This is a genomic window from Pandoraea sp. NE5 (assembly GCF_024363545.1).
Taxonomy (GTDB): Bacteria; Pseudomonadota; Gammaproteobacteria; order Burkholderiales; family Burkholderiaceae; genus Pandoraea; species Pandoraea cepalis.
On sequence record NZ_AP025517.1, the window covers coordinates 3,653,840 to 3,768,231 of the forward strand.

100 protein-coding genes, 1 tRNA gene and 1 pseudogene (1 of these 102 cut by a window edge) are annotated in these 114,392 nt (G+C 64.6%); 60 read left to right on the forward strand and 42 right to left on the reverse strand.

Going from position 1 to position 114,392, the window contains the following annotated elements; all coding sequences use genetic code 11:
* Positions 1-138: 138 nt before the first annotated feature.
* The 3 genes from PanNE5_RS16715 to PanNE5_RS16725 form a co-directional block, all read right to left on the reverse strand.
* Positions 139-450 carry a hypothetical protein gene (locus tag PanNE5_RS16715; RefSeq protein ID WP_017233331.1) on the reverse strand — a complete coding sequence of 104 codons (312 nt, stop codon included), beginning with the start codon at positions 448-450 and terminating at the stop codon, positions 139-141.
* A 447-nt stretch (positions 451-897) separates the two neighbouring features.
* Complete coding sequence (locus tag PanNE5_RS16720; protein ID WP_017233332.1) at positions 898-1,224, reverse strand: hypothetical protein; 327 nt, start codon at positions 1,222-1,224, stop codon at positions 898-900.
* Between the two features lie 78 nt (positions 1,225-1,302).
* On the reverse strand, positions 1,303-1,767 hold the full coding sequence (locus PanNE5_RS16725) for a hypothetical protein (RefSeq protein WP_261938426.1): 465 nt from the start codon (positions 1,765-1,767) through the stop codon (positions 1,303-1,305).
* Positions 1,768-2,094: 327 nt separating this feature from the next.
* Here PanNE5_RS16725 and PanNE5_RS16730 point away from each other — a divergent pair, with 327 nt between their 5' ends.
* Positions 2,095-2,328: a DUF3717 domain-containing protein gene (locus PanNE5_RS16730; RefSeq protein ID WP_017233334.1), complete on the forward strand. Its 234-nt coding sequence runs from the start codon at positions 2,095-2,097 to the stop codon at positions 2,326-2,328.
* Between the two features lie 11 nt (positions 2,329-2,339).
* Here PanNE5_RS16730 and PanNE5_RS16735 read toward each other — a convergent pair whose 3' ends face one another.
* The 4 genes from PanNE5_RS16735 to PanNE5_RS16750 all read right to left on the reverse strand — a co-directional run bounded on the left by PanNE5_RS16735 (position 2,340) and on the right by PanNE5_RS16750 (position 6,877).
* On the reverse strand, positions 2,340-4,970 hold the full coding sequence (locus tag PanNE5_RS16735) for an EAL domain-containing protein (RefSeq protein WP_017233335.1): 2,631 nt from the start codon (positions 4,968-4,970) through the stop codon (positions 2,340-2,342).
* Positions 4,971-5,090: 120 nt separating this feature from the next.
* Positions 5,091-5,309: an RNA-binding S4 domain-containing protein gene (locus tag PanNE5_RS16740; protein ID WP_017233336.1), complete on the reverse strand. Its 219-nt coding sequence runs from the start codon at positions 5,307-5,309 to the stop codon at positions 5,091-5,093.
* A gap of 67 nt (positions 5,310-5,376) precedes the next feature.
* Entirely contained in the window at positions 5,377-5,958 is a 582-nt protein-coding gene (locus PanNE5_RS16745) for a TMEM175 family protein (protein ID WP_017233337.1), read from the reverse strand.
* 34 nt (positions 5,959-5,992) lie between these two features.
* Complete coding sequence (locus PanNE5_RS16750) at positions 5,993-6,877, reverse strand: GGDEF domain-containing protein (protein ID WP_261938427.1); 885 nt, start codon at positions 6,875-6,877, stop codon at positions 5,993-5,995.
* Positions 6,878-7,647: 770 nt separating this feature from the next.
* On the opposite strand from PanNE5_RS16750, the gene PanNE5_RS16755 reads away from it, so the two are divergent.
* From PanNE5_RS16755 to PanNE5_RS16765, 3 genes are all read left to right on the forward strand, one after another.
* Positions 7,648-8,655, forward strand: a complete 1,008-nt coding sequence (locus PanNE5_RS16755) for a DUF72 domain-containing protein (RefSeq protein ID WP_261938428.1) — start codon at positions 7,648-7,650, stop codon at positions 8,653-8,655.
* A gap of 130 nt (positions 8,656-8,785) precedes the next feature.
* Positions 8,786-9,091: a panthothenate synthetase gene (locus tag PanNE5_RS16760; protein ID WP_261938429.1), complete on the forward strand. Its 306-nt coding sequence runs from the start codon at positions 8,786-8,788 to the stop codon at positions 9,089-9,091.
* A gap of 203 nt (positions 9,092-9,294) precedes the next feature.
* Complete coding sequence (locus PanNE5_RS16765; protein WP_017233341.1) at positions 9,295-9,786, forward strand: cupin domain-containing protein; 492 nt, start codon at positions 9,295-9,297, stop codon at positions 9,784-9,786.
* Between the two features lie 77 nt (positions 9,787-9,863).
* On the opposite strand, the gene PanNE5_RS16770 is transcribed toward PanNE5_RS16765, so the two are convergent.
* Positions 9,864-10,991, reverse strand: coding sequence for an aminotransferase class V-fold PLP-dependent enzyme (locus PanNE5_RS16770; protein ID WP_261938430.1), 1,128 nt, complete (start codon positions 10,989-10,991; stop codon positions 9,864-9,866).
* 285 nt (positions 10,992-11,276) lie between these two features.
* Here PanNE5_RS16770 and PanNE5_RS16775 point away from each other — a divergent pair, with 285 nt between their 5' ends.
* A complete protein-coding gene (locus PanNE5_RS16775) occupies positions 11,277-11,915 on the forward strand; it encodes a glutathione S-transferase family protein (RefSeq protein ID WP_261938431.1) in 639 nt (212 codons plus the stop codon).
* A 64-nt stretch (positions 11,916-11,979) separates the two neighbouring features.
* On the opposite strand, the gene PanNE5_RS16780 is transcribed toward PanNE5_RS16775, so the two are convergent.
* Both PanNE5_RS16780 and PanNE5_RS16785 read right to left on the reverse strand, forming a co-directional pair.
* Positions 11,980-12,456 carry an OsmC family protein gene (locus PanNE5_RS16780; RefSeq protein ID WP_261938432.1) on the reverse strand — a complete coding sequence of 159 codons (477 nt, stop codon included), beginning with the start codon at positions 12,454-12,456 and terminating at the stop codon, positions 11,980-11,982.
* Positions 12,457-12,485: 29 nt separating this feature from the next.
* Entirely contained in the window at positions 12,486-13,355 is an 870-nt protein-coding gene (locus PanNE5_RS16785) for an IclR family transcriptional regulator (RefSeq protein ID WP_017233345.1), read from the reverse strand.
* A gap of 297 nt (positions 13,356-13,652) precedes the next feature.
* Between PanNE5_RS16785 and PanNE5_RS16790 the strand changes: the two genes are divergently transcribed.
* From PanNE5_RS16790 to PanNE5_RS16820, 7 genes are all read left to right on the forward strand, one after another.
* Positions 13,653-14,753 (forward strand): ABC transporter ATP-binding protein, encoded by a 1,101-nt coding sequence (locus PanNE5_RS16790; protein ID WP_017233346.1) that lies wholly within the window; start codon positions 13,653-13,655, stop codon positions 14,751-14,753.
* Complete coding sequence (locus PanNE5_RS16795; protein ID WP_017233347.1) at positions 14,746-15,651, forward strand: ABC transporter permease; 906 nt, start codon at positions 14,746-14,748, stop codon at positions 15,649-15,651. The genes PanNE5_RS16790 and PanNE5_RS16795 overlap by 8 nt, the downstream gene beginning before the upstream one ends.
* Before the next feature lie 43 nt (positions 15,652-15,694).
* A complete protein-coding gene (locus PanNE5_RS16800) occupies positions 15,695-16,489 on the forward strand; it encodes an ABC transporter permease (RefSeq protein WP_017233348.1) in 795 nt (264 codons plus the stop codon).
* Positions 16,490-16,512: 23 nt separating this feature from the next.
* Positions 16,513-16,908, forward strand: coding sequence for a (2Fe-2S)-binding protein (locus PanNE5_RS16805; RefSeq protein WP_261938433.1), 396 nt, complete (start codon positions 16,513-16,515; stop codon positions 16,906-16,908).
* Positions 16,901-18,325, forward strand: a complete 1,425-nt coding sequence (locus PanNE5_RS16810; protein ID WP_261938434.1) for an NAD(P)/FAD-dependent oxidoreductase — start codon at positions 16,901-16,903, stop codon at positions 18,323-18,325. The genes PanNE5_RS16805 and PanNE5_RS16810 overlap by 8 nt, the downstream gene beginning before the upstream one ends.
* The gene (locus tag PanNE5_RS16815; protein WP_017233351.1) at positions 18,318-19,454 is read left to right on the forward strand and encodes an NAD(P)/FAD-dependent oxidoreductase; all 1,137 of its coding nucleotides are present in this window, start codon (positions 18,318-18,320) and stop codon (positions 19,452-19,454) included. The genes PanNE5_RS16810 and PanNE5_RS16815 overlap by 8 nt, the downstream gene beginning before the upstream one ends.
* A gap of 79 nt (positions 19,455-19,533) precedes the next feature.
* Positions 19,534-20,580 (forward strand): ABC transporter substrate-binding protein, encoded by a 1,047-nt coding sequence (locus tag PanNE5_RS16820; protein ID WP_026131833.1) that lies wholly within the window; start codon positions 19,534-19,536, stop codon positions 20,578-20,580.
* A 159-nt stretch (positions 20,581-20,739) separates the two neighbouring features.
* Here the strand turns inward: PanNE5_RS16820 and PanNE5_RS16825 are convergent, their stop codons facing one another.
* Positions 20,740-21,135 carry a BLUF domain-containing protein gene (locus tag PanNE5_RS16825; protein ID WP_261938435.1) on the reverse strand — a complete coding sequence of 132 codons (396 nt, stop codon included), beginning with the start codon at positions 21,133-21,135 and terminating at the stop codon, positions 20,740-20,742.
* A gap of 110 nt (positions 21,136-21,245) precedes the next feature.
* Between PanNE5_RS16825 and PanNE5_RS16830 the strand changes: the two genes are divergently transcribed.
* Positions 21,246-21,995: a YoaK family protein gene (locus tag PanNE5_RS16830; protein WP_017233354.1), complete on the forward strand. Its 750-nt coding sequence runs from the start codon at positions 21,246-21,248 to the stop codon at positions 21,993-21,995.
* A gap of 35 nt (positions 21,996-22,030) precedes the next feature.
* On the opposite strand, the gene PanNE5_RS16835 is transcribed toward PanNE5_RS16830, so the two are convergent.
* A complete protein-coding gene (locus tag PanNE5_RS16835; protein WP_017233355.1) occupies positions 22,031-22,276 on the reverse strand; it encodes a hypothetical protein in 246 nt (81 codons plus the stop codon).
* A gap of 283 nt (positions 22,277-22,559) precedes the next feature.
* On the opposite strand from PanNE5_RS16835, the gene PanNE5_RS16840 reads away from it, so the two are divergent.
* Both PanNE5_RS16840 and PanNE5_RS16845 read left to right on the forward strand, forming a co-directional pair.
* A complete protein-coding gene (locus PanNE5_RS16840; RefSeq protein ID WP_261938436.1) occupies positions 22,560-24,566 on the forward strand; it encodes a DUF2849 domain-containing protein in 2,007 nt (668 codons plus the stop codon).
* Positions 24,556-25,032, forward strand: a complete 477-nt coding sequence (locus tag PanNE5_RS16845) for a DUF934 domain-containing protein (RefSeq protein WP_017233357.1) — start codon at positions 24,556-24,558, stop codon at positions 25,030-25,032. The genes PanNE5_RS16840 and PanNE5_RS16845 overlap by 11 nt, the downstream gene beginning before the upstream one ends.
* Positions 25,033-25,254: 222 nt before the next feature.
* Here the strand turns inward: PanNE5_RS16845 and PanNE5_RS16850 are convergent.
* Positions 25,255-25,331 (reverse strand) — tRNA-Pro (locus tag PanNE5_RS16850).
* A 234-nt stretch (positions 25,332-25,565) separates the two neighbouring features.
* Here PanNE5_RS16850 and PanNE5_RS16855 point away from each other — a divergent pair.
* Positions 25,566-27,254 (forward strand): AMP-binding protein, encoded by a 1,689-nt coding sequence (locus PanNE5_RS16855; RefSeq protein WP_261938437.1) that lies wholly within the window; start codon positions 25,566-25,568, stop codon positions 27,252-27,254.
* Positions 27,255-27,309: 55 nt separating this feature from the next.
* Here PanNE5_RS16855 and PanNE5_RS16860 read toward each other — a convergent pair whose 3' ends face one another.
* On the reverse strand, positions 27,310-28,083 hold the full coding sequence (locus tag PanNE5_RS16860; RefSeq protein WP_261938438.1) for a sulfite exporter TauE/SafE family protein: 774 nt from the start codon (positions 28,081-28,083) through the stop codon (positions 27,310-27,312).
* 272 nt (positions 28,084-28,355) lie between these two features.
* Between PanNE5_RS16860 and gshA the strand changes: the two genes are divergently transcribed.
* Positions 28,356-29,918, forward strand: a complete 1,563-nt coding sequence (gene gshA / locus PanNE5_RS16865) for a glutamate--cysteine ligase (RefSeq protein ID WP_051060130.1) — start codon at positions 28,356-28,358, stop codon at positions 29,916-29,918.
* An 88-nt stretch (positions 29,919-30,006) separates the two neighbouring features.
* Here gshA and PanNE5_RS16870 read toward each other — a convergent pair whose 3' ends face one another.
* From PanNE5_RS16870 to PanNE5_RS16885, 4 genes are all read right to left on the reverse strand, one after another.
* The gene (locus PanNE5_RS16870) at positions 30,007-30,330 is read right to left on the reverse strand and encodes an AzlD domain-containing protein (protein WP_017233361.1); all 324 of its coding nucleotides are present in this window, start codon (positions 30,328-30,330) and stop codon (positions 30,007-30,009) included.
* Complete coding sequence (locus PanNE5_RS16875; RefSeq protein WP_017233362.1) at positions 30,327-31,040, reverse strand: AzlC family ABC transporter permease; 714 nt, start codon at positions 31,038-31,040, stop codon at positions 30,327-30,329. Before PanNE5_RS16875 ends, PanNE5_RS16870 begins: the two co-directional genes overlap by 4 nt.
* A gap of 209 nt (positions 31,041-31,249) precedes the next feature.
* Positions 31,250-33,757 carry a penicillin-binding protein 1A gene (locus tag PanNE5_RS16880; RefSeq protein WP_083902263.1) on the reverse strand — a complete coding sequence of 836 codons (2,508 nt, stop codon included), beginning with the start codon at positions 33,755-33,757 and terminating at the stop codon, positions 31,250-31,252.
* 268 nt (positions 33,758-34,025) lie between these two features.
* The gene (locus tag PanNE5_RS16885) at positions 34,026-34,328 is read right to left on the reverse strand and encodes a hypothetical protein (RefSeq protein ID WP_017233364.1); all 303 of its coding nucleotides are present in this window, start codon (positions 34,326-34,328) and stop codon (positions 34,026-34,028) included.
* A gap of 253 nt (positions 34,329-34,581) precedes the next feature.
* Here PanNE5_RS16885 and PanNE5_RS23080 point away from each other — a divergent pair.
* From PanNE5_RS23080 to PanNE5_RS16900, 3 genes and pseudogenes are all read left to right on the forward strand, one after another.
* Positions 34,582-35,025, forward strand: a pseudogene (locus tag PanNE5_RS23080) (Tar ligand binding domain-containing protein); the annotation flags it as partial.
* Positions 35,026-35,181: 156 nt separating this feature from the next.
* On the forward strand, positions 35,182-36,162 hold the full coding sequence (locus PanNE5_RS23085) for a methyl-accepting chemotaxis protein (RefSeq protein ID WP_410007593.1): 981 nt from the start codon (positions 35,182-35,184) through the stop codon (positions 36,160-36,162).
* Positions 36,163-36,293: 131 nt separating this feature from the next.
* On the forward strand, positions 36,294-36,701 hold the full coding sequence (locus tag PanNE5_RS16900) for a hypothetical protein (protein WP_017233366.1): 408 nt from the start codon (positions 36,294-36,296) through the stop codon (positions 36,699-36,701).
* 126 nt (positions 36,702-36,827) lie between these two features.
* On the opposite strand, the gene PanNE5_RS16905 is transcribed toward PanNE5_RS16900, so the two are convergent.
* The gene (locus tag PanNE5_RS16905) at positions 36,828-38,552 is read right to left on the reverse strand and encodes an NADPH-dependent assimilatory sulfite reductase hemoprotein subunit (protein ID WP_261938439.1); all 1,725 of its coding nucleotides are present in this window, start codon (positions 38,550-38,552) and stop codon (positions 36,828-36,830) included.
* An 89-nt stretch (positions 38,553-38,641) separates the two neighbouring features.
* A complete protein-coding gene (locus PanNE5_RS16910) occupies positions 38,642-40,483 on the reverse strand; it encodes an assimilatory sulfite reductase (NADPH) flavoprotein subunit (protein WP_261938440.1) in 1,842 nt (613 codons plus the stop codon).
* A gap of 403 nt (positions 40,484-40,886) precedes the next feature.
* Here PanNE5_RS16910 and PanNE5_RS16915 point away from each other — a divergent pair, with 403 nt between their 5' ends.
* From PanNE5_RS16915 to zapE, 4 genes are all read left to right on the forward strand, one after another.
* Complete coding sequence (locus tag PanNE5_RS16915; RefSeq protein WP_085982684.1) at positions 40,887-43,748, forward strand: 2-oxoglutarate dehydrogenase E1 component; 2,862 nt, start codon at positions 40,887-40,889, stop codon at positions 43,746-43,748.
* A 90-nt stretch (positions 43,749-43,838) separates the two neighbouring features.
* Positions 43,839-45,101, forward strand: coding sequence for a 2-oxoglutarate dehydrogenase complex dihydrolipoyllysine-residue succinyltransferase (gene odhB / locus PanNE5_RS16920; RefSeq protein WP_261938441.1), 1,263 nt, complete (start codon positions 43,839-43,841; stop codon positions 45,099-45,101).
* Positions 45,102-45,198: 97 nt separating this feature from the next.
* Positions 45,199-46,626 carry a dihydrolipoyl dehydrogenase gene (gene lpdA / locus PanNE5_RS16925; protein WP_017231547.1) on the forward strand — a complete coding sequence of 476 codons (1,428 nt, stop codon included), beginning with the start codon at positions 45,199-45,201 and terminating at the stop codon, positions 46,624-46,626.
* Positions 46,627-46,719: 93 nt separating this feature from the next.
* On the forward strand, positions 46,720-47,817 hold the full coding sequence (gene zapE / locus PanNE5_RS16930) for a cell division protein ZapE (RefSeq protein ID WP_017231548.1): 1,098 nt from the start codon (positions 46,720-46,722) through the stop codon (positions 47,815-47,817).
* Between the two features lie 39 nt (positions 47,818-47,856).
* On the opposite strand, the gene PanNE5_RS16935 is transcribed toward zapE, so the two are convergent.
* Complete coding sequence (locus tag PanNE5_RS16935; RefSeq protein WP_157211310.1) at positions 47,857-48,144, reverse strand: hypothetical protein; 288 nt, start codon at positions 48,142-48,144, stop codon at positions 47,857-47,859.
* 258 nt (positions 48,145-48,402) lie between these two features.
* Between PanNE5_RS16935 and PanNE5_RS16940 the strand changes: the two genes are divergently transcribed.
* Positions 48,403-49,053 (forward strand): DUF2939 domain-containing protein, encoded by a 651-nt coding sequence (locus PanNE5_RS16940; RefSeq protein WP_017231550.1) that lies wholly within the window; start codon positions 48,403-48,405, stop codon positions 49,051-49,053.
* A 176-nt stretch (positions 49,054-49,229) separates the two neighbouring features.
* Positions 49,230-49,712, forward strand: a complete 483-nt coding sequence (locus PanNE5_RS16945; RefSeq protein WP_017231552.1) for a DUF2147 domain-containing protein — start codon at positions 49,230-49,232, stop codon at positions 49,710-49,712.
* A gap of 428 nt (positions 49,713-50,140) precedes the next feature.
* Here PanNE5_RS16945 and PanNE5_RS16950 read toward each other — a convergent pair whose 3' ends face one another.
* The 5 genes from PanNE5_RS16950 to PanNE5_RS16970 form a co-directional block, all read right to left on the reverse strand.
* Entirely contained in the window at positions 50,141-51,373 is a 1,233-nt protein-coding gene (locus PanNE5_RS16950) for a collagen-like triple helix repeat-containing protein (RefSeq protein WP_261938442.1), read from the reverse strand.
* 40 nt (positions 51,374-51,413) lie between these two features.
* A complete protein-coding gene (locus PanNE5_RS16955; protein ID WP_017231554.1) occupies positions 51,414-52,145 on the reverse strand; it encodes a MarR family winged helix-turn-helix transcriptional regulator in 732 nt (243 codons plus the stop codon).
* Between the two features lie 67 nt (positions 52,146-52,212).
* Complete coding sequence (locus PanNE5_RS16960; protein WP_261938443.1) at positions 52,213-53,376, reverse strand: collagen-like triple helix repeat-containing protein; 1,164 nt, start codon at positions 53,374-53,376, stop codon at positions 52,213-52,215.
* 39 nt (positions 53,377-53,415) lie between these two features.
* The gene (locus tag PanNE5_RS16965; RefSeq protein ID WP_261938444.1) at positions 53,416-55,125 is read right to left on the reverse strand and encodes a collagen-like triple helix repeat-containing protein; all 1,710 of its coding nucleotides are present in this window, start codon (positions 55,123-55,125) and stop codon (positions 53,416-53,418) included.
* A 28-nt stretch (positions 55,126-55,153) separates the two neighbouring features.
* Positions 55,154-55,474 (reverse strand): hypothetical protein, encoded by a 321-nt coding sequence (locus PanNE5_RS16970; protein WP_150564478.1) that lies wholly within the window; start codon positions 55,472-55,474, stop codon positions 55,154-55,156.
* A gap of 924 nt (positions 55,475-56,398) precedes the next feature.
* On the opposite strand from PanNE5_RS16970, the gene PanNE5_RS16975 reads away from it, so the two are divergent.
* The 16 genes from PanNE5_RS16975 (at position 56,399) to PanNE5_RS17050 (ending at position 74,205) form a co-directional block, all read left to right on the forward strand.
* On the forward strand, positions 56,399-56,584 hold the full coding sequence (locus PanNE5_RS16975) for a Flp family type IVb pilin (RefSeq protein ID WP_017235000.1): 186 nt from the start codon (positions 56,399-56,401) through the stop codon (positions 56,582-56,584).
* A 145-nt stretch (positions 56,585-56,729) separates the two neighbouring features.
* Positions 56,730-56,930 carry a Flp family type IVb pilin gene (locus PanNE5_RS16980; RefSeq protein WP_017234999.1) on the forward strand — a complete coding sequence of 67 codons (201 nt, stop codon included), beginning with the start codon at positions 56,730-56,732 and terminating at the stop codon, positions 56,928-56,930.
* Positions 56,931-56,943: 13 nt separating this feature from the next.
* The gene (locus tag PanNE5_RS16985) at positions 56,944-57,423 is read left to right on the forward strand and encodes a prepilin peptidase (RefSeq protein WP_017234998.1); all 480 of its coding nucleotides are present in this window, start codon (positions 56,944-56,946) and stop codon (positions 57,421-57,423) included.
* Between the two features lie 211 nt (positions 57,424-57,634).
* Positions 57,635-58,111: a TadE/TadG family type IV pilus assembly protein gene (locus tag PanNE5_RS16990; protein WP_026132154.1), complete on the forward strand. Its 477-nt coding sequence runs from the start codon at positions 57,635-57,637 to the stop codon at positions 58,109-58,111.
* Between the two features lie 155 nt (positions 58,112-58,266).
* Positions 58,267-59,289: a Flp pilus assembly protein CpaB gene (gene cpaB / locus PanNE5_RS16995; RefSeq protein ID WP_261938445.1), complete on the forward strand. Its 1,023-nt coding sequence runs from the start codon at positions 58,267-58,269 to the stop codon at positions 59,287-59,289.
* 128 nt (positions 59,290-59,417) lie between these two features.
* Positions 59,418-60,752: a type II and III secretion system protein family protein gene (locus PanNE5_RS17000; protein ID WP_261938446.1), complete on the forward strand. Its 1,335-nt coding sequence runs from the start codon at positions 59,418-59,420 to the stop codon at positions 60,750-60,752.
* Positions 60,753-60,828: 76 nt separating this feature from the next.
* Positions 60,829-62,169, forward strand: coding sequence for a MinD/ParA family protein (locus PanNE5_RS17005; RefSeq protein ID WP_017231743.1), 1,341 nt, complete (start codon positions 60,829-60,831; stop codon positions 62,167-62,169).
* A 1-nt stretch (position 62,170) separates the two neighbouring features.
* Positions 62,171-63,547, forward strand: a complete 1,377-nt coding sequence (locus PanNE5_RS17010) for a CpaF family protein (protein ID WP_150564474.1) — start codon at positions 62,171-62,173, stop codon at positions 63,545-63,547.
* Positions 63,544-64,467 (forward strand): type II secretion system F family protein, encoded by a 924-nt coding sequence (locus tag PanNE5_RS17015; protein ID WP_261938447.1) that lies wholly within the window; start codon positions 63,544-63,546, stop codon positions 64,465-64,467. The genes PanNE5_RS17010 and PanNE5_RS17015 overlap by 4 nt, the downstream gene beginning before the upstream one ends.
* Positions 64,468-64,486: 19 nt before the next feature.
* On the forward strand, positions 64,487-65,506 hold the full coding sequence (locus tag PanNE5_RS17020) for a type II secretion system F family protein (protein ID WP_017231740.1): 1,020 nt from the start codon (positions 64,487-64,489) through the stop codon (positions 65,504-65,506).
* A complete protein-coding gene (locus PanNE5_RS17025; RefSeq protein WP_261938448.1) occupies positions 65,503-66,480 on the forward strand; it encodes a pilus assembly protein in 978 nt (325 codons plus the stop codon). Before PanNE5_RS17020 ends, PanNE5_RS17025 begins: the two co-directional genes overlap by 4 nt.
* Positions 66,481-66,550: 70 nt before the next feature.
* A complete protein-coding gene (locus tag PanNE5_RS17030; protein ID WP_261938449.1) occupies positions 66,551-67,090 on the forward strand; it encodes a DUF3613 domain-containing protein in 540 nt (179 codons plus the stop codon).
* 42 nt (positions 67,091-67,132) lie between these two features.
* Positions 67,133-69,181, forward strand: a complete 2,049-nt coding sequence (locus PanNE5_RS17035) for a pilus assembly protein TadG-related protein (RefSeq protein WP_017234049.1) — start codon at positions 67,133-67,135, stop codon at positions 69,179-69,181.
* Between the two features lie 130 nt (positions 69,182-69,311).
* Positions 69,312-70,727 carry a sigma 54-interacting transcriptional regulator gene (locus PanNE5_RS17040; RefSeq protein WP_261938450.1) on the forward strand — a complete coding sequence of 472 codons (1,416 nt, stop codon included), beginning with the start codon at positions 69,312-69,314 and terminating at the stop codon, positions 70,725-70,727.
* 439 nt (positions 70,728-71,166) lie between these two features.
* Positions 71,167-71,898 (forward strand): DUF2968 domain-containing protein, encoded by a 732-nt coding sequence (locus tag PanNE5_RS17045; protein ID WP_083902309.1) that lies wholly within the window; start codon positions 71,167-71,169, stop codon positions 71,896-71,898.
* Between the two features lie 414 nt (positions 71,899-72,312).
* On the forward strand, positions 72,313-74,205 hold the full coding sequence (locus PanNE5_RS17050) for a potassium transporter Kup (protein WP_039830364.1): 1,893 nt from the start codon (positions 72,313-72,315) through the stop codon (positions 74,203-74,205).
* A gap of 238 nt (positions 74,206-74,443) precedes the next feature.
* On the opposite strand, the gene PanNE5_RS17055 is transcribed toward PanNE5_RS17050, so the two are convergent.
* Entirely contained in the window at positions 74,444-76,795 is a 2,352-nt protein-coding gene (locus PanNE5_RS17055) for a Tex family protein (RefSeq protein WP_261938451.1), read from the reverse strand.
* A gap of 141 nt (positions 76,796-76,936) precedes the next feature.
* On the opposite strand from PanNE5_RS17055, the gene PanNE5_RS17060 reads away from it, so the two are divergent.
* From PanNE5_RS17060 to PanNE5_RS17070, 3 genes are all read left to right on the forward strand, one after another.
* Complete coding sequence (locus PanNE5_RS17060) at positions 76,937-77,779, forward strand: hypothetical protein (RefSeq protein ID WP_261938452.1); 843 nt, start codon at positions 76,937-76,939, stop codon at positions 77,777-77,779.
* A gap of 45 nt (positions 77,780-77,824) precedes the next feature.
* On the forward strand, positions 77,825-78,028 hold the full coding sequence (locus tag PanNE5_RS17065) for a YdcH family protein (protein ID WP_017234055.1): 204 nt from the start codon (positions 77,825-77,827) through the stop codon (positions 78,026-78,028).
* A gap of 85 nt (positions 78,029-78,113) precedes the next feature.
* Complete coding sequence (locus PanNE5_RS17070; protein WP_039830365.1) at positions 78,114-80,372, forward strand: ATP-dependent DNA helicase; 2,259 nt, start codon at positions 78,114-78,116, stop codon at positions 80,370-80,372.
* 114 nt (positions 80,373-80,486) lie between these two features.
* Here PanNE5_RS17070 and PanNE5_RS17075 read toward each other — a convergent pair whose 3' ends face one another.
* Positions 80,487-81,311 (reverse strand): outer membrane protein assembly factor BamD, encoded by an 825-nt coding sequence (locus PanNE5_RS17075; protein WP_017234057.1) that lies wholly within the window; start codon positions 81,309-81,311, stop codon positions 80,487-80,489.
* A gap of 21 nt (positions 81,312-81,332) precedes the next feature.
* On the opposite strand from PanNE5_RS17075, the gene PanNE5_RS17080 reads away from it, so the two are divergent.
* Together PanNE5_RS17080 and pgeF are read left to right on the forward strand one after the other, a co-directional pair.
* Positions 81,333-82,493: an RluA family pseudouridine synthase gene (locus PanNE5_RS17080; protein WP_261938453.1), complete on the forward strand. Its 1,161-nt coding sequence runs from the start codon at positions 81,333-81,335 to the stop codon at positions 82,491-82,493.
* Positions 82,474-83,295, forward strand: a complete 822-nt coding sequence (gene pgeF, locus PanNE5_RS17085) for a peptidoglycan editing factor PgeF (protein ID WP_410007539.1) — start codon at positions 82,474-82,476, stop codon at positions 83,293-83,295. The genes PanNE5_RS17080 and pgeF overlap by 20 nt, the downstream gene beginning before the upstream one ends.
* Before the next feature lie 38 nt (positions 83,296-83,333).
* Here pgeF and PanNE5_RS17090 read toward each other — a convergent pair whose 3' ends face one another.
* Complete coding sequence (locus PanNE5_RS17090; protein ID WP_017234060.1) at positions 83,334-83,579, reverse strand: hypothetical protein; 246 nt, start codon at positions 83,577-83,579, stop codon at positions 83,334-83,336.
* 194 nt (positions 83,580-83,773) lie between these two features.
* Here PanNE5_RS17090 and phaC point away from each other — a divergent pair, with 194 nt between their 5' ends.
* From phaC to PanNE5_RS17130, 8 genes are all read left to right on the forward strand, one after another.
* Positions 83,774-85,624: a class I poly(R)-hydroxyalkanoic acid synthase gene (phaC, locus tag PanNE5_RS17095; RefSeq protein ID WP_261938454.1), complete on the forward strand. Its 1,851-nt coding sequence runs from the start codon at positions 83,774-83,776 to the stop codon at positions 85,622-85,624.
* A 61-nt stretch (positions 85,625-85,685) separates the two neighbouring features.
* Positions 85,686-86,867 (forward strand): acetyl-CoA C-acetyltransferase, encoded by a 1,182-nt coding sequence (locus PanNE5_RS17100; RefSeq protein WP_261938455.1) that lies wholly within the window; start codon positions 85,686-85,688, stop codon positions 86,865-86,867.
* A 181-nt stretch (positions 86,868-87,048) separates the two neighbouring features.
* Positions 87,049-87,789, forward strand: a complete 741-nt coding sequence (locus PanNE5_RS17105; protein ID WP_026131972.1) for a 3-ketoacyl-ACP reductase — start codon at positions 87,049-87,051, stop codon at positions 87,787-87,789.
* 164 nt (positions 87,790-87,953) lie between these two features.
* Positions 87,954-88,529: a polyhydroxyalkanoate synthesis repressor PhaR gene (phaR, locus tag PanNE5_RS17110; RefSeq protein WP_017234064.1), complete on the forward strand. Its 576-nt coding sequence runs from the start codon at positions 87,954-87,956 to the stop codon at positions 88,527-88,529.
* Positions 88,530-88,785: 256 nt separating this feature from the next.
* Entirely contained in the window at positions 88,786-90,153 is a 1,368-nt protein-coding gene (gene rimO, locus PanNE5_RS17115) for a 30S ribosomal protein S12 methylthiotransferase RimO (RefSeq protein ID WP_017234065.1), read from the forward strand.
* Complete coding sequence (locus PanNE5_RS17120; protein ID WP_017234066.1) at positions 90,153-91,091, forward strand: sugar kinase; 939 nt, start codon at positions 90,153-90,155, stop codon at positions 91,089-91,091. Before rimO ends, PanNE5_RS17120 begins: the two co-directional genes overlap by 1 nt.
* Before the next feature lie 246 nt (positions 91,092-91,337).
* Positions 91,338-92,519, forward strand: a complete 1,182-nt coding sequence (gene bktB / locus PanNE5_RS17125; RefSeq protein WP_017234067.1) for a beta-ketothiolase BktB — start codon at positions 91,338-91,340, stop codon at positions 92,517-92,519.
* Positions 92,520-92,571: 52 nt separating this feature from the next.
* Positions 92,572-93,789 carry a cystathionine beta-lyase gene (locus PanNE5_RS17130; protein ID WP_261938456.1) on the forward strand — a complete coding sequence of 406 codons (1,218 nt, stop codon included), beginning with the start codon at positions 92,572-92,574 and terminating at the stop codon, positions 93,787-93,789.
* Between the two features lie 58 nt (positions 93,790-93,847).
* On the opposite strand, the gene serB is transcribed toward PanNE5_RS17130, so the two are convergent.
* The 8 genes from serB to mfd all read right to left on the reverse strand — a co-directional run bounded on the left by serB (position 93,848) and on the right by mfd (position 105,268).
* Positions 93,848-94,735 (reverse strand): phosphoserine phosphatase SerB, encoded by an 888-nt coding sequence (serB, locus tag PanNE5_RS17135; RefSeq protein WP_261938457.1) that lies wholly within the window; start codon positions 94,733-94,735, stop codon positions 93,848-93,850.
* A gap of 134 nt (positions 94,736-94,869) precedes the next feature.
* Positions 94,870-95,886 carry a GlxA family transcriptional regulator gene (locus PanNE5_RS17140; RefSeq protein ID WP_017234070.1) on the reverse strand — a complete coding sequence of 339 codons (1,017 nt, stop codon included), beginning with the start codon at positions 95,884-95,886 and terminating at the stop codon, positions 94,870-94,872.
* A 58-nt stretch (positions 95,887-95,944) separates the two neighbouring features.
* Entirely contained in the window at positions 95,945-96,511 is a 567-nt protein-coding gene (locus PanNE5_RS17145) for a cysteine hydrolase family protein (RefSeq protein WP_017234071.1), read from the reverse strand.
* A gap of 159 nt (positions 96,512-96,670) precedes the next feature.
* Positions 96,671-97,696, reverse strand: a complete 1,026-nt coding sequence (locus PanNE5_RS17150; RefSeq protein ID WP_261938458.1) for an ornithine cyclodeaminase family protein — start codon at positions 97,694-97,696, stop codon at positions 96,671-96,673.
* Between the two features lie 125 nt (positions 97,697-97,821).
* Entirely contained in the window at positions 97,822-98,850 is a 1,029-nt protein-coding gene (locus PanNE5_RS17155; protein ID WP_261938459.1) for a threonine/serine dehydratase, read from the reverse strand.
* 101 nt (positions 98,851-98,951) lie between these two features.
* The gene (locus PanNE5_RS17160; RefSeq protein WP_017234074.1) at positions 98,952-100,238 is read right to left on the reverse strand and encodes an MFS transporter; all 1,287 of its coding nucleotides are present in this window, start codon (positions 100,236-100,238) and stop codon (positions 98,952-98,954) included.
* A 190-nt stretch (positions 100,239-100,428) separates the two neighbouring features.
* Entirely contained in the window at positions 100,429-101,646 is a 1,218-nt protein-coding gene (gene argE / locus PanNE5_RS17165) for an acetylornithine deacetylase (RefSeq protein WP_017234075.1), read from the reverse strand.
* A gap of 157 nt (positions 101,647-101,803) precedes the next feature.
* Positions 101,804-105,268: a transcription-repair coupling factor gene (mfd, locus tag PanNE5_RS17170; RefSeq protein WP_261938460.1), complete on the reverse strand. Its 3,465-nt coding sequence runs from the start codon at positions 105,266-105,268 to the stop codon at positions 101,804-101,806.
* A gap of 108 nt (positions 105,269-105,376) precedes the next feature.
* Between mfd and ispD the strand changes: the two genes are divergently transcribed.
* On the forward strand, positions 105,377-106,099 hold the full coding sequence (gene ispD / locus PanNE5_RS17175; protein ID WP_261938461.1) for a 2-C-methyl-D-erythritol 4-phosphate cytidylyltransferase: 723 nt from the start codon (positions 105,377-105,379) through the stop codon (positions 106,097-106,099).
* 64 nt (positions 106,100-106,163) lie between these two features.
* Positions 106,164-106,685, forward strand: a complete 522-nt coding sequence (gene ispF / locus PanNE5_RS17180) for a 2-C-methyl-D-erythritol 2,4-cyclodiphosphate synthase (RefSeq protein ID WP_315973438.1) — start codon at positions 106,164-106,166, stop codon at positions 106,683-106,685.
* Positions 106,686-106,834: 149 nt separating this feature from the next.
* Here ispF and PanNE5_RS17185 read toward each other — a convergent pair whose 3' ends face one another.
* From PanNE5_RS17185 to ompR, 4 genes are all read right to left on the reverse strand, one after another.
* Complete coding sequence (locus PanNE5_RS17185; RefSeq protein ID WP_017234079.1) at positions 106,835-107,362, reverse strand: carboxymuconolactone decarboxylase family protein; 528 nt, start codon at positions 107,360-107,362, stop codon at positions 106,835-106,837.
* A gap of 61 nt (positions 107,363-107,423) precedes the next feature.
* The gene (locus PanNE5_RS17190; protein ID WP_017234080.1) at positions 107,424-107,972 is read right to left on the reverse strand and encodes a peroxiredoxin; all 549 of its coding nucleotides are present in this window, start codon (positions 107,970-107,972) and stop codon (positions 107,424-107,426) included.
* A gap of 230 nt (positions 107,973-108,202) precedes the next feature.
* Positions 108,203-109,543 (reverse strand): ATP-binding protein, encoded by a 1,341-nt coding sequence (locus PanNE5_RS17195; protein WP_261938462.1) that lies wholly within the window; start codon positions 109,541-109,543, stop codon positions 108,203-108,205.
* A gap of 180 nt (positions 109,544-109,723) precedes the next feature.
* Positions 109,724-110,449, reverse strand: a complete 726-nt coding sequence (ompR, locus tag PanNE5_RS17200) for a two-component system response regulator OmpR (protein ID WP_017234082.1) — start codon at positions 110,447-110,449, stop codon at positions 109,724-109,726.
* A 169-nt stretch (positions 110,450-110,618) separates the two neighbouring features.
* Here ompR and PanNE5_RS17205 point away from each other — a divergent pair, with 169 nt between their 5' ends.
* From PanNE5_RS17205 to PanNE5_RS17215, 3 genes are all read left to right on the forward strand, one after another.
* Positions 110,619-110,948 (forward strand): hypothetical protein, encoded by a 330-nt coding sequence (locus tag PanNE5_RS17205; protein ID WP_039830366.1) that lies wholly within the window; start codon positions 110,619-110,621, stop codon positions 110,946-110,948.
* A 111-nt stretch (positions 110,949-111,059) separates the two neighbouring features.
* Positions 111,060-112,808 (forward strand): DUF1800 family protein, encoded by a 1,749-nt coding sequence (locus PanNE5_RS17210; protein ID WP_261938463.1) that lies wholly within the window; start codon positions 111,060-111,062, stop codon positions 112,806-112,808.
* A gap of 131 nt (positions 112,809-112,939) precedes the next feature.
* Positions 112,940-114,166 (forward strand): DUF1501 domain-containing protein, encoded by a 1,227-nt coding sequence (locus tag PanNE5_RS17215; RefSeq protein ID WP_017234085.1) that lies wholly within the window; start codon positions 112,940-112,942, stop codon positions 114,164-114,166.
* Positions 114,167-114,304: 138 nt separating this feature from the next.
* On the opposite strand, the gene PanNE5_RS17220 is transcribed toward PanNE5_RS17215, so the two are convergent.
* On the reverse strand, positions 114,305-114,392 hold the end of the coding sequence (locus tag PanNE5_RS17220) for a squalene/phytoene synthase family protein (protein ID WP_051060192.1). 788 nt of this gene lie beyond the right edge of the window; 88 of the gene's 876 nt are visible here — the last part of the coding sequence; its start codon lies beyond the right edge, outside the window — the gene reads right to left on this strand; it ends in the stop codon at positions 114,305-114,307.

The following is a 114,392-nucleotide window of genomic DNA, read 5'->3' on the forward strand; positions in this document are numbered from 1 at the left end:
GGCGCAAGGTCCCGCTCACCCACCAAGGTGTCCGCACGCAACGTTAATCCAGATCAATGGATCGGCGCGGCAAGCGTGCAAATCAGGAATGAAGCGAAAGAAGGCGCATCGCGCCGGCGACGGCCGGCGCGACAAGCATCACCAGTGAATCTGGTTCAGAAAGATCGGTGCCATCTGCGCGAGCGAATTGATCAGCGAAATGGCGGTGTCGCGGTGCGACACTTCCCGCCACAAGCGGCTTTCCTTGACGACCCGATCACGGTCTTCCGCCGTTTTCACTTCAGGCGAGCGCAACTCGTTGATCAAGTCGATGACGGACGCGCGGTCGACCGTTTCCGTGACCGAGTGACGCGCGAGCAGATCGTCCAGATGGACGCGCTCCGCTTCGGTCGTGGACGCGTCGACAGGTGATGAGGCGGAGGTAACGGACGGCTTGTCGGATTGGGTCATACGAGACGTTCTCCCGGGGTTACTGGAAAGCGAAGCGGCCACTGACGTGCGGATCCGGCGAGGATCCCAAGTCATGCATGGCGAGGTATCGCGCAATTCCATCATAGGCCGATTCGCTTGTGCTGCGAACCCTTCCATGCGTGCGGGGACCCCACTTTTCACACGAATTGCGGCGGGATTTTCCGCAGGCTTGCTTCACGTCAAAGGGTTTTGCCTGCGCACAGATGCGCGGTGAAACGTCAAGCTTAAAAAATTTATCCAATGCTGACGCTGAAACGGGCAATCCTCTTGACAGCGTGTAACGGCGGGCGTCTCGGCGGGCGAGTGCCCAGTTATCCAGTGGGTTATCCACAGAAGCTGTGGGTAACTCATCGGTCGTTGAGTGCGTAACGAGAAGGGCTCGCCGGTCATGGCTTGCAAGCCACACGAACACTTGACGAGGCGTTGTCAACGAAGCAGCGGGCGCAACATCAGCAACGCGAAGAACAGCGCGACGCCGACGGGGAGCAGACCGGTGAAGAAGGCGGGCCATGCCCTGCGTCCGCGGCGACGTGCGCCGAACGATGAGATCAGGCCGGCGCAAAGACACATCACACCGACGGCCCACGTGGGGTGTGGGCTTTTGAGTACCCAGGCGGCAGCGGCCAGCAAGCCGATCCAAGCGAGCGGCAACGCGCCCGGTGGAGGCATGCCGTCGGCGGGCGAGCGGAGGGTGCCGCGCGACTTGTCAGAAGTGTTGGGCGTGTCGGGCCTGTTGGGCGTGTTGGCGGGCATTGAGGTTCCGGAAACTCTGGGGGCGCAACGACGTGGGCGTGCGAAAGACGCAGGATAGCAAACGTCGTGCGCCGCCGCTCAGGACGCGAGACCGCGCAAGGCGTGTGTCCCGGAAGGCTTGGCGGCCGCGTGCATGTCGCCTGCCGGCGCGTCCACATGCCAGGTGGAGGTCGCGTCGACATCGCGCGTCGGCGCGAACGCGGGCGGTGTTGCGCAGCGGTTGTCGAGGTCGACGTATTGCTTGCGTACCACGCGTCCTGCAGCCGGTGTCGTCGCGACGGTCCGAAGGGCAGCGACGCCGTGGCGCATACCGCGTGCTCCCGGGGCGGACGCTTCCGGCGAGGCGCGCACGGCGACACACGGTTGATGAAAGGGATCGGTGGGTGCGGCGCCGGCGGGCGGCACCGATTGCGCATGGACCCGTGGTGCGCCGGATGCGATCAGCACGCAGAGTGCGACGATGCCAAACCGAAGCAGCATCACGCGGCGCACGGCGGATGGGAAAACCGGTAGAACCGGTGGCGTAGCGTGTCTCGGCGGCATGGGTCGGCTCCGTCGGGGCGATCGTTGGGGACGCGAGCAGGGCGAGCATGGCAAGCGGCTGCACGGCGTTTTCACGAAGCTGAAGCCAATATCGTGCCGGAACTGGTAAGTGGTTGATTTTTTGAAGAATGTCGAGGTATGCGGGAGTGTTTGTGGCGATGCCCCGGCATCAAGTGTTGCAGTTCCGAAACGCGCGCCTGAGAATCGACGCATGCGCGGACCCGAATCGATCTGGATCGATGCCGGTCATGACATGGGCAACTTACCGATTTCTTGTCCACTGTATATAATCACAGTATTCCACTTCGCGGCGAGACAGAACCTCTCATGAAAGCCAACTATTCCATCGCCGAAATCGAGCAGGCGATCAACTACTGGACGGGCCGTCAGGCCGCCGACAGCCACTGGTCGCTGTGCCAGTCGGCGCGCGCGCTGGCCAACATTTATGGCCAGATGATCTACCGCCGTGAGACGAGCATTGGCGCCGACGCGCTCGACGCCGAGCAAAGCCAGGCCATCGAGACGGCCCTGCATCAGATGGAACTCGGGCTCGCGCCGTGATTCCCGATGTTTCAGGCGGGGACGGGGTTCGGTGAGGGAGGGCGTGCCGACCATTGTTCGAGCCAGCGTTCGACGTCGACGGCCGACAGGGCGGGGGAGAACAGATACCCTTGCGCGACACGATACCCTTGCGCGAAGAGCAGCGCTCGCTGGGCTTCGTCCTCGACGCCTTCCGCCACGACCGTCAGGCGCAGATTGCGACCGATGCTGATGATGGCATTGGTCAGTGCCTGCACCGTTTCGTCGCGGGTAATGTCATGGACGAAGCTGCGGTCGAGTTTCAACTCCGAGACCGGCAGGCGGCGCAGATAACCCAGACTCGAGTAGCCGGTGCCAAAGTCGTCCATCGACAGGCGCACGCCCATGCCGTGGACTTCGTCGATGATGCGCAGCGTGGTCGGATTGTGGTCCATCAACACGCTTTCCGTGATCTCGATGGCGAGGCACGATGGTGGCAGATCGTGATCGGCCAGCGCGTCGGCAATCGTACGCGGCAGGTTGTGATCGTGGAAGTTGGTGGGCGACAGGTTGACCGACACATTGCCGATGCCTACGCCTCGCCGGCGCCAATCCGCCAACTGGCGACACGACTCGCGCAGCGTCCAGGTGCCGAGTTCCCCGATCAGGCCGCACTCCTCGGCCAGTGAAATGAAGCGCGACGGCGACACGTCGCCGTACTGCGGATGCGTCCAGCGCGTCAGGGCCTCGGCGCCGTAGACCGAGTCGTCGGACAGATCGATCTGCGGCTGATAGAAAAGCGCGAGCTTGCCGTGCCGCAGGGCGTCGCGCAGGGCGGTCTCCAGCTCGAGCCGCTCCTGCGCGTGGATGTTCATGTCTTCGTGATAGACGCGTACGCTGCCCGGGCTGGTCATCTTCGCCTGATACATCGCCATGTCTGCACGCTGCAAAAGCATGTCGAATTCCTTGCCGTGATTCGGATACAGACTGATGCCGAAGCTGCCCGACGGTGCGAGCGTCACGCCATCGATCTGGCATGGCGCGCGCAACGCGCTGCGCATGCGCTCGAGCGCAATATCGAGTCGCTCGGGATCGCACTCGGTGAGCATGGCCACGAACTCGTCGCCTGACAGACGCGCAACGATATCGGCGCCGCGCAGCGAGCGTCTCAAGCGCTGGGCGATCGTGCGCAGCAGGGCGTCGCCTGCCTGGTGGCCGAGCGAGTCGTTGACCTGCTTGAAGCGATCCAGGTCGATGAAGATGACGGCCATGCGCGCGTTCAGCTCCGCCGCGCTGGCAATGGCTTGTGCCGCGAGCACGCCGAGCATGCTTCGATTGGGCAGGCCGGTGAGGTTGTCCGAGAACGCCAGTTGGCGGATGCGCGTGCGCGACTCGTCGCGCTCGAAGGCCAGCTTGCACAGATGCACGCAGACGTCGACGAGTCGTTCATGCAGGGCGTCGGGGCTGCGCGGCGTGCGGTAATAGAAACCGAGCACCCCGAGGACCCGCCCGTCGTTCGCGATGATGGGCATGGCCCACGACGCGGCCAATCCGAATTCGGCCGCCATGTCGCGGAAATCGGCCCAGCGCGGGTCGTTCGCAATGTCGGTCACGATCACCGGGCGCGCATGAAACGCCGCCGAGCCGCAGGTGCCTACGTTCGGTCCAATGGCCAGGCCTTCGATGTTCTTGTGATACTGCGCGGGCAGGCTTGGCCCCGCTTGCGGGCGCAACCGGCCTTCCGAATCGACCCGCACCACCGAGGCCACGACCTCGGGCGCGATCTGCTCCAGTTCGCGGCAGATGAGCGTGAGCACTTCGACGAGGGGCGCATCGCGCACCATCGCGGCGAGCGCCTTGTGTTGCAGCACTTCCTGAATCTTCGATTGCGTGATGTCGGTGAAAAGCACCACGGCGTTGAGGAGTTTGCCGTTCGCGTCGAGCATCGGGTTCGTCACGACGGAGACCCACAGCGGCTGGCGCTGCAGCGTGCGCACGAGCACTTCGCTGTGGCAACTGCGGCCGTCGCGGGCGGCGACGAGGCAATGCGCAAGGGCCTCCTTGATATCGACGGCCGATGCACTGTCGGCGACGTCGCCCGTCGCGGTTTCCCCCAACGGCAGCCGGGTGGACTGGCCGACGACCTCATTCGCAGCGTAGCCGAACATGCGCGTGAACCCGGCGTTGACGTAGCACACGCAACCCTGTGCGTCGGTGATGAGCACGGCGTTGTCGGTCTCGTCGACGCCGAGCGAGAGCAGGTGCAGGCGGGCGTCGTCGGCCGCCTGGCGCTCCACGCGCGCGGTCACGTCGACGGCGAGCTTGATCACGAAGGCGAGATTACCGTCGTCGTCGATGACGGGGTTGTAAGTGGCTTCGAGCCAGATCGGGCGACCGTCGCGGCGGCGACGGCGAACTTGTCCGGTGTGCGAGCGCCGGGTGCTGGCGACGTGGGCCAGGGCATTGCCGCATGTGGGATCGCCGGGTTCGCACAGTAGTGCGTGCGGCTGGCCAAGCAGGTCGGCGCGCGCGTAACCGAACATGCCGAGCAGCTTGTCGTTGACATCGACGACGATGCCATCCGGCGTGAGCGTGAGCATGCCCAACGAGTGGTCGAGCGCCGCGAGCAGCGCCTCGCGCCCCGGCGCGGTGCCGGCGACGGACGGTGAACGGGGCACGACCATCGCAACGGCCTCCTCGGACGTCCTGTGGACATTGTCGGGTGTGACTTGGGCTGACACGCCAAAAACCGCTTTTAAGTATAGCGGCCTGCGGGGGCAGGCTCACATGGGGGAAACCGGGTATCAAGCCGCCTTGACGCGAATGCGAACACCGTCGACCGAAACGGTCTGACCGGCGCGGATCTTGCAGGTCTTGCGGGTCTCCTGCCGTCCGTCGACGCTGACCGCGCCGCTGGCTACCATCACTTTGCCCGCGCCGCCCGAATCCACGAGGCCGGCGAGCTTGAGCAAGTCGTTCAGGGCGACGAATTCGCCCGTCAGTTCAAAGGTTACGTTTTGCATGATGGACCGGATACTACGTAAAAACGCGATGCGCGTCGACTGCCACCGTGCTTGCGAGTCCGCAGCCCTATGACTCGATTACCTGTTCGATCCGGCGATCCGGGATCAGCCAGACGGCGGCGACCACGGCATAGAGCACGAGCGAGAGTGCCGGCATCACGAATGCCAGTCCGATGGCCAGCGCGTAGGCCACGACCGACAGCTTGCCCTTGACGTCGCGCCCCACGGCGGCGGCGAGCTTTGCATTTCCTCCTGCGCCATGCACGGCGAGCAATGCTCGCGTGAGGAGGTAGTACGCCACGGCCGCCATGAACAGCACCACGCCGTAGAGCGCCGTCGGCCAGGCGGTGAAATGGTTCTCCCCGAGCCAGCGCGTGACGAACGGCACCAGCGACAGCCAGAACAGCAGATGCAGGTTGGCCCACAGTACGCTGCCCGAGACTCGCTGAACCACATGGAAAAGGTGGTGATGGTTGTTCCAGTACAGGCCGACGTAGATGTAGCTCAGGATGTAGGTGAGGAACGTTGGGGCGACCGGCAGGAGATCGGACAGCTCGCTGCCGTGCGGTGCTCTCATCTCCAGCACCATGATCGTGATGATGATGGCGATCACGCCATCGCTGAAGGCTTCCAGTCGGCTCTTGCCCATTGTGTTCGTTGTTGTTGTCGGTCGCGGGTGGGGGTCACATCACGGCCAGGCGGTTGCGCCCGGACTGTTTGGCCGCATACAGCGCGCGGTCGGCGCGTTGCAGCAGGGTGCCGAATTCGGCATCGTCCGGGGTGAGGCTGCCGATACCGATGCTGACGGAAAAGCGGATGGGGTCGCTGGATCCGCTGGCTCCGCCACCGGGTCCGGGTACGCTGGCGTTGCCGATCGCGACGAGCAGGCGTTCGGCGGCCTGCATGGCGCGTTGGGCGTCGGCCTCGGGCAGCAGCACCGCGAACTCCTCGCCGCCCAGGCGGCCGATCGGCGTGCCCTTGCGCAGCGTGGCGCGCACTACCTGCGTCAACTCCACGATGACGCGATCGCCGATGGCATGGCCCCACGCGTCGTTGATCCGCTTGAAATGGTCGAGGTCGAGCATCAGCACGGATAAGCGGCGTTGCTGAGCGCGTGCGGTGGAAAACAGGCGTTCGGCCTGTATCAGGAAGGCGCGGCGGTTGAGTGCGCCGGTCAGCGCGTCGCGCATGGCCATCTCGCCAAGCACTCGATTGACGCGACGCAGCTCGAGCGCGTCGACGACGAGCGCCGACAGATCCGCGAGCAGCGCGCGTTTCTCGTCGTCGAGCGTGCGGGGGCGGCGGTCCATCACGCACAGGGTGCCCAAGCGATGCCCTTCGGGCGTGCGCAGCGGCGCGCCCGCGTAGAACCGGATGTTGGGTTCTCCCGTGACCAGCGGGTTGTCGGCGAAGCGCCGGTCGGCACGGGCGTCGGTCACGACGAGCACATCGTCGCCGAGAATCGCGTGCGCGCAGAAGGCCATCGAGCGCGGGGTCTGCGGCGTGTCGATGCCCTGGCGCGCCTTGAACCACTGGCGCGACTCGTCGATCAGCGAGACGAGCGACATCGGTGCGCCGAACAAATAAGACGCAAGACGCACGATGCGATCGAACGCGGGCTCGGGTGGCGTGTCGAGAATTTCGTAACGACGCAGCGCCGCGAGGCGTTCGGCCTCGTCAACGGGCGTGTCGGGTATCGGCCCATGCCGCGGCGTGGAAGCGGGGGCATGCGATGCGTGGAGGTCGGCTTCGGATGCGGTCATGTCGCGATGGGTGGACGCCAAAGGCGACTCTCGATCGATGATGTCGGTGACGGCGTCAATTCTGCCCCGCCTGTCGTCACTTGGCAAATGCGACGACGTGGAACCCGTCGTGCCGTGTGTGCGCCAGAGCGCGTGGGCGGTCTGCGCGATCGCTTGAGTGACCTCGTCGGCGCTGCGATGGGCGCTGTCGTGCGCACTTCCCACGGGAACGGTCGGGCCGTGATTGAGCAGACGATAAGCTTTTGAGCGTTCGACGGGCAGGCGTTCGGTCATGGCGGGCACTCGGCGGGCGTAACGGGATGACAGGCGTGATGGCAATTGGCCCATGATAGCGTGGCCGAGAACCTGCCGATGGCACCGGTGACGAAAACGGGGATCCGAAAAAGGCGACCCGCAGGGTGAGCTGCGGGCCGCATAAACGGCACGGTGCGGGGAACGCGTGCCGGATCAGATCAGCGCGCAGTATGGCAGTCGTTCGTCCCAGTCCAGTCCCCATCCCCGACATGCGCGCTAGCCCTATACTGGCGCGACGCAACCCAACGAACGCGACGCTTGCCGCCACGGGAGGATTTGGCATGAGCCGAGTGAAATCGCACACTGCGGGGCAGGCTGATTGGCTGACGCCCGACGCCTCCGACGCCTCCGACGCCTCGACAAGCGTCGCGACGGCTGGCCAGAATGTGTACATCGGCACGGCGTCGTGGACGGACAAGTCGCTGATTGCGTGCAAGCGGTTCTATCCGCCGGGGCATGCGTCGGCCGAGGCGCGGCTTCGCTATTACGCGAGCCAGTTTCCGATGGTCGAGGTCGATAGCAGCTACTACGCCATGCCGTCGGCATCGAACACGCAGCTTTGGGCCGAGCGCACGCCGCGCGCGTTCGTCTTCAACATCAAGGCATTCCGCCTGCTCACGGGGCACCAGACGCCCCGCATTGCGCTGCCCAGGGATTTGCAGGCCGAGCTACCGCCGGGCCCGCGCGCGAACGTGTATTACAAGGACATTCCCGACGCGCTCAGAGACGAGATCTGGCGGCGCTATCTCGAAGCGCTCGCGCCGTTGCGGCAGGCGGGCAAGCTGGGGCTGGTGCATTTTCAGTTTCCGCCCTGGCTGACGGGGAATCGCGAGAGCCGCGCGCACGTCGAGGCGTGCGCGCAACGGATGCGGGGTTACGGTGTGGCGGCAGAGTTTCGTCACCGCGGCTGGTTCGACGGGGCGCACGGCGAGGCCACACTGGCGTGGCTGCGCGAGTTGGGCTGGGTCAACACCGTGGTCGACGAGCCGCAGGGTTTCGCCAACAGCATCCCGATGGTCTGGGCGACGACCACGCCGCTCGCCGCTGTCGTGCGCCTGCACGGGCGCAATCAGGCGACATGGAATGTGCGGGATAGCACCGCCGCGTCGGACCGCTTCAACTACGATTATCGCGACGCGGAACTGGTGGCGCTGGTTGATCCGATTCGCGTCATCGCCAAGGAAGTCGCCCGCGTGTATGTAGTGTTCAACAACAATTACGAGGATCAGGGGCAGCGCAATGCCAGGTCGTTGATGAGCATCCTCGGCTCTGATGCCGTCGCGCCGTGAGGGTGTCAGTCAGAGATGGGTCATGAGCGCCCCCGATGGCGCTTTGCTTGCTTGCTGAATAACGCAGCCAATAACGCGACGAACTCCTATCCTTGAAGCGTCCTTTCGGACACATTCAAGGAGAACGACGATGCGAATGCTTCTCAACATACGAATACCTCACGAGCCATTCAACAGTTTTGTGCGCGATGGCTCCATCGGAGAATTAATAGAGAGGGTTCTCGCAGAGATGAAACCGGAAGCAGCCTACTTCACCGAGCAGAACGGTACACGCGGAGCAATCCTCGTCGTGAACCTTGAGGAGCCGTCGCAGATTCCAAAATTCGCGGAGCCATGGTTTCTTACGTTCAATGCCGACTGTGAGTTTCGCGTGGTGATGGTGGCAGATGACCTCAAGAAAGCTGGACTCGAAGCGCTTGGCTCGAAGTGGAAATAGGGCGCGCGGCACGGCGTGCGAGCGAGGCTAACCGCTCCCATGCCGTGGTGTGCTAACCCGGGACAGGCACATCACGCTGCCGCACAGCAGGAGCGCCGTGAGTACGGCGTTCAAAAGAAGGCGCCGATAGTCGACGTTGCCATGCCGGCGGCGCGACTTCCCATAGAATGGAACGTCACCGTCCACAACGAGGCGCTACTGCAATGAGCACGTACCTGATCAAAAGCGAAGACATCGCCGGGATGGATGGCGTCACGAAAACGCATTTCCGGAACCCGAATGCAATACGTACCAACAAATCGCTGGGCGACGCGACCGGGCTTAGCGGGTTCGGATTCCACATTGTTGAAGTCGAGCCGGGCCGTGAAACGACGGAGTACCACCTCCATCATCACGAAGACGAGTGCGTCTATGTGTTGAGTGGAACGGCAACCGCCGTGATCGGGGATGAGGCATTCGCCATTGGCCCGGGGGATTTCATCGGTTACCGGAAGGGCGGTCTGGCGCATTCGATCCGAAATACCGGTTCCGAGACCTTGCGTTGCATCGTCGTCGGCGAGAGACTTCCCCACGATGTTTGCGACTATCCCCGCCAGAACAAACGGATGTTCCGCAATCCCGGTATCGGGATGCCCTCGAATCTCGTGGATCTTTCAGCGATTGAGGTGGTGGGCGGTAGCGTCGGCAAGAAATGACGCCGTCCGCCGGTCACCCCAGGTTGGAGACCGGCCGATGCGAGGGCGGCTAGCGCCCCGCATGCGCCGGAGAAACGCTACACAATACTCTGCATTGCCTTGGCGAACCGGGCCACCGCGCCGTCGATGTCGTGCAGTTTGTCCAGACCGAACAATCCGATACGGAAGGTCTTGAAGTCGTCGGGCTCGTCGCATCGCAGCGGCACGCCGGGGGCGATCTGCAAACCGGCATCGGCGAATTTCTTGCCGGATCGAATGCCGTCGTCATCGGTGTAGCTGACCACGACCCCCGGCGCCTGAAAACCTTCGGCCGCCACGCTCTTGAATCCGTGCTCCGTCAGGAGCGCGCGAATGCGCGCACCGAGTTCAAGCTGTTCCGCTTTCACTTTGTCGAAGCCGTACGCCTCGGTCTCTTTCATGACGCCGCGCAATGTCGCAAGACTGTCCGTGGGCATCGTGGCGTGATACGCGAATCCACCGTTCTCATAAGCTTCCATGATCTGCAGCCATTGCCGAAGATCGCAGGCGAAACTGGTGCTCGTGGTGGTGTCGATCCGTTCGCGGGCAAGCGCACTGAGCATGACCATGGCGCAGCAGGGCGGCGCACTCCACCCCTTTTGCGGGGCGCTGATCAGCACGTCGACGCCGCACGCCTGCATGTCGACCCAGACCGTGCCGGACGCGATGCAATCCAGGACCAACATACCGCCGACGGCATGAATCGCGTCGGACACCGCGCGCAAATAGGCATCGGGCAACATCATGCCGGAGGCAGTTTCGACATGCGGGGCAAAGACCAGATCCGGCTTGTGTTCCCGGATTGCCGCGACCACCTCGTCGATCGGGGCCGGTGCGTAGGCCGCTTGCCTTCCCGGTTCGACGGGACGCGCCTTCAAGACCGTCGATTCCGACGGTATGCCGCCCATGTCGAAAATCTGCGACCAGCGGAAGCTGAACCATCCGTTACGAATGACGAGGCACTTCTTGTTCGTTGCAAACTGCCGGGCCACGGCCTCCATGCCGAACGTCCCGCTTCCCGGGACGATGACCGCCGACTTCGCGTGATAGACGCTTTTCAGCGTATCGGAAATATCGCGCATCACGCCTTGAAAGCGCCGCGACATGTGATTGATGGAACGGTCGGTATACACGACCGAATATTCGAGGAGTCCCTCGCGGTCGACATCGGGAAGTAGTCCTGGCACGTCCGCCTCCGACAATAGACGAGTATGAAAATCAAGAACAGGGGCTCACAAAAGCCACCTGCAGGTGAGCGGGAAGCCGATTTGCGTCGCTTCAGCGGTATCAAATCATAAATGCGGCTCGCCCGGGGAACAGTTTCGTTCGTTATCTTCGCACGCGGGCGCCGGACCTGTCGGCCAGCGCCCGACGCGATGCAGTAAGATTTCCCGAAATCCGACGGCGGTCGCCTGGGCCCCTTGCCGACCCGGACATGCCGCTCCCCCTGGCGCTGGACTGGAGACAAGCCCATGACGACTGATCGACGCATCACGTTCTATCACGCCCCCAACACGCGCTCGTCAGGCGTTTTGGTGCTGCTCGACGAACTGCAGGCCGAGCACGATCTTCATCTGCTGCGTTTCGCCACCGGCGAGCAACGTGGCTCGGAGTATCTGGACGTCAATCCGATGGGCAAGGTGCCGGCCATCCGTCATGGCGATGCGATCGTCACCGAACAGGCGGCGGTCTACATGTATCTCGCCGAACTGTATCCAGAGAAAGAACTCGCGCCGATGCCGGGCGATCCGCGCCGCGGCGCCTATCTGCGCTGGATGGTGTTCTATGGTTCGTGTGTCGAGCCGGCGGTGGTCGACAAGTCGCTGGGGCGCGACGGCGCCGAGCGCTCGCGCTCGCCGTATGGCGACTACGATGCCGTTATGTGGACGCTGGAGCGGCATCTGGCGCAGAACGACGGTCCGTGGTGGTTGGGCGAGTCGTTCACGGCGGCCGATGCGTTGTGGGGCAACGCCATGCACTTCCTCACGCAATTCAAGCTCGTGCCGCCGACCCCGGCCGTGATGAGCTACGTGGAACGCTTTCGCGCCCGCGACTCGTTCGTGCGCGCGCAGCAGCGCGATGCCGAACTGGCGAAACAACTCGCGGCGTAATGACCGGCCGAACCGGGGGCGGGCAACCCGCCACCCCGCTCATCCGCATCACGCCATCACGCCATCACTCAGGCAACACGTCGATGCGTGGCTCGCACTCGATGGGGAAGTTGACCGAATTGGCGATGTAGCACTTCGCGTGGGCCTGATGATGCAGTTCGGCCGCCAGCGCGGCGTTACTGCCCGCCCGGAGCGTTACGTGCGGGCGCAGCGCGATCCGCGCGAAACGGCCTTCCTGCGCGGTGTCGATCATCGTGCCCAGGGCGTGGTCGGCGTATCGCTCGACGATCACACCCGCTTCGGCACACAGGTGCAGATGCCAGAGCTTGTGGCAGGCGCTCGCGGACGCGACCAGCAAGTCCTCGGGGTTCCAGCGCGCGGCGTCGCCACGGAAGGCGGGGTCGGCGGAGCCGGGGATCGTCGGCTTTCCATCGGCGCGAATGTCGTGATTGCGCCCGTACGCGCGGTAGCCCGACGTACCGCTGCCCTGATTGCCGGTCCACTCGACGTCGACCTGATATTGATGTTCGCCTGATGCCACGAAGTATCTCCCTGGTAGGCCAGCGTGAGTTACGCCAGCGGTTCTGTCGTCAGTGCCCGTGTAAGGCCATGCATCGGGCGGCGCATCGCAACGTCGAAAGGGTTCGTCTGCGGGCCGATCAACTCGGCCTGACGCCGCAGCAATTCCACCACCATCGGCAGACGATCCTGCGACAGCCGGGCGGCGAGCGTGCCCACGCTCAGCGCGGCCACCGCGTGCCCGGTGCGGTCGAACACAGGAACCGCCACCCCGGCCATGCCGTCGAGCACGCCGCTGTTGCTGCCCGCATAGCCCAATTGACGCACACGCTCGATTTCGGTGCGCAAATAGACCTCGTCGAGCACCCCATACCCGCGCAAACGCGGCACGTTAAAACGAATGATCTCTTCGCGCTCGGCCTCCGGCAGGAAGGCGAGAATCGCCAGACTCCCCTGGCCGACGCCCAGCGCCACGCGACCGCCGATGTCGCCGGTGAACGAGCGGATCGGGAAGGGCCCTTCGCACATATCGAGGCACACGGCATCGAAGCTGCTGCGCACCAGCAGGAAGATGGTGTCGCCGAGGCTCGCGCAAAGCCGCAGCAGCGACGGACGGCACAGCGTGCGCATGCCGCTCGGGTTGCCGGCCTGCGCCGCCATCGCGAAGAAGTCGATGCTGAGCCGGTAGAGCTTGGAGGTCTCGTCCTGTTCCACGACCTGCTCGGCGATGAGCGCATGCAGAATTCGGTGCACCGTCGCCTGACTGAGGCCCACTGCCTTGGCTAGGTGGGTCACACGCTCGCCCTCGGGCTTGGCGTCGCCCAATGCGCGGATGACGGCAAAGGTGCGTTGCAGAATGCCCGCGCCAGCCGCGTCCGACGACGGCGACGTCGGCGTGCGGGGTGAATCGATGGTGTTCATTACTGTCTCGAATATTCCGTCAAACGGAATACTAGCGTAAGCCGATACCTCTTGAAAACAGGTGCGATCCGCCGACACTGTAAAAAACATCCAATATTCGCGGTAAGTTAGGGATTGTACCGAGGTGGTGACGCGAAATGAATTCATGTGTTCATTCGTCAAATATTCCGTCAAACAAAATAATCTGAATATTTATCTCATTTCACGGAATCGTTATCTTGCGGCGGGCAATTTGGCTCGCTACTGTTCGATGCAATTGCATTTCTTGCGGCGCGCAAGTGCCCGAAGGTCGTAACCATGTCTTTTCTGACTTTGACGGATGTTTCCAAGACGTTTGGCGAGCTGAACGCCGTCTCGAACGTCAACCTCTCGGTGGAGAAGGGCGAGTTCGTCTCGCTGCTTGGCCCCTCGGGCTGCGGCAAGACCACCACCTTGCAGATGATCGCGGGCTTTGTGGAAACCACCACCGGGCGTATTACCCTCGATGGGCGCGACATCACGCACATGCGTCCGAACAAGCGCGGCCTGGGCATTGTGTTCCAGAGCTACGCACTGTTCCCGCATATGACCGTGGCGGATAACGTCGGCTTCGGCCTGGAGATGCGCGGTATCGACAAGGCCGAGCGTCAGGCGCGCATTCGCGAGGCGCTGGCCCTCGTGCGCCTCGATGCGCTCGGTCATCGCTTCCCGCGCGAACTCTCCGGCGGTCAGCGCCAGCGCGTGGCAATCGCGCGCGCGGTCGTGATCGCGCCGCCCGTGCTGCTGCTCGACGAGCCCATGTCGAACCTCGACGCCAAGCTGCGCGAAGACATGCAGTTCGAGCTGCGCGCGATTCAGCGCAAGATCGGCACGACCACGATCATGGTCACGCACGATCAATCGGAAGCGCTGTCGATCAGCGACCGGGTCGTGGTGATGGAGGCCGGGCGCATCACCCAGGTCGACACGCCGTATCGTGCCTACGAGCGTCCGCAAACGCCGTTCGTCTCGAAGTTCATCGGCAAGGCCAACATGCTGGCCGGCCGTGTGGCGGCGCGCGACGACGAGCACCTGCATGTCGAGATAGGCGCGCAACTGACCCAGCGCGCGCGGCTGTCCGACCTCTCGCCGCGTGAGCGCGTGATGGCCGTGGGGGACGCAATCACGCTGTGTCTGCGTCCCGAAAAGGTTCGTCTGTGCGCACCCGCCGACGGCCGGATGGCGGCCACGGTCACGAGCCGCTTCTTCCTCGGCAGCCAATGGCTGTACCGCGTGGACAGTCCGCTGGGCGAAGTGCTCGTGTGCTGTCAGAACGAAGGCGGCGAGCCGCTCGCCGAAGGCGCGCCGGTCGGCCTTGACTGGCAGGCCGAGGCCGTGCGCTTCATTACGCCGAACGCGGGAGAGCACGCTCATGGCTGAGACATTGCAGGTGGCTAGCCCCGAGACGGCGCCGGCGACGCGTGCACCCTGGCATGCGTATCTGCCGATGTGGTTGATGAGCGCTCCGGCCATGCTGCTGTTCGTGGCGCTGGTGCTCATTCCGCTGCTCATGACGCTCGCGCTCACGTTCTATCAGTTCGATCCGTCGAGCGGCCCGATCGCGGCGTTCCAGTTCGGTAACTACGCCGAGGTACTGTCCGACGCGTACTTCCACACGATCTTTCTGCGCACGTTCGGCATCTCGCTCACCGTCACGGCGGTGTGCGCCGTGGTGGGCACGTTCGAAGCCTATGTGCTTTCGCGCATGGGCGACCCGTGGCGTTCGCTCTTCTTGCTGGTGATTCTCTCGCCGCTGCTCGTGTCGATCGTGGTGCGGGCGTTCGGCTGGAGCATGCTGCTTGGCTCGGGCGGCCTGATCAATCAGACGTTCGGCCTCCTGGGCATGGGCCCGTACAAGCTGGAATACACCCACTTCGCGATCATCGTCGCGCTGGTACATGTGATGCTGCCGTTCATGGTGATTCCTGTGTGGACGTCGCTGCAACGGCTCGACCCTCAGACCGAGAACGCCGCGCTGTCGCTGATGGCATCACCGGCCACGACGCTGCGCCGCATTGTGTTGCCGCAACTGGTGCCGGGCATTCTGTCGGGCAGTCTGATGGTGTTCGGCCTGTCGGCGAGTGCATTCGCGATTCCGAGCCTGCTGGGCGGACGCCGCCTCAAGGTCGCCGCGACCGCCGTGTACGACCAGTTCCTGAGTTCGCTGAACTGGCCGCTGGGCGCGACCATCGCCGTGCTGCTGCTCGTAGCGAACCTGATCGTGATGCTGACGTACTACCGCCTGCTCGATCGCCGCTATTCGCGCAGCATGGGCTAAGGCCAGGACACGGTCTCCCGCAGAACAGAACCCACTCGCCATCATGCGTAAAAACAGCCCCCTGGCGCTCGCGTTCCATACGCTCGTCATTCTCTTCGTCCTCGCGCCGATGATCATCGTCGTGCTGGTCGCGTTCACGCCCGAGCAAACGCTCTCGCTGCCCACGCGCGGCGTGTCGCTGCGCTGGTTCCGCGCGATTCTCGACTACCCCGACTTCATCGCGTCGTTCTTCACGAGCCTGAAGCTGGCGTTCCTGTCGGCAACGCTCTCGCTGGCGATTGCGTTGCCCGCCGCCCTGGCCATCGGCCGCGCGCGCTTTCCGGGACGCAACTTCCTCAACGGTTTGCTGCTGTCGCCGCTGGTGATTCCGGGCCTCGTGCTCGGCATTGCGCTGCTGCGCTTCTTCGCCATGCTGGGCGTGAGCGGCTCGTTCGCGGCGCTGACCTTCGCGCACATGATCGTCGTGACGCCGTTCATCATGCGCCTCGTGCTGGCGTCGATCAGCGGACTCGACCGCAGTGTCGAGCATGCGGCAGCGTCGCTCGGCGCGGGCGCATGGACGACCTTCCGCCGTGTGACCATGCCGATGATCCTGCCGGGCATTACCGGCGGCTGGCTACTCGCCTTCATCAACAGCTTCGACGAGCTGACGATGTCGGTCTTCATCACCTCGCCGCAGACGGTCACGCTCCCCGTGCGCATGTACATGTATGCGACCGAGTCGATCGATCCGATGATGGCGTCCGTCTCCGCGCTCGTCATTGCAGTGACGCTGGGCGCGATGTTGCTGCTCGACCGTGTCTACGGCCTGAACCGCATCCTGATCGGTCAGCATTGAACGTGCGCTCCAAGAAGAATCTCATGTCTCACGCTTCCCATGCTTCCCGCGCGTCGCAAGACACCTGCGCGCCGGGACATCCGCAACTGGCGCGCCTGGTCGAGACGGCGCGCGCGTCCGTCACGTTTTATCTCGACGGCGCCCCGGTGCAGGCACTCGCGGGCGACACGCTGCTCACGGCCATCCTCATGCACCAGCGCCATGTCCGGATAAGTGAATTCGGCGGCGCACCGCGCGCGGGTTTTTGCCTGATCGGTGCATGCCAGGATTGCTGGGTGCGCTGCGAGACGGCGTCTGGCACCGGTGGCGATGCCCAACTGACGCGTCTGCGCGCCTGTTCGACACCGGTGCAAGCCGGCATGCGGATTCTCACGCGGGCGCCCGATGCCGACGAAGCGCACGGAGGCTCGCATGTTTGAGCACGCTGAGATCGTGATCGTCGGCGCCGGTCCTGCGGGCATTCGCGCTGCGCAGACGCTGGTGGCAGCGGGGCAGCGTCCGGTGGTGCTCGACGAAAACATGCGCTGGGGCGGACAGATCTACCGACAGCCGCCGGCCGGCGCGGGCTTCACACGGACCAAGCAGGCGCTGTACGGCTTCGAAGCGGCCAAGGCCGACGCCATCCACGGCGTCATGGCCGCGCTCTTGCTTCAGGTCGACTATCGACCCGAGACCCTAGTGTGGGCTTGTGATCCGGCGCGGCTCCATACGATCCACGACGGCCGGGAAAAACCCGTGCCGTTCACGCATTTGATCATTGCCAGCGGTGCGACCGATCGCGTCTTGCCGCTGCCGGGCTGGACGCTGCCGGGCGTGTACACGCTGGGCGGCGCGCAAGTCGCGCTCAAGGCACAGGGGTGTGCGATTGGCGAGCAGGTGGTGTTCGCGGGCACGGGGCCGTTGCTGTATCTCGTGGCCTACCAGTACGCGAAAGCGGGCGCGAACGTGGCCGCGGTGCTCGACACGAGCGCGTTTGCCGGTCAGGTCAAGGCCACGCCGCGGCTGCTGAATCAGCCGGCCACCCTCGCCAAGGGGCTCTATTACGTGGGATGGCTGCGCACGCATGGGGTGCGCATCGAACATGGCGTCGCGCTCGACGGCATTGACGGCGCCGCCGGGGTGCGCGCGATTCGCTGGCGGCGCGACGGCCGCGAACACACGCTGGCGTGCAGCGCCGTGGGGCTGGGCTTCGGCCTGCGTCCCGAGACACAACTGGCCGATTTGGCCGGGTGCCGTTTCGTCTTCGACGACCTCAATCGTTGCTGGCTACCTGAGCGCGACGCCGCCGGTCGCAGTTCGCAACCCGGCATCTATGTGGCGGGAGACGGCGCGGGTATCGCCGGCGCCGACGCGGCGGAACTCGCCGGCCGTCGTGCGGCGCTGGCTTTGCTCGAGGATCTCGGCATCGCCGCCCCGGCAATGCCCGACGCGCCCGACGCCGACGCCATCGAACGCAAGCTCGCGAGCATTGGGCGCTTTCGTGTGGGGATCGAGCAGGCGTTTGCGGCGCCCGACGATCCGTCGGCGCGTTGGCCCGACGACATGATCGTGTGTCGATGTGAGGAAGTCGATGCGCGCACGCTGCGCGACTGCGTGCGGGAGGACGGTGTGACCGACATCAATCGGCTCAAGGCGCTCACGCGTGTCGGCATGGGACGCTGCCAGGGCCGCATGTGCGGCGAGGCGGCCTGCCATCTGCTCGCGCGCGAGAGCGGCCAGACGCTGGCACAAGCGGGGCGTCTGCGGGCGCAGGCCCCGATCAAACCGATTCCGATCGCGCCGATGTTGTTCGATGAAAACGTTGCGGCCATTCCCGAGGAGGCGCGCGATGAGTGAGACCCTGCATTACGACGTTGTCGTCGCCGGTGGTGGGCTGGTCGGCGCCTCGGCGGCGCGTGCGCTGGCCGAGCGTGGTTTGCGTGTGGCGTTGTTCGAGCGGCGTTATTGCGGCGCGCAGGCCAGCGGCGTGAACTACGGCGGCGTACGCTGCCAGGGCCGCCCGGAAGAACAACTGCCGCTCGCCATGCGCGCGCGCAAGTTATGGGATCGCCTGCCCGAATTGATCGGGATCGACGGCGAATTCGTGCGCTCGGGACACTTGCGTCTCGCTCGTCGCGAGAGCGATCTCGAACCGCTCGACGCCTGGTCGGCCATGGCCAGCCGCTACGGTCTCGCCTCGACTGTGCTGCGTGGGGCGGCGTTTCGCGAGCGTTTTCCGTGGCTGGGCGACGGCGCCGTCGGCGGCTCGCTGTGTCTGAGCGACGGCCACGCGAACCCGCGTCTCGTATCGCCCGCGTTTGCGCGCGCCGCCCGCGCGCTCGGCGCGCACGTGCGCGAACGTACGCCGATTACCTCGGTGGCGCACGATGGCGTGCGCTTCCAGCTTGCGGCAAAGCCAGTCGACGGCGAGCCATTGCACCTGAGCGCCGACTGGCTGCTCAATACCTCCGGCGCGTGGGCGAATCACATCGCGGGCACGTTCGGCGAGCGGGTGCCGATGCATGCCATCTATCCGAACATGTGGGTCACCGAACCGCTGCCGAAGTTCATTGGCCATAACCTCGGCGTGTACGGCGGCGGCGTGTATGCGCGGCAAGTCGAGCGCGGCAACTGTGTGATCGGCGGCGGACGCGGCACCGGCGACGGCGAGTACGCCCAGCCGTCGGCCGATACCACGCGCGCCGTGATGCGCGAGGCCTGTGCATTGCTGCCGGCGCTGCGCCATGCGTTGCTCATTCGCACCTGGAGCGGCGTGGAGGGCGAGACGCCCGATAACAATCCGATCATCGGCATGAGTCGCACCACGCCGCATCTGGTGCATGCCTTCGGCTTCTCGGGGGGCGGCTTTCTGCTGGCCCCTGGCGTAGGCGAAGTGCTGGCGGATCTGGTCACGCACGGCGAGACGGCGACACCGATCGAGGCGTTTGCCGTCGACCGGTTCGCGCCGGTCGCGGCCGATGCGTGATCGGCAAATGCATCCCGTACGTCCCGAGTTCGTCACAACACTACCTTCCTCACACCCAGGAAACACAAGGAGAACCACGATGAAGCTATCCCGAAAGGTCGTCATGTGCGCTGCGGCGCTGGCATTGGGCGCGAGCAGCGCGGCCTGGTCGCAGTCCAAAACGTTGTACGTCGGCATGAATGGCGGCTCGATGGAAAAGGCCTATACGACGCAGGTCTTCCCCGAGTTCGAAAAGGCCAACAATGTGAAGGTCGTGGTGGTGCCGGGAACGTCGTCCGACGTGCTGGCCAAGCTGCTCGCGAATCGAAACAGCCCGCAGATGCACGTGGTGTTCCTGGACGATGGCGTGATGGCGCGCGCGATCAGCATGGGGGTGTGCCAGAAGCTCGACGATTCGCCCACGCTCAAGGAGCTGTATCCGTTCGCGCGCGTGAAGGACGACATGGCCGCTGGCGTGCAGCTGGGCATGACCGGTATCGGCTACAACACCAAGATCTTCAAGGAAAAGGGCTGGGCCGCGCCGACGTCGTGGAGCGATTTCGCCGATCCCAAGTACAAGGGCAAGGTGGTGTTCCAGTCGGCGTCGAGCAGCACGTTCGGCTTGCATGGTTTCCTGGCCCTGAACCGCATCTGGGGCGGTAGCGAGACCAACGTCGAGCCGGGCTTCAGCAAGTGGGCGACCACCGTGGGCCCGAATGTCGTCGAGTACATTCCGAACTCGGCCAAGCTCTCGGAAATGATCCAGACCGGCGAAGCCGCGATCTTCCCGCTGACGCCGACGGCCGTGAGCGAGCTGCAGGACAAGGGCATTCCGGTGGCGTACGTAGCCCCGAAGGAAGGTGCGGTGCAGTTGCTGGTCGATCTGTGTGTCGTGAAGAACAGCCCGGATAACGCCATGGCGCAGAAGCTCGCGCAATTCCTGCTCTCGGCCAAGGGGCAGACGCTTGCCGCCGCCGCGGGTGCGTATATCCCGACCAATCCGCACGCCACCGTGCCGCCCGCGATGCAGAAGCGTTTGGGCAAGATCGACGAACTGGTGAAGAACATCACGACCGTGGATTGGGACGCCATCAACCAGCGTCGCGCCCAGTGGGATCAGCGCTGGAACCGTCAGATCGAGCAGTAATCTCGATGCCGTGATCCTGGCGCATGTCCAGCATGCGCCAGGAAGACGGAAAACGCCGGGCCGCTCATGAAACGCACCCCGAAAGTTGGACGGATGTCTGACGCTTGGGGGGGAGTTCATCAGGACGCCCGGCGCTTTTTTGCTCGGGTGCCAGATGGGTCACATCGCGTCTGACTTGGCAGCGAGTGTAGCAAAGGCGCCGACAAGGTCGGCGTGGTCGGCGGGGATCATCAGGGCCTGCAGCGCGTGGGCGGGCTGGTCGAGCATCAGGTAGCCCAGGCTCCACGTCGGAAATGCGCCGGGCGTGTGCGGCGTGCCATCGAGCAACACCTGGATGTCGCGATGGTGACGCGATGCCTCGATGCGCTGGCGTGCATCGGCAAGCGGTTCGCTCGGTCCTTCGATGTATTGATAGAACATCGTGCCATCGTAGAGCAGCACGCCGGTGATGCCGTAGGTGGCGTTGAACCCGCGTGAGTTGACGATGATCTTGGCGAGCTCGCGCAGATCGAGATCGGGCAAGGCTCGGCTCAAGTACGCGTAACACTCGATCATGCTTCGTTGTCTCCGTCATACAGGCTGGGCGTCGGCGCGCGATATTGGCGTGGACGCTGCGTCAACGCGCATTAGAATACCGCATGTGCGAAGCCTGAGACTCACGCGTCATGCCGATCAAATTTCTACGTGGATTCACCCAGCCGGTGCGCACCGATGCCGCGAACCGGCGTCTGGGCTGCTCGCTGGCTTTCGTGGCGGGCGGCGCCAACGCGGGCGGTTTTCTTGCCGTCGGTCAGTACACTTCGCACATGTCGGGCATTGTCGCCTCGCTCTCCGACAATCTGGCGCTCGGGCAGCTCGTGCTCGTATTGGCCGGATTCAGCGCTTTGCTGGCGTTCCTGCTCGGTGCCGCAACGTCGTCCATCCTCATTCATTGGGGGCGGCGCCATCAGACGCACAGCGAATATGCGGTTCCACTCATGCTCGAAGCGTTGCTCCTGCTGGCGTTCGGCGTGATGGGGGCCAATCTTGAAAACCGGCGGCTGTTATACGTGCCGGGCACAGTCGGGTTGCTGTGTTACGTGATGGGGCTGCAGAATGCCATCATCACCAAGATATCCCGGGCCGAGATTCGCACGACGCACGTTACCGGTCTGGTCACGGACATCGGCATCGAACTAGGCAAAATGAGCTACTGGAATCGTCCCGGGGTGGCACGCCATCTGCCGCGCGTGGCGGGGGACCACCAGAAGCTGCGTTTGCTGTGCGCGTTGCTGGGCATGTTCTTCCTGGGCGGGCTGGCCGGGGCGCTGGGTTTCAAGCACCTCGGCTTCGTCGCGACGGTTCCGCTCGCAGGGATACTGATCGTGCTGGCCATCGTGCCGCTGCTCGACGATCTCGCAAGAAGTCCCCACTGAACCCTGCACCACCGAACCCTGACGCCGGTCAGCGCTCAGTCGGCCATGGCGGGAATGGCCCCGTCCTGGAACAGCACGCGCGGTGCATCCATCGTGCCGTCTTCTTCGTCGACCAGCACTTCGTAGGCGGCGATGCCCGCGAAGCCGGAGGCCATCGATTGCGCGATGCGCACGGCGCCGAATTCGGTGCTCGCCTGGCGCAACTCGCCGGGCTGCAAGACGCCGTCTTTGTTCTTGCGATAGGGCACGACGATGAACTTGATGGATTTGGCGTCGCTCATGGTGTCACTCAAGATGAAATGGCATGATCGGAAATGTAGCATGAGTACTGTATAAAAATACAGTGTATTTTTGAAGTCATTCCAGCGCCCTTGGCCCTTGGGGGCGTGCATGCCTGGGCGGGCTGTCGTCGGCCCGGTCAGGGCCGGCGGGGCGGCCGAGTCCAAACAACATCCCGTAATGTCTACATAACTAGTAAATGGTCGTATCTTCGCGCGCGTCTTGATAGCCTGCGGGTCGAATCGCGAGTTGCGACCAAATGATGACAAGCATTGAGAGCGTTGAATGAATGCAGGCAATCTGATTTCGGCAAACCGGCTGCAAGACGGCCTGGTCGTTTGGCTGGACAAGCAACATAACTGGGTCGATGACCTGGCGCAGGCACACGTGTTCGACGCGCAGGAACTCGAGCCGGCGCAAGCGGCTGCGAAAAGCGCGCTGGCCGCCAATCTGATCGTCGATCCCATGCCGCGGCCGGCGCAACTGAGCGACGCCGGCCCGGTGCCGGAAGATTTCCGGGAACAACTGCGCTCGCGCGGGCCGTCGGTGCGTGAAGATTTGGGCAAGCAGGCCGAGCAGGGCGGTGAGCCGGCGGCGCTGGTGCATGCGCCGGCATTGACCGTTGCCCCGGAGCACGCCGGCATCTATCGCTACGACCCGTCCGAGCGCGAGTTCCTCAAGGACCGCGCCAACGAGTTCGGTCAGAAGGTGGCGCGACGCCTGTCCGGCGAACTCAGCGAAGACGATTTCAAGGTCTATCGCCTGATGAACGGTCTGTACCTGCAACTGCACGGCTACATGTTGCGCGTTGCGATTCCGTACGGAACACTGAGCGGCATTCAGATGCGTCAGCTCGCCTATGTGGCGACCCGTTACGACAAGGGCTACGGCCACTTCACCACGCGCCAGAACCTTCAGTTCAACTGGCCGACGCTCTCCGACTCGCCCGAAATCCTGTCGGCGTTGGCCGACGTGGACCTGCACGCCATCCAGACGAGCGGCAACTGCATTCGCAACGTGACGACCGACCAGTTCGCCGGCGCCGCGAAGGACGAAGTCCTCGACCCGCGCGTGTATGCCGAGATCTTGCGTCAATGGTCGACCGACCATCCGGAATTCACCTATCTGCCGCGCAAGTTCAAGATCGCGATCACGGGTGGCCAAGCCGACCGTGCCGCCGTGCGCTTTCACGACATCGGCATTCTGGCGCGTACCAACGATCGTGGCGAAGTGGGGTTCCAGATTTATGCGGGCGGTGGCTTGGGACGCACGCCGATCGTCGGCACGCTCGTGCGCGAGTGGTTGCCCGAAGCAGATCTGCTGCGCTTCGTCGAAGCGATCCTGCGGGTGTACAACGCGCTGGGTCGACGTGACAACATCTATAAGGCGCGCATCAAGATCCTCATCAAGGAAATGCAGCCCGCGAAGTTCATCGAGATGATCGAGGAAGAGTTCGCGCGCATTGCGCTCACGCATCGGCCGTTGGGCGATGCCGTTGTCGAGGGGATTCGCGAGCGTTTCATCGTGCCCGAGTTCGAGACGCTGCCGAGCGAGTCGACGGCGTTTGCGCAATCGTACGAGCGCGATATCGCGTTCCGTCACTGGGTCGATACCTGCACGCACGAGCACAAGGTGCCCGGCTATATCAGTGCGGTCGTCTCGCTCAAGCCGGCCGGCGGTATTCCGGGTGACGCCAGTGCGCAGGAGATGCTGGTGCTGGCCGATCTGGCGGAGCAATATTCGTTCAACGAGCTGCGCGTCACGCATGAGCAGAACCTGGTGTTGCCGCACGTCAAGCGTGACGAACTGTATGCGCTGTGGTCGCGCCTGAAGGCGGCCGGTCTGGCGACGGCCAACATCGGCCTGATTTCGGATGCGATCGCTTGCCCGGGCCTGGATTACTGCGCGCTCGCCAATGCGCGTTCGGTACCGGTGGCGCAACGCATTGCGCTGCGATTCTCCGAGGCGCAGCAACGCGATATCGGGCCGGTGACGCTCAATGTATCCGGCTGCATCAACGCCTGCGCGCATCACCACGTCGCGCACATCGGTATTCTCGGTGTCGACAAGGCGGGCAAGGAGAACTATCAGATCACGCTGGGCGGCTCGGCCGACGAGAATGCCGCGGTCGGCAAGATTCTCGGCCCGGGCGTCAGCTATGAGGACGTGCCGCAGGTGATCGAGAACATTCTCGGACGATATCTCTCGTTGCGAAACGAGGGCGAGCGCTTCATCGATACGCTCGGACGCGTTGGGGCAGAAGAATTCAAGGGAGCTTTGAATGTTGATTGATCGAAACGGACTGCCGGCGGCAGACGTCTGGACTTATCACGGCGCCGACGCGTCGGCCACGGCGGCGCTGCCGGGCAACAAGGACGTGTTGCCGCTCGACGCCTGGCTTGCCGCGAACGAGAAGGGCGTGGCGCCGGCCGGTGTGCGCGTGCAGGGGCACGACGATGCGGCACGTATTGCGCCGCTGTTGCCGCAACTCGACCTGATCGTGATCGAATTCCCGAAGACGCGCGACGGGCGGGGATTCACGCTGGCGAAGCTGCTGCGGGACAAGTGGCAATTCGAAGGGGCGATTCGCGCGGCGGGTCCGTTGCTGCCGGATCAACTGGCGATGTTGTGGGCGTGCGGCTTCGATAGCCTGCTGTCGCCGTCGGACGTGCCCACGGCACGCTGGCATGAGGCCGCCCAGGCGGCAGTGGGTCGCGCCTCGCGTCCCCGCACGCTGCTCGAGCGTCTGTCGGCCTGAGGACCACGCTCTGAAGTTCCTGCGGCCGGCACCGTCCGGCCGCGGTCCTTGATGGCGGGCGTGCGCCGCCGTCGGACACCGCAAAATTCACCCCTGCGTAGAACTCCTACGAGACACGCCAAGTCAGATATCGGGCGTCGTCGACTGTCCGGGTGTGCTACACCATCATCGGGTGTCCAAACGACAAAACCCGCACAGTCAATGACTGTGCGGGTTTTAATCTGGTCGGGGCGAGAGGATTTGAACCTCCGACCACCTGCACCCCATGCAGGTACGCTACCAGGCTGCGCTACGCCCCGTGAGAAATGCGTCGTCTAGATGCATTGCTCGAAAGAAGGCGAGTATAGCAGAGCTTCGCTCGGGAAAGAAAGAGGACGTGCGTGTCGTACGCATATTTTTTTGCATCCGGCACGCGCAGCGCGACGTCTACCGTTGGCGAAACCCCATGATGGTTATCCCGAATGTTGCATTCGGAGGGCCACACGATAATGGAATTCTGCCTAATCCTGCCCTTGGGGGCTCGGAGACAAGCGATGCCGCAAATCCTGGGATTCGAGGCCGCGCGCGACCTGCTGCTCGCCCAGCGCGCCCACTACGACGTGGCGTACCGTGATTTCCGTTGGCCCGTCCTCTCGCATTTCAATTGGGCGCTGGATTTCTTCGACCCCCAAGCCCAGGGCAACGACCGTCCGGCCCTCTGGGTCGTCGAAGAAGACGGACGCGAGGCACGGCTGTCATTTGCCGAAATGTCGCGGCGCTCCAATCGCGTCGCCAATTTCCTGCGAGCGCAAGGCGTGTCGCGCGGTGACCGCGTGTTGCTCATGCTACCCAATCAGGTCGAACTCTGGGACCTCATGCTCGCCTGCATGAAACTCGGCGCCGTCATGATTCCCGCGACAACGCTGCTCGCCGCGGGCGACCTTGTCGACCGGCTCGAACGGGGCCGTGTGCGTCACGTCGTCACCACCGCACGCGATGCCGTCAAGTTCGCCGCCTTGCCCGGCGACTATCGGCGCATCGCCGTTGGCGCCAACCCGCCCGAAGGATGGACGCCCCTCGCGCCCGCCTATCAAGCCTCAGACCACTTCACCCCCGACGGTGCCACGCTCGCGACCGATCCATTGCTGCTCTACTTCACGTCCGGGACCACGTCGCGCCCGAAGCTCGTGCTTCACACGCACCAGAGCTATCCGGTCGGCCATCTCGCCACGATGTACTGGCTTGGCCTGCAACCCGGCGATATCCACTGGAACATCAGCTCGCCAGGCTGGGCGAAACACGCGTGGAGCTGCTTTTTCGCGCCGTGGAACGCGGGCGCCACCATCTTCGTCTACAACTTCTCGCGCTTCGATGCGCGTGCCGCGCTCGAGACGGCCACGCGTTGCGGCGTCACGACGTTGTGCGCGCCGCCCACCGTCTGGCGCATGATGATTCAGGAAGATCTCACTCGCCATGCGGTGAAATTCCGTGAACTGATCGGCGCGGGCGAGCCGCTCAATCCCGAAGTGATCGACCAGGTCAAACGCGCCTGGCACATCACGATTCGCGACGGCTATGGTCAGACCGAAACCTGTTGCCAGATCGGCAACTCTCCGGGGCAGCCCGTCAAGGCGGGGTCGATGGGGCGCCCCATGCCGGGTTATCGCGTCGTACTGCTCGATCATGACGGCGCCGAAGCCGACGAAGGCGAAATCGCGCTCGTGTTGTCGTCACGCCCGACGGGTTTGATGCAAGGCTACGAGGACGACAGCGAGAAGACCGCCGACGCCATGCGCGAGGGCTACTACCACACGGGCGACGTGGCGATGCGCGACGAGCACGGCTACTTCACGTACATCGGACGCGCGGACGATGTCTTCAAGGCGTCCGACTATCGCATCAGCCCGTTCGAGCTCGAAAGCGAACTCATCAAGCACCCGGCCGTCGCCGAAGCTGGCGTGGTGCCGAGTCCCGATCCGGTGCGGCTTGCCGTTCCGAAGGCCTTCATCACGCTGCGCACCGGTTTTCACGCCGACGAAAAGCTCGCCCTCGACATCCTGCGTTTCTGCCGCGATCACCTCGCCCCCTACAAACGCATCCGACGCATCGAGTTCTGCGATCTGCCGAAGACCATTTCCGGAAAGATTCGCCGCGTCGAATTGCGGCGTACGGAAGCGGGGCGCAATCTGGAAAGCCGCCGCGAGATGGAATTCTGGGACGTCGATTTCAACGACCTCAAGTGATGCCGCGTGGCCCCGGCCTGCATGACCCCGCCAGGGCCCCCGCCGAGCGTTGCGCTCAGCGCAGGTGCTGAATCACCAATTCGGCACCGAGCATGGCGAGACCCACGAAGAAGCACCGGCGGAAGACGGGCGCACTGACGCGCCCTCGCACCCACTGCCCGAAGTACATGCCGCCCAGTGCGGGCGCCAACGCCAGCAGCGACACGCCGATCGCATGGCCGTGGAAGATGCCGTCGCGTGCCAGCCCGGCGGCGAGCGCCACGGTCGACACGGTAAACGACAGGCCGAGCGCCTGCACGAGATCGTCGCGCTCGAGATCAAGCGCCTGGAGGAACGGCACCGCGGGAATGACGAACACCCCGGTCGCCGCCGTGACCAGTCCGGTCACCACACCCATGCCCGCGCCGAGCGCGCTCACGCGCGCGGCGGACCAACGCTTGGGCACATGCAGCCGCACCGCCGCCAGCCCCAATGCCGCATAAACGAGAAGCGCGATGCCCAGCGCCATGCCCGCAACGTTGCCGCCGTTGGCCAGCCATCCGCCACCGGCCCATGTGCCGACGCAGATGCCGACCAGCATCGGCCACAGACGCCTGGCCAGCGCGGCAAAGCGCGGCCCCGCCAGCAATTGCCAGACATTCGTCACGAGCGACGGCACGATCAGGAGCGCCGCGGCCTGCGCCGTCGGCATCGCCAATCCGAGCAGCCCCACGGCCACCGTGGGCAGGCCCAGCCCGATCACGCCTTTGACGAAGCCCGCGAGCACAAAGGTGGCAAGCCCCAGGAGGAGTAGGGGGATGAGGTCGGTGAGGTGTTGAGTATTCATCATGGCGTCAGTATCGATGTGCCATGCTGGAACGCCAATGCGGCATTCGCGCAGGCGGGCTCAGGCAGGCGCTGAGGCTGCGATGTCGGGCCGAGGTGGCGTCCGGCGCGCTTTGGCGTTTTCAGTTATGCTCAGGCCAAATTCACGCCGTGCCAAAGCATCGCGCCAGTCCAGAGGGATGGAAGTTGGAAAAACAGAATCGTCAACACGAACACACTGCACACACCGGGCCGCATGCCGCTCACGCGCCGCTTGACCGGCGTCTGGCGCTCATCATGCAGCCCGATCACCTCGCGCTGCTCGGCGAAGGTCTGTCGGGCATCGAACGGGAAACCCTGCGCGTCGAAGACAACGGCGCGCTCGCGCTGACGCCGCATCCGCGCGCGCTTGGCTCGGCACTGACCAACGAAGAGATCACCACCGACTATTCGGAATCGCTGCTCGAGTTCATCACGCCGCCGCAGCGCGATGCGGCCGATGTCATCGCCCGCCTGGACGAAATTCATCAGTTCGCCTACCGCAAGCTCGGCACGGAATTGCTATGGAGCGATTCGATGCCGCCCGCGCTGCCGCCGGAAGCAGTGATTCCGATCGCCGACTACGGCACGTCGCACATCGGCAAGCTCAAGCATGTCTATCGCCGCGGCCTCGCGCTGCGCTATGGCAAGCCGATGCAGTGCATCGCAGGCATTCACTACAATTTTTCGCTGGCCGAACCGTTGTGGACATTGTTGCGCGAGCACGAGGGCGCAACGCAGTCCGCACGCGATTATCAGTCGGCGCGCTATGTCGCGCTCATCCGCAATTTTCGTCGCTACAGCTGGCTGCTGATGTACCTGTTCGGTGCGTCGCCGGTGCTGCACGCCGAATTCCTGCGCGGACGCGAGCACGGCCTCGATGCCTTCGACGAAGGCACGCTCGGGCTGCCCTATGCGACCAGCTTGCGCATGAGCGATCTGGGCTACCAGAACAGCGCGCAGTCCGAAGTCTCGCCCTGTTACGACTGCCTGCCCAGCTATATCGACGCGCTTACGCAAGCCGTCAGCCAGCCGCATCCCGCCTACGAGGCGCTCGGCACGCAGCGCGATGGCGAATGGATTCAGCTCTCGACCAATCTCCTGCAAATCGAGAACGAGTTCTACGCCACGATTCGCCCGAAGCGGGTGACGTATAGCGGCGAGCGCCCGGTGCAGGCGCTCGCGCGTCGCGGGGTCCAATACGTGGAAGTCCGCTGTATCGACATCGATCCCTTCCAGCCGGTCGGTATCGACGTCGACACGGCGCGCTTCATCGACGCCTTCCTGCTGTTCTGCGCGCTGGAAGACAGCCCGTCGTGTTCGGACGCCGAGAACCGCGAGAATCGCGATAACTTCGCTCACGTGGTCAAGGAAGGCCGGAAACCGGGGCTCGTGCTGCATCGCGGTGGCGAAGCGATCACGCTGTTCGATTGGGCCGAGACATTGCTCGATCGCATCGACCGGACGGCGGCCGCATTCGACCTGCAGCGTGGCGGAGCGCATTACGCGCATACGATGGCGCTGCAACGTGCCAAGGTGCAGGACGTGTCGCTTACGCCGTCCGCCCGTGTGATGATCGCGCTCGAACCACTGCGCGGCACGACGGGGGGTGCGTTCCAGGCGTTCGCGCTCGCGCAGAGCCAGCGTCATGCGCAGACGCTGCGCGACATGCCGCTCGATGCGCGCGTTGTCGAGCACTTCGAAACACTGGCCCGGAAGTCGCTCGACGCCCAAGCCGAACTGGAGCGCACGCAGGTCGGCGACTTCGATGCATTCGTCGCCGATTACCTGGCAGGCACGCTAGGGGCTGCCACCGCCTGACGGACAGTCCGCAGCGCAGGTACACGAAAAAGCGCCTCATGCGAGGCGCTTTTTTCATGGATGACGCGAATGACGCGAGCGGTGCCTGTCAGCCCAATACCCCGAGCTGCCACGTAAAAAAGACGGCCAGCCCGACGCCGATGGTGAGCAACTGGTGACGCGTCGCGGCGCAGACGGCGATGGCCACGAGGGCCGCGACGAGTTGCGGATTACGCCACGTCAGCTCGAGACCGTTGCCATGCGGCGCCAGCGTCATCGGCACAATGATTGCCGTGAGTACCGTCACAGGGACGAACGACAACGCCTCGCGCAGCCACTCGGGAAACCGCACGCGGTCGCCCAGCAGGAAGATCCCGGCCTTGACGGCAAACGTGACGGCGGCCATGCCGCCAATCGCCACGACATAATTCATTGCGCACCCCCGCGACGCTTCGCGTGCAGCGCCAGCATGCCCGACGCAATGCCGAGTGCCACGGCCACCAGCAAGCCGAGCTTGTAAGGCAAGCCATGACACAGGAACGCGGCCACCCCGGCGACAATTGTCGCGATGGCCCACGGCATGCGGGCCATCTGCGGCACGATGATCGCGATGAACGTAGCGACCATCGCGAAGTCGAGGCCCAGCGTTTGCAGACGCGGAAACGCGGCGCCGAACAGCAACCCGGCAAGCGTCCACACTTGCCAATTCATGTACATCGACAGACCTGAGCCCAGGAAGTACCAGTGGCCCATCGGATCGTCGGGGTGGCGATGGAAATGGCTACTTGTCACCGCGAACGTCTCGTCCGTCAGCAGGAATCCCAGCAGGGCACGCCACCGCAAGTTCAGATGCCCCACATGCGGCAGCAGGTTGGCCGCATACAGCATGTGTCGCAGATTCACGATCAACGTCGTTGCCCACAGCACGAGATAGCCCACGCCCGTCGCGAAAAGGCCGGCGGCGATGAACTGACTGGATCCGGCGAAAACGGTGAGCGACATGAGCTGGCCGTGCCACGTCGCCAGCGGTGTGGTCGCCACCAGGGCACCGAAGATCAGGCCGAACGGGGCCGCGCCGACGATCATCGGCAGGGTGTCACGGGCACCTGCGGCAAAACTAGCCGCACGGGTCGGAGCCAGCATGGAGGCGCTTTCCTGAAGGTAAAGAGTTGAAGACGGGAACAGGCGAAGGCGTGAGCATAGCCGCTATATCGGGCCGCACGCTTGTACGTTCTTGCGCTTTGGGCGTGAAGGCGGCTCGACAGTGAAAAGCGGCCACCCGTTGGGTGGCCGCGCATTGTGGCGATGCGGGCCCACGTCAGCCGCTTGCGCGGGCTGACGTGGGCCAAGCGTCACGGGTGCTTGAACATGTCGAGAATGCGCGCTTTCTCGCGAGCGTCGACACCGCCCGGCGACGGGGGCTGACCCTCGGCGGGCGGCGGGGCGGCAGGCGAGGGCGAATTGCTCCCGAAGAACGGCAACGAGAATCCGCTGCTGCTGTCGTCGATCCCGATGCTCGCGACAAACCCGTTGCCCGGCATTTTGCTGGACTCATAAAGCTCGCCGTTCACGACGCTGACCCCTTCGGGCATCGCCATTTGTTGCTCAGGCACGCCGTTGAGCGCCACGCCCATGTACTTGGTCCATACCGGCAACGCCAATTGCGCGCCGAACTCACGGCTACCGAGCGTCTTGGGTTGGTCAAAGCCGAGCCATGCCACGGCAACGAGCGAATGCTGGTAACCGGCGAACCAGCCGTCGAGGGCATCGTTGGTCGTGCCGGTCTTGCCAGCCAGGTCGGTGCGCTTGAGCACGTTCGTGCCCGCGCCGGTGCCGCGTTGCGCCACCGATTGCAGCAGGCTGTTCATGATGTACGCGTTCGGCGCGGAAATCGCGCGGGCGGCGTTTACCCCGGCGACCACCGGCGTGGCCTTGTTGAGCAAGTTGCCGCGCGCGTCGCGAATCTCGCTGATCAGGTACGGGGCGACGCGATACCCGCCGTTCGCGAACACCGCGTAGGCGCCGGCCAGTTGCAGCGGTGTGGTCTGCCCGGCGCCCAGCGCCATCGGCAGATACGGCGGCACCTTGTCGGCGTCGAAGCCGAAGCGCGTGGCGTAATCCTGGGTGTACTGCGTGCCGGCAAACTGCAGCAGACGAATCGCCACAAGGTTCTTCGAGCGTTGCAGCCCTTCGCGCACCGTCATCGGGCCGCTGAAAGCGTCGTCGTCATGCGGATCCCACGCCTGCCCGCCGGTCTGCGCGGGCGGCAGGTTGAGCGGGCCGTCCATCACCATCGTCGCCGGGCTCACGCCTTTCTCGATGGCTGCCGAGTACACCACCGGCTTGAACGTCGAGCCCGGCTGACGCCATGCCTGCGTTGCCCGGTTGAACTTGCTCTGATTGAAGTCGAAGCCGCCGACCAGCGCGCGGATGGCGCCGTCGTCCGGCGAGAGCGAGACGAGCGAGCCTTGCACTTCCGGCAACTGCGTGATGCGCCACTTGCCGCGTGCATCTTTCATTACACGGATGATCGCGCCCGGACGGATGCGGATCTTTTCGCTGGCCTTCGCCGAGAGTGCCGACGCGGCAAAGCCAATGCCGTCGCCGTTGACGACCACGGTGTCGCCCGAGAGCGGCACGGCCGTGACCTGAGACGTGCTGGCGGCCACCACCACGGCGGCGACCAGATCGCCGTTGTCGGGATGTTCGAGCAGCGTGTCTTCGATCGCCTGCTGACGATCGGGCATCGCGGCGGGCAGTTCCACGAAGCCCTCGGGGCCCCGATACGCATGACGGCGCTCGTAGTCGAGCACGCCCATGCGCACGGCTTCGTACGCGGCCTGCTGTTTCTTCGAGTCGAGCGTCGTGATGACGGTCAGGCCGCGGGTGTAGGTGTCTTCCTTGTATTCGTCGTACACGGCCTGACGCACCATTTCGGCGACGTACTCGGCATGCACGTTGTACTCGTTGCCGGACGTGCGCGTGCGGATCGACTCGTGCAGGGCATCTTCGTACTGACTGCGCGAAATGTAGCCCAGATCGAGCATGCGCTTGAGAATGTATTCTTGACGAATCTTCGCGCGTTTCGGATTGACGATCGGGTTGTAGGCCGAAGGCGCCTTGGGCAGGCCAGCCAGCATGGCCGCCTCGCCGAGCGTGATGTCCTTCAGATCCTTGCCGAAATAAATGCGTGCAGCGCTTGCGAAGCCGTAGGCGCGTTGACCCAGATAGATCTGGTTCATGTACAGCTCGAGAATCTTGTCCTTCGACAACGCCGACTCGATCTTGTACGCCAGCAGCATTTCGTAGATCTTGCGCGTGGCCGTCTTCTCGCGCGAGAGGAAGAAGTTGCGCGCGACCTGCATCGTGATCGTACTGGCGCCCTGCGCGGCTCCGCCGTGCAGTACGTCTGAAACACCGGCACGCAGAATACCGATGAAGTCGACGCCGCCGTGATCGTAGAACCGATAGTCCTCGATCGCGAGCACGGCCTTCTTCATGACGTCCGGAATCTGATCGATGGTGACCAGGCTGCGGCGCTCTTCGCCGAATTCGCCGATCAGCACGTTATCGGACGTATAGACCCGCAGCGGTACCTTCGGCCGGTAATCGGTGATGACGTCCAGCGGCGGCAGGTTCGGGCGCATGACGATCAACGCATAGCCAACGAGCAGCGCGCCCACGAGCGCCAAGCCTACCAAAGTGGTAAAGATGACGGCGAGCGTGCCGAAACCGCGTTGACGACCTGGGGCGAGCTGCGAGGCGGCGTGTGCAGACGGCGCCTGGGGCGTGACGACGGGGGACTTGGGAGGCGCCGAATGAGACGGCGCACGAGGCGGCAAACAATGCTTCAAGGACATACCCAACGAAAATTGCAGGATGGGAACAGGCCGGCCGGCCTAGCGCTGCGTGGATCCCCGCCGCGCGGCGAAATCGGAGCAGTATGCCACGCCCGGCGCGAACACGCGCGTTTCGGGCGATCACCCACTCGCCAACGACAATCACGGTGCGCTTCGGCGATCCTGTGCGGGGTCGGCGCACCCAGCGCACCGCTCACCCGCCAGGCCGCACCATACCACGCTAACCGGGGACTCGCCCGATGTGTGACATCGGGCGGGCGATACAACGTCAACCCAAGCGTTTGAGAAAGACCGTCATTTCCTTTTCCGCCTGACGGTCCCCGTGCGCCTGTGCGGCGGCAATCCCACGCGTCCACGCGTCGCGGGCACCCTCGCGATCGCCCGCGCCGTGTCGCGCTTTCCCCAACAGCTTCCACGCGGCCGTGTAGGCCGGATCGAACGCCACGCAACGGGTCAGGTGATCGGCCGCGACCGGGAAGTTCTGCGCATCCAGATAGGCCTTGCCGAGCCCGAAACGCAACAGCGCGTTGTCTTTGCCGGCCGCCAACAGCTTTTCGAGTCCCTCGATCATAATTCGAATATATCAGATGGATATATAAAAAATGTCATAAGATCATGCCCGGTTCCCACGCCATCGGCTTGGTGCGAAAGACTCGGAAAGAGGCTCGTATACCCGCGGGACGCTAAAGTCGGGGTCTCGCCACGCCGATGACATAAATAATACCGGCCCGACAGAGGCCGTACAGGGACCCGAACCCACGACACAAGACGGAGACGACAGTATGTTGCGTAGCTTTTCCATCAAGGCGCGCCTCGGGATGACGATGGCGCTGTTGGCGGCGTTACTGATTCTGTTGGGCGCGCTCGGCATTGCGGGCATGACGCGCACGGGCAACGCGCTTCGCGAGACGTACGCCAATCACCTCGCCGCCACGGTGGCGCTCGGCAAAGACAACGCCACGCTGGCGCGCACCCGCGCCATTCTCGATCGCGTGGTGCTGCATCCGGAATCGCCGGATGGGGACAAGATTGCCACACGTGCACGCGGCATGATCAAGGACGCGAATGCGGCATGGGCCGCCTATCAGGCGTTGCCGCGCGGCCCCGAGGAACAGCGGATGGCCGACGAGGTCGCCGCCCGGCGCGCCACCTTCTTCGAGCAGGGCATGAATCCGATGCTCACCGCCATCGACGCGCGCGATCGTACGGCCATGGACGAGATCACGATGAACGTGCTGCCCAAGCGTTACGCCGAGCTTACGAAGGCCAGTGACGCGCTGGCCGCGTACAAGCTGAAGCTCGGGCACGACACGTACGAAGCGTCGATGGCGGAGCTGGCGGCATTCCGCTGGCTGAGCATCGGCGCAACGGCGCTGGGCGTGCTCATGGCCATCGCCTGCTACTTCTCGCTGCGCGGCGCGATCATGCGGCCGCTTGGCGAAGCACTGGCACATTTCGAGCACATATCGGCAGGACAACTCGACAATCCGGTGCACGCGCGCGGCAAGGACGAAATGTCGATGCTCATGCGCGGTCTCGAGGCGATGCAGTCGCGTCTCGCGGACACGATTCGCGGCGTGCGCCGCAGTTGCGATGCGATGGCGACCGCCACGGCCGAAATCTCGGCGGGCAATACCGACCTGTCGGCGCGCACCGAAGAGCAGGCCGCCTCGCTGGAGGAGACGGCCTCGTCGATGGAGCAACTGACGGCCACGGTCAAGCAGAACGCCGACAACGCACGTCAGGCGAGCCAACTGGCGGTCAATGCGTCGGATATCGCATCGCGCGGCGGCCAGGTGGTGGCGCGGGTGGTCGACACGATGCAGGGCATCTCGACCAGTTCGTCGCAAGTGGTGGACATCATCGGCGTGATCGACGGGATTGCATTCCAGACCAACATCCTCGCGCTCAACGCTGCCGTGGAAGCGGCCCGTGCCGGCGAGCAGGGCCGCGGGTTCGCCGTGGTGGCGGGCGAGGTGCGCACGCTGGCACAGCGCAGTGCCACGGCCGCGCGCGAGATCAAGGCACTCATCGAAACGTCGGCGCAGAAGGTGGCCGACGGCTCGACGCTGGTGGCCGAAGCGGGGCGCACGATGAACGACATCCTGCAAGCCGTGCAGCGCGTGACGGACATCATGGGGGAGATCTCGGCGGCGTCCGACGAGCAGAGCAGCGGCATCGAGCAGGTGAATCGGGCGGTCACGCAAATGGATGCCGTCACGCAGCAGAATGCCGCGCTGGTGGAGCAAGCGGCGGCGGCGGCCGCGTCGCTGGAAGATCAGACACATACGCTTCGCGAGGAAATGGCGCGATTCCGATTGGGCGACGAAAGTCAGGCGAGCGGCGCGGCAAGACGTCCGGCCTTGCATGCCGTGGAAACATCGCCCCTTTCCCTGGCGGCCTGAGCGGTGTGGCCGGTCACCGCCCGTTAGCTCGATGGGGGCGTGGCGTGGGCATGGAATGGGTGTGTTCGTGGCGGCCGTGGGCCGAACCGGGTAACATTGCCCATCTTTTGCTCAGTTGAGGGTGGCGAAGTATGAAGCGAGTGGCGCTGATGGCAGCGGTGGCCGTGCTGGCCGGGGGAGTGGCAGGGTGTGGCCCGGTCAACCAGATGAGCGTGCCCGATCCGGCCGCAGGACGACTGCTCGATCAGGGGACGGGAGCCGATCGCTTCATGGTGCTCAACTGCATTTATCACGGCTGGAGCGAGTTGTCGCCGAACGTCGAATCGACGTCGTACGCCCGTCAGGGGGCCGACCGTGTGCGTGTCTATCGCGGTCAGGGCGCCGACGGCAAAGCCGTCTACAACCCGTACGTCGACGTCATGCAAGGCGGCTTCGGTGCGCGTTTGCAATACTTCGAAGTTCCCGGCAGCCACCTGCCGCGCGACTACGAAAAGACGGTCAGGCGCTGCATGGTGCCGTATTCGGGCAGCAACGACTGACGTTCGGCCGCCTGACGAGGATCGCTCAAGCGCGATCATGAAAAACGCCACGGGAGACCGTGGCGTTTTCGTTGGTGCCGGCGACGAGGCCGGCGAGTGCCTGCAACGGGGCCGCGATGACGGCGCTCAGCCGTGGAAATCCTCGCGCGCTTCGACGACTGCCTTGACCACACCCCGACGCACGAGGAAATCACCGAATTTCTCACCGGCATCGCGCATCTTCGCGTATTGCGCGAAGAGCGGCGTGAGTTCGGCCACGATCTGATCTTCGTTGAGCGATTCCTTGTACAGCTTGTTCAAACGCTGCCCGTGGAAACCCGCGCCGAGGTACAGGTTGTACTTGCCGGCCGATTTGCCAACCAGGCCGATCTCGGCGATGTAGGGACGGGCGCAGCCGTTCGGGCAGCCGGTCGTGCGAATGGTGATCGGTTCGCCTGCAAGCCCCGCATCGTCGAGCACCTTCTCGAGTCGCGTGACCAGGCCGGGCAGGGCGCGCTCGCTCTCGGCCAGCGCGAGACCACACGTCGGGAAGCCGACGCAGGCCATCGAGTGGATGCGCAGCGCACTTTGATGCTTGCCGTCGAGCAGGCCGTATTCCTTCACGAGGGCGTCGATCTGCGGCTTGGCGGCGTCGCTCACGCGTCCAATGATCAGGTTCTGGTTGCCGGTGATGCGGTAATCGCCCTGATGCACCTTCGCGATTTCGCGCAGCCCGGTCATCAGGCGGTAGTCGTCCCAATCCTTCACGCGACCGTTCTGGATGAAGAGCGTGAGATGCCAAAGATCGTCCGCGCCCTTGAGCCAGCCATACTGATCGCCGTTGGTCGTGAACGCAAACGCCCGCTCGGGCGCCAGATCCCAACCGAGATATCGGTTGAGGGTTTCCTTGAACCACGCCACGCCACGGTCGTCGAGGGTGTATTTCAGACGCGCATGCTTGCGATTGCCGCGGTCGCCGAAGTCGCGTTGCACGAGTAGCACCTTCTCGGCGACGTCGACGATGCGATCGGCCGGCGTATAGCCGATGACGGTCGCCGTGCGCGGGTACGTTGCGGCGTCGCCGTGCGTCATGCCCATGCCGCCACCGACCGTCACGTTGAAGCCTTCGAGCTTGCCGTCGTCGCCCACGATGGCGATAAAGCCCAGGTCGTTGGCGTAGAGATCGACGTCGTTGTTCGGCGGTATCGCGATGGCGATCTTGAACTTGCGTGGCAGATAGTGCTTGCCGTAGATCGGCTCGTGATCCTCCTTGCCCGCGCCCAGACGCTTGTCGCCCAGCCAGATCTCGCGATACGCCGTGGTCTGCGGCAACAGGTGCCGATCGATCTTCAGGCACCAGTCGAGCGCCTCGGCATGGGCGGGCGAATGGTGCGGATTGTTCGAGACGAGCGTGTTGCGATTGACGTCGCCGCACGCGGCGATGCTCGTCATCGCAACTTCATCGATGCCCTTGATGAGGGGGCGCAACTGGTGCTTGAGCACGTTGTGATACTGCACCGTCTGCCGCGTGGTCAGGCGAATCGTGTTGCCGCCGTACTTCTGGGCGAGATCGTCGAGCTTGAGCCATTGCGCGGGCGTGCACACGCCGCCCGGCATGCGCAGCCGGATCATGAACTGGTAGGCCGGTTCGAGTTTCTGCTTCTGCCGTTCGCTGCGCAGGTCACGGTCATCCTGCATGTAGGAGCCGTGAAACTTCAGCAATTGGGCGTCCTTCTCGAAGATCGCGCCGGTGAGCGGGTCGGCCAGACCTTCGGCGATGGTGCCGCGCAGGTAGTTGCTGGCGTCCTTGATCTTCTCGACTTCGGAGCGCGGCGCCGTCGAGGCGTCGCCGGCTTGCGTGGGTTGCGTCATGGGCTCGGCTCTATCGGTCAGCGCGGGATGCCGCGCGGGTTTTGTCGGGGTAGACGGCGAAACGCGGTCGGAATCCGCGGCATCCGCGATCAGTACACATCGCGCTGATAACGCTTTTCGCGCTGCAACGTCTTCACATACTCGGCGGCGGCGTCCGGCGTCAGCCCCCCGTGTTGCGTCACGATGTCGATGAGCGCGGTGTTCACGTCGCGCGCCATTGCGTCGGCATCGCCACATACGTACAGGTGCGCACCTTCCTGCAACCAGGCATACAGTTCCTTGCCTTGTTCACGCATGCGGTGCTGTACGTAGACCTTGTCTTGCGTGTCGCGCGAGAACGCGAGGTCGATTTTGGTGAGCGCGCCGTCCTTCACATAGCGTTGCCATTCTCGCTGATAAAGGAAGTCGGTGCGGAAGTTCCGGTCGCCGAAGAAGAGCCAGTTCTTGCCGGGGGCGTCGAGCGCCTGACGTTCCTCGACGAACGCCCGGAATGGGGCAATGCCGGTCCCGGGACCGATCATGATGACCGGTGCGTGGCTATCCTGCGGCAGCTTGAAGTTACGGTTCGCCTCGATATAGATCGGCACCGTCTGTCCTTCGCGGGCGATGTCGGCAAGGTAAGTCGACGCCACGCCGCGACGCGCGCGGCCGTGGCTGTCGTAGCGAACGGCGCCCACGGTGATGTGCACCGCGCCCGGATTGGCGGCCAGACTCGACGCAATCGAGTACAGACGCGGCTGAAGCGTGCGCAGCGTGCCGACGAACTCGGCCGCCTTCACCTTGCGGGCCGGGAACTGGCGCACGACGTCGATCACGTCGCGGCCATGGAGATAGTCGCGCAGTGCCGTTTCGTTGCCCGCGCCAAGCAGGGCCTTCAGTTCGCTGGATTCCGCCAGCGCCGCGTATTTTTCGAGGAACGCGCGCGAGAGCGTTGTGATGTCGTAGGCCCGCAGGAAGGCGTCGCGCAGCGACAGTGTGCGGTCCTGCGTCGTCGTGGTGGCCTGCGGGTCGAGCGCTAACGTGTCGATCAGCGTGTCGACGAGCGCCGCGTCGTTCTGCGCGACCACGCCCAGCGCGTCGCCCGGCTCGTACGTGAGGCCCGAGCCTTCCAGCGAGAGTTCGACGTGATGGACTTCCTTGGAGGAGCCGCGTCCGGAGAGCCTGACGTTCTCGATCACGGCTGCATCGAATGGATGCTTGCGGCTGTATTGGCTCGATGCTGCGGCCGGTGCGATGCTGCTCGCAAGCGCGGCGAGGCTGAAACCTTCCGTCACGCCGGCGCTCTTGCCCGCGGCGGCCGGGGCCGCCACCCGCGACAGCGCTTCGACGGCCTCTTCGACCCAGCGCTCGGCCGGCGCGTCGTAGTCGACGTCGCTGTCGACGCGGGGCACGAGCCGTTGCGCACCCAGCGCGGCCAGCCGTGCGTCGAAGTCCTTGCCGGCCTGGCAGAACTTCTCATAGCTCGAATCGCCCAGGCCGAGGACCGCGAAGCGGGTGCCTTCGAGTTGGGGCGCCTTCGCGCCGTGCAGGAATTCGTAGAAGTCGCGCGCATCGTCGGGCGGCTCGCCTTCGCCTTGTGTCGACACGGCAACGAGCAGCAACTTGTCGTTCTTCAGGCGCGAGGCCTTGTAATCTCCCATCGCGAACAGATCGACCTTGAAGCCTGCGGCGACGGCGCGCGCCTTGGCGTGCTCGGCGACTTCCTGGGCGTGCCCGGTCTGCGAGCCATACAGAATCGTCACCGACGGGGCGGCAGGCCCGGCCGTTGCCGCGACCGGCGCCGGCGCACCGGCGTGTCGCACGGAGTGATTGATGCCCGCGAGAAATCCTCGCACCCAGGCGAGCTGCTCGCCGGAAAGGTCCTCGACCAGTTGGCTGAGCATCTGGGCTTGCTGAGCGGAAAGCGGTGTCGTCTCTTGCATGTCGTTCATGACTCCAGGGGCCGGACCTGGACGGACGCCGTGGCGGGGCCTACCCGTCGGGCGCCCCCAGACAGACCGGCAAGGGGATACTCACCACGATATCGGCTGGCTCTTAGAAATTAAAATAATAAAATTTAATTTTTATATATCTAATTCACATATGGGCATAAGGCGCAGGCGGGCTGGCGCAGCGCGAACCTGCGACGCATGCGGCGGTTACGTCGCAAGTCCCCGTGCGACGGCTTTCCGGGTCGGTGGGCGCTGGGAAAACGTGCTATGCTCCTCGCCGTGATTTATCAGGTCCTTCCAAGCACCACTTGATTCTCGCAATCCGCTAATCGGTCAGGCCGTGTCGCGGAAGGTTTCGTAACCCGCTATTTCTCGAGACACTCGTAGAAAAGGTGAGCGCAAAATGAGTTTGATGGAACAATTCCAAACGAACTCGTACCTCTTCGGCGGCAATGCCCCCTACGTTGAAGAACTGTACGAATCGTATCTAGACAATCCGGCTTCCGTGCCGGACAACTGGCGCCAGTATTTCGACGCGCTGCAAAACGTTCCCGCTGTTGATGGTTCCAACGCCAACGACGTGGCTCACGCCCCGATCGTGGAGTCGTTCGCCCAGCGCGCCAAGGCCAATGCCTTCGTGCCGCGCGCTGGCGCCTCCGACCTGGCCGTGGCCCGCAAGCAGGTGCACGTGCAGTCGCTCGTCGCCGCCTACCGCTTCCTGGGCGCCCGCTGGGCCAATCTGGACCCGCTCAAGCGTCAGGAACGTCCGGCCATTCCGGAACTGGAACCCGCGTTCTACGACCTGACCGAAGCGGATATGGACAGCGTGTACTCGGCCGAGAACACGTACTTCGGTTTCGAACAGGCCAGCCTGCGCGACCTGCTCAAGTCGCTGCGCGACACGTACTGCGGCTCGATCGGCGCCGAGTACATGTACATCAGCGACCCGGTGCAAAAGCGCTGGTGGCAAGAGCGTCTGGAGAAGGTGCGTGCCACGCCCAACTTCACCGCTGAAAAGAAGAAGCACATCCTCGAACGCCTGACCGCCGCTGAAGGCCTCGAGCGTTACCTGCACACCAAGTTCGTCGGCCAGAAGCGCTTCTCGCTCGAAGGCGGCGAATCGTTCATCGTGGCGATGGACGAACTCGTCCACCACGCCGGTGCCAAGGGCGTGCAGGAAATCGTGATCGGCATGGCCCACCGCGGCCGTCTGAACGTGCTGGTCAACACCCTGGGCAAAATGCCGGCGGACCTGTTCGCCGAATTCGAAGGCAAGCACGTCGACGATCTGCCGGCCGGTGACGTGAAGTACCACAAGGGCTTCTCGAGCGACGTTTCGACGGGCGGTGGCCCGGTTCACCTGTCGCTGGCGTTCAACCCGTCGCACCTGGAAATCGTGAACCCGGTGGTCGAAGGCTCGGCCAAGGCACGTATGGACCGTCGTGGCGAAGCCGACGCGGCCAGCGTGCTGCCGGTGCAAGTTCACGGCGACGCCGCATTCGCGGGGCAGGGCGTTGTGATGGAAACGCTGAACCTCGCGCAGACGCGCGGTTACGGCACGCACGGCACGGTGCACATCGTCATCAACAACCAGATCGGCTTCACCACGTCGGATCCGCGTGACGCCCGTTCGACGACGTACTGTTCGGACGTGGTCAAGATGATCGAAGCGCCGGTGCTGCACGTGAACGGCGACGATCCGGAAGCGGTCGTGCTGGCCATGCAACTGGCCCTGGACTTCCGTCAGGAGTTCAAGAAAGACGCCGTCGTGGACATCGTTTGCTACCGCAAGCTGGGCCACAACGAGCAGGACACGCCGGCGGTCACGCAGCCGCTGATGTACAAGAAGATTGCCCAACACCCGGGCACGCGCGCGCTGTACGTCGAGAAGCTGGTCACGCAAGGCGTGATTACGGCCGAAGAGGGCAATGCCTTCGTCGCGGCCTACCGCAAGGCCATGGACGACGGCCACCACACCGTCGACCCGGTGCTCTCGAACTACAAGAGCAAGTACGCGGTCGACTGGGTGCCGTTCCTGAACAAGAAGTGGACCGATGCCGGCGATACGGCCGTGCCGCTGAACGAACTCAAGCGTCTGGCCGAGCGCATCACCACGATCCCGGCGAACTTCAAGGTTCACCCGCTCGTCGAGAAGGTCATCAACGACCGTCGCAAGATGGGCGCGGGCGAGCAGCCGCTCGACTGGGGCATGGGCGAGCATCTGGCCTTCGCCTCGCTGGTCTCGTCGGGCTTCGCTGTGCGCCTGACCGGTCAGGATTCGGGCCGCGGCACGTTCACGCACCGCCACTCGGTGCTGCATGACCAGAACCGCGAGCGTTGGAACGACGGCACCTACGTGCCGCTGCAACACGTGGCCGACGGTCAGGCCACCTTCACGGTGATCGACTCGGTGCTCTCCGAAGAAGCCGTGCTGGGCTTTGAGTACGGTTACTCGACGGCCGAGCCGAACACGATGGTGCTGTGGGAAGGCCAGTTCGGCGACTTCGCCAACGGTGCGCAGGTCGTGATCGACCAGTTCATCTCGAGCGGCGAAGTGAAGTGGGGCCGCGTGTCGGGCCTGACGATGCTGCTGCCGCATGGCTACGAAGGCCAGGGTCCGGAGCACTCGTCGGCGCGTATCGAACGCTACCTGCAACTGTGCGCCGACACGAACATGCAAGTGGTCCAGCCGACCACGCCGGCACAGATCTTCCACCTGCTGCGTCGTCAGATGATCCGCCAGCTGCGCAAGCCGCTGATCGTGTTCACGCCGAAGTCGCTGCTGCGCCACAAGGAAGCCGTGAGCGACCTGTCGGAACTCGCCAAGGGCGGCTTCCAGACGGTGATCGGCGAAACCGATGCTTCGATCGACGCCAAGAAGGTCAAGCGCGTCGTCGCCTGCTCGGGCCGCCTGTACTACGACCTGATCGCCCGCCGTCGTGAAGACAAGTCGACCGACGTTGCGATCGTGCGTGTGGAACAGCTCTACCCGTTCCCGCACAAGGCGTTCGAGAACGAACTGAAGAAATACGAAAACCTTACCGAAGTGGTGTGGGCCCAGGACGAGCCGCAAAATCAAGGTCCGTGGTTCTATATCGAACACCACCTGATCGAAAGCATGAGCGCCGGTCAGAAGCTGGCTTACGCGGGTCGCGCGGCTTCGGCCTCGCCTGCCGCGGGCTACTACGCCAAGCACTACGAACAGCTCAAGCAGCTGCTCGATACGGCTTTCGGTCGCCTCAAGGGCGCGACCGTGGTGCAGTAACCGGTTAGGTCTTACAGCGGTCGTCCTCCCCCTGGGGACGGCCGCTGCCGTATTTCCGAATTGAACGTTTATCGAATCCAGGATCCAGAAATGGCCATTGTTGAAATCAAAGTCCCCCAATTCTCCGAGTCGGTTTCTGAAGGCACGCTGCTCGACTGGAAGAAGAAAGTCGGCGAAGCCATCGCCCAAGATGAAACCGTGATCGAAGTCGAAACCGACAAGGTCGTGCTGGAAGTGCCGGCGCCCGCCGCCGGCGTGCTCGTCGAAGTGACCGCCGCCGCTGGCGACACCGTGACGTCCGAGCAAATCATCGCGAAGATCGACACGGACGCCAAGGCAGGCGCCGCCGCACCGGTCGCTGCCAAGCCGGCAGAAGCCGCCGCGCCGGCCGCTGCCGCCTCGAGCGCGGCGCCCGCCGCCGGTGGCGCATCGGGTGGCATCGCCAGCCCGGCCGCTGCCAAGGTGCTGGCTGAGAAGAACCTGTCGACCACGGACGTGGCCGGCTCGGGCCGAGACGGTCGCGTGACCAAGGGCGACGCCCTGGCCGCTGGCGCCAAGCCGGCTGCCGTCGCATCGTCGATCCCGGCACCGGCCCCGCGCGCCGCGCTGCCGTCGGTGGCCGCTTCGGTGGGCCGCGACACGTCGCTTGAAGGCCGTCCGGAACAGCGCGTGCCGATGTCGCGCCTGCGCGCCCGTATCGCCGAGCGCCTGCTGCAATCGCAACAGACCAACGCCATTCTGACCACGTTCAACGAGGTCAACATGAAGCCGGTGATGGATCTGCGCAACAAGTACAAGGACAAGTTCGAGAAGGAGCACGGCGTGAAGCTGGGCTTCATGTCGTTCTTCGTCAAGGCCGCGGTCCACGCGCTCAAGAAGTACCCGGCCGTGAACGCCTCGATCGACGGTAACGACATCGTCTACCACGGCTACTTCGACATCGGTATCGCGGTCGGTTCGCCGCGTGGCCTGGTGGTGCCGATTCTGCGCAATGCCGACCAGCTGAGCCTGGCCGACATCGAGAAGAAGATCGCCGAATACGGCAAGAAGGCGGCCGACGGCAAGCTGTCGATCGAAGAAATGACCGGCGGTACGTTCTCGATCTCGAACGGCGGTGTGTTCGGTTCGATGCTGTCGACCCCGATCATCAACCCGCCGCAGTCGGCCATTCTGGGCGTGCACGCCACGAAGGACCGCGCGGTCGTGGAGAACGGCGAGATCGTCATCCGCCCGATGAACTACCTGGCCATGAGCTACGACCACCGTATCATCGACGGTCGCGAAGCCGTGCTGAGCCTCGTCGCCATGAAGGAAGCGCTGGAAGATCCGGCGCGCCTGCTGCTCGACCTGTAAGCGATAGCGCGCATTGCGCGGCGCTGCCCGGCCATCTTCGCATGGCCGGCGCGCCGCGCCTCCCCCTGCCGTCTACCTTCAGTGAGTCACAATCAAAATGGCAAAAGAATTTGATGTAGTCGTAATCGGCGCCGGCCCCGGTGGTTATATTGCCGCCATCCGCGCCGCCCAACTCGGTTTCTCGGTCGCTTGCGTCGAGAAATGGACCAACCCGGCCGGCAAGATGGTGCTCGGCGGGACCTGCCTGAACGTCGGATGCATTCCGTCGAAGGCGCTGCTCGCCTCGTCGGAAGAGTTCGAGAAGATCGGTCATCACCTGGCCGATCACGGTATCACCACGTCGGACGTCAAGATCGACATCGAGAAGATGCTCTCGCGCAAGCAGGGTATCGTCGACAAGATGACGGGCGGTATCGAATACCTGTTCAAGAAGAACAAGATCACGTGGCTCAAGGGTCACGGCACGATCATTGCCAAGAACGACGGCGGCTATCAGATCGATGTGAAGGGTGCCGAGGCCGAGTCCGTCACGGCAAAGAACATCATCATCGCTACCGGTTCGAAGGCGCGTCATCTGCCGGGCATGCCGGTCGACAACAAGCTCATCTCGGATAACGAAGGTGCTCTCTCGTTCGACACTGTGCCGAAAAAGCTGGGCGTGATCGGCGCCGGCGTGATCGGTCTGGAACTGGGTTCGGTATGGCGCCGCCTGGGTGCCGAAGTCACCGTGCTCGAAGCCATGCCGGAATTCCTGGCGGCGGCCGATGCCGGCGTTGCGAAGGAAGCGGCCAAGCAGTTCAAGAAGCAGGGACTGGACATCAACGTCGGCGTGAAGGTCGGCGAGGTCAAGACCGGCAAGAACAACGTCACGATCAGCTACACGGACAAGGACGGCAACGCCAAGACGCTCGACGTCGATCGTCTGATCGTGTCGGTCGGCCGCGTGCCGAACACCGATGACCTCGGCCTGGGCAACATTGGTTTGGCGACCGATGAGCGCGGCTTCATTCCGGTGGACGACCACTGCCGTACCAAGCTGCCGAACGTGTACGCGATCGGCGACGTGGTGCGTGGCCCGATGCTCGCGCACAAGGCCGAAGACGAAGGCGTGCTGGTGGCGGAAGTCATCGCTGGCCAGAAGCCGCACATCGACTACAACTGCATTCCGTGGGTGATCTACACGTCCCCGGAAATTGCCTGGGTCGGCAAGACCGAGCAGCAATTGAAGGCCGAAGGCCGTGAGTTCAAGCCGGGTCAGTTCCCGTTCGCGGCCAACGGCCGTGCGCTGGGCATGGGCTCGTCGGACGGTTTCGTGAAGGTGCTGGCCGATGCCAAGACCGACGAGATCCTCGGCGTGCACGTGATCGGCCTGAACGCTTCGGACCTGATTGCCGAAGCCGTGGTGGCGATGGAGTTCAAGGCGGCGTCGGAAGACATCGGCCGTATCTGTCATCCGCACCCGTCGCTGTCGGAAGTGATGCGTGAAGCCGCCCTCGATGTCGAGAAGCGCGCGCTGAACAAGTAAGTCGCTTTACGCTGACAGTACGATCAAAGGCGAGGCAACTCGCCTTTGTTTTTTCCCCGATTTCCTCTGCCCCCCGGCCGGTCGCCGCACCGCATGAACGTTCGCGAATACTATCAACAGGAACTGGCCGCGCGCGGCTACGAGCCCGATGAGGCGCAGGAGCGCGCCGTCGAGCGTCTGCAACAGTGCTACGACGAATGGGCGGCATACAAGGCCAGGCGTTCGAGCACCCTCAAGAAGTGGCTCGTGCATCCCGATCTGCCCAAGGGCGTGTATCTGTGGGGCGGGGTGGGCCGTGGCAAGAGCTTCCTGATGGACAGCTTCTACTCGGTGGTGCCGCTGCAGCGCAAGACGCGTCTGCATTTCCACGAGTTCATGCGTGAGGTGCATCATCAGTTGCAGGCGCTCAAGGGGCAGCCCGATCCGCTCGACGAATTGGCCAAACGCATCGCCAAGCGGTATCGCCTGATCTGCTTCGACGAATTCCACGTCTCCGATGTGGCCGACGCCATGATCCTTCACCGCCTGCTTGCCGAGCTGTTCAAGAACGGCGTGCAGTTCGTGATGACGTCGAACTATCGTCCCGACACGCTGTACCCGGACGGCTTGCATCGTGATCGCGTGCTGCCTGCGATCCGGCTGCTCGAAGAGAAGCTTGACGTGCTCAATGTCGACGCCGGCATCGACTATCGACGCCGCACGCTGGCGCAGGTGCAGGTCTATCACTATCCCCTTGGCAACGAGGCGAATCGAGCGCTGCGTGCGGCGTTTGCCGAGATCGCCGGGGTTCCCGACGAGAGCCCGGTGCTGCATATCGAGCAGCGCGAGCTGAAGGCCCTGCGTCGCGCGGGCGGCGTGGTGTGGTTCAACTTCCATATGTTGTGCGGGGGCCCACGTTCGCAGAACGACTATCTCGAACTGGCCAACCGCTTCCACACCGTCGTGCTATCGGACGTGCCGAAGATGACGCCGCGCATGGCGTCGGAGGCGCGCCGCTTCACATGGCTCGTCGACGTTTTCTACGACCACAAGGTCAAGCTGCTGATGTCGGCGGAAGTCGCGCCCGAGGAGTTGTACGTGGAGGGCACGCTCGCTAACGAGTTTGCTCGGACGGTGTCGCGTCTGGTGGAGATGCAGTCATTGGAATATCTTGAAGCTCCGCGTCGCGTGGTGGATACGTCGCTCACCTGAGCGTTGCGCGCCGCGCGTAGACCGCTCGCGGGTTTGCGCTCAGCGTGAACGCGTGCCGCGATCGCCATGATCGCGCCCACGCGGGGCGTCGGCGGGCGGTGGCGGGGGCGCTTGCCGCTGTTCGCGCAGATGGTTGTAGATGTCGCCGCGCAAGTCGCCCTGCGGCCGTACGGCCTGAGGCGGCGGCCGTGACGGTTCAGGCCGTGCGCCGCCGCGGTGATTGCCGCGTCCGTCGGGGCGCTCGGCGCCCTGTGCAAACCAACTCTGGAAAAACCGGCTGTTCGACCACGGATGTGCCGTTGCGCCATGGGCGGTGACGGCCAGCATGACGCAACACGTCATCCGGACAAGTCGGGCGAGCCGCATGGTGCCACCTCCTTGTCGGTTGAACTGCCGCGTACCCTGCACGTACCATGCTCTGCCGAGTGGGCGAGCGCCGGAACGTGTCACGTATTTGCGGCCACGTTTCCAGAGTAAAAGGGCGCGGCGTCGCTTGCTGTAAAGATTTGTAAAGCAATGTAAGCCAGCAGGGGAGAGTTGCAGTACGTCGCCTACCATGCGCAGTTTGATTGACGGAGTTTTGCCATGCGTAAGCTGTCAAGGATCGCGATATCCCTCGGGGCACTGATTGTCGTGCTGGGTCTACTTTTCGGCACGCCGTATTACACGTTGTGGCGGGCGCGCGACGCGGCCGATGCGCGCGATGCGGCGGCGCTGTCGTCGTACGTCGACTATCCGGCCGTGCGTGAAAGCCTGAAAACGAGTCTTCACGACGAACTCTCGCGTCAGATGGACAAGCAGCGTGGCAACGCCTTCGGGGCCCTTGCCCTCGCGCTCGGTGGATGGGTGTCGGATCGCGTTGTGGAGGCGTTGCTCACGCCGGAAGCGGTGGCGGCCATGCTGCGGGGTGACAGCACCGGATTGCCGCCAGCGCCCGGAGCGCCCGCGCCGCGCGATGCGGCACCGCAGGCGCAGGACAGCGCCCCGCTGGCGGCTCCGCCGGCCGCAGCCGACCCCTATGCCGCCAACTTGCCCGACGCGCGCTCAGGTGATGCGTCGCCGTCGTCGGGCAACACACCGCCGCGCACCACCACGCGGACCGAGTTTCAGGACTTCAATCATTTCCTTGTCCATGTGTCGCGCAGCGACCGTCCGACGCGCATCGTGACGTTCACGCTGACGCGACGCAATCTCGTGCAGTGGCGTCTGACCGCGATTGCCTTGCCGCCGTTGTAATCGTCGACGGCGGGCGGGCGCTCGGCGCGCGCGGCGATTTCGGCTAGAGGACTTCCTCAGCACGGCGTTACGCCTTTGGCGTAATCTGCAAAGCGACTCGCGCGAGTAGCGGTGCGGTGATGACGGCTATCGTGAGTCCTACGACAATCAATTCCGTATCCGGGAGGATGACAATCATGAAGCAAATTTCGAACGCGACGTCGTGGCGACGTCTGGGGGCGCACGCGCTCGTTGCAGTGGCATTGTTGGGTGGCGTTGCCAAGGCGGCAATCGCGGCCAATGACATGTCGCCGGTCGGCGTATGGAAGACCATCGACGACAACACCGGCAAGCCGAAGGCGCTTGTCACGATCTCGGAAAAGGACGGTGAATACGTGGGCGTCGTCACCAAGGGCCTTGGCGAAAACGACGATCCGGCGCGTGTGTGCACGGCCTGCACCGACGCGCGCAAGGGACAGAAGATGCTGGGCATGCAGATCATTCGCGGCATCCGCAAGGATGGCGAAGTGTATGACGGCGGCAAGATCCTCGATCCGGAAAATGGCATGGAGTACAGCTGCAAGATCACCGTGATCGACGGCGGCAAGAAACTCGACGTGCGTGGCTACCTCGGGATTTCGCTGCTCGGTCGCACGCAGACCTGGATCCGAGACCAGTAATCGGCGTCGCGTCGGGGGCGTTGCTACGATTCTTCTGCACCGCCACTGCGCGATAGGCAGATTCGGCAGGACGCCCAAGGCAAGAAGACCCGGACGAGTACTCGTCTGGGTCTTTTTTGTTGGCGTGCGAGCGCGACGCTAACGCAACACGCAACACGCAACAACGTCACAGCGCGGTGGCCGCAACGTGTCATGAGATCGCCGACCTCGACGACTTCGATCACGTTCACAGCCGTCTGTCGGAATGAGCGACCGCTCGACGCCAGACACGGCAAAGCCCGGCCAGTGTCGCTTCACTGTCCGGGTTTGCCGTCGTCATTGGGCCTGCACCCCGCCGACGTTCCCCCCTCTCGCGATCTTGCGACGCTTCGGTACGTCGCGCTACTCTCCCATCCCCTGTCTCGTCACTGTCCCGCTGCCGTCTAGCTTTATTTGGCCACGCCGCCCAGCAGTCCCGTCACCGGCGCAAGGAGGCCGCTTGCGCCGCCCGTGCCGCTCGTGCTACCGGAACCGACGCTGGCCAGCGTCGCAAGCGGCGCAGTGACCGTGTTCAGCAGCGCCGTGACGGGGGCCAGCGCAGTGCCAGCACCGCCGCTGGCGCCCGAGGGACTCGTCACACCGCCCAACAGGCCCGTGACGGCCCCCAATGGATTGCTGCCGGACGCGCCCGTCGCACTCGACAGCCCGCCGAGCAAACCGGTGAGCGCGCCCAGCGGATTGTTGCCGCTCGCCGTGGTCGGCGTCACCGTGGTGTTCCCCACGTTGGCGAGCACGTTGCCGAGCGCATTCGGTTGCGTCGCGCTGGTGCTCCCTGAGAGCAGGCCGCCCGCACTCGTGACGGTGTTGCCCAGCGCCATGAGCGGATTGCCAAGGCTTGCGACAGCGGCGTTCGGTGCGGCCGCCTTGACCTGCGCGCCGGTCGAATTCAATGCGCCGCCCAGTGTGCCGAGCAGACCGGCCGCCGGAGTGCCCAGACCGGTGGTGTTGCCGAGCGTCTGCGTTGTCGTCGTGAGCGTATTGGTGATCGGTGTGATGGCCGACGAGAGGGCCGTCGTCGCTTGAACGACGGGGGCGCTCGTCAGTGCCTGAGTGAGTGCCGAACCGCCTTGCACGCCCCCCTGGCCAACGGTCGCGACGGCGGTGCCCAGCACGCCCGTGAGCGTGTCGATCGGTGTGTTCGCCAGCGGGCCACTCTTGCCGATGCCGGCAACGCCGCTGCCGAACAATACCCCGGCATTGCCGAGATCGGACACAACACCGCCCGTGCTCGCGAGCGTGGTGCCGACCGGGTTCGTGCCGGACGTGCCGAGCTGGCCCAGTCCGCTACCCACGCCTATGCCCAGGTCCGTGACGGCATTACCCGTTTGCGTGAGCGCGCCGCCGAAACCCTGCGTGGCTTGCGTGGATACACCCGGCACCGTCGTGCCGGCGACCTGATTGCCGAGCGCGCTCACCACCGAGCCGACCGAACTGACGACACCGGCGCTGCTCGTGGTCGGATTCGTGGGGTTGGTCGGCGTGACGGGATTTGTCGGGTCCGACGGGTTGGTCGGCGTGTTCGCCGTGGCGCCGCTGCCGCCGCCCGAACTGGAGCAACCGGTAACACTGACGATGCTCGCCACCAGCACGGCAAGCATCGTGGGACGCAAAAGCTTCGACATGAGTTTTCTCCTCGTTGGGGTCGTGGTCATCGAGGTGCGCTCAGACCTTGGTCGACGCACTTCGGCCATTGGCGACCAGACCGGCGATGTCCTGATCGGCCTCGAAGCGAAGACGGAAGGTTTCGCTCTTCAGGGTGCGGATGCTCTGCACCAGGAAATCGTGAATCGCGGCGAGTTCGCTCTGGTCGTATGCCGCGCTGACCGCCGTGAGTTCGCGCGAGACTGAGGACAGGAACTGTTCGATCTGAGCGCAACGCTCTTCGATGGGGTGGATCATCACCATGCGCCGGTCGTGCGGGTTCTTCTCCCGCTCGACGAAGCCCGCGCGCTCGAGCCGATCGATGACCGTGGTGATGCCGCCCGAGCTGACGCCCATGAGTTCGGCGAGCTGGCCCGCGGTAATCGACTCGATTTCAAGGATGAGATCGAGCGCGTTCAGGTCGGTGACATTCAGGCCGAGCTGCTCGGCAAGCGCTGCGTGATACAGCGCCGTGTACACGGCGAGCCGGCGTCCGAGCGAGCGGACGATGCCGGCGACGAGATCGTTACGGTTCGTGTGTCGGTCGCTCATGGTGCCGTGCGATGTGTTGAGCGGGGAGGCCGTCGACGTCGCCCCGGAGGCGGCGCCCGAATCGACGCCGTATGTGTTGTGGCGGTGGCCGGCGGCGAACCCGTTGCCGGTGTCGCGCATGGCGACGGGTTCGGAAAGTTGCGGGGCGCAATCGCCATGACCGCGCATCAGAACGCTGGTGTCGGGAATGAAGCGGGCCATGGCATCTCCTTATCGATGAATCACGTGGTGCGCGCGCGATTCGCGCGACGCACCATTGGACTGGCGATTACTTGCCGACGCTGGCCACACTGCCGAGCAGGCTGGTGACCGGTGCGAGCAGTCCCGTCAGACCGCCCGTTGCGCCGCCCGAGCTACCGCCAGCCGTGCTCGTCACACCGGAGAGCAGGCTCGTGACCGGGGCCAGCGGGCTGCTGCTGCCGCCCGACGTGGCGCCACTCACCCCGCCGAGCAGGCCGGTGACCGGCGCGAGCGGGCTGCTGCCCGAACCGCCGAGGCCGCCGAGCAATCCCGTGACCGAGCCGAGCGGGTTCGACGAACCGCCTGCGGTCGTCGTGCCCAGGTTGCCCAGCAGCGATCCGAACGGATTCGCCGAGCCGGTGGAGGTGCTGCCGTTCAGGAACGTGCCGACGCCACCCACGGTGTTGCCGGTGGCAATCACCGTGTTGCCGAGTGCGGTGACGACCGGGTTCGACGACGTACCCTGCATCGTCGTGCCGACCGTGGCGACGCCGCCGCCGACCGTCTGCAGCAAGCCCTGTACCGGACTGCCCAGGCCCGTGGTCATTCCCACGGTGCGGGTGGTGTCGGACACGACATTGGTGATCGGCGTGATGGCCGACGAGAGCGCCGTGGTGGCCTGAACCACCGGGCCGCCCGTGAAGGCCTGTTTCAGGATCGCACCGCCGGCGATGCCACCTTGGCCGACGGTCGCGACCACGTTGCCAAGTGCCCCGGTCAGCGTATCGACGGGCGTGCCTGCCAGCGGACCGCTCTTGCCGACACCGGCGACGCCGCTGCCCAGCGACACGCCCGCCTGACCGAGGTCGGTCACGACATTGCCCGTGCTCGCGAGCGTGGTGCCGACCGGATCCGCCGAGGCACCCGTTTGGCCGAGACCGCTGCTCACGCCGTTGCCGAGGGCGGTGACGGCGTTGCCGGTCTGCGTGAGCGCACCGCCGAAGCCCTGCGACGCTTGCGTGGACACGAGCGGCAGCTGGGTGCTGGCCACCTGGTCGCCCAAGGCGCTGACGACGTTGCCGGCGGAACTCACGACGCCGCCGGCGCCGGTGGCGGTCGTGCCGACGGCATTCGGGGTGCCCGAGGTGCCGCCCGAAGCGCCGCTCCCGCCGCCGCCGCTGGAGCAGCCGGTGAGGGCGATGAGGCCGATGGCGGCCGAAGCCAGGAGGGTGCGTTGAAGTGCGTTGGTCATGATGTCTATCTCCCTAGATCGTTCTGGATGGATGCCTGGTTACTTCTTGGCGCCGAGCAAGCCGCCGAGCAGATTGGTCACCGGCGCGAGCGGGCCGCTGCTGCTACCCGAGCCTGTGGCTCCGCCGACCGTGCCTGTCACGGAACTGAGCAGCGCTGTCACCGGGGCCAGAGCACCGCCTGCCGCCGTGCCACCCGTCCCCGTCGAAGCGCCGCCGGTGGCGGTGCCAAGGGCACCGGTCAGGCCAGAGACGAGGCTCGTGACCGGAGCCAGCGGATTGCTGCCCGAGGCGCCGCCCGTGGCACCGCCGAGCCCGCCGGTCAGGCCAGAGACGAGGCTCGTGACCGGAGCCAGCGGATTGCCGCCCGAGGCGCCGCCCGTGGCACCGCCGAGCCCGCCGGTCAGGCCCGAGACGAGGCTCGTCACCGGAGCCAGCGGATTGCTGCCCGAGGCGCCGCCCGTGGCACCGCCGAGCCCGCCGGTCAGGCCCGAGACGAGGCTCGTGACCGGGGCCAGCGGGTTGCTGCCCGAGGCGCCGCCCGTGGCACCGCCGAGCGTGCCGGTCAGGCCGGAGACGAGGCTAGTGACGGGCGCCAGCGGGTTGCCACCCGAGGTGCCGCCCGTGGCACCGCCGAGCGTGCCCGTCAGGCCGGAGACGAGGTTCGTGACCGGAGCCAGCGGGCCGGCGCCAGCGCCACCACCGAGGCCACCGGGCAGCCCGCCAAGGAGCGAGGTGAGCGGGGCGAGGGGGTTGGTGCTCGTCGGGGTGCCGTGGACCGCGCCGCCCAGGCTGGCCACCGTGTTACCCACGCCCGCCACGATGCCGCCGACGTCCGTGGCCACCGGATTGTTGAGCTGACCGGCGATCTGCGTGCCGACACCGGCCAGGCCGCCGCCGATTTGCGCCAGCAGTCCGGAAACCGGTGTGCCGAGGCCTGTCGTGTTACCGACCGTTTGCGTGGTATTGGTCACGACGTTCGTGATCGGCGTGATGGCCGACGAGAGCGATGTGGTCAGTTGCTGCACCGGGCCGCTCGTGATCGTCTGCGTCAAACCGCTGCCGAGGCTTTGGCCTGCCATGCCTACCGACGTCACGACACCGCCAAGCAGCGTAGTTACGCCATTGACCGGCGTATTAGCCAGCGGACCGGTCTGCCCGAGGCCGGCGACGGCGCTACCCAGTTGCGTGCCGGCCGTGCCGAGGTCGGTGACCGCGCCGCCCACGCTGGCGAGCGTCGGATTGAGCGGATCGCTCACCGAACCCAGCTTGCCGAGACCGTTCGTGAGGCCATTGCCAAGGGTCTGCACAGCGTTGCCGGTCGAGACGGCGGCGCCGGCGAGACCACTTTGCGTTTGCGTGCTGACCAGCGGCAGTTGCGTGCCGGCCAGCGTGGTGCCCAGATCGCTAACGGTCTTGCCGACTTGCGTCACGACACCCGTGCTCGCAGTGGCGGCCACGGTGCCGATCGGGTTGGTCGCGGCGCTGCTTCCGGTGCCGCCGTTCCCGCTGCCGTCTCCATTGCCGCCGCTTCCGTTCCCACTTCCGCCGCCGCCATTGCCGCTGAGGCCCGAACCGTCGGTCACCGTGCCGGCGCCCGTTCCGCCGCCGCCGCCGCCGGTGCCGGCGCTGGTGCCGCTATCGCCGAGCGACCCGCTGGTTCCGCCGGAGCCCGAACTCGCGCAGCCGGTCATCGTGACGATCGCGAGCAGGCAGGCGGAAGCGAGAAGATGGCGTTGAATGTTTTTCATGATGATGTCCTCTGGTCTGTATCGTTGGTTAGGCGAGCGCGTCTTGCGCTGCCAATCGGCTGTTCATGCGTTGTGCGATGAGTGCGAACAGGAGCGCGTTGACGATCGCGCTATCGGGGCCCGTCATCGCGTGGGCCGAATGCGTGTGGTCGGCGCGAGCGGCGATGGGCGAATCGGTCGGTGTGGCGGTGGCGCGTACGCCACCGCCTTCTGCACCGCCCCTCCCTGGGCTTGCGCCTCTACGATCGTTCTCGGCAGCAGCGCTGCGCTGCGTTGCCGCGATGCGTTGCTGACCGCCAGACAGGGCGGCGGGGCGCGGCATCGTTTGATTGGTATTGCCAATGATCATGGTGTCCCCCGGTGATCTTCAGCGTTGCGATGCAGGGATATCCGCAAGAGCTGTGCCAATCGCCAAGGCTGGGTTTGAATAAAACTTCTAGTTTTTCCGGAGGCGGGCTGGAAAGCCTGTATTTACTTGCGTTTCGGAAAACAAGAATCTTTCGGATCGAGAGATCGACCGTCTTCGGAAGGGGGATGGGGCAGGGTTAACGCCATCGAAAAATGAGCGGTTTTCGTCGAAATGCCGTTCCCGTTACGGGGGTGTTACGGGGAACGTTACGTAACGTTCCCGGCGAGACCGGTGTCGGTGTCGTGTAGAAATACGAAGTAAATTGCCAAGCCATGCGACGCTTGAGCGTGCAAGGCGCGCAAAGGCTGGATGCTGGCGTGTCGCGGCGCTGGCGAGCCGAATCTCGTTTCTGGGCGAGGCGCGTGTCGGGGGATGTCGGGAGGCGGGGGTGTTGAACGAAGTGCAACGGTGATCAACAGCGACAACACGGGGTGAATCCGTTGAATCAGATGAATCGATATTTAGCGGCGTGCTACAGGTATTGCGCGTGCACGTGTGGCGTGACACCCATCATGGTTTTCCCTCGCGGGCGTTGGATTATCTGGATTTGGAGTATTGTTTGATCCATCGATGTAACGCTTTCTTACATTCTCCAGGGTGATTGGAAGCAAGACTCTAGTTTTTGTTTGCAGGTTTAAATTAGCATCGAAAAAAAGCGTACGCCGCGACAAAAGCGGTATCGACAAGCGTAGAAATATTGGCGTACAACGCAAAAGGGGTTCGCAAGCCTGATGGCGCAACGAATCCGAGGCCGAACTCAAGCATTGATAAGCGATATGGCGCACGTGCGTCGGCGACCGAGAGGCCGTCAATGTTCCGTTGTGTCCGAACGGGCGCTTGGCGCCTTTTTAGTGGGAGCGTGATATGAAACTCGGCAATCGCATTCGACTGTTTGCTCGCGACGAACGCGGGGTCACGGCACTGGAGTACGGCATTCTCGCCGCGATCGTGGCCGTGCTGATCGGTGGCGCGGTTTATACGAACCTGTCAGGGGTATTCACGTCGGTATTTTCGAAGATCACGTCGGTCGTCACGAACGTCGGTTCATGACGTTCCGGCATCGCGACCTGTTTGGCGCCGGCGTGAGCGTGGTGGCACGGGGGGCGAGATTGTGGTTGGCAATATTGGGAAGGACACCGTAATTTTCTGGCGTCCTTCAGGGTGGCAGGCGGCAGTATTCGCGAGGACGCGAATCATGCGGGCAAAGCGAACAGGGGAGGCCGGACGGCAGCGCAGCCTGTCCCGGCAGACAGGGGTCACGGCGCTGGAGTACGGCATTCTGGCCGCCATCGTCGCCCTCTTGGTCGGCGCGACGGTGTTCACCAATTTGACGACCGTGCTCACGAATGTGTTCAGCAACCTCACGTCGGTCGCAACGTCCGCCGTGAATCACTGACGCGAGACGCAACGTGCTCACCTTGCTGTGGCTGTTGTGCCTGCCGATCGTGATCACCGATCTGGTCGCGCGCCGTATCCCGAATGTCTGGCTGTTGGGCGTAGGAGGGCTGGCACTGATCTGGATTGCATGGCGAGCGTGGCATGGCGAGCCTCGGGTCATGTGGGTTCACGGGCTCGGCGCGCTGTTGGGATTGATCGCACTGCTACCTTTTTGGTGGCGCAACGTGATGGCGGCGGGCGATGTCAAGCTTTTCGCGCTGATTGGGCTGGTGGCGGGGTATTCCGCGCTGCTGCCGGTTTGGTGCCTGGCCAGCGTGGCGGCTGGGGGGCATGCGCTGGTGTTGTTGACCTTGCGGTTGAAGTGGCTATCGCGATGGTGCGATGGCCTGAGCGCTTCCACCGCCTGGCAACGCGTTCTGCAGTGGCGAGCCGGACGCATCGGATTGCCCTACGGGGCCTATCTGGCAGCGGCGGCGCTTGTAGTGCGGTAAGTGCGGTCGTAACAAAGGTTGCATTGAGTCAGGCAGCGGCAGGTCGTGCGGGTCTCCACGACACATGCCACAGGTGAAGACAGGCAATGACGAGTGCGGCGGCAAGCGGCACCGAAATAACGAGAGGCGCGGGCGACGCCGCGCAAATTAGTATGACCAATGCGTCGCCAAACACGGCCACACAGTGCCGTGAGCGACGGGGAGCATCGTCATGAAGCGGTTTGGGGCACGGGCAGGGTCAGGGTTGCGAGGCACGCGCTCGCGTGGCGTCGCCGCGCTGGAATTCATGCTCATCCTGATGATCCTGCTGCCCGCGTTCTATGTTGCCGTCGCGTTCTCCATCACCATTCTTGCCCGGCAGATGCTGACGCAGGCCGCCTCCGAGGCTGGCCGCGCCATGCTGCGCGCCGGCACCATGGCGCAGCGCCAGGGATACGCCACGCAGGCGATCAACACCACGTTGACCTGGCCGTCGGCGTCGGCGGTGAGCACCGGTTTTACGCCCGACGCGACCTACCCGTGTCCGGCGTCGGGCACCAGCGCCAGTTCGCAATGCATCGTTCACGTCACGTTGACGCTGACCCAGCCGATGACCGTCAATTGGCCGGGGCTGGGAGCGCTCGTGCCGCAAAACATTGTCGGGACGGCCGCGATCACGCTCGACACATCGACGTTGGGCGGCAGCTAAATGAGAGACGCGAGCATTACAGGAGAGCGGCGCGCAGGTGCCACGAACATTCGCCCCGAGCGCCCAAATGAGATGTGCGGTTATGCCAGGTTGTCATGCCGTCGGTTCGCCGGCGTCCCGCAAGTTGTGACTGAACGGCCTTCAGGCCCCAAGCCATGAACAAAGCCACCAAGATTCTTGCTGCTGTGTTGGTTGTCGCCGGTGTGTTGCTCGCGCTGTTCGCGCTGCGTCTCGGCACGTCCAACGCGCCGGCGCCGGCCGCGACGCCTTCACCGGTAACCCAGACGCTCACGCAGCGCTATCCGGCCGTGGTGGCGGCCAAGGCGCTCGCGCCGGGCCAACCCATCGACGCAGACGGCGTGAAGCTCGTCTCGTTCGATAGTCAGACCGCGGGCGGCTTCGCCAACCCGGCCGACGTCGTGGGCCGCGTGCCCCTCATTGCCCTCGCGGCCGGCGTGCCCGTTACGCAAAACGCGCTCGCTCGCGGCCTCGCCCTGCAGCTCGCGCCGGGCGAGCGGGCCGTGGCCATTCCGGTCTCCGAGACCGTCGGCGTGAGCAACCGCATCCGTCCGGGGGATTACGTCGACGTCTTCTTCACGATGAAAACCAATCGACCGGCAGGACCGGCGGTGGGCTTGGTTGATGACACGCAAGCGCGTCTGCTGGCCTCCCGTGTGCGGGTGCTGAGCTATGGCAACGCATCGCTCGACGATGTGTCGCCGCCGCCGGCCACGCCGAGCGTCGCGTCCAGCGTGCAAGCCGCCACGACCGCCGCCCCGGCGCCTGCGCAACCGGCCATCAATGCGCAGGCGCCCATGCCGGCGACTGCCGCGGTCGTGGCCGTGCCGGTGGCCGACGTCAACCGGGTGGTGCTTGGCACACAGCAGGGCAAGATCACGCTGGCGCTTCGCAACCCGGGGGACGACGCCAAACCCGACCCGTCGCTGTTCCCGGCGCCACCGCCCGTGCTCGCGGGCAAGGCCGGACTCAAGGCGGACGACAAGGCGGCGCTCGAGACGCCCGAGAACCAGGCCTATGCCGGCATTGCCGCGACGGGGCTCGCGGGTGCACCGACGCGCGCGCCGGCGGGGACCCCCCATATGGCGGGTGCACGGGGGAGCGGCGGCGCCACGATCGAAGTCGTTCGCGGCGCGCAGCAAAGCACCGCCGCTTATTGACGCCGCCGATGCCTACAGATTCGACCCGAAACGCTACGCCAGTTCACCCACACAGTGACCGATATCGCCACGCCATGATCAGAAGCCAGGTTCGCACCGCCAGACGACAGACCCGACGCGTGACGGGCATGCTGTTGTGCTTAGCCGCGCTGCTCGCGTGCGCCGGCACAGTGTCGGTGCGTCTGGCCGATGCGGCCGACACCGGATCGGGCGCCGGATCGCGCTCGCTGACGCTGGGGGTTCACGAGCAACGCGAACTGCAAGTGCCCGGCGCGCTCGAGCGCGTTGCCGTGGCCGATCCGGCGGTGGCGGATGTCGTCGTGCTCAAGGGCTCGGGCGGACGACGCGGCTCGGTGCTGGTCGTCGGCAAGCAGGCGGGCACCACGCAGATCGCCGCGTGGCCGCGTGGCGGCGAGCCGGTGCGTTGGGAAGTGCATGTGAAGGGCAGTCTACAGGGCGCCCTGGGCGATACCGGCACGGCCAGCGTGGATGCGCGTGGCGGCGCGGCGCTCATCAAGGGGCATGCGAATACCGTCATCGAGCACAGCGCACTGCAATCGGCGGCGCTCGACGCGGCGGGCAAGGGCGGCGTCGTCGTCGATCGCTCGACGGTCGGGGACACTGGGGTCGTGCAGGTCGACGTGAAGATCGTCGAGATCAATCGCAATATTCTCAATCAGTTGGGGGCGCGCTTCGGCGCGTCGAAAAAGACCGGCTCGGGCACCTTCGGCGTGAGTTCAGCGCTTAACTCCGCCTTCGGCGGCGCGGGTGGGACGAGCGCCGTGCCGAACTTCGGTTCGTTCTTCGGCTCGGTTACCCGCGGCGCGTTCAGCATGGCGGCGGAGATCGATCTGCTGCAATCGAACGGTCTCGGCCGGGTGCTTGCGGCGCCGACCCTGGTGGCCCTCTCTGGCCAGAGCGCGAGCTTCCTGGCGGGTGGCGAGATTCCGGTGCCGCAATCGGGCGGCCTTGGCACCACCACCATCGTCTACAAGCCGTTCGGCGTCGGGCTCACGGTCACGCCGACGATTCTTGCGCCGAACCGCATTGCGCTGAAGGTGGCGCCCGAGGCGTCGGACATCGACTATACGAATGCCATCGTGACCGACTCGACGCAGATTCCCGCCATCACGACACGTCGTGCGGACACGACCGTCGAGTTGGGCGACGGCGAGAGCTTCGTCATCGGCGGCCTGATTTCGCGCACCACCACCGCCGCCGTCGACAAGGTGCCGCTGCTCGGCGACCTGCCGCTCATCGGCGCATTTTTCCGCAATCTGAAGTACAACAGCGCCGAGAAGGAGCTGGTGATCGTCGTCACGCCCCATCTGGTCAAGCCGGTGGCGAAAGGGGTGGCGATGCCGTTACCGGGCGATACGCGCGAGCGTCGCCCGGGCCCCGTGTGGGGCGCCTACTTGATGGGTGTAGCAAGCGACAGCGAACTGCCAGGTTTTTCGAAATAACGTCGATACGGGTACCAAGAGGGTACGGAGCGGCGCAGAGGCGAGAGCCCGGGGCAGGGAAGTCAGGAGTGCATAAATGAACGCACCGACGCGAATACTGGACACCATGACAGAGTTGCATCGCTTCCTCTTTTGCAGCGCGCATGCGGGCCACGGTCAGTGGCTCTCGGCGGCGTTGCGCGACGAGGGCGTGGTGTTGCAGGAGGCGGGCCGTCCGGCACAATTGCAGCAGCGCATTGGCGATCTCGATCCGCAGGTCGTGCTGCTCGATTTCTCCGGCGAACCGACCGGCCATGCCGACGACGCCGCCGACGGCGGCTTCGCCGGTGCCATCGAACTCGCGCACATGCTCAAGCGCGTGGCGCCCAAATTGCCTCTGGTGGCGGTGGGCTCGATGGTGCGGGCCGACGGCATGAAGGCGGCCATTCGCGCCGGGGTCCACGATTTTATCGATATGCACTCGACGCACGAGGAGGCGCTCGACGTCATTCGCCGGGTGGTCGATCAAACGCCACCGCCCAGTGTCGTCGCGCCTCAACGTCACGGGCGCTTCGTGGTGCTGCTCGGCGCGCGCATCGGTGTGGGGTGCAGCACGCTCGCCGCGCATCTGTCGCAACTCGGGCAGGAGATGGTCGTGGGCGCGCATCCCGACAAGGCGGTCCGGGCGGCGAAGGTGCCGGCGAACAAGGACGATAAGTTCGATGCCTCGCTACTCGGTCATGTGGCGCTGCTCGATCTCGGTTTGCCGTCCGGTGACGGCCTGCTGTATCTCAACACGCAAAGTCAGTTCAGCTTCGCCGAAGCGGTGCAGAATCTGCGTCGCTTCGACGAAACGCTCGTGCATACGGCGGTCTCGCATACGCCAAGCGGCCTTGCGGTGTTGCCGCTGCCGCTCGATCTCGGCGACATGCGTAGCGTGGCGGCGGCCGATGCGCTGGCGCTGACCGACCGTCTGCGGGCGTTCTTCGATCTGATCGTGGCCGACCTCGGCGGCTTCTCGAATCCCGCGTTCGTCGCGAGCCTCGTGCGCGCGGCCGACGAGGTCTGGCTGGTCGTCGACCAGAGCGTGGGCGCGATCGTCTCGCTCGCGTCGATGTTGCGCGATCTCGAAGAGAAGAGCGTAGAGCGCCATCACCTGCAGCTCGTGCTCAATCGCTACGACCCGCGTTACGGCATGGCGGCCGATCAGATCGCCAAGCGCTTCGAGATTCCGCTGCTCGCCACACTGCCCGATCGTCCCTTGGCCATGCTCTCGGCCACCAATCAGGGCAAGCTGATTCTCGATACCGCGCGCGGCGATCCGTACGTGCGCGCGTTGCAACCGCTCGTCGAACGACTGATCAGCGCGCAACATGCGGGGGCGGCAGCACAACGTCATTCGTCGGGCTGGCTGGGCCGATTCATGGGAAAGCACTGATATGACCGACTCCATCGAATTTGCCGACGACAAGCGCGCGTTTGCCAATTCACAGCAGTTTCAGGACATCAAGACGGCAGCGCACGAACACCTGCTCGCGCGGATCGAGGAACTCGGTGCCGAATTCGGGCGCTGGAGCCGCAGCGCGATTCAGCAGTTCGTCGATCTGGAGATGGACGGCTTCGTGCGACTGCGCCGCATCCCGATCAACGAATCGGAATTGCGCCAGATTTCCGATGCGCTCACGAAAGAGCTGGCCGGCTTCGGACCCATCGAGGATCTGCTCGCGGATCCTGCGGTGGAAGACATTCTGATCAACGGGTACAACGACGTGTATGTGTCGCGCGAGGGTGTGCTTGCGCGTGAAGCGTTGCGCTTTTCGGACAATCAGCATCTGCTGCGCATCGTGCGACGCATTCTTGCTCCCATCGGGCGCCGTCTCGACGAGTCGAACCCTATGGTCGACGCGCGCCTGCCCGACGGTGGGCGCCTGAACGTCGTGATCGAGCCGTTGGCCGTCGACGGGCCGGTGGTCTCGATTCGCAAGTTTCGCAAGGATCCGCTCAAGCCGTCCGACCTGCTCGCGCTCGGCAGCTTCAACGAAGAGATTTACGCGCTGCTCGACGCGGCAGTGCGCTCACGCTGCAACATTCTTGTCTCCGGCGGGACCAGCTCGGGCAAGACGTCGTTACTCAACGCGCTGGCCAGTTTCATTCCGGCGAACGAGCGCGTGGTGACGGTCGAGGATACGGCCGAACTCTCGCTCAACCACCCGCATGTGGTGCGGCTCGAATCGCGTCAGGGCGGCTTCGACGGCGCGGGCGAGGTGTCGATTCGCGATCTGATTCGCAACAGTTTGCGCATGCGTCCCGACCGCATCATCGTGGGCGAAGTGCGCGGGTCCGAAGTGCTGGAAATGATGCAGGCGATGAACACCGGCCACGAAGGCTCGATGGCGACGATCCACGCCAACTCGCCGCGTGAATGCCTCTATCGCCTGGAGATGCTGGCGGGCTTCGCCGGGTTTCAGGGCAGCGAGAGCAGCCTGCGCCGGCAGATCACGAGCGCGCTCGATTTCATCGTGCAGATCGGCCGTCTGTCGAGCGGGCGCCGACGCATTCTGTCGATTACCGAGGTGACCGGGGTGTCGGATACGGTGATTTCGACGCAGGAGCTGTACCGTCACGAATCGGTCGTGGGGCCCGACGGCGAAGAGAAGGATCGTTGGGTCTCGCTCGGCCTTCAGCCGCACTCGCCGAAATTGCAGCGGTTCAAGGAGCAGACGCGCCATGCGGCGGCCGCCGCAGCAGCGCAATCGCAAAGCAACACGCCGCCGGATTCGGGCGGCGGTGGTGGCTTCTTCGGACGCCGTCGATGAATGCCATCGTGCTGTGGGTCATTGGCATCGCCCTGCTGCTGATCGCCGCAGGGTTGGAGCTATGGCGCCGCACGCACCAGCGCGTGAGAGCGCAGGCGACGCGCGCGTTTCTTGAACGGCAGCTCGCCCAGAGCGCGCCGCGGTTCGCGGCGAGCGAGAGCGACGCCGCGCGCGCGCCGCGTCGCAAGTCGTTGCCGTGGGAGTTTTTCTTCGAGCGCGCGGGCGTGCAGACCGATCCGATGTTCTACACGATGCTGGTCGCGCCCGGCCTGCTGCTGGTGATGCTGTTCTGGATGTGGCACGGGCCGCTCTCGGCCATCGTCGTACTGTTGATGTACGCGGTCGGCACGGTACTGCGCTACTGGTTCAAGGCGGCGCGCCGGCATCGCAATATCGTGCGGCAGTTGCCGATCTTTCTCGACGGCATGGTGCGGATGCTGACCGTCGGCAATAGCCTGCCGGCCGCGTTCCAGACCGCCGCGGGCAATGCCGACATGCCGCTGCGCGAGCTGCTCGACCGTGCCGTGCGACAGGTGCAGGCAGGTGTGGATCTCGACGTTGCGCTCAAGCAGATCGCACGTGTCTATCACGTCGAAGAGATTTATCTGTTCGCGTCGGTGGTCGACCTCTCCACCCGGTTCGGGGGACGCGCCGACCAGATCCTGTCGCGCATGGCGGGCTTCATGCGCGATCGCGAGCAGGCGCAAGCGGAACTGTACGCGTTGTCGTCCGAGACACGGCTATCGGCATGGGTGCTGGCTGCGCTTCCGATCATCGTCAGTGCCGTGCTGATGTTGCTCAATCCGAGATTCTTCGAGCCGATGTTCCAGGAGGCGTCCGGTCAGCGGCTGCTCGCGATCGGCCTGGGACTGGAAGTCTTCGGCGGCTTCCTGTTGTACCGGCTCGCCAAGTCGCTGTGAGCGAGAGGGACTGACCGATATGCACCTCGCCAACTCGCACCTGTGGATGATGCTGGGCCTGTTGATGGTCGCGGCCGGGCTGTTGCTGGCGGCGTCGGCGTTGCTGTTGCGTGCGATGCGTCAGGGACGCAGTGAACGGATGATCGATCAGGTGCTGGCCAGCCGCCAGCAACAGGCGCTGGCGGCACTGCGTGCGGCGAGTACGCCGGGCGGGCGTCAAGCGGGGCCTGACGACGACACGCTGGCGACCCATGAGGGCCGGCAGCAAGGCTGGCGCGCGTTGTTCGACCGTGCCGCGGCGTTGGGCAAGCAGTGGTCGGAAACGCGGCTGGGTCAGCATCTGATTGCCGCCGAGGATCGCCTGCTGCTCGCGCAATGCGGCTACGACAGCGTGCGGGCCAAGTCGCTGTTCCTGTTCACGCGGGTGGCGCTCGCGGCGGTGTTGCCGCTGCTCATCTGGTTGTGGTTCCCGGGCAGCGGGGGTGTTGGCACGATGCTGCGCCTGATCGGTGCGGCCGGAGCCGGACTGCTCATGCCGAAGTTCTACGTGCAACGCAAGGCGACCCAGCGCCGTCGCGAACTGATCGAGGAGCTGCCATTGCTCATCGACTTGCTGCGGTTGCTGCAGGGGGTGGGCCTGTCGATGGATCAGAGCCTGTATGTGCTGGTGTCGGATTTTCGCGAAGTGCTGCCGATCCTGTCCAAGGAATTCGACAACGCCAATCGTCAGCACGCTTCCGGGCGTGGTCGCGAGGCGTCGCTGGGCCGCTTGCGCGAGGTCTACGACAACGACGATTTGCGCGCGCTGGTGCGGCTCATCGTGCAGGTCGAGCAGCATGGCGGGGCGGTGCAGGAGCCGCTGCAACAGTTCAGCGATCGCTTGCGCGAACAGCGCCGGCAGACGATGAAGGAGCGCATCGGCAAACTCACGGTGAAGATGACGCTGGCGATGATGCTGACCCTGTTACCCGCACTGATGCTGGTGGTGGCGGGACCGGCGATCCTGTCGCTAACGAAATCGATGGAGGCTATGCGGTGACCCGACGAATTCAGACACGACGCCTTGCCCGGGCCGCAGCCGCGGCCAGCGTCCCACAGCCACCGCGCGCCCGTCGCGCGATGGCCGGCTCGCTGATGGCCGTGCTGTGCGCGGCGGCGCTTGCCGGCTGCAGCGGGCCGCGTATCGGTGGCTACGGTGCGCCGTCGGCGGCGGCGCTCATGCAGGCCGAGCAGAACGACGAAGCCATGGCCAAGGCGGCCAAGCCCGACACACGCGGGTTGTATCTGTCGATGATTCGCCAGATGCAGGAGCAGGGCGCGTATTTTGCGTCGCTGGCGCATATCGACGAGTTTCGGATGCAGTACGGCGCAGCGCCGGATATCGACATTCTCCGGGCCGATGCCTTGCGTGAGACGGGGCAGCCCAACGCCGCAGAGCAAGCCTATCGCCCGTTGCTGATCGGGAGCGAAGCGGCGGCGGCGTGGCACGGCATGGGGCTGGTGGAAGCGCAACGCAAGGATTACGCGGCGGCGGCGCGGGCGCTGCGCGAGGCCGTGACGCGCGCGCCTACGCAGGCGTTCTACCTGAGCGATCTCGGCTTCGCGCTGTTGCGCAGCGGCGATACGGGCGCGGCCCGCGTGCCGCTTGCTCAGGCAGCCGAGCTGCGGCCCGACAGCCGCAAGGTGTTGAGCAATCTGGCGGTGTATCTCGTGGTGACGGGCGAGCGCTCGCGGGCCGATGAGGTGATGACGCGCGCCGACATGCCTCAGGCGACGCGCGACGCCATCGACAAACTGGCCGCCGACATCCGCGCCGAGGGACAGGCGCGCCGGGCGGCGGCCGATGCAGCGGCGGCACGCGCCGCCGCGCAGGCCGCGGCATCGATTCCGGCACCGCTGGCGCAGGCCCGGCTTGCACGTGCCGCGGTGGCGGCCGATACCACCGATGGCACCGATGGCACCCGCAGCGACATGCCGATGTCGCTGATGGACCGTTTCAGCCGCTCGCAGTGATGCGGTGGCTTCCGCCTTCATGCATGGCGCAGGGCGCACGACGAGAATCACGCAATATCAGGGAGACGGGATGATGGCAGGTCAGAAACCACACGGAACATCGGGCGCCTGGCCGCGGCGGGTGGCGCAGCTCGTTGCCGCCGTGCTCACGCTTTGGGCGGGCGCGGTCGCGGCGCAACTCAATGCGCCGATCACGGGATCGATGGGCGGCGCTGACGCACGCAATGTCGCCGCGCCGGCACCGGCTGTCTCGGCAACCCCCGCAGCGCAAACGGCGGCAGCGCCTGCAGAACAAGCGAGGCGCGTGCCGCGCAACGTCGTTCGGCGCGATACGGCACTGCGTGTCGGCGAGCATGCCCACGACGGAATGCTCGGCGACGAAACCGAAGCGTTGCTCGCGCTGCAGGCGGGCAACCTGGCCGCCGGGCCGGGGCTGCCGATGCTCGGCTCAACGGCGTCGCGTGCCTACAAGCGCTATCTGGATAGCTTCACGTATCCGATTCCTCAGTTCTATCCGGCGATCGTCCAGGGCGATACGGGGACCGGCAACAATGGCGGGGGCAGCGCGGGCGCTGCGCCTGCCACAGCGGGGGCTGGCGCGAGCCAGTAACGTGTCATGACTGTGCGTGCGCGTTTGCGCCGAACGAATCGTATGGCCTCGTCACGTGGGGCGCAGCGGGGATCGGTTCCGATTCTTGCCTTCGTCTTCGTGATCGTGGCGCTGATTCTGGCGTTCGCCATCGATGTGGGCTATGCGTTCATGCAACGACGCGATCTGCAGCGCGCGGCCGACATGGCCGCGCTCGCCGGTGCGCAGACGCTGCCGGGATGCGCCAACGCCACGTCGTATGCGAGCGTCGCACAGGCCAACGTGACATCGAACATGGGCAGCAGCGTCACCGGCTTGCAGGTGACGACGTCGTGCGGCATCTGGACATCGCCGTCGGCCTCGGCGACCGGGCCGGGCACGTTCGTCGCGACCAATGCCGGCAATGCGGCGAGTGGAAATGCAGTGTCGGTGAAGTTGTCGTTGGGGGTGCCGTCCTTCTTCCAGCTCGCCGGCACCCGAACGATCACCGCCACCGCGATTGCACGCAAGGCGCCAGCGGTGGTGACGTTCACGGTCGACTCGGGACTGCTGGCGCTTAATACGAGCAACTCGGTGCTCGCGCCGCTGCTTCAGTCGGTCGGCATCTCGCCAACGCTCTACGTCGCCGCAGCACAGCAGCTAGTCGGCGTCAATATCACGCCGCAGGGATTGTTGCAGGCGCTTGGGGTTCCGGTGACCGGCGATGTCAGCGTGGCGTCGCTTTCGGGCGTGGCCGCGGTGAAGAACCTGACCGTCGGGCAATTGCTGAGTGCGACGAATATCGCGCTGGCAACGCAGAACGGTGCGCTGTCGGCGTCGGTCACGGCGATGAACAATCTCATCAATGTGTTCGCGGGCAGCCCGGTGCTGAATCTGCCGATCAACTTGCTGGGCACGGCGACGACGCCCGGCCTCATCGCCAACATCGACGCGGCGGGGGTGAGCGCAGCGAACGCGCTCACGGCCAATATCGGTGTCGCCGATCTGATTTCCGCAGCCGTCGTCGGCGCTAACGGCAGCAACGCCGTGGCGATTCCGTCGCTACCGATTCTGGGCGGTACGGTGTCGGTCGTGGCTCGGGTCATTTCGCCGCCACAGGTTGGCGTGGGCGGTGTCGGGGCGACAGCGACGACCGCGCAATTGCGGCTGTTCGTGACCGTGAACTCGTCTGCAGGTACGCTGGGTGGGCTGCTCAATGGGCTGGGGACGCAGTTGAATTTGCCGCTCGTGCTGGAGGCGGCACAGTCGACAGCGACAGTGACGGCCTTGCAATGCGGTGCGACCCCTTCCGCGACTCTCCAAATCAATTCCGGGCTGGTGAATGCCTGTGTGGGTGGCACGGCCAGCGGCGTGAACATCGCAAACGATGCAGCGAGCTGCACCACCCTCATGACGCAGCGCACGAACATTGCGACGTTGCTGGGATTGATTAACGTGGGTGGAAACGTCAACCTTTCGCTCGTGACCAATTCGCCCGCGCCGCTGACGTTTACCGGACCGTTTCCACAAACCGTCGGGCCGGTCGGCTCGAGCGTGAATCTGAGCCAGATCGTCAGCGCGTTGGTCACTGGCCTGTCGCTCGACGTGAGTGCGTCTGGGGCGGCGTCATCCAATACGATCGGTACGGGTCTCGTTGGCAGCGTGCCAACAGCGGCCGTGGGCGCCACCGTCTCGACGGTCAACCTGTTTCTCAGTACTGCCGCCGCAGGGCTCACCACCACGACCAATGCGCTCGGCACCACGTTGGGTGGCGTCGCCACCCTCAACCTGCCCCAAGTGGTCGGTGGCGTGGACGGCCTCATCACTGGGCTGGTCAATACGCTTGGCTCAATCGTGAACGGTTTGCTGGGCGGCTTTTCGGATCTGGTGTGCAATCTGTCGGGCAGCGGGGCAAATCAGTGCCGCGTCAATGCCGTGTCGGGGTCGATCGGTAGCGCCGACGTCTCGCCCGTGCTCGGCAGTGTGGTCTATACCTTGCTCAATCCGCTGCTAGGGCCACTGAGCACGCTACTCAACACGTTACTCACGTCGCTCGGCATCACGCTCGGTACCACCACGGTGACAGTCGACAGCATCAACTGCCAGAACGGACTCGTCCAACTCGTCTATTAGCGAAGCGGCACGATCGCGCAAGCGAACCGGAACAGGAGCGGAACAGCGAGGCCCCACAGCGGGCGACGGATATCAGGACTGAAATTCACCATGACGGGCGCCTGGCGCGACCGGCAACCAGCGGACAAGCATGAAAAGCAAGCCAGTACGTGAAGATCTCGATGTGTACGTGTGGGAGGGCAAGTCGGACATTGCCGACCGCGTCGCGCATTGCCTCGCGAGCTTCGACATGGAAGTCATTCGTGCCGACGGCGTCGACCTCTCGCGCGAGCGCACCAAGGCGCGTCCATCCATCGCCGTGGTCAGCGTGTCGGTGATCGAAGGCGCATCGACCAATGCCCAGGAGTGGCAGTTGGGCCACGGCATGCCTGTCATCTGGGTCGCGACCACGCCGCGCGAGAACGATCCGCGCGTCTATCCGCCCGAGTACAGCAATATCCTCACGCTCGACTTCTCCGGCGCGGAATTGCGCACGCTCATCTTCAAACTCTCGGGCGCCATCGCGGAAGCCGACCGCGCCCCCGCGCCGGTGGACCCGCTGGTTGCGCAGTCGAGCGCCATGCTGGGCTTGCTCGCGGAGGTCGACGCCTTCGCCGATTGTGATTCGAACGTGCTCATTCACGGCGAGACTGGGGTGGGCAAAGAGCGCATCGCGCGCCTGCTGCACGACAAGCAAAGTCATTACGGGCAAGGCCCCTTCGTGGCCGTGAACTGCGGTGCGATTCCCGATGGCCTGTTCGAGTCGCATTTCTTCGGCCACGCCAAAGGTGCGTTTACGGGGGCGCTCTATTCGCACAAAGGCTATTTCGAGCAGGCCAACGACGGCACGCTCTTCCTCGACGAAATCGGCGATCTGCCGTTGTATCAGCAGGTCAAGCTGTTGCGGGTGCTGGAGGACAGCGCGGTGACGCGTCTGGGGTCGGCGCAACCCGTGAAGCTCGACTTTCGGCTCGTGGCGGCGACCAATAAGCACCTCAAGACGATGGTGCGCGACGAACTGTTCCGTGCCGACCTGTTCTACCGTCTCGCCGTGATCGAGTTGCATATCCCGAGTCTCGAGGAGCGCGGCCCCGTCGACAAGCTCGCCGTTTTCACGGCCTATCTCGGCAAGGTCGTCGGCGACAGCGAGGTCGGCGCGCAAGTGCCGCCGTGGCTGCGCGAACTGGTCGAGGGCGGGGTGTTTCCCGGCAACGTGCGTGAAATGCGCAACATCGCCGAGCGTGTCGGCATCATCTATCGGCAATTGGGGGGCTGGGACGAGCGGCGCATCCGCCCGATTTTCGACGCGCTTTCCATGGGCACCCCCTCACGCAGTGATGACGGCGCACGAGGCGCGGTGCTCACCGATCGCGCCCGTTGGGATGCCACCGAACGCGCACGCATCGTCGCGTCGCTCGACGCCAACGGCTGGCGACGCCAGGACACCGCCAATGCCCTGGGCATCAGCCGCAAGGTGCTGTGGGAAAAAATGCGCAAGTATCAGATCGTTGGCAACGATTCGGAACTGGCCGGCGAGTTCGAGGCGGGCACCGGTAGCGATCGCTAGTGCGCCGTGACCGGACGGCATTCGGCGCGCCTGGTTGGAAAACCGAAGGAAACGACTGAAAAGCCAGCGGCGGTCCGAGAGATGCCATCCGCTCCTCGCCATGGGATCGTGCCCCGATATCGCCGCGTGTTGCGTGGGCAATTCCTCGATTCGTCCCTAAATGACGGGATTTGTCTGACATCGAAGTTCCGTCCAGGAGAACTCGCACGGTGTGTGGAGTTGCGCGGTATCAACAGATGAATTCAGGCGGGCACAATAACGCATTCGGCGCTTGGAAGCGGGCGCGTCAATGGATAGAATTGGCGGCTATTGCGGGCGTGCGGTTATCATTCCACAAATACGCAGGTCTCAGATCCTCGGGGCGGAGTCCGGAGGGGCGAACGAATGCGGCGAACAAGGATCGTGAAACGGTCCGGTCGATAAGAGGAAAACAGATCAGATGAAAATCAGTGATTGCCGGGGGCGGTATTGGTTGGGCGTGGGGGTGGCATGCCTGGCAGCCTGGGGAACGCCAGCGGGGGCGGCGGACGCAGTGAAGGACGTGACGGGCGCATCGCCTGCCCAACTTGCGGCGCCGACAGTGCCTGCGCAGTCGGCCAACGCGCCGGCGGCGGCCTCGGGGACGATCCAGGAACTGCGCGATCGCATTCAGAACAAGGAAGTCTCCGAACTTCGCACAACTTACAACGGCCGCTATGGCGCGAGCCTGTTGTTCTATCCGCAGACGCTGGGCTATTACGTCGCACTGTTCCATGAGGGCCAGTTCTGGCGCGTCGTGAAGCTCGGCAACGAGAAGAAGGCGGAAGCACTTTATGGCGACTTCGTGCGCCAGACGCAGGTGCTCGCCGACGTCGAAATCCGTCGCATCAAGCTCGAAGCGCAAAAGGCGCTGATGGAGCGCCAGCTCGCCGCGAGTGAAGCGCGCCTGAACGCGGTGCAGAACGACCTGACGATTCAACGCCAGCAGGAACAGGCGCTGGCCGAGAACCAGCAGGCAGTGCGCGAACAGGCCTCGGCACTGGAAACCGAACGTACCGCAGCGCGTCTGCGCCTGAACGACCTGCAAGGCCAGATCCGCTCGCTTGAAGCCGAGCAGAACAGTGCCGATTCGAGCCTCGTGCGCTCGGTCAAGAGCCCCGCCCATCGCGGCAAGGCAACGCGTCATCGTTAAGGCGATGACCTGCCGGACATCGTTCGGTCGACGGCTCAAATGCTGGGAAAACCGCCTTCGGGCGGTTTTTTTATGGGCCGCCGCGCCAGCGCTTCGCCGCCGGCGGCGGTGTCGTGCGTGGTGCACCGGTACACGCAATTGGCGGGGCTGTCGACTCGTGAATGCGCATGCCGGGCATATGTCGCGCATTTGCAACTCGAAACGCGGCGCCGCTCGCCCAATCCCAGGGTGCGCCGGGGTGGCAAAACCCTTGTCGCGCCGCACTGGTCACGGCGCACGGCTCGAATTATCCTAGCGTAGCCTGCCATGTCAGACGTCCGGCACTCAGCACCTGTCCGGACTGGCGAGGGAACCGGCGCCCAGTTAGAATAGCGCCCATTTTGTGCAGCGCAATAAAGCGATTACCCAAACCTTATGACGCAAAACATACGACACGGGCAGCGCCCTCAGGCTTTGCCCGCGCTCATGGTGGCGGCCATCGGCGTGGTCTTCGGCGATATCGGCACCAGTCCGCTCTATGCGCTCAAGGAATGTTTCGATCCGCAACACGGCATTCCGTTTACCCAGCAAGCTGTGTTCGGCATCATCTCGCTGCTGTTCTGGGCCCTGGTGATTGTCGTTTCCTTGAAGTATGTGCTGTTCGTGATGCGCGCGGACAACCGCGGCGAGGGCGGCGTGCTCGCGCTCATGGCGCTCAGCCTGCGCAGCGTGCGGAGCGGCAGCCGATGGGCGGCGGTGCTGATGATGCTGGGCATGTTCGGCGCCTGTATGTTCTATGGCGATGCGGTCATCACGCCGGCCATTTCCGTGCTGTCGGCGGTCGAGGGGCTAGAGATTGCCGCCCCGTCGCTCGCGCGCTTCGTGCTGCCGATCACCATCGTCATCCTGATCGTTCTGTTCTGGATGCAGAAGTCAGGCACGGCCAAGGTCGGACGCCTTTTCGGCCCGGTCATGGTCATCTGGTTTGTGATTCTCGGCGTGCTCGGCGTGTACAACATCATCGCCGCGCCCGAGATCGTTCAGGCGATCAACCCGTATTACGGCATCCGCTTCATCCATACGCACGCCCTGCAAGCCTATATCGTGCTCGGCTCGGTGTTCCTGGTGTTGACCGGGGCCGAGGCGCTCTATGCGGACATGGGGCATTTCGGCATTCGGCCCATCCGATTTGCGTGGTCGCTCCTCGTGTTCCCGGCGTTGACACTGAATTACTTCGGCCAGGGGGCATTGCTGCTGACGACGCCAAAGGCCATCGAAAACCCGTTCTTCCTGATGGCCCCGGACTGGGCGCTGGTGCCGTTGGTGATGGTGGCAACGGCGGCGACCGTGATCGCTTCGCAGGCGGTGATTTCCGGCGCATTCTCGCTGACCAGTCAGGCCATTCAGCTCGGCTATGTCCCGCGTATGAAGATCCTGCATACGTCAGATCGCGAAATCGGCCAGATCTACATGCCGGTGATCAACTGGGCGCTGTTGCTGGTGATCATCTGGATCGTGCTGGCCTTCAAGTCGTCGAGCAATCTCGCGGCCGCGTACGGTATTGCCGTGACCACGACGATGGTCATCACGACCATTCTGGCGTGCGTCGTCATGGTCAAGGTCTGGAACTGGAACAAGTTCCTGGTGGCGTTGATCATCACCGGCTTCCTCGTGGTTGACTTCGCCTTCTTCGGCGCGAACCTGATCAAGGTGGAAGAGGGCGGATGGCTGCCGCTAGCGCTGGGGGCTTTCCTGTTCTTCATGCTGATGACCTGGCACAAGGGGCGCCAATTGCTGCGTGAGCGCACGGCCGCCGACGGGATTCCGCTCGCGCCGTTCTTGCAGGGGTTGCTCGCGCATCCGCCGCATCGCGTGGCGGGCACCGCCATCTACCTGACGGGCGGCAACACGCAAGTGCCGGTGAGCTTGCTGCACAACCTCAAGCACAACCGCATCCTGCACGAGCGCACGATCTTCCTTACCTTCCGCACGGTCGATGTGCCGTATGTCGAAGATCTCAATCGCATCGAGGTCCAGGATCACTCCGGCGGCTTGTTCAGCGTAGTCGCAACGTTCGGTTTCAACGAGACGCCCGACGTCAAGGAAGTCCTGAATTTGCTCGAGGGCAAGACGGACATGCACTTCGAGCTGATGGACACGTCGTTCTTCCTCGCGCGCGAGACGGTGGTGCCGACCAAGTTGCCGGGCATGTCGATCTGGCGCGAACGTCTGTTCGCATGGATGCACCAGAACGCCGCCAAGCCGACCGACTTCTTCAGCATTCCCGCGAACCGCGTGGTCGAACTGGGGACCAAGATCGAAATCTGACGGCGAGTCCCGTGCCCTGAGGGGCCGGGCACGCTGCGCCGTTTGACATGGCCGTGCGTGAACTCGATGCAACGAACCCCCAAGGATTGGCGAGGCCGCCAGCCCTTGGGGGTTTGGCGTTTTGGCGGACCGAAAAAAAGCCCGCCTTCCGGAGAGGGCGGGCCGGTCGCAACGAGACGGGACGCGGCGCGAGGTAACGCTTGCGCGTGCGTCGGACTCGTGAGCGCTGGGGCTCGACTTAGCGCTTGAGCTTGGCGAACGCGGCTGCCATGGCGTTCACCGTCTCCGGTTCACGCTGACGTTGACCGCCGCCGCCACGTTGGCCGCCGCCATTGCCACCGTTGCCGCTGCGTGCGCCACCGCCGCTACTGCTCGGACGATCGGTCGCCCCCGCCACCGGCAGGTCGTCGTTCAGGCGCATCGTGAGCGAGATGCGCTGGCGGCGCGGATCGACTTCGAGCACTTTCACCTTCACGATGTCGCCGGCCTTCACGACCTCGTGCGGATCCTTGATGAACTTCGTCGACATCGCCGAGACGTGCACCAGGCCGTCCTGATGCACGCCAATGTCGATGAACGCACCGAAGGCCGCCACGTTTGTCACCACGCCTTCGAGCTGCATGCCCGGCTTGAGGTCGGTGAGCTTTTCGACCCCCTCCTGGAACGTCGCCGTCTTGAACTCCGGTCGCGGATCGCGGCCCGGCTTCTCGAGTTCGGTCAGGATATCCTTGACGGTTGGCAGACCGAAACGCTCGTCGACGAATTCGGTCGCCGAGACACTGCGCACGATCGAGCCGTTGCCCATCACGTCGCCAATGCTCTTCTTGATCTTCGCCAGAATGCGTTCGACGACCGGATACGCTTCCGGGTGGACCGACGACCGATCCAGCGGATTGTCGCCGCCGGTCACGCGCAGGAAGCCGGCGGCCTGCTCGAAGGTCTTGTCGCCCAGGCGCGGCACTTTCTTGAGCGCTTCGCGATTCGGGAACGGGCCGTTGCTGTCGCGGAAGTCCACGATGTTCTTTGCAAGCGTGCCGTTCAGGCCCGAGACGCGTGCGAGCAGCGGTGCCGAAGCGGTATTGACGTCCACGCCCACGGCGTTCACACAGTCTTCGACCACGGCGTCGAGCATGCGCGCCAGCTCGCGCTGGTTCACGTCATGCTGATACTGGCCCACGCCGATGGCCTTCGGCTCGATCTTGACGAGTTCGGCCAGCGGATCTTGCAAGCGGCGGGCGATCGACACCGCGCCGCGCAGCGACACGTCGAGGTCGGGGAATTCCTTCGCAGCGAATTCCGACGCCGAGTACACCGAGGCCCCGGCTTCCGAGACCACGATTTTCTGAAGCTTGAGCTCGGGATGGCGCTTGATCAACTCCAGCGCAAGCTTGTCCGTCTCGCGCGAGGCCGTACCGTTGCCGATACTCACGAGTTCCGCCCCGGTGGCAGCGGCGATCTTGGCGAGTCGCGAGAGCGAGCCGTCCCAATCGCGGCGCGGTTCGTGCGGGTAGATGGTGTCGGTGCCCAGCACCTTGCCGGTGCGATCGACCACGGCCACCTTCACGCCGGTCCGCAGGCCCGGGTCCAGACCGATCACGCCCTTCTGACCGGCCGGCGCGGCGAGCAACAGCGCCTTGAGGTTGCGAGCGAACACGCGAATGGCTTCGCTCTCGGCACTCTCGCGAATTTGCGTGAGCAGTTCCGATTCGAGATGCGGCTGCACCTTTACGCGCCAGCACCAACGGCAGACATCGCCTAGCCACTTGTCGGCGGCGCGGTTCTGCTGGCGAATGCCGAAGTGCCCGGCAATCACGCCTTCGCACGGATGCGGGATTTGCGTGTCGAGTTCCTCGCCAAGGCCCAGCTTGACCATCAGAATGCCGAGGTTACGGCCGCGGAAGAGGGCCAGTGCGCGATGTGACGGCACGGCGGCGATCGGCTCGGCGTAGTCGTAATAGTCGCGGAATTTCTCGCCTTCCTCGCTTTCCTTGCCTTCGACGACCTTCGACGACACGACGCCCTGATGCCACAGATAGTCGCGCAGCTTGCCGAGCAACTCGGCCGTTTCGCCGAATTGTTCTGACAGGATGTCGCGGGCGCCGTCGAGCGCAGCCTTGACGTCCGCCACGCCTTTTTCGACATCGACGAACTTTGCCGCCTCGGCCTGCGGGTCGAGTGTCGGGTCGGCAAGCAAGGCCTGCGCGAGCGGTTCGAGGCCGGCTTCGCGGGCGATTTGCGCGCGCGTGCGCCGCTTTTGCTTGTACGGGAGATAGAGGTCTTCGAGCGTCTGCTTCGTGTCGGCCGCCTCGATGGCGGTGCGCAGCTCGTCGGTCAGCTTGCCTTGCTCGTCGATGTTCGCGAGGATCGCCGCGCGGCGCTCTTCCAGCTCGCGGAGATAAAGCAGGCGTTCTTCGAGCGTACGCAACTGCGTGTCATCGAGGTTGTCGGTGACTTCCTTGCGGTAGCGAGCGATGAAGGGCACGGTGGCGCCTTCGTCGAGCAGTTGCACGGCGGCGGCCACCTGACGCGGCTGCACGTTGAGTTCGTCGGCGATGCGTTGAACGATCTGAAGGGCTACGTTTTGCGTCATGAGTGTTGCGAGTTACCCAAGTGCCAGGAGCGGGGCATTTTGCCATAAACCGCGGGCGCGTCCGGGCAGGCAATGTTAAAATTTGGCATCACTCTGCTCAACCTCATGATTTCCTTCGCAAAATTGTTTTCGCGCCAGTCTTTGTGTCGCCATGCCGCGGTGGGCGCGTTCGGCATCGTGACGGCGGCCGCCGTCGTGCCTGGCACGTCGTTCGCGCAGGGGCTCTCGGCGACCGAGGCCGCAGGACGCACGACCGAACAGCTTCGCGTGCCGAAGGTGCCGTTCGATGCCACGGCCGATCGCACACCGTCGCCGGCCAGTGCGGCGAGTGCCGCCATCGCCGAAGATGACAAGCCGGTCGCGTACGACGACGCCCTCGATCTGCACCCCGCTGATGACGACTTCGCCGGCCGCCGTGCGGTGCTCGATCGGCAGCGCGCCTGGATCGACTATCGCTTCGAACAGGCGAAGTACGAGTGTGCGTCGAAGTTCTTCGTGAATTACTGCATCGACAACGCGCGTGACGATCAACGCGCGGCCCTCAAGGCCGTTCGCAGCCAACGGCTGGTGCTGGAAGACCAGGAGCGCAAGGCGCGGGCGCAGGAGCGTGACGAGCGTCTGGCCGAGAAGCGGGCGCAAACCGCGGCCGAAGCGCCGCAGCGCGCGGCGGAGCGTGCGCAGAACGTATCCAACTATCAGACCAAGCAGGCCGAGTATCAGCAGCGTGTGACCGAGCGTACCGGAGAGGCGCCGCAGCGTGCCGCCAACGCCGAGCAGTACAATGCCAAGCAGTCCGGTCAACAGCAGAAGCTCGACGACGCGAAGGCGACGGCGGCGCAAAAAGCGGCTGAGCGCGAAGACAACGTGCGCAAGTTCAATCAGAAGCAGCAGGACGCCATCGAGCGCCAGAAGAAGTCGGATGCGCGCCGCAACGAGTCGCAATCGGGCAGTTCGCCGGCACAGAAGCCGTTGCCGGGGCAGTGAACGCCAGCCCCGGAATCTTTTGAGAGTCGCAGGAGAGTGAGCACGATGCAGCAGGATCTTCACTCCGTCGGGCGCCGCATCATCGAGTTGCAGATCGAACACCGCGATCTCGACTTCCTGATCGACAAGTTGCTGACGGAACCGGCGTACGACGAACTCCGGGTCACACGGCTCAAGAAGCGCCGTTTGAAAATCAAGGACACGATCACCCTGCTGCAAGTGCAGCAAATGCCGGACCAGCCCGCCTGAGCGGGCGTCCCACGCAACGTTTGCGACACGCGTCCGACCGTCGGCGCGATTGCTTTTTTCATTGCCGGCGTCGCGAATCCACTCGATGCGATGCGCGGCACCTTTGAGTTTTCCTGCCGTTTTGACCGATTCCGCCGCCTCCAGCGATTTCCCTGACATCTCCCCGAGCCCCGCCGAGACGCCCACGTTCTATGGACTCAAGCCGCTTGCCGCCAAGCGCGAGCGCGAGTTGCAAGAGATCTTCGGCGACGGCGGGATGCTGGCGCGCACGATCGACGGTTATCGCTCGCGTGAACCGCAGACCGAGATGGCGCGCGCCGTGGCCGCCGCAATGGACACGCACGACACGCTGATTGCCGAGGCCGGTACCGGCACCGGCAAGACCTACGCGTATCTCGTGCCCGCCATGCTGTGGGGCGGCAAGACAATCATCTCGACCGGCACCAAGCACTTGCAGGATCAGATTTTCGCGCGCGACATTCCCACGGTGCGCAAGGCGCTCGCGGTGCCGGTGACGGTGGCCATGCTCAAAGGGCGCGCGAATTACCTCTGTCATTACTATCTCGAGCGCGCCCAGCAGGAAGGACGCTTCGCGTCACGTCATGAAGCGGCCCAGTTGCGCGAGATCACGACGTTCGCGCAAATCACGCACAGTGGCGACAAGGCGGAACTGGCCTCGGTGCCGGAGAATGCGCCCATCTGGGCGCAAGTCACGTCCACCCGCGACAACTGTCTGGGTCAGGAATGCCCGCGCTACAAGGATTGCTTCGTGATGCAGGCGCGCAAGGAAGCGCAGCAGGCGGATCTCGTGGTCGTCAATCATCACCTCTTTTTTGCGGACGTGATGTTGCGCGACACGGGGATGGCCGAGCTGCTGCCGAGCGCGAACACGGTCATCTTCGACGAAGCGCATCAGTTGCCCGAGACCGCCACGCTGTTCTTCGGTGAGACGGTCTCGACCGGGCAGATGCTCGAACTGGCGCGCGACTGCGTGGCTGAGGGGCTGATTCATGCGCGCGATGCGGCAGACTGGGTCAAACTCGGTGCGAACCTCGAGCGGGCGGCGCGCGATGTGCGTTTGACCTTCGGGCAGGACAATACGCGGATGTCGGTCGCACAATTGGCCGACGATCACGAGTTGTTCGGCGCGCTCGATAGCGTGGACGTCGCATTGCAAGACATGATCGAGACGCTCCAGCACCAGTCCGAGCGAGCCGAAGCCTTGGGGACTTGCTTGCGTCGCGCGCTGGAGTTGCATCAGCAGTTGGAACGTTGGCAGACCGGGGCAACGCCGCCCGTGCCAGGCGAGTCGCCGCTGCCGCTGCTGGATCCGGATGCACCGCGTGTCACCGACGGCAAACGCGAAAAGGCGGCCAAGGCGCGCGAGGCGGAAGCTGCGCGGCTGGCGGCCGACGCGAAGGCATCGGGCACTTCGACGGACGAGGGGGCGGCGGAAAAAAACTACACGCCCCCGGAGACGGTACGCTGGATCGAGGTGTTCTCTCAGGCGGTTCAGTTGCATCAGACGCCGCTTTCGATTGCGCCGATCTTCTCGAAACAGCGTGCCGGAGCGCCGCGGGCCTGGATCTTCACGTCAGCTACGTTGTCGGTGAAGGGCAATTTCATGCACTATGCGGCGCAGTTGGGGCTCGATGCGGGCAAGTCGCTCACGCTCGCTAGCCCCTTCGATTATCCGAATCAGAGTCTGCTGTACGTGCCACGCGGATTGCCACAGCCGTCAGCGCCGGGCTTCACCGACGCCGTGCTCGACGCCGCCTTGCCGGTGCTCGAAGTGAGTGGTGGCCGGGCGTTTGTCCTGTGTACGACGTTGCGCGCGGTCAACCGCGCCGCGGAACGTCTGCGTGAGGAGTTCGACCGCCGTGGCTGGCCGTATCCGCTGCTCGTGCAGGGCGAGGCGAGCCGCACCGAACTGCTCGATCGGTTTCGCGCGCTTGGCAACGCCGTGCTCATCGGCAGTCAGAGTTTCTGGGAAGGGGTCGACGTGCGCGGCGAGGCGCTCTCGCTTGTCATCATCGACAAATTGCCGTTCGCGCCGCCGGATGACCCGGTGCTGGCCGCGCGGCTCGACGCGCTCACGAAGAAGGGGCTCAGCCCGTTCGCCGTGCATCAGTTGCCGCAGGCGGTCATCACGCTCAAACAGGGCGCGGGGCGGTTGATTCGTTCTGAACTCGATCGTGGTGTGTTGATGATTTGCGATCCGCGTCTGGTCGACAAGCCGTACGGCCGCCGGATCTGGCAGAGCCTGCCGCCGTTCAAGCGCACGCGCGAGCTACCCATTGTGCGCGGCTTCTTCGATGAGATCGCCGCCGACGCGGGTGACTGACACACCGATGCATTGCCGCGGCATTCGCCGGACTCGAACTGGCGCATCACGCACCAAAACAAAAAAGCCCTCGCGCGAGCGAGGGCTTTTCGATGGGGCAGACCGAAGCGACGTTCACCGCCAGAGCTGCCACCAGGACTTCTTGTCGCCGCTGGTGTCGGTGCGATGGCCGACTGTCAGATAACCGCTCTTCGGATAGGTCTTTTCCATCACGCGGCGAGCGTCGTCACGCAGTTCGGTCATGCCGAGTTTGTCGTACGACTTGATCATGATGCCCAGCGCATCTTCGAGCGCCGGTGCCTGATCGTAGTCCTTCAGCGCGCTTTGTGCGCGATTCACGGCCGCCAGGTACGCACCGCGACGATAGTAGTACTCGGCGGCATGCACTTCGTGGGCGGCCATGGCGTTGACGGCGTAGCGCATGCGCAGCGCGGCGTCGTTGGCGTACTTGCTGCTCGGATAATGCTCGACCAGGTATTTGAAGCTGTCGTAAGCCGCGCGCAGTGCCTTCGGATCGCGCTCGCTGAGATCCTGTCCCGAGAAGCGGCCGAACAGGCCCAGGTCGTCATTGAAGTTGATCAGTCCCTTGAGGTAATAGGCGTAATCGATCGACGGGCTGTCCGGATGCAGGCGGATGAAGCGGTCGATGGCGGTGAGGGCCTGCGCCGGTTCGTTGTCCTTGTAATAGGAGTAGGCCGTGTTGATCTGCGCTTGCTGTGCGTGCGGGCCGAACGGATCGCGCCCTTCGAGCAGCTCGTAGTACTTGGCGGCCTTCGTGTAGTCGCCGCTATCGAAGCTGTCCTTGGCTTCCGAGTATAATTTGTTCGTCGACCAGCCGGCCGTTTCGTCGACCTTCTCCGGCAGAATGCCGCAGGCGGCAAGGCTGCCGACCACGATTGCGGCCAGCGTCAGGTGTTTGACAAGTTTCAGGGCTTGCATGCTCGTTAGCTTCACTTCTCGATGACCCATTCAATTCTGCCGGATTATAGCGTAACCGCCTCATTTGCCACGGAAAATGCAGAGGATTCGTCTGACGACGACCTCGATTCGCTTTCTGAGGCTTTTCCAACGGCAGCCGACGGCGCCCCTCCCGGTGCTCCCTTATCCGGTTCCGCCTTGTCGGGCGGGGCTGGCGTCAGCGCGCCGCTTGGCGCCACCTTACCCGAGTCGCTGGCCGGGGAGCGACTGGACAAGGCGCTCGCGCAATGTTTTCCCGAATACTCCCGTAGCCGGTTGCAGGCGTGGGTCGAAGACGGCCGCGTCACGCTCGACGGCGAGGCCGCCAAGGTGCGCCAGAAAGTGGCGGGCGGCGAGGCCGTCGTCATCACGCCGGCACCACTGCCCGATCAACTCGCGTTTGCCCCCGAGCCGGTGCCGCTCGACGCCGTCTACGAAGACGCAACACTGGCCGTATTCAACAAGCCGGCGGGCCTGGTCGTGCATCCGGCGGCGGGTAACTGGTCCGGCACCTTGCTCAACGGTCTGTTGTATCGCTATGGCCAAGCGGCCGCCGATCTGCCGCGCGCCGGTATCGTTCACCGGCTCGACAAGGAGACGTCGGGCCTGATGGTCGTGGCGCGCACACTGGTGGCGCAAACCGATCTGGTGCGCCAGTTGCAGGCCCGCACCGTCAAACGCCATTACGCCGCGCTGGTGTGGGGACGCCCGCCGCAGCGCACGGTCGTGGACGCTCCCATCGGTCGCGACCCGCGTGAGCGCACTCGCATGGCGGTCGTGCCCGGGCAGGGCGGTAAGCCGGCGCGCACGCGCGTCGTGACGGTCGCCAGCGCAGAATGGGAAGGTTCCCCGGTGTCGCTCGTGCTTTGCTCGCTCGATACGGGGCGCACACACCAGATCCGCGTTCATCTCTCGCACCTCGGCCATGCGCTGTTGGGCGATCCCCTCTACAAACCCCGTCACAAACGACCGATGTTGCCGGGCGATTTTGCGCGTCAGGCGCTGCATGCCTGGCGATTGGGGTTGATTCATCCCGAGGATGGCCGTCTCGTGCACTGGCAGGCACCTTTGCCGGATGACCTGCGTGCGCTCGTGGCCGCGCTCGGGCTCGAGTTCGATTTTTCAACGCTCCCCGATTCGCTCGATGACTTCTTCCCTGCCTGAGTCAGACCTGATGCCCGCGGACTGGATCGTCCCCGACTGGCCCGCTCCGGCCAACGTTCGCGCCGTCTTCACGACGCGCGCGGGCGGCGTGAGTCAAGGGCCGCAAGCCACGTTCAACCTGGGGGCCAAGGCGGACGACGAGCCGGCCGCCGTGCGGATCAATCGTGCGTTGCTCGCGTCGCGCACGGGCGTACCGTCGGCATGGGTGGCGCAGATCCACGGCCCGCGTGTGGTCGATGCGCGCGCGGCGCTCGAGGCGGCCGATGCCGGCGACCCGCTGCAGGCTGATGCCAGCGCGACGAGCGAGATTGGCCTTGCGAGCACCGTCATGGTGGCGGATTGCCTGCCGGTGCTTCTGTGCGACGCGCAAGGGCGTGCGGTGGCCGCTGCGCATGCCGGCTGGCGCGGACTGTGCGCCGGGGTGATCGAGCAGACAGTGCAGGCATTGCGAGCCCGCTTGCCGAAGGGCGACGCCGATGCGCCGGTCTTGGCGTGGCTCGGCCCTTGCATTGGGCCCCAAGCGTTCGAAGTCGGCCGGGAGGTGAGTGAGGCGTTTCTTGCCGCGGCAACGCCGGACGAGCGTGAAGCGACGCAGTCTGCGTTCGTCCCGCACGGCGATCCCGATGCGGGGAAGTCGTTGGCGGATTTGTGTGCGCTTGCACGGTTGCGACTGGCCCGTGAGGGCGTGACGCAGGTCTCGGGCGGGCAATGGTGTACGGTCGGCGATCCGGCGCGATTTTATTCCTACCGGCGCGACCGGACGACGGGTCGCATGGCGGCACTCGTGTGGCGCACGGCCTGACGCCGATTACCGCGCAAGCGAGTCCGTCCGGGGTTCTGTCACGGCAACGGCGTGGGCGGCGAGCGCGGTGAGGCGTCGCGATCCGACGATGAAGGGACTTGCGCGACGGCGTCATCGGTTCGCGGCGGGCGGGCACGCCGGAGGCGGGCGCCTGCGATGTACAAACAGAGCATCGTCGGCGCGAGGCCACCGCAGACAAAGATGACGATACCCAGTGCGACGGACGGCGCGGTGATGGCGACCATCGCAATGACATAAAGCCAGCCAAGAATGACGATCAGCATTGGGGCAAACGCGCAGGCAAAAATAGGTGGGGCGACGGAAAAATGCACGCAAGACGGACGCTGCAAGCATTGACACACTTGCGCGCGCACGCAAGAATGCTTCGCAGGTGGGGCGTATCGCTAAGCAAGCGCTGCGTGCCGCCGCGTTTCGGGCGCTGGCCCGTGAACGCAACGAACGTGACACTCAGGCTATCATGAATCGCGCCAGTGCCAACTTCGATCCGGCCTCGTTGGCCGCCTCGTTCGCCAAGCAGTTTCCCTCCGCTTCGCTCTCCGCTCAGGACATGTCGCAGTGGTTCACGGCTGCCCAACAACTGTTCGGGGCGCTGCCGGGGGCTGCCGGCTCGTCATTCTCCGGTGCCCCTGGGACACCGTCCGCCGCAAACCCGTTCGCCGGGCTTTTCGATCTCATCGGCAAGGCCGGCAGCCTGCCGCCGCCGACGTCACCGCACGTCGATCCGGCGCGTCTGAATGCCCTTCAGACGGAATATGCGCGCGAATTTTCCGAACTTGTTGCCAGCTTCACGCAGCCCGGACTGGACACGGCGCCGGCCTTGGGAGACCGGCGCTTCGCGGGCGACGGTTGGCGTAATCCGTTCTACGCGATGCCCGCGGCGCTGTATTTGCTCAATGGACGCTTCTTGCTGCGCATGGCCGAACTGGTCGACGCCGACGCGAAAACGCGCGAGCGGATTCGGTTTGCGGTAGAGCAATGGGTGGCGGCCAGTTCGCCGGCCAACTTCATCGCGACCAATCCGGACGCGCAGCAGCGCCTCGTGCAAACGAAAGGCGACAGCCTGCTCACCGGCATGCAGCACCTGCTTGCCGACATGGGCAAGGGCAAGGTGTCGCAAACCGATGAGGCCGCGTTCGAAGTCGGTCGCAACGTGGCGACGACCGAAGGCGCCGTGGTCTTCGAGAACGACCTGATCCAGCTCATCCAGTACAAGCCGCTCACGCCAACGGTGCATCAGCGGCCGCTACTCGTCGTGCCGCCTTGCATCAACAAGTACTACATCCTCGATCTGCAGCCGGAGAACTCGTTGATCCGCTATGCGATCGAGCAGGGCAATACCGTGTTTGTCGTGTCTTGGCGCAATCCCGACGCATCGCTCGCTCACAAGACCTGGGACGACTACGTAGGCGAAGGGCCGATCGCCGCGATCGACGTGGTGCGTGAGATCAGCGGGCAACCGCAGATCAATGCGCTCGGCTTCTGCGTGGGTGGCACGCTGCTCTCCGCCGCGCTCGCCGTGCTGGCCGCGAAGGGCCAGAAGGGTGCCAAGTCGCCGGTCGCCAGCGTGACCTTGCTGACCACGCTGCTGGACTTTTCCGATACCGGCGTGCTCGACGTCTTCATCGACGAGCCGCATGTGCAATTCCGCGAGCAGACGATCGGCGGCGGCGCCGGGCATCCGCCGGGCCTCATGCGTGGCGTGGAGCTGGCGAATACGTTCTCGTTCCTGCGCCCGAACGATCTGGTCTGGAATTATGTGGTCGACAGCTACCTGAAGGGCAATGCGCCCCAGCCGTTCGACCTGCTTTACTGGAACGGTGACGGCACCAATCTGCCGGGGCCGATGTTCTGCTGGTATCTGCGCCATCTTTATTTGCAAAACGAATTGAAGCGCCCGGGTGCGGTGCAGACGTGCGGCGTGCCCTTGGATCTGGGCGCCATCGACGCGCCGGCATATGTGTTCGGCTCACGCGAGGATCACATCGTGCCGTGGACGTCGGCGTTCCGTTCGCTGCCGTTGTTGGGCGGCGAGCGACGCTTCGTGCTGGGCGCTTCCGGTCACATCGCGGGCGTGGTCAATCCGCCGGCCAAGAAAAAGCGCAGCTACTGGCGCAACGACGACGTGGGTACCGATGCCAACGACTGGCTGGCCGGCGCGACGGAGCACCCCGGCAGTTGGTGGAGCGACTGGAGCGAGTGGCTTGCAGGCTATGCAGGAAAACGCGTCAAGGCGCCAAAAGCGTATGGTAATGTTGTTTATGCCCCTATCGAACCGGCGCCCGGTCGCTACGTGAAGGCCAAGGCCTGAACGGGCGGCACCCACGGGCATCCCCCGCGGGTTCGACTCATTTGGAAACGAGGAAAGAGACATGACGGATATCGTGATTGTGTCGGCTGCGCGTACCGCAGTCGGTAAATTTGGCGGCTCGCTCGCCAAGGTGGCGGCGCCGGATCTGGGCGCCATCGTGATCGACGAGGTGCTCAAGCGCGCCAAGCTCAAGGGCGAGGACGTGAGCGAAGTCATCATGGGTCAGGTACTCACGGCCGGCTCGGGTCAGAACGTGGCGCGACAGGCTTCCATCAAGGCGGGTCTGCCTGCGATGGTGCCGGCCATGACCATCAACAAGGTGTGCGGCTCGGGCCTGAAGGCCGTGATGCTCGCCGCGAACGCGATCACCGCGGGCGAGGCCGATATCGTCGTGGCGGGGGGGCAGGAGAACATGAGCGCCGCGCCGCATGTGCTGCCGGGCTCGCGTGACGGCTTCCGCATGGGCGACGCCAAGCTGATCGACACGATGATCGTCGACGGCCTGTGGGACGTGTACAACCAGTTCCACATGGGCATCACGGCGGAGAACGTCGCGAAGGAATACGGCATCACCCGCGAAATGCAGGACGCATTCGCCGCCGCTTCGCAGAACAAGGCCGAGGCCGCGCAAAAGGCGGGCCGTTTCGACGCCGAGATCGTGCCGGTCCTGATTCCGCAGCGCAAGGGCGATCCGCTGGTGTTCAACACCGACGAATTCGTTCGCCATGGCGTGACGGCTGAGTCGCTCGCGAGTCTGAAGCCCGCGTTCGCGAAAGACGGCACGGTGACCGCGGCGAATGCGTCGGGGATCAACGACGGCGCGGCCGCTGTCGTCGTGATGTCGGCCAAGCGCGCCGAGCAACTGGGGCTTACGCCACTCGCGCGCATTGTCGCGTACGCGAACGCGGGCGTGGATCCGAAGGTGATGGGCATCGGCCCGGTTCCGGCATCGCAGCGTTGCCTCGCGCGTGCGGGTTGGAAGGCCAGCGATCTGGACCTGATGGAAATCAACGAAGCCTTCGCGGCGCAGGCACTGGCCGTGAACCAGCAGATGGGTTGGGACACTTCCAAGATCAACGTGAACGGTGGTGCGATCGCCATCGGACACCCGATCGGGGCGTCGGGCTGCCGTATTCTCGTGACGTTGCTGCACGAGATGGCGCGCCGGGATGCGCGTCGCGGCCTGGCATCGCTGTGCATCGGCGGTGGCATGGGCGTCGCGTTGGCGCTCGAGCGCGTCTGACGCGCATCGGCGAGCGTTCGAAAAAAATCGAATCGGTATCGTCCGTGCGTGCAGTGCGCACGGGCGCACGCTGAAGTCGGCAGGAGACGAAAGGCGCGCGCGGGAACGCGCGGCTTGTGCGTCAGTCAATTGGCAGTCGCAACAGGCGGCAGAGATGCCGCTATTTTGGGGGAAGCTTTCCATGACTCAACGCATTGCATATGTGACAGGTGGGATGGGCGGTATTGGTACGTCCATTTGCCAGCGGCTGCACAAGGATGGCTTCAAGGTGGTGGCGGGGTGCGGGCCGAATTCGCCGCGCCGCGTGAAGTGGCTGGAAGACCAGAAGGCGATGGGGTTCGACTTCATCGCGTCCGAAGGTAACGTTGGCGACTGGGAATCCACGACGGCCGCGTTCAACAAGGTCAAGGCCGAGGTCGGCGAGGTCGACGTGCTGGTGAACAACGCGGGCATCACGCGCGATGTCGTCTTCCGCAAGATGACCCGCGAGGACTGGGATGCCGTCATCGACACCAACCTCACGAGCCTGTTCAACGTGACCAAGCAGGTCATCGAGGGCATGTGCGAGCGTGGTTGGGGCCGCATCATCAACATTTCGTCGGTCAACGGGCAAAAGGGGCAGTTCGGTCAGACCAACTACTCGACGGCCAAGGCCGGTATCCACGGCTTCACGATGTCGCTGGCACAGGAAGTGGCGACCAAGGGCGTCACGGTCAACACGGTGTCCCCGGGGTATATCGGGACGGACATGGTGCGCTCGATTCGTCAGGACGTGCTGGACAAGATCGTGGCCACGATTCCGGTCAAGCGCCTGGGCGAACCGGGTGAGATCGGGTCCATCGTGGCGTGGTTGGCATCGGAAGACTCCGGCTTCTCGACGGGGGCGGATTTCTCGCTCAACGGTGGCCTGCACATGGGCTAAGCGGGATCGGGGCGTAGGGGGCGCGACGGGCGACACCCGCGCCGCGCGCCCCGTTGCGGGTTAGGGCTTTGCCGCATAGCAGCAAACGTCCTAGAATCGATAATATGTGACTAACCCCGACCGCCGGTCGGGGAAGTCCTTCATAAAAGCAGGAAACCCACCGCATGGCCGCGAGCAAGAAGACTGACGAACGCCTGATCAAAAAGTATCCGAACCGGCGTCTGTACGATACCCAGACCAGCACGTACATCACCCTTGCCGATGTGAAGCAATTGGTACTCGAGACCGAGGAGTTCAAGGTCGTCGATGCCAAGTCGGGTGAGGATCTGACGCGCAGCATTCTGCTGCAGATCATTCTGGAAGAAGAAACCGGTGGCGTGCCGATGTTCTCGAGCGCCATGCTGTCGCAGATCATTCGTTTCTATGGGCATGCGCTGCAGGGCATGATGGGCACGTATCTCGAGAAGAATATCCAGACGTTCATCGAAATTCAGAACAAGCTGGCCGATCAGTCGAAGGGCATCTACGAAGGCGCGTCCTTCAACCCGGACGTCTGGGCGCAATTCATGAACATGCAGGCGCCGATGATGCAGGGCATGATGACCAACTACATCGAGCAGTCGAAGAACCTGTTCGTGCAGATGCAAGAGCAGATGCAGACCCAGGCGAAGTCGATGTTCAATACGTTCCCGTTCCCGGGAGCGCCGGGCGCTCCGGGCGACCCGAACAAGAAGCCCTGACGGTTTGGCCGACGTTGCGATGGGGCACGGGGCGCGCAACGTCGCGATCGGCAACATAGTTGGAACGCCCCACGGGCGAACAGGGTAAAATACGCGGTTGTTCGCCGCGAGGGACTTCTTGCGGCGGTTTCGGCGGCAGGCAGGATCTGCGTCTCGCGCGGTGTTTCGGCATTGTGGGGGATGCGCCAGGAGTGGCTGAGGTCGCTGCTTCGCCGGTCGATCGTTCCCCGTATTTTCTAGATCAGGATTTCGCCCCATGTCCCGCCCATCGCCCGCCGGCACCCCCAAGGTCGGCTTCGTTTCGCTCGGATGCCCCAAGGCGCTGGTCGACTCCGAGCAAATCCTGACGCAACTGCGTGCCGAAGGTTACGACATCGCCGGTACCTATGACGGTGCCGATCTCGTGGTGGTCAATACTTGCGGCTTCATCGACGACGCCGTTCAGGAAAGCCTCGACGCCATCGGCGAGGCGCTGGCCGAAAACGGTAAGGTGATCGTCACCGGTTGCCTGGGCGCCAAAAAGGATGCCGCCGGTCAGGACATCGTAACGGCCGTGCACCCGAAGGTGCTGGCCGTCACCGGTCCCCACGCCCTGGGCGAAGTGATGAGCGCGGTGCATACGCATCTGCCGAAGCCGCACGACCCCTTCTCCGATCTTGTGCCGCCCGCCGGCATCAAGCTTACGCCGCGTCATTACGCGTATCTGAAGATCTCCGAAGGCTGCAACCATCGCTGCACGTTCTGCATCATCCCGTCGATGCGCGGCGATCTCGATTCGCGCCCGGTGGCCGAAGTGATGCTCGAGGCCGAGAACCTTTTCAAGGCCGGTGTGAAGGAGCTGTTGGTGATCTCGCAGGACACCAGCGCCTATGGTGTCGACGTGAAGTACCGCACCGGTTTTTGGGCGGGGCGTCCGCTCAAGACTCGCATGACCGAACTGGTCACGGCGCTGGGCGAACTGGCCAAGCAGTACGGCGCCTGGGTGCGGTTGCATTACGTCTACCCGTACCCGCACGTCGACGAGATCATTCCGCTGATGGCCGAAGGCCACATCCTTCCGTATCTCGACGTGCCGCTGCAACACGCCCATCCGGATGTGCTCAAGCGCATGAAGCGCCCGGCCTCGGGGGAGAAGAATCTCGAGCGCATTCAGGCGTGGCGCAAGCTGTGCCCGGATCTGACGATCCGCAGCACCTTCATCGCAGGTTTCCCGGGTGAAACCGAGGCCGAGTTCGCGTATCTGCTGGACTTCCTTCGCGAGGCCGAACTGGACCGCGTGGGTTGTTTCGCCTATTCGCCGGTCGAGGGGGCCAAGGCCAACGAATTGCCGGGTGCCTTGCCAGACGAAGTGCGCGAGGAGCGCCGCGCGCGCTTCATGGAAGTGGCCGAAGAGATCTCGGCGCAGCGCCAGCAGCGCAAGGTCGGCACGACGATTCAGGTCATCGTCGACGAGATCAATCAGGACGGTGGGGTGGCGCGCTCGGCGGCCGACGCCCCCGAAATCGACGGCCTCGTGTACATCGAGCCCACGCCCACGGCGGCCAAGCGCCTGAAGGTCGGCGAGTTCGTGAACGTGACGGTGACTGGCGCCGACGGCCACGATCTGTGGGGCGAGGTGGTCTGATGGCGCTCACGCATACGTCAACAGGTCCGCAAGTGCTGGCCATGGGCGAAGCCATGGTCGAGTTCAACCAGTCGCCCGACGACCCCCGCCAGTATTTGCAGGGCTTCGGCGGCGACACGTCCAACTTCGCCATCGCTGCGCGTCGCCAAGGCGTCAACACGGGCTTCGTGAGCGCGCTCGGCGACGACCGCTTCGGTCGCATGCTGCTCGATTTGTGGCGTGAGGAAGCCGTCGATACGGACGCCGTTCGCGTCGATGCGCAGGCTCCGACCGGCGTCTATTTCGTGTCCCACGACGCGAGCGGGCACCATTTCGACTATCTGCGCGCGGGCTCCGCCGCGAGCCGTTACCGGCCCCAGGATCTGCCGCGCGAAGCGTTGGCGAGCGCATCTTTCCTGCACCTGTCGGGGATCAGCCTGGCGATCAGCGCGAGCGCTTGCGACGCCGCTTTCGAGGCGATGTCGACGATTCGCGCCGCCGGCGGCAAGGTGTCGTTCGATACGAATCTGCGCCTCAAGCTGTGGCCGTTGGCCCGCGCCCGCGCCACCATGCGCGAAGCCTTCAGCCTGACCGACGTCTGCCTGCCGAGCTGGGACGACGTGACGGCGGTCACTGGGCTGGACGATCGCGATGCGATCCTTGACGCACTGCTCTCGTATGGCGTGAAGGTCGTGGCGCTCAAGCTGGGTCGCGAGGGTTGCTATGTCGCCACGCCGGACGAGCGTCGTATCGTCGCGCCATATCCGGTAAAGGCCGTTGACGCCACCGGGGCCGGCGATTGCTTTGGCGGCGCTTTCGTGGCCCGTCTGGCGCTGGGCGACGATCCGTTCGCGGCGGCGCGCTACGCCAACGTCTGCGCAGCGTTGTCGACAACCGGTTACGGCGCAGTCGCGCCCGTACCGCGCGCCGAGCAGGTGCTCCAGACACTGGCGGGCTGATCCGCATCAATGCTTGACCTACCGGGGCACGTCGATGCTCCGGTTTCCCCTCGCTTCGCTTTCCCCCGACTTCCGTCGCTTGCGCCACTTCCCGCCGCGTCCCGCCGCAGCGCAATGCGCGGCACCCGACACGGCCGCCGCCCCCGCAAGCTCGCTCATCGAAGTTTCCCTCCACTGCGTCTGCCATCGCGGTAACCCCTGCGGCGCTATACTCATTGCCAACTGAAATTCACCCGGAGAAGAGACATGCAACGAGAAGTCGTGATCGTCAGCGGTGTGCGCACCGCGATTGGAGATTTTGGCGGCAGCCTGAAGGATTTCGCGCCGACGCAGCTCGGTGCCATCGTCGCCCGCGAGGCCATGGCGCGCGCCCAGGTGGGCGGTGACGACGTCGGCCACGTGGTGTTCGGCAACGTCATTCATACCGAACCCAAGGACATGTATCTGGCTCGCGTGGCGTCCATCGAGGCGGGCGTTAGCCAGCATGCGCCCGCGATGACCGTCAATCGCCTGTGCGGCTCCGGTCTGCAGGCGGTCGTTTCTGCCGCGCAGTCGATTCTGCTGGGCGACACCGACGTGGCGATGGCGGGCGGCGCGGAGAGCATGAGCCGCGCGCCGTACGTGATGCCGGGTGCCCGCTGGGGCACGCGCATGGGCGAATCGCGTCTGGTCGACATGATGCTCGGCGCGTTGCACGATCCCTTCGCCAATATTCATATGGGCGTGACGGCAGAGAACATCGCGAAGAAATGGGGTATCACGCGCGACGATCAGGATCGTCTCGCGGTCGAATCGCATCAACGCGCCGCGCGCGCCATGGCTGCGGGCTATTTCAACGACCAGATCGTCCCTATCGCGATCAAGTCGAAGAAGGGCGAGGTGTCGTTCACCGCCGACGAACATGTGCGTGCGGAAGTGACGCTGGCCGACATGGCGAAGCTGCGCCCCGTGTTCGAGAAGGACGGCACCGTCACGGCCGGGAACGCCTCGGGGCTTAACGATGCGGCCGCCGCGCTGATTCTGATGGAACGCGCCGAAGCCGAGCGTCGCGGCGCCAAGCCGCTCGCGCGCCTGGTCAGCTACGCCCACGCCGGGGTCGATCCGAACTATATGGGCATTGGTCCGGTGCCAGCGTCGCGCAAGGCGTTGGAGCGCGCCGGGCTCAAGGTTGGCGACATCGATGTGGTGGAAGCCAACGAAGCATTCGCCGCGCAGGCGTGCGCGGTCACGCGCGACCTCGGGTTCGATCCGGCCAAGGTGAATCCGAACGGTTCCGGCATTTCGCTGGGCCACCCGATCGGCGCGACTGGTGCCCTGATCACGGTCAAGGCGTTGCACGAGTTGCAGCGTATCGGCGGGCGCTATGCACTGGTGACGATGTGCATCGGCGGCGGCCAGGGCATTGCCGCCGTGTTCGAGCGCGTGTAAGTTACTCCCGGGGGCCGGTGTCGTTGCCGGCCCGAGTCTTTCCGGAGCCGTAATGACGCAAGACAACCGTAAGCCCCTCGACACGCCGGAAGCCAATGGCTGGCATTGGCAAACCAATATTCTGCATACGGACACCCACGTGCCGGCCGGTTTCGCCGCGATGCCGGTGCCGGTGGCCCGCGCATCGACGGTGATCTTCCCCGATCTGGCCGCCATGCGCTCGCTCGACTGGAAGAACGACAGCCAGTGGCGCTACGGTCTGCATGCCACGCCCACATCGATGGAGTTGATGCGGCGCTTGGCGGCGCTCGAAGGCGGCAAACACTGCCTGCTGTTCCCGTCGGGACTTGCCGCGATCTCCAATGTGTACTTTGGCCTCGTCAAGAGCGGTGACGATGTCCTTATTCCAGACAACGCCTACGGTCCGAACCGAGAGCACGGTGACTGGCTCGCCGAGTCGTTCGGCATCACCGTGCGCTACTACGATCCGATGATCGGTGACGCTATCGGCGCGCTGATTCAGTCCAACACGAAGGTGATCTGGCTCGAGGCCCCGGGCTCGGTGACGATGGAAGTCCCCGACGTGCCGGCCATCGCGCGCGTGGCGCGCGAGCGGGGCGTACTCACGGCCATTGACAATACATATTCCGCCGGCCTGGCATTCCGTCCGTTCGACCACGGGGTGGACATCTCGGTGCAGGCCCTCACCAAGTACCAATCGGGCGGCAGCGACGTGCTGATGGGCTCGGTCGTGACCGTCGACGATAACGTGCACCACCGTCTGAAGCAGGCGCGCATGCGCATGGGCGTGGGCGTGTCAGCCGACGATTGCAGCCTCGTGTTGCGCAGTCTGCCGAATATGCAGCTACGTTTCGAGGCGCACGATCGTGCCGCGATGACGCTGGCGACGTGGCTGGGCACCCGTCATGAAATCGCGGCCGTGCTGCATCCGGCATTCGAGGATTGCCCCGGTCATGCGCATTTCCATCGCGACTTCACGGGCGCGGGTGGTCTGTTCTCCGTGGTGTTCGACGAGCGCTACACGCCGGCGCAAATCGACGCATTCATCGAAGCGCTTCGCTTGTTCAAGATCGGTTTCAGTTGGGGGGGCGCGCACAGCCTGGTGGTGCCCTATCGCGTGCCGTCCATGCGCTCGGCAACGCCGTGGCCGCATAAGGGCGCGCTGGTGCGCTTCTATGTCGGTCTCGAAGACGTGCGCGATTTACAGGCCGATATCGAAGCCAGTCTGACGGCGCATCTCGGCGCCTGAGGAAGGGAACGCGCGCCCACGAAGGGCGCTGCATCGTCGGCGCATCGCGCCGGCGATGTCAGTCCTTGCGGAACAGCGAGAGCAGGGCGTCCAGACCTGCGTAATTCAACGCGACAGACGCCTTCTCCCGCACCACCGGTTTCGCGCGAAACGCCACCGACAGCCCGGCGATGGCCATCATCTGCAGGTCGTTCGAGCCATCGCCCATGACGATTGCCTGAGCAGCGCTGACACCGAGCTGTGTCGCCACTTCGGTCACGGTGCGCGCCTTGACCTCGGCGTTGACGATCTCGCCGAGCACTCGGCCCGTGAGCTTGCCGTCGACGATCTCCAGCGTATTGGCGCGGGCGACATCCAGGTTCAGACGCGCCTTCAGTCGCTCCGTGAAGAACGTGAAGCCGCCGGACACCAGCAGCGTGCGGATGCCGAGTGCCTGAACGCCGCGCAACATGGTTTCGGCGCCGGGCGAGAGTTGCAGGCGCTCGTCGAAGACCTTTTCCAGGGCGCTCGCGTCAAGTCCCTTGAGCAGCGCCACGCGCCGCGTGAGGCTCTCGTTGAAGTCCTTGATCTCGCCGCGCATGGCGGCTTCCGTGATGGCCGAGACTTCCGCCTTCAGCCCACAGTAGTCGGCAATTTCGTCGATGCACTCGATGGTGATGAGCGTCGAGTCCATGTCCATGGCCACGAGCTTGAAGTCTGTGAGGCGTTGGTGGCTGTCGACGAGCACGGTGTCGACTTCGTGCTGCTGTGCGAACGCCCCCATCGCCGCGCGCAGGGCGGGCGTGTCGACGACATCGGCAATACGCGCCGCGCCTGGCGTGAACGTGACGTTGGCGCCGGGTACGAAGGCGCCGACGGCCGCCTGCAGATGCGGCGGGAAGGTCGTGGCGGGTGCGGTGGACGTAGTGGGCGGGGTGCCGCCCAGAATGACGAGATCGTTGGCCATCTTGAAGTCGAGAGTCTTGCGTTTTGCGTGCGATCGACATTCTACCGGGTTGCGGCGAGCCGACGCTGGTTTCCCGACGTTTCCCCACGATGTCCCGCCATATCGGGCTTCGCGCATCTCCCGGATGCCTTGCTTCAGCCGTCGTGCGCGATACGGCGTGCGTGGCTCGGCGGGAGTGCATCGAACTTGTGCCAGACGCGTCGCAGATGTCGGCTCGAACCAAAGCCGGTGCGCTCGGCGATATGTTCCAGGTCGAGCTGGCTGTTGCCGAGCATCTCGCGCGCGAGCGCGATGCGCAGCCGATGCAGGTAATCGATGGGCGCGACGCCGGCGTGCTCGCGAAAGAGTCGCGTCACGTGCCGTTCGCTGGCGCAGGCGATGTCCGCCATCGAGGCGAGTGTCCAGTCGTGCGCGGGATCGGCGGCGATGGCATCCTGCACGCGATGCAACGCTGGGTGCAAATGGTTGCGGCCTTCCAGCCACGGCGACAACTGCGGGTCGGCGCCCGCGCGCCGGGCGTAGACGACCATCTGCCGCGCGACGGCCGCCGCACACAACGGGCCGGTGGCGTCGGCGATGAGCGTCAACATCAGATCCAGGCCGGTCGTGACACCGGCACTCGTCCACACGTTTGCGTCATGCACGTAAAGTCGATTGTCGGCCACCCGGGCGCTGGGGGCCAGCGCGCGCAGGGCGTCGCAACTGCCGTGGTGCGTGGTGCAGGCGCGGGCGTCGAGCAGTCCTGCGCGCGCGGCCAGCAAGGCGCCCGTGCAGATGCAGGCCAATTGATGCGTGGGGCGCACGACCCGCCGAAGCCACGCGATGGCAAGGGGTTCGGCGTCTTCGGTGGGCGCCGCGGAATGGTCAGGTGTCGTGCCGCCGTCCGCCGCCCATACCGGCAGTGGCTTCTCGACGGTTCCCGTGACGACCAGCCAGGCGTCGTCGGGCACGTTGTCCGGCAAGATGTCGAGCGGCGAGACGTACAAGCCGATCGAGGTGGCGACTGAGCGCTGCGTGCCGACGTAGTGCAACACGAAGCGCACGTCGTCCTGCTGGTGATTGGCCATGCGCAAGGCTTCGGCGGGGGCCGCCACGTCGAGCAGCAGCGCGTCGGGCATGACCAGCAGGTAGACGGGTTGCAGTCGCGGCATGGCGGCAGGCGTTCAGGTCAGATTCGGACAGCGGGGGCAAGGCGGGTTGATCACGACATTACACCGCGGCGAGCGCTTCCTCAACCGTCACGATGCGTGCGAAGCGATCGACGAGCACCGTTTCCGTGCGCTCCTTCAGCTCGGCCACCGACAGCTCACGCCCGGTGCGCGGGTGCTGCATCGGGAACGTGAGGGTGGCTTCGGTGACGAAGTCCACGGCGTAACCCGCGTCGGACGCCGCGCGCGTGGTTGTCTCGCAGCATTGCTCGGTACGGATGCCGGAGACGATCAGGCGCGTGATGCCATGCTCGACGAGCCACGCGCCGAGCGTGGAGCCGGCCAGGGCACTATGCTTGACCTTGTCCACCGTTAACGCCGGGGCGATATGGAGTTCTTCGAGCGTGCGAACGAAGCCGGAATCGCGCGAGAACGCGCCCGACCCGATGTGGAAGACCTGCACGATCGGCACGCCGCGCGCCACGGCACCGTCGACGAGGGCCTGCTGACGGTCGAAATACGTGGCGAGATCGTCTTCACGCCAGTACGGGCGTTGGCGAAACGACTCCTGGGCGTCGATGACGAGCAGGGCGGTACGGGCGGTGTGGGCAGCTTGGCTTTGCGACATGAGGGACTCTCCGTGAGGTGGGAACCGATGGCACCATCTTACGGCGTCCCCTGACGCCTCGACAGGCCGCCTCCAGACCGGAACCGGACCGATCCGGACATTGTGTTTGGCGGCCCCGTCGCCCTCGTGGGCTGACGTTGTCAGCGGCGCGTCGGACCTTCAGATCGCGGCGCTGGTGCCAATGCCTGCGGCTTGCGCGCGTTGATAGAGGGCGGCGGCAAGGGCAACGTCCTGCGCGCCCATGCCAAGCGACTTGAAGACTGTGACGGCTTCGGCATCGGTGCGCCCGGGATGATGGCCAATGACCAGCTCGCCGAGTTCCGCGAGCAGATCGGCCGGTCCGATGCTGCCCGCGGCAGCGGCGGCGAGATAGTCGCCGGATTCGTTGATCGTCGACTCGCGCCGGTCGACGAACAGTTGCGCGCGCGCCATGAGCGCCGTGTCGGCCTCGCGGTGACGCGGCGTGCTGCTGCCCACCAGATTGACGTGCGTGCCCGGCGCGATCCAGTCCGCTTGCAGCACCGGTTCCGTGGCGTTGGTCACCGTGACCACGATGTCGGCGTCTCGCACGGCTGCTTCGACGCTCTGCGCGGCTTCGAGGCGAAAATCATAGTTCGGCTGCTCCTTGTCGACAAACGCCTGTGCGGTGGCGAGCGAGCGGCTCGCCACGCGCACGTGCTGCAGCTCGCGCGCCGCGGCGAGTGCCGCGAGATGCCAGTGGGCCTGATGACCGGCGCCGATCAGCGCGAGACGGCTGGCGTTGTGGCGGGCGAGCCGACGTGTCGCGAGCCCCGTCACGGCGGCAGTGCGAATGCCCGTGATCTCCGCCGCGTTCATGACCGCGAGGAGTTCCCCCGTCAGCCCGCTCATCAACAGCACGCACCCTTGATGTGGATCTTTGCCTTGGGCGCTATTGCCGGGAAAGAAGGTGCCGACCTTCGCGCCGTAGACTGGTATGCCGGACGCCGTGCCACCCAGGAACGCAGGCATCATACCGAGCATGCCCTTGGCCCCGAGCGCTTCCGGTGGGCGAATGATCTGACGCAACGGCAGGTGAATCTGCTCGCGGGCCAGCGCGCCGAACATATCGGACATGACGGGAATCGCGTCGGCCACGGGCATGAGCGCGGCGATTTGCGTGGCGTCGAGCAGCAAGACAGGCGGCGTGGGGGAGGTGGCGGACATGCGAAATCCTGGTGACGTTGCTGGAAAATGCCGGAAGCAGCCGCAGGCCAAGCGACGACGCGACCGTCGGGTCGCGTCGGGGTGCGGCTGCGGCGTGATGCCGTGCGAAGGCAGCGCGACGCCGCTCAGCCGTTCGCTTCCGCCGCGAGGGCGGCTTCGATGTGCCGGTTGAACGTTGCCGTGTCGGTATTGGTGCCGCACAGCAGGACGCCCACGCGTTTGCCCATGAGCTTTTCGCGCAGGGGCCCCATCAATGCGGCGGTGGCAGCGGCACATGCCGGCTCCACGGCGAGCTTCAGTTGGCGGAACAGCGTGAGCATGCCCGCGCGCATCTCGTCGTCGGTGACGGTGACCAGTTCGTCGATATGGCGTCGGCACAGCGTGTAGCTGTACAGCTCGGTGTGCGGCGCCATCAGGCTGTCGGCAATGCCGCTCATCGGCCCCATCTTGACCGGACCGCCTGCGGCGAAGCTCTGAGCCATCGCATCGGCACCCGCCGGCTCCACGCCATACACCTGCACGTGCGGGGCGAACAGCTTGAACGCTGTCGCCACCCCGGCAATCAGCCCGCCGCCACCGATGGGCACGATCACGGCGTCGAGGTCGGGGGCTTGCTGCGCCCACTCGTAACCGAGCGTGGCCGTGCCCAGCACGGTGCGGTAACCGTTGAAAGGATGCACGAAGTAACGGCCTTCCTCCTGCTCCACGCGCTTGACCACCTCGAACGCTTCATGCACGTTCTCCGCCAACATCAGATCCGCGCCGTATTCGCGGCACAGGGACGAGCGTGCCGGGCTGGCGGTCTTGAGCATGACCGTCTTGGCCCCGACACCCATCGCGCGCGCGGCATAGGCGACCGCCACGGCATGATTGCCGGCGGATACGCACGTCACGCCCGCTTCGCGCTGCGCTTCGTCGAGCGAGAGCAGGTTCGAGAACGCGCCGCGCGCCTTGAACGTCCCCGACGCCTGCAGCAGCTCGTACTTGAACGTCACCCGCGTGTCGCCCAGCGTCGGAAAGTCGTTGCGCGTGAACACTGGCGTGGTTCGCACATAGGGGCGCAGCTTTTCGTGGAGTTCGGCAATGGCGTCCCGGGTCGGAACGGGTTGCGTGTCGATGGTTTCGGCGTGCGGGGCAGGGGTCGGTTGCGTCACTTGGACAGGGTCTCCGTAGTCGTGGAATCCCCGGGGACGGGCGCACACCGGTGAACGCATGTGCGCCTCGGCGCCCGGGGGGCGCTGGGCCGTCGCTGAAATCAGCGCAGGCCGAGCTTACGGGTGCGCAGCAGCGCGGTAATGCTGATAAGGGCAGCGAAAATCAGATAAAAGCTCGGCGCGAGCTTGTTGCCGGTAGCGCCGATGAGCCACGTGATGATGAACGGGGCGAAACCGCCGAACACCGTTGCTGCGATGTTATACCCGAGCGAGAGGCCGGTGGTGCGCACCTGCACCGGAAACAATTCCGTGAGCAGGGCGGGCAGGGCGCCGAAGTACGTTGTCATCAGCAGGCCGAGCACGATCTGGAACACCATCAGCGCGCCGAACGTCGGGTGCGCATCGAGCAGGCTGAACATCGGGTAGACCAGTACCAGCAATGCCACGGCGGCCGTGAGCATCGGTTTGATCCGGCCATGCGTATCCGACCAGTGGCCGACGATGGGCGCCACGATCAGTTGCACCACGCCGGTGAGCAGTACCGCCGAGAACGCGGCCGACGACGGCAGGCCCAGTTGCTTCACGGCATACGTGGGCATGTAGAGCACCAGGTACGTCGCCACGGTGGCCATCACAACCACGCCAATGGCGAGCAGCAGCCGTTCCTTCTGACTCGCGAACGTGTCGCGCAGCGGGCTTTGCGTGGGCTCGATGTCGAGGAACTCGGGCGTCTCGTCCAGACGGCGGCGAATGTAATACGCGACCGGGCCGATCAGCAGGCCGAAGAAGAACGGCACGCGCCAGCCCCACGACATCATGGCCTCCGGCGACAGATTACCGGTCAGCAGCGCGCCGAACCCCGCGGCGAGCAGCGTGGTCAGCCCTTGCGAGGCGACCTGCCAGCTCGAGAAGAAGCCGCGGCGTTTCGGTGCGTGCTCGGCGAGAAACGCAGTGGCGCTGCCGAATTCGCCGCCCGCCGAGAAGCCCTGCACCATGCGGGCGATGACGATGCCGACCGGTGCCAGCACGCCGATGGTGGCGTACGTGGGCATGAGCGCGATGAGCAGCGTGCCGACCATCATCATCAGAATCGACAGGGTGAGGGCCGCCTTGCGACCGGCGCGGTCGGCATAGGCGCCGATCACAATGGCGCCCAGCGGCCGCATGAAGAACGACACGCCGAACGTACCGAGGGTGAGCAGCAGCGATACCGTGTCGTTGCCGGTCGGGAAGAACAGTTTGGCGATGGTCACGGCGAAAAAGCCGTACACCACGAGATCGAACCACTCGAGCGCATTACCGATCGAGGCCGATACGATCACACGCCACGCGTGCGGGGAAGTGCGGGCGGCCGGGGCCGTCGCGTTGGGGGCTGCGCTTGCGCTCATGGGCGAGATCTCCAATACCTGTCTGGCGTACGTGATTGTTATCTTGCGGAGGAATGTCCTGTGCGCCCTTGCGATAGGCGTCTGCTACTGCGTAAGGCATGTTGCAAGGCAACGGGCCGCATCCGGCAGTCGGAATACGGCCCCGTCAAACGTTCGTCGACGCGCCGGCCTGCGCGAGTCGGGCGTGGGTTCAGACGCCGACGGTGTTGCTGTGGATCAACTTGCGCAGGAACGATTCGCACTGCGCGATCTGTTCGAGCGACACGAACTCGTTGGGCTTGTGGGCTTGTTCGATATTGCCAGGGCCGCACACAATCGACGGCACGCCTGCGCGTTGGAACTGACCGGCTTCGGTGCCATAAGCGACCTTGCGCTTGTCGGTGTCCTTGGTCAGCGCGCGCACGAGTTGCGTGATCGCGTCCTGCTCCGAAGCGTCCAGTGCCGGGGCCGCGGCAATCCGCTTGAACTCGATACCCGCGTTCGGGTGCTCTTTCTGCATCTTCGGGATCAACTCGTCCGTGGCGTATTGCTGAATGCGCTGGAAGATCCCGTCGGCATCCACGCCCGGCAGGTTGCGGTATTCGAAGACGAACTCGCACAGCGCCGGAATCGTGTTGAGGGCGATACCGCCCGAGATCGTGCCCGTCTGCGCCGTGGTGAACGGCACGTCGAACAACTCGTCGAACGGACCGTTCTGCTTGAAGTGATCGGCCAGATCGCGGATGTAGCAGATCAGGCGCGCGGCGTATTCGATCGCGTTCGAGCCCTTCGGCGTGAGCGACGAGTGCGCCGCATGACCGCGCACACAGCACTGGTAGGCGTTGATGCCCTTGTGAGCGACGATCACGCGCATGCTCGTCGGCTCGCCGACGATACAGCCGTCCGGGCGAATACCGCGCTCACGCAATGCGGCGAGCATGACCGGCGCGCCCACGCAACCGATTTCCTCGTCGTAGGAGAACGCGAAATGGAACGGCGTCTTGAGTTTGGCGTCGCGCATTTCCGGCAGCAGCGTCATGACCGAGCCGATGAAGCCCTTCATGTCGCACGTGCCGCGGCCGTACAGGTTGCCGTCGCGCACCACTGGCTTGAACGGATCGGTGTCCCATGGCTGACCGTCGACCGGCACCACGTCGGTGTGGCCCGAGAGCACGATACCGCCCTGGGTGTTGCCATCCGCGGCCGGCAGCGTCACGAACAGATTGGCCTTGCGCTGGGTGGCGTCGTAAGACAACCACGGTTCGACGCCAGCGTGCTTGAGGCTGTCGCGCACCGTCTCGATCAGGCCGAGGTTCGATTCGCGGCTGGTGGTGTCGATGCTGACCAGCTTCGTGATCCAGTCGAGCGATGCCGGCTGGGCCTCGTTGGCAACCTGCGGGGCGATGGCTTGGGGGGAAGCGCTTGTCATTCGAATCTCCGGGAATCTCCAGTCATACGTCGCTACGTACCGGTACTGGGGAAATATTACTCAAAAACAATTTAGACGTAAAAGGTTGAGTGAACAACCATTCCCGCCTTGTGGGAAAAGACGCGCCGGGCTTGGGTTGCCCCGGGGCATGCGAGCGTCAGGCCGCTTTGGCGTTCGGCGTGCCGAGCGCGCGCAGCGTCTCCTTGATCGCGCGGACGCGATCGGTCAGTTGCACGTGCTTTGCTTCGATGCGCAGCTTGTCCTGTCCCGCGAGCTTGATATGGCGATGCGTCTGCACCAGCGCGATGATGCGCATCGGATCGACGGGCGGTGTCGGCTCGAATTGCAGGGCGATGGCGTCTTCGCTCGCGTCGATCTTGACGATACCCAGTGGCTTGGCGAGCAGTCGCAGGCGGTGCGTCTCGATCAGCGCCTGCGCCTGCTGCGGCAGCTTGCCGAAGCGATCGACGAGTTCTTCCTGGATCGTGTCGATGGCGTCGGCGTGGGTGCCGTTGGCCAGGCGCTTGTACAGCGAGAGGCGCTCCTGTACGTCGCCGCAGAAGTCGCTCGGCAAGATGGCCGGGACATGCAGATTGATCTCGGTGGTCGCCGAGAGCGGCGCGGTGAGATCCGGTTCGCGTCCGGCTTTCAGTGCGCTCACGGCGTCGGCCAGCATGTCGGTGTAGAGCTGGAACCCGATGTCGTGAATTTCGCCCGATTGCTTGTCGCCCAGCACTTCACCCGCGCCGCGAATCTCCAGGTCGTGCATCGCGAGATAGAAGCCCGCGCCGAGTTCTTCCATCTGCTGAATCGCTTCGAGACGCCGCTGTGCCTGCTTGGTCAGCGCCTTCGGATCGTGGACGAGCAGATAGGCATAGGCCTGGTGGTGCGAGCGCCCGACGCGCCCGCGCAACTGGTGCAATTGCGCCAGACCGAACTTGTCCGCGCGATGCATCAGAATCGTGTTGGCGGTCGGCACGTCGATGCCGGTCTCGATGATGGTGGTACACAGCAGCACGTTGGCGCGCTGCGAGACGAAGTCGCGCATCACGCGTTCGAGATCGCGTTCGTGCATTTGTCCGTGCGCCACGACGATACGGGCCTCGGGCACCAGGGCTTCCAACTGTGCCTTGCGGTTCTCGATGGTTTCGACTTCGTTGTGCAGGAAGTACACCTGTCCGCCGCGCTTGAGTTCGCGCAGCATGGCTTCGCGGATGACGCCATCCTCTTCGCGGCGCACGAAGGTCTTGATCGCCAGACGCTTCTGCGGTGCGGTCGCGATGACCGAGAAGTCGCGCAGGCCTTCGAGCGACATGCCGAGCGTACGGGGAATCGGGGTGGCGGTCAGGGTGAGCACGTCCACCTCGGCACGCAGCGCCTTGAGGGCTTCCTTCTGCCGCACGCCGAAACGATGTTCTTCGTCGATGATGACGAGGCCCAGACGTTGGAACTGGATGTCGTTCGACAGCAGCTTGTGCGTGCCGATCACGATATCGACTTGTCCCTCGTTGATGGCCTTCACGCTCGCGTTCACTTCCTTGGTCGTCTTGAAGCGCGAGAGTTCGGCGATGCGTACCGGCCAGTCGGCAAAACGATCGGAGAAGGTTTGCGCGTGCTGTTCGGCGAGCAGCGTGGTCGGGGCCAGCAAGGCGACCTGCTTGCCGTCGAGCACGGCAATGAAGGCGGCGCGCAAGGCCACTTCGGTCTTGCCGAAGCCGACGTCGCCGCACACGAGGCGGTCCATCGGACGGCCGCTCGTCATGTCGCTCATCACGGCCGCAATGGCGGCCGCCTGATCCGGCGTTTCCTCGAAGCCGAAGCTATCGGCGAACTTCTCGTAGTCGCGCGGCGACAGTTCGAACGCGTAACCGGAACGCGCGGCACGACGGGCGTACAGGTTGAGCAGTTCGGCCGCGGTATCGCGAATCTGCTGCGCCGCCTTGCGCTTCGCCTTTTCCCATTGGCCCGAGCCCAGCGAGTGCAGCGGTGCGGTATCGGGATCGGCGCCGCTGTAGCGCGAGATCAGATGCAACTGCGAAACGGGCACGTACAGCTTGCTGTCGCCCGAGTATTCGAGATGCAGGAATTCGGTCTCGCCTTCGCCGAGATCCATGCTGACCAGGCCCTGATAGCGACCGATGCCGTGCTGGCTGTGAACGACCGGGTCGCCCACCTTGAGTTCGGCCAGATCTCGCACCATCGAGTCGACCGACGTTGCCTGCTCCTGGCGGCGCTTGCCGGCGCGGCGTGCGAGGCCTTCGTAAAGCTCGTTCTCCGTGATGAAGGCGAGATCTTCCGTCGGCAGCAGGAAGCCTGCGGCCAGCGGGGCGATGCCGATGGCAAAGCGAGCGTCTGATGTCAGGAAGTCTTCGAACGACTCGACGGACGATGGGCGCAGGTCATGGTCATGCAGCAGTTGCAGCAGCGTCTCGCGCCGGCCGGCCGAGTCGGCGCACAGCAGCACGCGGGCTGGTGTGCGGGCGAGGTAGGCGCGCAGGGCGGCCAGCGGGTCGTCGGCACGACGGTTGATGGCCAGTGCCGGCAACGGGATGGCCCAACTGCCGTCGCTCGGCGTAGGCAGCGTCAGGCGGGCGAACGGCTTGGCGAGCGTGAAGAAGTCCTGATCGAGCAGGAACAGTTGCTCGGGCGGCAGCACCGGCCGCTCGCGATCGTGCGACAGGAAGTTGTAGCGTTGACGCGTGTCGTTCCAGAAACGGTGGATGGCCGCGTCGAGATCGCCCACGAACACCAGTTGGGCGTCGGCAGGCAGATAGTGGAACAGGGTGGCGGTTTCGTCGAAGAACAGCGGCAGGTAATACTCGATGCCGGCCGACGGCACGCCGCTGCCGATGTCCTTGTAGATCGGGCTGCGGGTCGGGTCGCCTTCGAACACTTCGCGCCAGCGCCCGCGAAAGGCGGTGCGGGCAGCGTCGTCGAACGGGAATTCGCGCCCGGGCAGCAGGCGGACTTCCTTGACCGGATACAGGCTGCGCTGCGTGTCGGGGTCGAATGCGCGAATGCTGTCGACGGTGTCATCGAACAGATCGAGACGATACGGCAGGGCGGAGCCCATCGGGTACAGGTCGATCAGTCCGCCGCGCACACAATACTCACCGGGCCGCATCACTTGGCTCACATGCTCGTAGCCTGCCAGCGTCAGTTGCGACTTCAGGCGTGCTTCGTCGAGCCGCTCGCCCTGCGTGAAGAAGAACGTGTAGGCCGCCATGAAGCTCGCGGGGGCCATGCGGTAGAGCGCAGTGGTGGCGGGCACCAGAACGATGTCGCAGCGCTTCTCCCCGAGGTCGTGCAGGGTGGCGAGCCGTTCGGAGACGAGATCCTGATGTGGCGAGAACGTGTCGTACGGCAGCGTTTCCCAGTCGGGCAGCAGCCGTACTCGGGCGTCGGGCGCGTACCACGTGAGTTCCTGCTGCAGGCGCAGGGCATCGGTGGCCTGGGCGCACACGACGGCGAGCAACGGCAGGCGCTCGCGGTTGTCGTTGAAATAGCGGGCGATGAGCAGGGCGTCGCTCGACGCGTGCAAGCCTGCAAAGGCGTAACGCTGTCCCGCTTTCACGAGCGGCACAGGCGCGGTATTACGGGATAGAGCGTTGGCGGCGGACATAGAGGAACGTTGCAGAAATGGCAAAGCACGGGGCTCCTTTCGCATGGGGCCCCGTGACAGTCAGCGTCTATTATAAAATCCCTGCTTTCCTCTTACCTGCGTTTTATTGTGAGCGACCGACTTTTTGCCGTCATCCCGTGTGCCGGGGCGGGCGTACGCGCCGGGGCCGACGTGCCCAAGCAATACCGAAGCGTGGGCGGACGCGCCATGCTGCACTATGCGCTCGCCGCGTTTGACGCCTGCTCCGAGTTCGCTCAGACCGTGCTGGTGCTGGCGCCCGACGACAATCATTTCGACGGCAGGCGCTTCGGTCCGCTGCGTTTTGCGGTGCGACGCTGCGGCGGGCCGTCGCGGCATGCGTCGGTGCTTGGCGGGCTGCAGGCGCTCACCGAGTTCGGGGCGCAGGACAGCGACTGGGTGCTGGTGCACGATGCGGCGCGTCCCGGCATTACGCCGGCGCTGATTCGCGCGCTGGTCGAGGCGCTGCGCGACGATCCGGTCGGCGGCATCCTGGCCTTGCCCGTGGCCGATACGCTCAAGCGCGAGCAGGCGCCGACGGCGAAGGGTGGGTTGGCGGCCGTGCTGGCGACCGAGTCGCGCGACGGCCTTTGGCAGGCGCAGACCCCGCAGATGTTTCGCCTCGGCATGCTGCGTCACGCGCTGGAAGACGCGCTCGCCTCGGGGGCCGAAGTGACCGACGAAGCCAGCGCCATCGAACGGATCGGCCACGCGCCGAAGCTCGTTCGCGGCAGCCTGCGCAACTTCAAGGTGACCTATCCCGAAGATTTCGCGCTCGCCGAGGCCTTCCTCGGCGCTGCCAAGTCCGTGTGAGGGCTCGGCATGCGCCGCAGCTCCGAAACGACACCCCGCATTCTTTCGCATTTGGCGACTCTCCATGACTGAACAAGCTGTTTCTCAATCCCCGCTCGCGATGTTGTCGAAGCTGCGTATCGGCCAGGGCTACGACGTGCATGCCCTCGTGCCGGGGCGCCCGCTCGTGATGGGGGGCGTGACCATCCCGTTCGATCGCGGCCTGCTCGGCCATTCCGACGCCGACGTGCTCCTGCACGCCATCACCGATGCCGTGCTCGGCGCGGCGGCGCTGGGCGACATCGGACGCCACTTTCCCGACACCGATCCCACGTTCAAGGGCGCGAACAGCGTGGTTTTGCTCCAGGAAGCCATGCGGCGCGTGCGTGAGCAGGGCTACGAGGTCGTCAACGTCGACTGCACGGTGATTGCGCAGGCGCCGAAGCTCGCGCCCCATATCGGCGCGATGACGCAGTCGATTGCCGACGCGCTGGGCGTCACCGTCGGTCAGGTGAACGTGAAGGCGAAGACGAACGAAAAGCTGGGCTATCTCGGCCGTCAGGAAGGGATTGAAGCGCAGGCGGCAGCCCTGCTCGTTGCCGGCTGAGGCGATAGCGGCGCTGCACGCAACGCGGTGACGCGCGGGCAGCACAATCCATCACGCACAACGGCGCTACCGGTTGAACCCGGTAGCGCCGTTGTCGCTTTGGCGGTTTGCGCCGGCCTCGGCGCATGGGAGCTTCAGCGCTTGCGGACTCAGGCAGCCTCGGCGGCGATGACTTGGGCGGCGGCATTGACGACGGCGGCGATACGGCCGACGTCACGCAGTTGCGCGGTACTCATCCCGTGTTCGGCGGCGAGCAGGTGGGCGTGCGACTTCACACAGAAGTGGCACTTGCCGATGATGGATGCCGCCAGTGCATACATCTCGAAACGACGTTGATCGACGCCCCCGCGCGTGGCGTAGCCGTTCATGCGAAGCTGGGCCTTCTCGTTCTTCAGTTCGGCGTTGTCGGCCATCTCGAGATACGGATACCACGTGTTGTTCATGCCCATGAGCGCGGCAGCGGTCAACGCGCCTTCAAGCTCTTCGGGAGCGAGTACGCCCGATTCGCGAATCGCCTTGATGATCGGCTGGCTCTTGGCTGCAAAGGCGGCGGCGAGGGCCACACCAACGGCATCGTTGCCTTCCAGCGAGGAGCGGGCGATGGTGCCGTCGAGGTTCAGGCGGATGTCCTTGGCATAGTCAGGGATTTGCGCCTTAATCGCGGTGATGAATTCCATAAATTTCTCCTATTGCTTTGGGCTGAAAAAGCCCGCTTTCGCGGGCTTCACAAGACGACGCTTACAGCGTTGCACCGCCAACAGCGCGGTTGCACGGGCAGAGTTCGTCCGTTTGCAGACCGTCCAGAATACGCAGCACTTCTTCCGGGTTGCGACCGACGTTCAGGTTGTTCACCGAAACGTGCTGGATGACGTTGTCCGGGTCAACGATGAACGTGGCACGCAGGGCCACGCCGGCGGCCTTGTCGCGCACGCCGAGTTGGTCGATCAGGGCACCGGTCGTGTCGCCGAACGAGTAGTGATTCAGCTTGTTCAGGTCCTTGTGCTCACGACGCCATGCCAGCTTCACGAATTCGTTGTCGCCCGAACCGCCGAGCAGGACAGCGTCACGCTCTGCGAAGTCGTTGGCCAGCTTGCCGAACTCAACGATTTCGGTCGGGCACACGAAGGTGAAGTCCTTCGGGTAGAAGTAAATGATCTTCCACTTGCCGGGGAACGAGGCTTCGGTGATCGTTTCGAAAGCCGAGACGCCGTTTTCTTCGTGGTTGTTGAAGCCAGGCTTGGCAGCTTCTACCGAGAATGCTTCGAGTTTGTCGCCGACAGTCTTCATCGATTGACTCCTAAATTAGTGCGGTTTAAGTCGAGATGTCGCTGGGACATCGCAACCAGCAACTGACCGAAATCTGCTGATCCCGATCAACCTATGCATCATACGCTATCGAATAATCGACAGCAATAGTTTATTTTTATTTTGGGGATAGTTAAAACAAATCCCGTCGATAGGATCGTGCTCAACATTGGGCAGGCAAGCCTTGAGCATAGACAAAATTCCGCAAACCGTTATTTAGCAAGCGGAAATGACACGGTGATTTCAAGGCCGGGACCCGGCCGTACATTGTGCAGCGAGGCGTGACCTTTGTAGCGTGTGGCGATGCGCTGAACGATCGCCATGCCGAGGCCGGTGCCGTCTGCCTTCGTGCGGGCGGTGTCCACCCGATAGAAGGGGCGGAAGACCAGAGTGAGTTGGTCCTCGGGAATGCCCGGGCCGGTGTCGCGCACGCGCATCTCGACGCGTTCGCCGAGAATGCGCGTCGTGATGTGGACGTTGGCGACATTGGTGTCGGCGTCGCGGCCATATTTACGCGCGTTCTCGATCAGGTTCGTGAGCAGACGCTTGAGGTCGGTGCGTTCGGCAAGTACCGGGGCGGCGTCGGCGAGTTCGGTGCTCAGGTTCAGGTCTTCGCGGCCCTCGAAGGCGAGTGCCGTATCGCGGACGATGTCCGACAGATCGAGCGACTGCATCGTTCGCGATGCCGGCCGGGCGTAATCCAGGAATCGGCCGATGATGTCGTCCATCTGTTCGATGTCGCTGATCATGTCGCGCTTGACCGATTCGTCGGACGGACTCATCTCCGTTTCCAGTCGCAGCCGTGCCAGCGGCGTGCGCAGATCGTGCGAGATGCCCGCGAGCATCAGCGCCCGGTCGGCGTCGAGGCGTTCGAGTTCCTCCACCATCTGATTGAAGCTGCGGTTGGCCTCGGCGGCCTCGCCCATACCGCGCTCGGGGAGCGGGTCGGGGCGTTGTCCTTCGCCGATGGCGCGGGCTGCGTGGGCAAGCCGGGCGAAGGGTCGGTTGACGAGCGCGGTGATAAACGCGGCGCCGATGAGCGAGAGGGCCAGCGCGAACGTTCCCCAACTGAAGAGTTGAAGGCCGGTGGCCGTGTCGATCCGGTCCTGTTCGATGGCGACCCAATAGTCGTCTTCATCGATCTTGAAGCTGATCCACATGGCTGGAATCTCGTTGACCGAGGCAGCGATGACGGTGTCTGTCCCCAGCCGGCGCTGCACGTCGCGCACGATCAGGTCCTGGACCACGCCGCCCGGCTGTTTCTCGATCTTGTCAACCGGCTCGCGTGGGTACACGCGAATCCCTTCGTTGCTCTCGAGATCCTGCAGTAGGGCGCGACGCAGATCGGGCTCCGAGTAGAGCAGCGCGGTGCGCGTCAGCTTGACGATCGATACGAGCTGCTGCGCGACACGTTGCGCGCGCGGCTCACGCTCGATCACGCGAAAGCTCTGGTACCAGGCGGCCAGGCTGACGCCGATGAGCAGGGCAATGAGGAAGAAGGTACGCCAGAACAGACCGCCGAACAGCCCGCGTACCATCCGGATCGGATGCATGGGGTTGCTCCGTCTAAAGCGTGACTTGCGCGAGTCGGCAGACCCGACGTGCTGGATGGCGAGTGTCCGGACGAGAGACGCGGTACGCCGTTGGATGCGGCGTGAGACGCGACGCAACGCCGGTGGGCGAGCGTGTCGCGACCGGCGTTGTTTTGCTGCTTGAGACGCAATGGCGGAGGATCACGCGCCGCCGTCCGGAATGAACACGTAGCCGAGGCCCCACACGGTCTGGATAAAACGTGGGCTGCCCGGATCCGGTTCGATCAGCTTGCGCAGACGCGAGATCTGCACGTCGAGGCTGCGATCGAACACTTCGTATTCGCGCCCGCGTGCCAACTCCATCAGCTTTTCGCGCGACAGCGGCTGGCGCGGATGACGCGCGAATACCTTGAGCACCGAGAACTCGCCCGTCGTGAGCGCGATCTCCTGGCCGTTCTTCGTGAGCGTGCGCGTGGCGAGGTTCAGGGAGAAGTCGCCGAACTCGAACGTTTCCATGGTTTCACTGGGCGCGCCGGGGAGTTCGGGCGGTGCCTGACGGCGCAGCACGGCGTGAATGCGCGCGACGAGTTCGCGCGGATTGAAGGGCTTGGGCAGGTAATCGTCTGCGCCCATCTCGAGGCCGACGATACGGTCGACATCCTCGCCTTTGGCCGTTAACATGATGATCGGCGTGCGGTCGTTGGCGCCGCGCAGGCGGCGACAAATCGACAGACCGTCTTCACCGGGGAGCATCAGATCGAGCACGAGCAGATCGAAACGCTCGCGCACCCAAAGCTTGTTCATGGCCGTTGCATTTTCCGCCACGAAGACATTGAAACCCTGTTCCCCGAGGTAACGACGAAGCAGGTCGCGCAGTCGCGGATCGTCGTCGACAACCAGAATTTTGGGAGAGTTTTTGTTTTCCATGCCACGTATCTTAGCCCGAAATGTTACGAACTGATGGGGCCGCCAAAGCGGGTTACAAAGGGTTACACAATTTACCCTACAGCTTGCGCGCTGACCATAGGCTGTGGGTACACTTGCACCCCTGCCAGGGGGAAAACCTGCCGCACGGCATGAAGGACATACGCACAAGATGAGATGGGCTGCTGAGTGGACGCTACTGATCGGGGGAATCATGCTCTGGGGACACCTGGGCGTGACGTATGCCCGTCCTGTCGCGCATTTCAGTGCGCAGCTGCATCGGGTGAGCGCCCCGCGCTTGCACCACGCGGGGCCTGCGCCGTCGCCCCGCAATCCGACGAAGCGTGAGCCGTCGCAGAACGATTCCGGTGCTGCGCGCCGCAACGACGAATTTCCCCCCGCGCCGCCGGGCCGCCGTCCCAATGGTCATATGTCGCCGGAAGACCGGCGCCTGCTACGGCAACATATTCAGGACGCCGTGCGCGAGTTGTACACTCACTAACGATAAAGACGCGCGCGCTCATGGCTGATGGTTCATGGATCAAGAGGGCACCGCAGCGTCGCCAAACGCTTCCCAAAAACGCCAATGATGTCACGATGACGCGAGCGTCCCATGAAGCCCACCCCAAACTTGCCAGCCTGCGTCGACGCCGGCTTTTTTTGCGCCTGCCGAAAGGGCATTGAGGCGACGAACGGTGTCACGGCGATGATCGCCGTGCTGCGTCGCCTGCCGTCGTCAATGTCGTGGATGCCTGGGCGGCTGACGTCTGGTGTGCTTGCCATCCTGTGGCTGGCGTGGCCGCTCGTCGGTCACGCGTTGTCGACGCGGCCTGCCGGCGCGGCGCATGCGGCGAGTGCGACGGCGCCACGCGCAACCGGGGCCGCCGGTGCTGCCGATGCATTTGCCGATCGCGCGACGCGCCCGCTCACCGCCGGCGACGCGCGCTACTTGCTCACGCGCACCGGCTACTCGCCTGACGCGCGCGAACTCGCCCCGTTCGTTGGACGCACGCGTGCGCAAGCCGTCGATCTTCTGTTGTCGCGAGCGCGCCGCATGGCCGTGACGCCGCCGCCCGCCTGGGTTGAAGATCCGCCGCTGTATGGCGCGCCGGTCAAGTCCATGACGGCCGAGCAGCGTCGCGAGCTGAACCAGCGACGCAACCGTATGGCGGCGTCGCTGGCGGCATGGTGGGCACAGGAGATGGCCACGACGCCGTCACCGCTCACGGAGCGCATGACGATGTTCTGGCACAACCACTTCGTGTCGAGCGACGACAAGGTGCGTGAGCCCGTCATGCTTTATCGGCAGAACGTCTTGCTGCGCGCGAACGCGCTCGGCAACTTCGGGACGCTGCTGCATGCCGTGTCGAAGGATCCGGCCATGCTGGTTTATCTCGATGGCGCGGGCAGTCGGAAGGGGCGGCCGAACGAGAACTTCGCGCGTGAAGTCATGGAGTTGTTTACGCTCGGCGAAGGACATTACACGGAGCAGGATGTGCGCGAGGCGGCGCGCGCCTACACCGGCTGGGGCATCGATCGGGCGACGATGACGTATGTCTGGCGCCCCAACCTTCATGATGTGGGCACTAAGACGGTGCTGAACCAGACCGACGACTTCGATGGCGACCAGATGCTCGACATCCTGCTGGCGCGTCCGGAGACGGCGACGTTCATCACTGGCAAGTTGTGGCGCGAATTCGTGTCACCGACTCCGGATCCGGTGCAGGTGGCGCGTATCGCGAACCGCTTTCGCGCGAGCGGCTACGACATTCGCGTGACATTGCGTGCGTTGTTGCTGACCCCCGCCTTCTGGGACGCCCGAACCCGCGGGACGTTGGTCAAATCGCCGGCTGAATTCGTGACCGATACGGTGCGCGAGTTCGACATCGGCTACGACGATCCGCTGCTGCTGGCGCGACAGATGCGTGTTCTCGGGCAGGACCTGTTCCGTCCTCCCAATGTGAAGGGATGGCCGGGCGGCGACGCGTGGATTGACAGCACCACGTTGCTTGCGCGCAAACAGTTTGTCGAGCGCATGTTCCGCGCGACGGAGAACGCGAATGCGGGAGGGGCGTCGATGGTGTCGCCGACCGTGTCGATCTCTGCGCGAACGGGTGTACAGCGCATGGCGTTGGGAGCGGTGCCATCGATGCCGAGAACGGTAGCGGGGGTGCGCTTCGATCTGTCGCGCTGGCTGCAACCTTACGCGCTGGAGCCGGTCGATGTTCCAGACGCGGCGTCGCGCGAGGCGTTGCAGCGGGCCGTGCTGCCCCTCAAGCCTGCGGCGCTGCAACCCGCCGGCGTGAACAGCACGGCCTACTTGCAGGGGTTGTTGATGGACCCCGCGTATCAGTTGAAGTGATGACGTGATAGCGCGTGGTAGGGCAGGCGCGTCACTCAACGACCGCTCCGCAGGGTTGCGAAGTGGGCCGAGTGGCGTGAGGAGAGCCGTGACGAGTGGCGGGACGAGAAGTGGGCCGAGAGAGGTGTGAGATGCGTCGACGCAATTTTCTGACTTTTGCAGGGGGGCTTGGTGCGGCGTGGCTGGCGCCGATGCCCGTGTTGGGCGCTGCACCTAACTTGTCCGGGACACGGACGGGCACCGGCGGTAACTACGGCAATCTGCTGATCCTTGTCGAACTCAAAGGCGGAAACGACGGGTTGAACACGGTCGTTCCATATGCCGATCCGCTTTATGCCGCTTTGCGCCCCAGCATCGGGATTGCACGCGATCACGTCGTGCAACTTGATGAGCGAAGCGGTTTGCATCCGGCGATGGGGGTGTTGTTGCCGATGTGGCGGGCGAACGAGTTGGCGATCGTGCAGGGGGTGGGGTATCCGCAGCCGAACCTGTCGCATTTCCGGTCAATCGAGATATGGAATACGGCGTCGCGTTCGGACGAGTATTTGCGCGACGGCTGGTTGTCACGTGCCTTCGCGCAACGGGCAGTGCCCGCAGGATTCGATGCCGATGGCGTGATCGTGGGCAGCGCCGAGCTAGGGCCGTTGGGCGGCGGCGCGCGTGCGGTGACGCTGACCAATCCGGCGCAATTCCTGCGGGAGTCCAATCTTGTGTCGGCGAATGCGGCACAGGTGAGCAATCCTGCGCTGGCGCATGTATTGCGGGTGGAGAACGATATTGTCAGGGCGGCGAACGGGTTGCGTCCGCGCCAGGGCCAGTATGTGTTGCGCACGCCGATGCCGGCGGGGGCGTTCGGCAATGGGGTGAAAACGGCGCTGCAGGTGGTCGCGGCGGCCGATTCGTCGGCGGGCGTGCCGCAGGCGGGGCGTGGGGTAGCGGTGGTGCGTTTGACGCTTACCGGGTTTGATACTCATCAGAATCAGCCGGGACAACAGGCGAATCTGTTGCGTCAGTTGGCGCAGGGGATGATGGCGTTGCGGGCCGGGTTGATCGAGCTGAACCGCTGGGAGTCGACGATGATTGTCACGTATGCGGAATTTGGTCGGCGCGCGCGACAGAACCAGAGTCAGGGGACGGATCACGGCACGGTGGCGCCGCACTTCATCGCAGGCGGTCGCGTGCGAGGGGGGCTGTACGGCGACGTGCCGCGTTTGGACCGGCTCGACGGCAACGGCAACCTGCCGTTCGCCGTCGATTTCCGCGAGGTATATGCGACGGTGCTGCAGCGCTGGTGGGGGCTTGACCCGCAGCCGGTGCTGGGTGGCCCGTTCAAGCCGCTGGACGTGTTGCGGGCATGATGCGCAGAGGTTGGCGGACTTGAGTGGCTGCGTGGCTATGTGACTGATTCGTTTTGTCGCTATATCGCTGTATCGCTGTGCCGCTGCCGGGGGGCGACGCGACGTTGTGAGCCGGGGAGGGATATCCGCCGGCGTGCGTCAGCGTGCGCGCCAGGCACGCCAGAATTTGCGCAGCGGGGTGAGATCGATGCGTTGATGCAGCACTTGGTAGTCGCTGGCGGCGACT

Excerpts from the sequence above, each read along its gene's own strand:
- PanNE5_RS16715 (WP_017233331.1), bottom strand. The coding sequence starts at position 450 with ATGACCCAATCCGACAAGCCGTCCGTTACCTCCGCCTCATCACCTGTC.
- PanNE5_RS16720 (WP_017233332.1), bottom strand. The coding sequence starts at position 1,224 with ATGCCCGCCAACACGCCCAACAGGCCCGACACGCCCAACACTTCTGAC.
- PanNE5_RS16725 (WP_261938426.1), bottom strand. The coding sequence starts at position 1,767 with ATGCCGCCGAGACACGCTACGCCACCGGTTCTACCGGTTTTCCCATCC.
- PanNE5_RS16730 (WP_017233334.1), top strand. The coding sequence starts at position 2,095 with ATGAAAGCCAACTATTCCATCGCCGAAATCGAGCAGGCGATCAACTAC.
- PanNE5_RS16735 (WP_017233335.1), bottom strand. The coding sequence starts at position 4,970 with ATGGTCGTGCCCCGTTCACCGTCCGTCGCCGGCACCGCGCCGGGGCGC.
- PanNE5_RS16740 (WP_017233336.1), bottom strand. The coding sequence starts at position 5,309 with ATGCAAAACGTAACCTTTGAACTGACGGGCGAATTCGTCGCCCTGAAC.
- PanNE5_RS16745 (WP_017233337.1), bottom strand. The coding sequence starts at position 5,958 with ATGGGCAAGAGCCGACTGGAAGCCTTCAGCGATGGCGTGATCGCCATC.
- PanNE5_RS16750 (WP_261938427.1), bottom strand. The coding sequence starts at position 6,877 with ATGTCGCTCGTCTCGCTGATCGACGAGTCGCGCCAGTGGTTCAAGGCG.
- PanNE5_RS16755 (WP_261938428.1), top strand. The coding sequence starts at position 7,648 with ATGAGCCGAGTGAAATCGCACACTGCGGGGCAGGCTGATTGGCTGACG.
- PanNE5_RS16760 (WP_261938429.1), top strand. The coding sequence starts at position 8,786 with ATGCGAATGCTTCTCAACATACGAATACCTCACGAGCCATTCAACAGT.
- PanNE5_RS16765 (WP_017233341.1), top strand. The coding sequence starts at position 9,295 with ATGAGCACGTACCTGATCAAAAGCGAAGACATCGCCGGGATGGATGGC.
- PanNE5_RS16775 (WP_261938431.1), top strand. The coding sequence starts at position 11,277 with ATGACGACTGATCGACGCATCACGTTCTATCACGCCCCCAACACGCGC.
- PanNE5_RS16785 (WP_017233345.1), bottom strand. The coding sequence starts at position 13,355 with ATGAACACCATCGATTCACCCCGCACGCCGACGTCGCCGTCGTCGGAC.
- PanNE5_RS16790 (WP_017233346.1), top strand. The coding sequence starts at position 13,653 with ATGTCTTTTCTGACTTTGACGGATGTTTCCAAGACGTTTGGCGAGCTG.
- PanNE5_RS16795 (WP_017233347.1), top strand. The coding sequence starts at position 14,746 with ATGGCTGAGACATTGCAGGTGGCTAGCCCCGAGACGGCGCCGGCGACG.
- PanNE5_RS16800 (WP_017233348.1), top strand. The coding sequence starts at position 15,695 with ATGCGTAAAAACAGCCCCCTGGCGCTCGCGTTCCATACGCTCGTCATT.
- PanNE5_RS16805 (WP_261938433.1), top strand. The coding sequence starts at position 16,513 with ATGTCTCACGCTTCCCATGCTTCCCGCGCGTCGCAAGACACCTGCGCG.
- PanNE5_RS16810 (WP_261938434.1), top strand. The coding sequence starts at position 16,901 with ATGTTTGAGCACGCTGAGATCGTGATCGTCGGCGCCGGTCCTGCGGGC.
- PanNE5_RS16815 (WP_017233351.1), top strand. The coding sequence starts at position 18,318 with ATGAGTGAGACCCTGCATTACGACGTTGTCGTCGCCGGTGGTGGGCTG.
- PanNE5_RS16820 (WP_026131833.1), top strand. The coding sequence starts at position 19,534 with ATGAAGCTATCCCGAAAGGTCGTCATGTGCGCTGCGGCGCTGGCATTG.
- PanNE5_RS16825 (WP_261938435.1), bottom strand. The coding sequence starts at position 21,135 with ATGATCGAGTGTTACGCGTACTTGAGCCGAGCCTTGCCCGATCTCGAT.
- PanNE5_RS16830 (WP_017233354.1), top strand. The coding sequence starts at position 21,246 with ATGCCGATCAAATTTCTACGTGGATTCACCCAGCCGGTGCGCACCGAT.
- PanNE5_RS16835 (WP_017233355.1), bottom strand. The coding sequence starts at position 22,276 with ATGAGCGACGCCAAATCCATCAAGTTCATCGTCGTGCCCTATCGCAAG.
- PanNE5_RS16840 (WP_261938436.1), top strand. The coding sequence starts at position 22,560 with ATGAATGCAGGCAATCTGATTTCGGCAAACCGGCTGCAAGACGGCCTG.
- PanNE5_RS16845 (WP_017233357.1), top strand. The coding sequence starts at position 24,556 with ATGTTGATTGATCGAAACGGACTGCCGGCGGCAGACGTCTGGACTTAT.
- PanNE5_RS16855 (WP_261938437.1), top strand. The coding sequence starts at position 25,566 with ATGCCGCAAATCCTGGGATTCGAGGCCGCGCGCGACCTGCTGCTCGCC.
- PanNE5_RS16860 (WP_261938438.1), bottom strand. The coding sequence starts at position 28,083 with ATGATGAATACTCAACACCTCACCGACCTCATCCCCCTACTCCTCCTG.
- gshA (WP_051060130.1), top strand. The coding sequence starts at position 28,356 with ATGCAGCCCGATCACCTCGCGCTGCTCGGCGAAGGTCTGTCGGGCATC.
- PanNE5_RS16870 (WP_017233361.1), bottom strand. The coding sequence starts at position 30,330 with ATGAATTATGTCGTGGCGATTGGCGGCATGGCCGCCGTCACGTTTGCC.
- PanNE5_RS16875 (WP_017233362.1), bottom strand. The coding sequence starts at position 31,040 with ATGCTGGCTCCGACCCGTGCGGCTAGTTTTGCCGCAGGTGCCCGTGAC.
- PanNE5_RS16880 (WP_083902263.1), bottom strand. The coding sequence starts at position 33,757 with ATGTCCTTGAAGCATTGTTTGCCGCCTCGTGCGCCGTCTCATTCGGCG.
- PanNE5_RS16885 (WP_017233364.1), bottom strand. The coding sequence starts at position 34,328 with ATGATCGAGGGACTCGAAAAGCTGTTGGCGGCCGGCAAAGACAACGCG.
- PanNE5_RS23085 (WP_410007593.1), top strand. The coding sequence starts at position 35,182 with ATGCGGCCGCTTGGCGAAGCACTGGCACATTTCGAGCACATATCGGCA.
- PanNE5_RS16900 (WP_017233366.1), top strand. The coding sequence starts at position 36,294 with ATGAAGCGAGTGGCGCTGATGGCAGCGGTGGCCGTGCTGGCCGGGGGA.
- PanNE5_RS16905 (WP_261938439.1), bottom strand. The coding sequence starts at position 38,552 with ATGACGCAACCCACGCAAGCCGGCGACGCCTCGACGGCGCCGCGCTCC.
- PanNE5_RS16910 (WP_261938440.1), bottom strand. The coding sequence starts at position 40,483 with ATGAACGACATGCAAGAGACGACACCGCTTTCCGCTCAGCAAGCCCAG.
- PanNE5_RS16915 (WP_085982684.1), top strand. The coding sequence starts at position 40,887 with ATGAGTTTGATGGAACAATTCCAAACGAACTCGTACCTCTTCGGCGGC.
- odhB (WP_261938441.1), top strand. The coding sequence starts at position 43,839 with ATGGCCATTGTTGAAATCAAAGTCCCCCAATTCTCCGAGTCGGTTTCT.
- lpdA (WP_017231547.1), top strand. The coding sequence starts at position 45,199 with ATGGCAAAAGAATTTGATGTAGTCGTAATCGGCGCCGGCCCCGGTGGT.
- zapE (WP_017231548.1), top strand. The coding sequence starts at position 46,720 with ATGAACGTTCGCGAATACTATCAACAGGAACTGGCCGCGCGCGGCTAC.
- PanNE5_RS16935 (WP_157211310.1), bottom strand. The coding sequence starts at position 48,144 with ATGCTGGCCGTCACCGCCCATGGCGCAACGGCACATCCGTGGTCGAAC.
- PanNE5_RS16940 (WP_017231550.1), top strand. The coding sequence starts at position 48,403 with ATGCGTAAGCTGTCAAGGATCGCGATATCCCTCGGGGCACTGATTGTC.
- PanNE5_RS16945 (WP_017231552.1), top strand. The coding sequence starts at position 49,230 with ATGAAGCAAATTTCGAACGCGACGTCGTGGCGACGTCTGGGGGCGCAC.
- PanNE5_RS16950 (WP_261938442.1), bottom strand. The coding sequence starts at position 51,373 with ATGTCGAAGCTTTTGCGTCCCACGATGCTTGCCGTGCTGGTGGCGAGC.
- PanNE5_RS16955 (WP_017231554.1), bottom strand. The coding sequence starts at position 52,145 with ATGGCCCGCTTCATTCCCGACACCAGCGTTCTGATGCGCGGTCATGGC.
- PanNE5_RS16960 (WP_261938443.1), bottom strand. The coding sequence starts at position 53,376 with ATGACCAACGCACTTCAACGCACCCTCCTGGCTTCGGCCGCCATCGGC.
- PanNE5_RS16965 (WP_261938444.1), bottom strand. The coding sequence starts at position 55,125 with ATGAAAAACATTCAACGCCATCTTCTCGCTTCCGCCTGCCTGCTCGCG.
- PanNE5_RS16970 (WP_150564478.1), bottom strand. The coding sequence starts at position 55,474 with ATGATCATTGGCAATACCAATCAAACGATGCCGCGCCCCGCCGCCCTG.
- PanNE5_RS16975 (WP_017235000.1), top strand. The coding sequence starts at position 56,399 with ATGAAACTCGGCAATCGCATTCGACTGTTTGCTCGCGACGAACGCGGG.
- PanNE5_RS16980 (WP_017234999.1), top strand. The coding sequence starts at position 56,730 with ATGCGGGCAAAGCGAACAGGGGAGGCCGGACGGCAGCGCAGCCTGTCC.
- PanNE5_RS16990 (WP_026132154.1), top strand. The coding sequence starts at position 57,635 with ATGAAGCGGTTTGGGGCACGGGCAGGGTCAGGGTTGCGAGGCACGCGC.
- cpaB (WP_261938445.1), top strand. The coding sequence starts at position 58,267 with ATGAACAAAGCCACCAAGATTCTTGCTGCTGTGTTGGTTGTCGCCGGT.
- PanNE5_RS17000 (WP_261938446.1), top strand. The coding sequence starts at position 59,418 with ATGCTGTTGTGCTTAGCCGCGCTGCTCGCGTGCGCCGGCACAGTGTCG.
- PanNE5_RS17005 (WP_017231743.1), top strand. The coding sequence starts at position 60,829 with ATGAACGCACCGACGCGAATACTGGACACCATGACAGAGTTGCATCGC.
- PanNE5_RS17010 (WP_150564474.1), top strand. The coding sequence starts at position 62,171 with ATGACCGACTCCATCGAATTTGCCGACGACAAGCGCGCGTTTGCCAAT.
- PanNE5_RS17015 (WP_261938447.1), top strand. The coding sequence starts at position 63,544 with ATGAATGCCATCGTGCTGTGGGTCATTGGCATCGCCCTGCTGCTGATC.
- PanNE5_RS17020 (WP_017231740.1), top strand. The coding sequence starts at position 64,487 with ATGCACCTCGCCAACTCGCACCTGTGGATGATGCTGGGCCTGTTGATG.
- PanNE5_RS17030 (WP_261938449.1), top strand. The coding sequence starts at position 66,551 with ATGATGGCAGGTCAGAAACCACACGGAACATCGGGCGCCTGGCCGCGG.
- PanNE5_RS17035 (WP_017234049.1), top strand. The coding sequence starts at position 67,133 with ATGGCCTCGTCACGTGGGGCGCAGCGGGGATCGGTTCCGATTCTTGCC.
- PanNE5_RS17040 (WP_261938450.1), top strand. The coding sequence starts at position 69,312 with ATGAAAAGCAAGCCAGTACGTGAAGATCTCGATGTGTACGTGTGGGAG.
- PanNE5_RS17045 (WP_083902309.1), top strand. The coding sequence starts at position 71,167 with ATGAAAATCAGTGATTGCCGGGGGCGGTATTGGTTGGGCGTGGGGGTG.
- PanNE5_RS17050 (WP_039830364.1), top strand. The coding sequence starts at position 72,313 with ATGACGCAAAACATACGACACGGGCAGCGCCCTCAGGCTTTGCCCGCG.
- PanNE5_RS17055 (WP_261938451.1), bottom strand. The coding sequence starts at position 76,795 with ATGACGCAAAACGTAGCCCTTCAGATCGTTCAACGCATCGCCGACGAA.
- PanNE5_RS17065 (WP_017234055.1), top strand. The coding sequence starts at position 77,825 with ATGCAGCAGGATCTTCACTCCGTCGGGCGCCGCATCATCGAGTTGCAG.
- PanNE5_RS17070 (WP_039830365.1), top strand. The coding sequence starts at position 78,114 with ATGCGATGCGCGGCACCTTTGAGTTTTCCTGCCGTTTTGACCGATTCC.
- PanNE5_RS17075 (WP_017234057.1), bottom strand. The coding sequence starts at position 81,311 with ATGCAAGCCCTGAAACTTGTCAAACACCTGACGCTGGCCGCAATCGTG.
- PanNE5_RS17080 (WP_261938453.1), top strand. The coding sequence starts at position 81,333 with ATGACCCATTCAATTCTGCCGGATTATAGCGTAACCGCCTCATTTGCC.
- pgeF (WP_410007539.1), top strand. The coding sequence starts at position 82,474 with ATGACTTCTTCCCTGCCTGAGTCAGACCTGATGCCCGCGGACTGGATC.
- PanNE5_RS17090 (WP_017234060.1), bottom strand. The coding sequence starts at position 83,579 with ATGCTGATCGTCATTCTTGGCTGGCTTTATGTCATTGCGATGGTCGCC.
- phaC (WP_261938454.1), top strand. The coding sequence starts at position 83,774 with ATGAATCGCGCCAGTGCCAACTTCGATCCGGCCTCGTTGGCCGCCTCG.
- PanNE5_RS17100 (WP_261938455.1), top strand. The coding sequence starts at position 85,686 with ATGACGGATATCGTGATTGTGTCGGCTGCGCGTACCGCAGTCGGTAAA.
- PanNE5_RS17105 (WP_026131972.1), top strand. The coding sequence starts at position 87,049 with ATGACTCAACGCATTGCATATGTGACAGGTGGGATGGGCGGTATTGGT.
- phaR (WP_017234064.1), top strand. The coding sequence starts at position 87,954 with ATGGCCGCGAGCAAGAAGACTGACGAACGCCTGATCAAAAAGTATCCG.
- rimO (WP_017234065.1), top strand. The coding sequence starts at position 88,786 with ATGTCCCGCCCATCGCCCGCCGGCACCCCCAAGGTCGGCTTCGTTTCG.
- PanNE5_RS17120 (WP_017234066.1), top strand. The coding sequence starts at position 90,153 with ATGGCGCTCACGCATACGTCAACAGGTCCGCAAGTGCTGGCCATGGGC.
- bktB (WP_017234067.1), top strand. The coding sequence starts at position 91,338 with ATGCAACGAGAAGTCGTGATCGTCAGCGGTGTGCGCACCGCGATTGGA.
- PanNE5_RS17130 (WP_261938456.1), top strand. The coding sequence starts at position 92,572 with ATGACGCAAGACAACCGTAAGCCCCTCGACACGCCGGAAGCCAATGGC.
- serB (WP_261938457.1), bottom strand. The coding sequence starts at position 94,735 with ATGGCCAACGATCTCGTCATTCTGGGCGGCACCCCGCCCACTACGTCC.
- PanNE5_RS17140 (WP_017234070.1), bottom strand. The coding sequence starts at position 95,886 with ATGCCGCGACTGCAACCCGTCTACCTGCTGGTCATGCCCGACGCGCTG.
- PanNE5_RS17145 (WP_017234071.1), bottom strand. The coding sequence starts at position 96,511 with ATGTCGCAAAGCCAAGCTGCCCACACCGCCCGTACCGCCCTGCTCGTC.
- PanNE5_RS17150 (WP_261938458.1), bottom strand. The coding sequence starts at position 97,696 with ATGTCCGCCACCTCCCCCACGCCGCCTGTCTTGCTGCTCGACGCCACG.
- PanNE5_RS17160 (WP_017234074.1), bottom strand. The coding sequence starts at position 100,238 with ATGAGCGCAAGCGCAGCCCCCAACGCGACGGCCCCGGCCGCCCGCACT.
- argE (WP_017234075.1), bottom strand. The coding sequence starts at position 101,646 with ATGACAAGCGCTTCCCCCCAAGCCATCGCCCCGCAGGTTGCCAACGAG.
- mfd (WP_261938460.1), bottom strand. The coding sequence starts at position 105,268 with ATGTCCGCCGCCAACGCTCTATCCCGTAATACCGCGCCTGTGCCGCTC.
- ispF (WP_315973438.1), top strand. The coding sequence starts at position 106,164 with ATGACTGAACAAGCTGTTTCTCAATCCCCGCTCGCGATGTTGTCGAAG.
- PanNE5_RS17185 (WP_017234079.1), bottom strand. The coding sequence starts at position 107,362 with ATGGAATTCATCACCGCGATTAAGGCGCAAATCCCTGACTATGCCAAG.
- PanNE5_RS17190 (WP_017234080.1), bottom strand. The coding sequence starts at position 107,972 with ATGAAGACTGTCGGCGACAAACTCGAAGCATTCTCGGTAGAAGCTGCC.
- PanNE5_RS17195 (WP_261938462.1), bottom strand. The coding sequence starts at position 109,543 with ATGCATCCGATCCGGATGGTACGCGGGCTGTTCGGCGGTCTGTTCTGG.
- ompR (WP_017234082.1), bottom strand. The coding sequence starts at position 110,449 with ATGGAAAACAAAAACTCTCCCAAAATTCTGGTTGTCGACGACGATCCG.
- PanNE5_RS17205 (WP_039830366.1), top strand. The coding sequence starts at position 110,619 with ATGAGATGGGCTGCTGAGTGGACGCTACTGATCGGGGGAATCATGCTC.
- PanNE5_RS17210 (WP_261938463.1), top strand. The coding sequence starts at position 111,060 with ATGAAGCCCACCCCAAACTTGCCAGCCTGCGTCGACGCCGGCTTTTTT.
- PanNE5_RS17215 (WP_017234085.1), top strand. The coding sequence starts at position 112,940 with ATGCGTCGACGCAATTTTCTGACTTTTGCAGGGGGGCTTGGTGCGGCG.